This is a genomic window from Pacificimonas sp. ICDLI1SI03, assembly GCF_054740865.1.
In genome coordinates, this window is record NZ_JBSQAU010000001.1 from 2,266,241 (window position 1) to 2,379,712 (window position 113,472).

The following is a 113,472-nucleotide window of genomic DNA, read 5'->3' on the forward strand; positions in this document are numbered from 1 at the left end:
GAAGGACAGATTCTGCGGCCTTGCGCTGCGCGAGGTGACGGTGGCCGTGGCCAGATCGGTACGGCTCAGCTGCGGCTGCACGCCCAGAACGCCGCTATTTTTCAGATCGGAAAGCGCCGATGAAAAGGCGGACAGCGCGGATCGCACCTGGCCCAGCGCCGATACCTGCGCGTCGATACTCTCGCGCTGCGCCTCGATGCGCTCCACCTTCGGCTCGCGTTCCGCCGCCAGCAGGCCCGCAATGATATCGCTGGTCTGCAGACCCGAACCCGCGCCGAGCGCCGCCAAAATTCCGTCCATGACCGATTATCCAATCTGTGGGCGGCGGCGCGCGAACGCGGCCCCCGGGGCTTGTGAAATATGACGACCGGCAACGGACCAGATTAAGGGCGTCTGCGGGGCTGAATTCAGCGGCGGGGCGGCGTTCATGCCACGCGTCCTTCCTCGTCGAAGCGATAGTCCGTGGGCACCATGATGTCGGGACGTGGCCGCGTCACGTCGCGGTTCAGGTCGAATATGAAGGCCAGGATGGTTGCGACGGCAATATAAAGATCGCTGCGGACCTCCATGCCTACCTTGCTGGTGAAATAGAGCGCGCGGGTCAGCTGCGGATAGGACAGGATCGGCTTGTCGAACTGGTCGGCCAATTCACGGATGACTGCGGCGACCTCGCCCTTGCCCATGGCGACGACGACGGGCGCGGCATCGCGCTTTGTGTCATAGCGCAGCGCGACGGCGAAATGCGTCGGGTTGGTCAGCACGACATTGGCGACCTCGACCCCCTGGCGCACATCGCGCTTGATGGCTTCGCGCTGGCGGCGGCGGATGGCGGCGCGGACCTCGGGCGATCCCTCGCTCTGCTTCATCTCGTCCTTAACTTCCTGCTTGGTCATGCGCAGTTTCTTGACGCGCTGCAGCAGCTGCACGGGGACGTCGACGGCGGCCACGATGATCAGGGCGCCGACCAGCGCGAACAGCAGCATCGCCAGGATCGATCCCGCCTCAGCGATGGAGGAGGTCAGCGTGCCGCTGCCCAGCGCCAGCAAATGATCGATGCCCAGCCACAGCGTTGCCGTGCCGATGCTGCCGATCAGGACGACCTTCAACAGCGATTTCGCCAATTCGATCAGGGAATTCATGGACACCATGCGCTTCAGGCCCGCACCCGGATTCAGGCGGTTCCCCTTGAACCGGACAGAACGCATGTTGAATTGCAGGCCGCCCAGCAGCGCCTGCGCGCCGATGGCGGCGAACAGCGTGGCGGCCAGCAGCCCGATCAGCGGCAGGATAATGTCGCCCAGCAGCATGTATGTACGCTCGGCGACGTCGAAATCGTCGATATCGGCCTTTCCGAACCGCAGGCCGTGCGTCAGCATTTCCGACAGACCGTCGAACAGCATGGAGGATGCGAACACCAGATAGGCGGTGCCGCCCAGCATCACGCCCGCGATCAGCAGTTCGCGCGATTTGGGAACGTCGCCTTCGCGCGCAGCATCGCGCCGCTTCTTGTCCGTCGGCTGTTCGGTTTTCTGGTCCCGATCGGCCTGTTCCGCCATTACAGCCGCCCGTTCGACAGCGCCTGTACGGCGTCCAGTCCCTCACCCACGACATCCTCGAACATGGACGCCATGCCGGGAAACAGGATCGCCAGCAGCGCCGTACCGCTCAGCAGCGTGATGGGCAGGCCGATGGCAAAGATATTCAGCTGTGGCGCGCTGCGCGTCATGAAGCCGATGACGATGTTGATGGCGAACAGCGCAAAGCCGACGGGCAGCGCGATCATCAGCCCGGCGCGAAACATGATCGACCCGAACATGGCGACGTCATAGCCCAGCTGCGGGGTCAGCCAGTCGCCCATGATGGGCAGCACGACATAGCTGTCGACCAGCGCCTGGATCAGGATCAGATGGCCGTCGACGCCCAGGAACACCAGCACGGTAAAGATCATCAGGAATTGTGCGAGGACCGGGCTGTTGACGCCCATTTGCGGGTTCACCATCGATGCAAAGCCCAGCCCCATGCTGTTGGCGATGTAATCCCCGGCGACCAGCGGCGCGGCGAACGCCACCTGCAGGATCAGGCCCATGGCCAACCCCAGCGCGACCTCCTGAAAGGCAAAGACCAGCGCGGCGGGGGACAGCGGATCGGCGGGCGCCGTCGCCCCGGCACTGCCGATAACGATGAAACCGATCGCGGCGGACAGGCCGATGCGTACGATCAGGGGCAGGCCGACGGCGGAAAATACCGGTGCGACCATGAATGCCGCACCGATGCGCAGCATTGCAAAGATCAGCGCCGCGAACTGCGCCTCGAAATTGGTGCCGGTCAGCGCGCTCATCGCGACAGCAGCGGGATGGTCTCGAAAACCGACAGGGTGAAATCGCTCAGCAGCGTCAGCATGGCGCCGCCGAATATGGCAAAGCAGATGACGACGACGATGATCTTCGGCACGAAGCTCAGCGTCATCTCGTTGATCGACGTCGCCGCCTGCACCATGCCCAGCAGCAGGCCGACCAGCAGGGCGGGCAGGATGATGGGTGCCATCACGAACAGCAGCACCCACAGCATTTCGGTGGCCAGATCGGCAAGTTCCGGTGCCATGCGCGATTACCCCTGAAAGCTCATGGCGAGCGAGCTCATGGTCAGCGCCCAACCGTCGACCGCCACGAACAGCAGCAGCTTGAACGGCAGGGAGATGAGCGTCGGCGACAGCATCATCATGCCCAGCGACATCAGCACGCTGGCGACGACCAGATCGATCACCAGAAACGGCAGGAATATCAGGAATCCGATCTGGAACGCAGTCTTCAGCTCGCTGGTGACGAACGCCGGCAGCAGCACGGAAAAGGGAATGTCGTCGGCGCTGGCAAAGCTGCCCGCCTCCGCCATGTCCGCGAACATCTTCAGGTCGCGCTCCCGCGTCTGGTCGATCATGAAGCCGCGCATGATGTCGCCGCCGCGTTCGATGCCGACGTCGAGGCCCACTTCGCCCGCCGAATAGGGCTGCAGCGCAACCTCGTTCAGCTGCGTGAACACCGGCGCCATGACGAAGAAGGTCAGAAAGATGGACAGCCCGATCAGCACCTGGTTCGGCGGCGTCTGTTGCAGGCCCAGCGCCTGGCGCAGGATGGACAGCACGATGATGATGCGCGTGAACGCCGTCATCATCAGCAATACCGACGGCAGCACCGCCAGCAGCGACATCAGGATCAGCACCTGCAGGGAAAAGGACAGCGGCTCCCGCTCCGCTTCGCCATCGCCGCTCAGCAGGTCGGCGGCGAATTCGACGGGGCCGGACCCGTCCGTGGGTGCGGCGGGGGCCGCCGCCTGTGCCAGTGCGGGGTCGAGGGGAAGGGCCAGAAGGACGATCGTCAGGATCGCAGCCACCATGCCCATTATCCGGGACGCGCTCATATCACGTCGCCCTCGTCCATATCGATATTCGCCGCTTGCGGGGCGCTATCGTCTGCCCCCGCCCGCGCCAGCCGCGTGACACCGTTCTTGCCGATGGACACCAGAATGCGTTCACCGGCAAAGCTCAGCACCGCGACCTTCGTCGTCGGCGTCAGCGACATGACTTCTTCCAGGCGCACGGTACGGGTCTTGCCGCCCAGGCCGGCGGCGCGTTCCTGCACTCTTTTGGTCAGCCACAGGCCGCCGACGATCAGGCCGCAGATCAGCGGCAGCAGCAGCACCAGACGCAGGACATACTCGGTCATGAACGGGCCTAGATCTGGTCGACCGAGGCGATCCGCTCACGCGTTTCGCTGATTTCGGTGATGCGAATGCCGAACCGCTGGCCGCTACGCACGACCTCGCCATGCCCCAGCAGCGTGCCATTGGCATAGATAGACAGCGGCGCATCCAGTTCGCTGTCCAGTTCGACGACGCTGTTCTCTTCCAGTGCCAGCAGGTCGCGCAGGCGGATCTTGGTTCCGCCCAGTTCGACGCTCAGCCGCACCGATATCATCTCCAGCAGGCGGGAACTGAACGCGCTTTCCCGTCCGGCCCCGGCATTCGCCGCGTTTCCGGCCTTTCCGGCGTCGCCGTTCGCCGCCATTTCCTTGACGTCACTCATCATCCACTCTCCCGTTCAGCCGGAAATCGTCGGCGCTGTATGTAATTTGGTCAGGCGTACGGCCCGCTGGCCGTGCTGCTCGCCGGGCTCGCCGGCGGCGATCGGAATGCCGTCGATCGACAGGTTCGCGGCGCCGGTCGGCGCGATGGCGATTTCCTCGCCGTCGCTCAGCGTCAGGACGCGTGCCAGCGGCATGTGGAAATGCGCGATAGGCGCGCGCGCCTCCAGCTCGATATCCATGACCGCCGCGCGCAGGCGGGTGCGCCAGGACGCCCTCTCCGGCGCGGATCTGCGGCTGCTCGCGACGCCTCGTGCCAGGCGCGCAGCCGCCTGCCGGGGGATCAGAAAACTGACCTCTGCCGACGTCGTCGTCACGCCCTCGCTCTCCAAGTGGATGGCGACATATCCGCTGCCCGGATCCAGCGAATCCGCCGGCATCTGCACCAGCTTGCCGGTCCGGCCAGCCAGGGCCATTCCCGGGACGTCGCGCATCAGGCTGCCAATCGCACTTTCCAGTTCCGTGACCACGCGTTCCAGGACGGCGCGGTCCACATGGGTCTGCTCAGGCCGCAAAATGGGCGTGGCGGCCAGGATTTCGCTTTCATCCGCCCCGAACAGGGCCGCGATGACGCGTTCGACCGCGACGGGCGACACCAGCAGGCACAGCGGGTCGCGCGTGTCCTCGATCTGGAAATGCGCAATATAAATGTCGTCAGCCGACGCGGCTGCTTGTTCCGGGACGGTGATGGCGGACGATTGGTACAGCGAATGGCCGCAATAGCGTGCCATTGCCTGCGCGACCCGCACGCCGAGGCGCTGGCCCATGGACACGAAATTGGCTTCATCGCGGGACCTTGCCAGCGTGCCGTAATGCGCCAGCAGGTCGATGCGCTCCGGCCCGGAATCCTGCTGCGATTCCTCATCTCCGACTTCTTCCAGTTCCACCTGTGCGCTCACTGGATCACCATGTCGGTAAACAGCACCTCGGTAATGCCGTCCTCGCCGACGCGCTTCTTCAGCTCGGCGTTCACCGCGTCGCGCATCTGGGCGCGCAGCGCGGCCTTGCCGGCGCGGCTTGACAGGTCATCGGCCTTTGCGCTCATCAACTCGGTCAGCAGTTCGGCGCGGATCGCCGTCTCGTGCGCTTTGACACCGTCCAGCAACTCGGGCCCGGCATCGGTCGCCATGGCGATCTTCACCTGCACCAGCTGCGGCGAATCAGCGATATTGCTGATCAGCGCATCCTCCATGCTGTAATAGGACAACGGCACCGGCGGCGGCGCTTCCTCATGCTTTCCGCCCGTGTCCGATTGCAGGAAATAATAGGCGCCCGCCGCGCCGCCGCCGCCGACCACCAACAGCAGCGGGGTTAGCAGCAGGATCCATTTCATCTTCGATTTCGGCTTTGCTGCGGCGTCGTCCGCCGGCCCCGTCTGGACGTTCTTTGCCATTTTTATGCAAACAGGCGCAGGCGCCCGCCCTCCTCATTCTTGCTGTCGCTGGTTGAAATGCGGCGCTCGGCTTCGTCCGGCTGCGCCTCCCACCGCCGCGCGTGCGATGGCTGTTGGTCGGGCTGCTGTTCTTGGCGTGCAGATGATTGCCGCGATGACGTCTCCGCATTGGCGGCGCCATTTTCCGCCAAGTTCCGCTCCAGCATGTCGCCCAGGCGCGGCAGTGCGGAATCGATTGCCGCACGCGCTGCATCATTACCGACGGCGAAACTTACCTTCGGCGTGCCGGTATCGAACGAAACGCTGATATCGACGGTGCCCAGTGCCTCCGGCGTCAGGCGAAAGCGGGCCTGCGTTGCGCCGCCATCCAGCTTCGCCATCAGGCCCTTTGCGGCCTGTTCGGCCCAAGCGGTTTCGGCGGCATCGCGCGCCGCAATGCCGGTTTCGCCTGCCGGGGGCAGGGCTGGCAGGGGGGCGGGGCTTGTGCCTGCGGGGCGATCATTATTGGCTGCCGGCATTAGGGAGAGCCGGTCGTCGGCCGACAAAGCCGCGTTCGCCGTTCGTGCCAGCGATCCTTCCGACAACAGCGTGGCATCGTCCCCCGTCATATGTTGACCGTCAATGCCTGCCTGGGCTCCCTCCATCGCATTAATTGCGCGCGCGCCGCCATCAGCGGGTTGTAGCCGCGCGCCGGCCGTGGCTCCGGGCGCCTCCGTGGCCGCAGGTTGCTGCGTCGCGTCATCGGCCAGCCCGGCTGCGGAGGAGCGCAGTTTCTGTGTGGCGGGTGCGCGTGTGCCATTCGCCAGACCTGCCGCGCTACCCAGCGTGGCCGCGGCAATGCCGCTCTCCGGTCCAGTTTCGGGGGTAATGTCCGTAGACGGCGACGCGGCATTTGCGCCAAGCGCTGCCCCTACCGGCGCTTGTCCGGCAGGAAGGATATTGTCGCCGCTCGTCACATCCAGGGCGTCATCGTCTCCGCCTGCCTCTTCGGTCGTGGCAGGCGTCTTCGCCCCCTCCTTGCCGTTGGGCGGTGTCTGCAATGATTCGGCGATAATGGTGGTTGCGGGTGTCGAGGGGGGCAGGGCAGGCGCCTCTTCCGCACCCGGCGCTGCCGTCGCGCCATCTTCCGCGCCCGGCATGGTGACGGCTGCCTCAAGCGCCGCATCTTTTGCCGCTTGCGGATCGCCCACGGCAGGCGTGGGGGCTTCCGTGCCGTCGGCTGTCAGCCCCTCTGCGCCGCCCGCCAATAATTTGGCGCCGTCACTCAGACCGGCGACACCAGACTTTGCCGATGCCTCCCCCATCTGCACCATGATACCCGCAAACAGGCTGTCGACCGGTGATTGCGGGCTTCCTGCTGCCGGGTTTGCCGGTGCCTTGGGGGCAGAGGTAACGCTTAGCATGTGACGGCTTTCTGTCGGGATCGGATAGTCATCCCTTCATCAGCAAGAGCCGTACCAATTTCGGCAAAAGCCGCGCCGATTGCGCGCGCGGGCCTATCGCTTCCTGATAAAAACCTGTGATCGCTCGCGTTTCCGCTCGGCGTCGCGAACTTCCTCTCGCCTGATGCGGTCCGCCAGTTTTTCTACGCCCTGGGCGCGTTTTTCTGCGGCGCGGCAGGCTTCGCTCGCGGTTTCCAGATATTGTTCCAGATGCCCCAGGCGCCGTGCCGTCTCGGTCCTGCTGCGCCCCAGCCCCTCCCGCTGGGCGGCATAGTTCCGCAGGGTGCCTGCGGACGATGGACCGACGCTTGGCTGATAGGCGTCGATCAGTTCCTCGATGCGGGCCGTCAGCTCGCGGCAATCGTCGCGCGAACGGGCGGTTTGCTGCTGGTGCAGGCGGGCGATGCGGCTTTCCGTCTCGCGCAGGGCGACCAGTCGCTTGACGCGTTCGCCCCGGGTCATCGGGGCGCCATCAGCGTTTCCAGATCGGCGATGGCGCCGGCATAATCGACGCGTTCGTCGCGCGACTGCGCCATGAATGCCTCGAACAGCGGGCGCCTTTGCATCGCCTCGTCCAGTTCGACATTCTGGCCGGGCTTATAGGCGCCAAGCGTCACCAGATCGGCATTCTGTTCGTAAACGCCGTTCGCGCGGCGCAGTGCCATGGCCCGCTTCATATGGGCCGGACGGACGACGTCCTGCATGGTGCGGCTGACGGAGCGGCTCAGATCGATTGCGGGATAGAGGCCGCGTTCGGCAATTTGCCGTGACAGCACGATATGCCCGTCCAGGATGGCGCGCGCCGAATCGACGACGGGATCGCCCTCCACGTCGTCGCCGTCTGCCAGCACGGTATAGATGGCGGTGATCGATCCGCCCCCCGGCGCGGCACCGGCGCGCTCGACCAGCTTCGGCACCAGGCTGAATACTGACGGGGGATAGCCTTTTGACGTTGGCGGCTCGCCCAGTGCCAGGCCGATCTCGCGCTGTGCGTGCGCAACGCGGGTCAGGCTGTCCAGGATCAGCAGGACGGATTTGCCCTGGTCGCGATAATATTCCGCAATGGCGGTCGCCCGCTCGGCGCCGCGCAGTCTCAGCACGGGGGACTGGTCGGCGGGGACGGCGACGACGACCGTCCGCGTCGCGCTTTCGCCAACCAGATGCTCGCGGCAGAAATCCGATACTTCGCGGCCGCGTTCGCCGATCAGGGCGATGACGACGATATCGGCGGATGTATAGCGCGCCAGCATGCCCAGCAGCACGGATTTGCCGACGCCCGATCCGGCGACGATGCCGATCCTCTGGCCCTTGCCGATGGTCAGCGCCGCATTGATGCTGCGCACGCCGACATCCAGCGCCTCCGTCACCGATTCATTCTGCAGCGCGTTGCGGCGGGGTCCGCGCAGCGGCCAGCGCGCGGCCGGCACAGGCTGGCTGCCCCCGTCTATGCTGCGTCCGCGCCCGTCGATCACGCGGCCCAGCAATTCGTCGCCGACGCGGACGGACGGATCGGTACTGATTTTCTTCACGCGGGCGCCGGGGCGCACATAGCCGCCGGCGTCCAGACTCATCAGCAGGGCGCGATCGTTGCGAAAGCCGATGATCTCTCCGTCGATCGTGTCGGAGCCGGTCGCCTCGATCTGGCACAGCGTACCCGTCGGCGCATCCAGGCCCGTCGCCTCCATCAAAACCCCGTCAAAGGCGCGGACGCGTCCCGATGGCGACGGCGCGAAATCGGGCAGGCGCGCCTCTGCATCGGCCAGCCACTGCGCCGCACGCTCGTTGATCGCGACCGCCGTCACTTAGGTCACCGCCCTCTCGGCCAGCGCCAGCCGTTGGGAAATGCGATCCAGTATTTCCATGTCGCCGCATTTCAGGTGGAAATCACCGCGCGCCATGTCCGCGTCCGTGGCAATGGTCATGCGCATGGGCGACGCCTCGATAAAGGCCACATCCGCCGCATTGATGGTCAGGACCGGCTTCTTGCGCGCTTCGCTGAACGCCTCCAGCGCAGTTTCGACCCGCGCCGCAATGCTTTTCGGTGCGACCGCCTGCGCATCGCCGACGACGTCGCGTGCGATGGACAGCGCCAGCCGCCCCAGCGCCGGGCCGATCGCATCCGCCTCGACGCTCAGCTGTTTCATGGCCGCATTGTCCAGATTGGCGATCAGCGCGCGCAGCGCCGCATGGTCCTGGCGATATTCCTCTTCGGCGGCGCGTCTGCCCGCCGCAAAGCCTTCAGCCCGGATCGTGTCGGGGTCGACGGGCGGCATTGCCGCCTCTTCTTCCTCTTCATCCTGATTCGGTAATTGACGTGTCAGAGTCGCCCCGACGGGGGAGGATGTTTCCACCGCCTGCCGCAGATCGACGATGCGGGGCGCGCCGATCTGAAACGCCTCGCCGGGGACGAAGGCGGAGCCTTGTGGTGCGGCGGGCGCGGGTGAAAATGCGGTCTCGGCCACATCCTCATCGTCATCGTCGCGCAGGAACGTCGCGGCCTTAAAGGACATCGGCGGTTTCCTCCTTCAGGACGATGTCGCCCGCCTCGCCCATGGCCCGCGCTGTGCGGATGATCTCCGCCCGCGCCTGCAATATATCCTTCTTCGACACGGGGCCGCCGTCCTTCATATTGTCCTCGATGGTCTGCACCGCACGTGTCGACATGCCGGCAAATACCTTCGCCTTCAGATCTTCTGGTGCAGAGGTCAGCGCCTTCGCCAGCACATCGGGATTGATGGCCTGCATCAATTGCTGCAGGCTGCGCGATGGCAGGCCTTCCAGATCCTCGAAACGCAGCATGTCCTCCTCGATCCGCGCGCCCAGCGCCTGATCGCGTTCGGCGATACGGGCCAGCAGCGATTTGTTCGTTTCGTCGGGCAGCGCCTTCAGGATTTCCACAGCCAGCAGCGTACCGGAAATCTCCGATCCCGGAATGGCGAGGCCGGGTTCCAGCAATGTGCCGAAGCCGGTGATCAGCGTCGTGATCGCATCGTTGCTCAGTTCCGACAGCCGCGCCAGCCGATAGATGATGTCTACCTGCTCCTCTTCCGCCAGGCTGCGGATGACGAAGGCGGCGACATCGGCATTGATCAGGGTCAGCGTTGCCGCCACCACCTGCGGATGCTGCCCTTCCAGGATCTGCGCGATGGTGCGCGGCCCGAACCAGTCGAAACCGGGCAGGGAATGACGATCCTTGAAACTTGTCGCGCGCTGCAGGACATCGTCGCTGCGCGCCTCGCCCAGGGCGCGGGTTACCGTCGACCGAAAAAAATCCAGGCCATTGTCCAGGCCGGACCGCTCCCCCGCCAGCATCAGGAATTCATCGACGACCTGACCGGTCGTCGCCCGGTCCAGGCTGGCGACTTCCTGCATGGCGGGGCCCAGCATTTCTACCTGCGCCGGGGACAGATGCTCGATGATCGACGCGGCCTCGTCCTCGCCCAGCAGCATCAGCAGGACGGCGACTTTCTGCGCCGGGGAGATGCTGGCGGCCGCCGCCGCCGCGCCGGGGGCCGTGTCTGCGGCGACCAGTGCTGCACTAGGCATTCTGCTTCTCCGCATTTTCCGGTTTCAGCATCATGTCGCTAACCGCTGCCGACACGCGCCGCGCGTCACTGGCGACCAGATCGCGCAGCATGTTCAGCCGGTCGTCATAGCTGAGGGCGGGCAGGGGCGGCATCGCCGCCGCATTTTCGCCGGTGGCCGCACCCATATCGCCGCCTGTGGCCGCGGCTGCGCCGGACCCCTGCGCCGCCGCGGATGCCGCCGGCATGGCGGCCGCGTCCTCGTCACGCGTGCCTTTCCCTTCTTTCAGCAATTTGCGCACCGGCCGACCGACCAGGAACAATGCGACCAGTCCCAGGATCAGGACGACGCCCAGCCACGCCCATTTCTGCACCCAGGCCTGTTCCCACAGCGGGATGTCGGCGGCGGGGTCGCCACTGGCAAATTTCTGGCTGCGCACGACCAGCTGATCGCCACGTTGCTTGTTGATGCCCAGCGCGCCGCCGATCAGCGCCTCGACTTCTTTCAAATCGCCGTCCAGCATGGCCTGCTCGCCCTCGCGGATGACGATGGCGACCGACGCGCGCTGTATGTCGCCGACGCTCTTGCGGACGACGGACACTTCCTTGTTCAGTTCGTAGTTACGCACGGAATTTTCGTCGCGGTCCTCCGGGCCGGGGGCGGGCGCTTCTTCCTCGGCGTTCGCGTCTTCCAGCGTGGCATTGGCGGGGGGCTGGTTGCTGATCGCCCCCGGAATGCCTCCGGCGCGCTGCCCGGCGGCGCTTTCGGACAGCGACACCTGCTCGCTGCGCAGGGCGCCTTCCTTGTCATAGCGTTCCTGCGTCGCCTCGCGCGCCTCGAAATCCAGGTCCAGCGCCACTTCGGCGGAAAAGCTGTCAATACCGTACAGCGGCACCAGGATGGATGCGATCCGCTGCCGCCATTCATCCTCGACACGCTTGGTATAGGCCAGCCGCTGCCCGCTGATCGACGACATGCCGGACGCCTGGTTCGACAGCAGCGTTCCGCGCTGGTCGATCACGGTGACCTTGTCCGATGACAGGCCCGGCACGGATGACGATACCAGATGAACGATGGCCGTCACCTGCTCCTCGCCCAGCACGCGGCCGGGTTTCATGCGCAGGAACACGGATGCCGATGGCTCGCCATTGTCGCGCACGAAGGCGGATGGTTCCGGCGCGGCGATGTGGACGCGTGCGCTTTCGACGCCGCCGACTTCCTCTATGCTGGCGGCCAGTCCGGTTTCCTGCGTCTGCTGCAGGCGCGCGCGTTCGACTGCACGGCTGGTACCGAACGGCATTTCGTTCAGCAGGTCATATCCCATGGCGGCGCCCTCGGGCAGGCCTTCGGCGGCCAGCGCCATGCGGGCGCGGTGGCGGTCGGCGGTGGGCACCGTCACGGCGCCGGTCGCCGGGTCCAGTTCGACGGCGAAGCCCTGCGCGGTCAGCGTTTCGACCATCAGCGCCTTGTCGGCTTCGCCCATGCCGGGGAACAGCACCTCGCGGTTCGGCTCCACCATGTTCAGCGCCAGCGCGATGACCCCCGCCGTGCCGGCCAGCGCCAGCCCGATGGGCAGCATGCGCCGCACCTGCGGCTGCCGCATCCACTGGGCGGCATTTTCCCGCACGGCGTCCAGCTGCGGGGGCAGGACGCTCAGCTGCGCGCGACCGTCATTCGACCGCCGCTGCGGTATGATTGCACCGCCCGTGCTTGCTTCACTCATTCAACGTCTCCTGTGGCCGGATCAAACCGGCATGTTCATGACGTCCTTGTAGGCGGACAGAACCTTGTTGCGGACTTGCAGCGTTGCCTGAAACGCCAGCGATGATTTCTGCCGGGCCAGCATCATGCCGGCGATATCCTGGCTTTCGCCGCGTTCGAAGGCGTCGGTGGCCTTGCCCGCCTCCGATTGCATGGACGCGACCTGATCGACGGCCTGCGACATGATTCCGCCGAAACCTTCGCTGCCCGACGGTTTTTTGGCGGCACCGAATTCGGCACTGCGGGCAAGAATTTCTGCCCGCATTTCAATCAGCTTGGAATGATCGACCTTCATTTTGCGCTTTGCCCCTGATCCGCGTTTTCCGCGTCACGGCAGACGAAGCAAAAGCCGTGCCAAGCGCCCTGCGCCATTGGGCGACTTAATGTTGGCGCGGACCCGTCGTTTCTAGGGCTACGGCACGAACTGGGCGGCGATCGTCATCGGGGTGTCGAGATACATTCGTGAAGCAGGGAACAGTAACATGACGATGATCAACACCAATGTAAGCGCCCTTCGCGCCCAGGCCGCCTCCGGTACGGCGAACAAGGATCTGACGACCACGATGGAACGTCTGTCGACCGGTCGCCGCATCAACAGCGCCAAGGACGACGCCGCCGGCCTCGCCATTTCACAGCGCATGACCGCGAACATCCGCGGCGCCAACGTCGCCATCCGCAATGCCAATGACGGCATTTCAATGGCGCAGACGGCGGAAGGTGCCCTGGGCGAAGTCACCAACATTCTGCAGCGCGTCCGCGAACTGGCCGTTCAGTCCGCCAGTGGCACGCTGAGCGCGGACGACCGCGTCAGCCTGCAGTCGGAAACCGATCTGCTGCTGGAAGAAGTCAACAACATTGCCAAGACGACCAACTTCAACGGCCTGAAGCTGCTCGACGGCAGCGCGAGCGACGTGAAACTGCAGACAGGCATCAATGCGTCCGACACGATCAGCGTTTCGTCGGGCGACGTCCGCACCAACAGCCTCGGTCTTACCGCAGGCGGTCAGGCTGGCCAGCTGGTGACGGGCCGCGTCGATGCCGGCACGGTCACCGCCGGTGATGTCACCTTCAATGGTGTCGACGCTCTTGCGGAAGACGTCACGCTGACCGCCGACGACGCCGCCAAGGATCTGGCTGCCGCCATCAACGCCAACACCGCCAAGACCGGCATTACCGCGACGGCCTCCAATAACGTCACCAGCGCCAAGTTCGACGCCGACTCGACCTTTGCCGCGGGCGACCTGACGATCAACGATACGGCGATTGCCGCATCGGGCAGCGTCGAGGAGCTGGTCAGCAACATCAACCGCGCCGACACCGGCGTTACGGCGACCCTCAACTCCGACAACACCGTGACACTGTCCAACAGTGACGGCAGCGACATCGAAATCGCGTCGACCGCCAGCACGGACAGCGCCAAGTTCACCTCCGCAACCAATCAGGGCTACCTCAGCCTGCAGTCCGCCGACGGCAAGGACATCCAAGTTGACGTGAAGCAGGCCACCGCGGGCACGTACACGGCGGGCGAAATCCAGACTGCCCAGCAGTTCGGCCTGAACCTTTCGGCTGATGGCGTCAGCTTCACTGGCAGCAGCGATCAGTCTGCCGCGACCGGCACTTTGGCCGCCGGTCAGCTGACCCTGAACGGTGAAGACATTGTGGGTGCCTACACGACGGGCGCCGAACTGGTCACGCTGATCAACAATTCGTCGGACACCACCGGCGTGCAGGCTTCGCTCGATGGCGACAATCGTCTGAAGCTGGTATCGACCGATGGCAGCGCGGTTCGCATCGAAGGTTCGGCCGCTGGCACCTATGGGTTCTCCGATCAGGGTGGCACGGACAAGTTCTCGTCCAAGCTCGATATCTCCAGCCAGAGCGCCGCTTCGGATGCACTGGGTCGGATCGACAAGGCGCTGAACAACGTGTCCGAAACGCGCGGTAACCTCGGTGCGGTCCAGAACCGCCTGGAAAGCACGGTCAACAACCTGACCAATACTTCGACCAACCTGTCCAGCGCCCGTTCGCGGATCGAGGATGCCGATTTCGCGGCGGAAACGACGAAGCTGGCAAAGTCGCAGATTCTGCAGCAGGCTGCTCAGGCGATGCTGGCACAGGCCAACCAGTCGCAGCAGGGTGTTCTCAGCCTGCTCCGCTAAGTGTTGCAAACAGGCGCCGTTCCGGCGCCTTGGGATCGGGGTCCGGCCTTTGCCGGGCCCCGATTTGCGTCAGGGCGGATAAACCGCCTTTGGCCGCGCATGACTGGCCCGTTCCTCAGGCCGCTTCTGCGATCCAGCGCCCGATCTTGTCCTCCAGCACGGCCATGGGCAGCACGCCCGTTTCCAGCACCTGGGCATGATAATCGCGGATGTCGAACCCATCCCCCAGCGCCTGCGCCGCCTCGTCGCGCAGCTTCGCAATCGTCAGTTCGCCGATCTTGTAGGCGCACGCCTGTCCCGGATAGGCGATGTAGCGGTCGATCTCGACGACCACGTCCCCTTCCGCCATCGACGTGTTGGCCAGCATGTAGTCGATCGCCTGCTGGCGCGACCATTGTTTCGCGTGCAGGCCGGTATCGACGACCAGGCGCACCGCGCGCAGCATTTCCATGTCCAGATGGCCGAAATATTGCCACGGGTCAGTGAACATGCCCAGCTGCGGCCCCAGCGATTCCGCATATAGCCCCCAGCCCTCCGTGTAGGCGGTGGCGCGGCCGAACCGCAATATGTCGGGCAAATCCTTGTTCTCTATGGCCAGTGTCAGCTGGAAATGGTGGCCCGGAATGCCCTCGTGCAGGGTCAGCGTCTCCAGCGTGGGGATGGGCCGCGTGTCCAGCATGGACATGTTGAAATACAGTGTGCCGGGCGTGACCCCGTCCGGCTGGCCGGGGCGGTAATAGCCGGTGCCGCGCTGATCGCCCAGCGCGGGCAGTGGCGCGACGCGGAACGGCGCCTTTGGCCAGCGATGGAACAGGTTCGGTATGGATTCCCATATGCGCGCCTCAATGGACGCGAAGCGGTCCAGCAGCTGCTGCGGTTCCTTGTAATAGAATTCCGGGTTGGACCTCACATATTCGAACATGGCGGACAGGTCGCCGTCGAACGCCACCTTGTCGCGCACGGTCTCCATCTCCGCGCGGATACGCGCTACCTCCGACAGGCCCAGCGCATGGATGTCGTCGGCACTGCGCGGGGTGGTGGTGTGATAGGCCAGTTCCCAGGCGTACAGATCCTCGCCATCCTTCATTGCCGACCGTCCCGGCGCCTCCGTGGCGGCGGGCAGATATTCGTCGGTCAGATAATCCTGCCACAGCCGATAGCCGGGATAGACTTCATCCTTGATGACCCGGTCATAGGCCTCTTGAAACCGCGCCCGGTCCGCTGCCGAAATGCTGTCCGGCATATCGCGTATCGCCGCATGAAAGGGGCTCTCCTCCGGCGGCAGGGCCAGCATTGCCTCCACCTGCGACAGCACGTTGCGCACGATGATCTGCGGCTGGATATAGCCGTTCGCGCGTCCCTCCCGCAGCCGCGCGACCGTGCTGTTCAGCCAGCCGGCAAATCCGGTCAGCCGTGCCAGGCCGCGCTCATAATCCGCCGGCGTTTCAAAGGCGGCACCGCCACCTGAAACGAAATCCGGCAGCTCCACCTGTAATCCGAACGACGGGTTTAGCGGTGCCAGTTGCTGGACGCGGAACAGCCCCTTGTCGAATTGTTCTGCAACCTGCCCTGTCTTGTAGGCAAATACGTCATAGGCCAGCTGCTCCGTCGGCGTCAGCGCCGCGCGGTCGATGCGTTCCAGCGCCGCCAGATCGTGGCGTACATTGGCCTCCAGCGTGGTGGCGAACGCGTCCGACAGGGGGTCGACGAAGGCCGGCAATTCGGTTTCGGCGCCGCGCCGTTCGGCCTCCAGCGGGTGCAGCCGGTCGTCCGCCGCCGCCGACGCCGCCAGCAATTCCTTCAGCGCCTGGCTCGCACCGCTGCCGCCCTGTGCCAGTGCTGGACATACAGGCAATAGTGCAATCGCCGCCGCCGCGCCCAGCAGGCTGCGCCGTGACAGCCCGTCTGCTCGTCCAAACCCTGAATTGTGCATTTCTCGTCTCCCGCCATCTCGGCGAATAGAGACAATCGCTTGCCGCCTAATGCAAGTCGCTGCTTCACCTCCTATGGCAGGGGCGGATCGCCGATCCTTTCGGTCGTCTCAGTGAACTCGTTAATTTTAGGGAAATAATTGGTTCGCCGATGTTGCCCTAGGCCTTCGCCTGCCGGCCTAGTTTGCGTTCCCTGCAACGAATTCCGCCACTCTGTTGCATTGAGTGATTCGTAATAGCACCGCAGCATTCATTTGAGTGTAAAGGTGCGCGCGTGCCGGGGATATGATGACGGCCGCGCATGCGATCAGGGATCGGGGGAATGATGAAGCGACATTTTGCGATAATCGGCTTGGCGCTGGCATGTCTGTCAGCCTTTTTCCCGGCGCAGGCACAGGATGCGGCGGCGCCGTCGGCACCCGCCGAACCGCTGGTGGCCCTCGTCGGCGGCAATATCGTCGATGTGAATACAGGGCAGGTTACGCCGAACGGCACCGTGCTGGTTCGCGGCGAACGGATCGAGGCGATCGGCGCCGCCGACGCCGTCCCGATCCCCGCCGGTACCCGCAGCATTCCCATGCAGGGCAAGTGGCTGGTGCCGGGCCTGATGAACATGCACGTGCATTTCGGGCTGAAGCTGCCGGGCGCTGCGGGCAACGCCCTGATCGACGAAACGGATGCCGAGCAGGCGCTGCGTATGGCGGACAATGCCTATCGCTCGCTTTGGTCCGGCGTCACGACGGTGCGTCTGACGGCAGAGGATCACGGCAATGATTTCGCATTGCGTCAGGCCATTCGCGACGGGCAGGCCCTTGGGCCGCGTATCGAAACCGCAGGCGAACTGATCGTGCCGACCGGCGGACACGGCTTTCTTGAGGTCGATGGACCCTATGCCTTTGCAAAGGCGGCGCGCGAGCAGATCAAGCGCGGCGCCAGCTGGATCAAGATCGCCATTTCCGGCGGCATTTCGGACACGCACGGCAGCATTTCCGCCGCGCCGATGACCGATGACGAACTGTCCACCCTGATAGAGGTGGCGCATCGCAACGGCGTAAAGGTGACTGCCCATAATGGGTCGACAGAGGCGGCGAAGCAGGCGCTGAAATACGGCATCGACTGTTTCGAACATGGCTATCATCTGGACGAGGATATCCTGCGCCAGATGAAGGAGGATGATGTCTGGCTGGTGCCCACAATCGTCGTCAGCCAGCCGGGCGCCTATGAATTCTATCGCAAGATCGGATCACCGGATTGGTATCTCGACCGCGTCGCGTCGACCGGCAAGGATCATTGGGCCATGCTGCAGAACGCCATCCGCATGGGCGTCAACGTCGCGCTCGGCACCGATCAGTTTCCCTACGAGCCGAATGACGGAACGACGGCGACGGTCGCGGAGGCGGAATTGTACGTAAAGGCGGGGATGACGCCGCTGCAGGCGCTGCAGGCGGCGACGATGCAACCCGCGCGCATGCTGGAACTCGCCGATTCCATCGGCTCGCTGGAGGCGGGGAAATATGCCGACATCATCGCAGTCGACGCCAATCCGGTGGACGATATCGCCGCGCTCAGGACCATCGATTTCGTCATGAAGGGCGGCGCCGTCATCCGTAATGACGACGCACCGGCGGAGATTACGCGGCCCTTCGACTAAGGCTGCGATTGAGGGGAATAGGGGAATGGGAATGACTCATTTGGCTTCACTGCTGGCGGCGCTTCGCCTGCTATTCGTGGCCGTTCTGGTCGCCGTGCCGGCGCAGGCCGAGATGGTTGCGCTGGTTGGTGGCAATGTCGTCGATCTTGAGGGCGGCGCACCGATCCGCGATGCCGTCGTGCTGGTCGACGGTGAACGCATTACGGCGATCGGATCCCGCGCCGACGTACCGGTTCCCGCAGGTGCACGCGTCGTGCCCATGGACGGCAAATGGCTCGCCCCCGGCCTGATGAACATGCACATTCATTTGGACCTCAACCTTCCGGGCGAGGCGCATGTCTATGACGAGGCATCGGACGCGCGCGCGTTGCGTGCCCTCGAAAATGCGCAGAAGTCGCTGCAGGTCGGCGTTACCACCATCCGGCTGACCGGTTCGAACGGCGGCAGCGATTTTGCCGTGAAGCATGCCATCGACAGCGGCATGTTCGACGGGCCGCGCATTCACACGGCCGGCGAATCGCTGGTGCCGACGGGCGGCCATGGCAAGATGGAGGTTAACGGCCCCTATGCATTCGCGCGCGGCGTGCGCGAACAGATCAAGCGCGGCGCCACCTGGATAAAGCTTGGCATATCCGGCGGCATTTCCGACGTGCGCGGCGCCATCGGCGCGTCTCCTTTCACGGACGAGGAATTGCAGACCGCGATAGAGGTCGCGCACCGCAATGGCGTGAAGGTGACCGGCCATACCGGCTCGCCGGTCGCGTCGAAGGTCGCGATAGAGGCGGGCATCGACAGTTTCGAACATGGCTATTTCTTCACGCCCGAGGTGCTGGAGATGATGGTCGACAAGGGCGTCTGGTACGTTCCCACCATCGTCGTCAGCCAGGAGGGGGCGCTGGAATTCTATCGCAAGATCGGATCGCCGCCCTGGTATCTTGAACGGCAGGCATCGGTTGGAAAGGTGCACTGGCAGACGCTGAAGGATGCGATTGCCGCCGGCGTGAACATCGCGCTGGGCACCGACCAATATCCGTTCGAGCCGAACAGCGGCACCAATGCCACCGTGGCAGAGGCGGAACTCTACCGCGACGCCGGCATGACGAACCTTCAGGCTCTCCGCGCCGCGACCATCGAGCCGGCGCGCATGCTTGAAGTGGACGATGAAGTCGGTCGGCTTGCGCCCAATTATTATGCGGACATCGTCGCCATGGATGCCGATCCCACTGCCGATATCGGCGCACTGCGGACGATCGGCTTCGTCATGAAGGGAGGGGACATCGTACGCAACGACAGCGCGGACTAATTTGCATTGGGCGCAACGAAAACCGTATTACAATGCTGTTGCAACAACATGCTGCTTGTTCGACAGTCATGTTCAGAATGGTTGCTGGCATGGAGGGCCCGGAGGGGGCGGTTGCCAGCGACCGGCACAGTTAAGGGGGAAGTACCATGATGAAATTTGCAGTTACGTTCGGAACGGCGGCGATGCTTCTGGCAGGTTGTTCGCAACCCAGTGAAACGCCAGCGCAGACCGAGGAAAATTCGGCGGCCATGGATGCAGGCGCCACCGGCGCAGATACCGCGGTCGCGACAGAGGATGGCGATGAATTCCAGGAATTCTTCGTCTGGTGGAACGAGGCGTTCAAGACGCCGGGCGCATTCACCGCCGCGAATTTCGGCAACTACCTGACGCCGGATGCAAAACTCATTCTCGAGGGGCAGACCGTCATCGACGGCCTCGACCAGTGGGCGGAACATTTCCAGCGTATTCAGAGCGGCGGCGGCGACGTTGAGATCGTCGTGCCGTTCAAGACCGTCTTCCGGGAAGGCGACAAGATCTACACCTATCATGTCATCCGCTCGCGCCGCGACGGCGAAGTCGCCTGCGCTCTGGCGGCCGGACATGCCGACATGGTGGACGGGAAGATCTCTGCCATAACCCTGGTGCGAAGTGACCTGGACGCGGACGAGGATACGCTCGATCCGCAATGCTGGACCGAGTGAGTAAACGGGCAAAGACCCGCCGAGCGAGCGCTTAGTTTCAGATCCGTCCCGGCCCCTCCTTTCGATCAGGAGGGGCCGCAACAGGAGATATTTCATGTATAAGTCAATTTCGACAAAGGCTAATTTCGTCATCGGAACTGCTGCCGTTGCGCTCCTGGCCGGCATGGCGGCTGCTCCCGCGACCGCCCAGGACGGCGCTCCGCCTCCCCCGGCGCAGCCCCGCGTGTCCTCGTCTTTCGCGATGGAGGAAATCGTCGTTACGGCGCAGCGCCGCGAAGAATCGCTGCAGGATGTTGCCCTCGCAATTTCCGCCGTTTCCGAAGGGACGCTAGAGGCGCAGAACGTTCAGGACGTCGAGGATTATTTCGCGCTCGTTCCCAATGTCAGCTTCAAATCGAACGGGTCGCGCGATCGCAAGGACTTGTCGATCCGCGGTATCTCCAACCTTCTCAATCCCTATGCCGATGTGCGTCAGGGGACTTACGGCTTCTATATCGACGAATTCAACGTCGCCCCCGGCACCAGCAATCCGCAACTGGCCGACCTTCAGCGGATTGAGGTTCTGCGTGGTCCGCAGGGCACCTATTTCGGGCGTAATTCCGTCGGCGGCGCGATCAACATCATCACCAACAAGCCGTCGCAGGAATTCGAGGGCGAAGTCGGCCTCGGCTATAGCAGCTTCGACACATGGGAAGGGCACGCCGTTCTGAACGTGCCGGTCGTGCAGGACGTGCTTGCAGTCAGGGCGTCCGGCCAGTTCGCCACCTCGGACGGCAACATCACCAATATCAACGCCATCGGCGGCGGCAATGACAGCGAATATTATAATGGCCGCGTTCAGGCCCGCCTGACCCCGACGGACCGTCTGACCTGGGATTTCACCTATAGCTATTCGGACGAAACGAACGGCATGCGTGCCGGTGTGCCGACGGGCTTTCTGACGAACACCTGGCGCGCGGTCTATTACGGTGCCAGCGGCCAGGGGCCGAACGATCCGATCGACATCACCGATCCCGATGGCGTCGGCTTCTATCCGGAAAATGATGACGAGGTGAATTTCAATCGGCCGCAAGAGGTCGGCAGCCAGTACGACTTCGTTTCCACGCGTGCGCAGTATGATTTCGACACCTTCTCCGTCGTCGGCATCTTGGGCAACATAACGGCTGAAATCTTCAACTATGGCGACGTCGATGGCGGCAGCCCGGACTTCTTCTACGAGGATCTGCTGCTGCAGCGCGAATCGACCAGCGGCGAACTGCGCGTCCAGTCACTCGGTGCACAGACCTTCGAATGGAGCGTTGGCGTGACCGCCGGCAAGGATGAGGGGTCGAACGATCAGTCGACCTTCCACGGCGCCGACAGCCCGTTGTGCGATTCTTGCGAAGGCCTGGAAGTCACCGGTGCCGATTCCGAAAGCGAGAGCAAATATTGGGCCGTCTTTGGTGAAGCGACCTATCATTTCTCCGATCAGTTCGCCGCAATGGTCGGCGGCCGCTATTCCTACGAAAAACTCAGCAATGTGTCTGAGACGCGGTCGAACGAACAGCTTACGGGTACGAACGATCGTTCCGCCTCGTTCAAGGATTTCTCCCCCAAATTCACGCTGACCTACACGCCGCAGGACGATGTCTTGGTGTATGCAACCGTTTCACGGGGCTTTAAATCCGGCGGTACTCAGACGTCCGGCAGCGAACAATTGCGCGACGAATTCGATCCGGAAGTCCTCTGGAACTACGAACTCGGCACCAAGTTCGAACTGTTCGACAAGCGTCTGCGCTTCGACATCACCGCCTTCTACATGGACTGGCAGGACGTTCAGCAGACGATCCGCTTTCAGTTCATCGATCCGAATACCGGCCTGCTGCGCGGCGTCAGCGGCGTTGCAAATGCCGCGTCTGCCGAAAGCTATGGTGTCGAGCTCAGCTTCGATGCGCGCGTGACGCCGCAGTTCATGCTCAGTGGACAGGTGGGTTATAATAAGGCGACCTTCACCGACTATCCGAACGCGCTGATCGACGGCGGCGAAATCGATGTCAGCGGCGAAGACCTGCCCAACGCGCCCCGCTGGACGGCAAGTGCTCAGGCGCAATATTATCTGCCCATCACCGCCGTCTATGACGGTTACGTGCGTGCGGAATATAAATTCCGCGACGAGGTTCTCTCGGACGATTACGCCTATCGTTATAATTATTATCCGTTCATCTCGCCCAGCTACCACACCTTCAATCTGCGTCTCGGCGTGGAAAGCGAGGCGGTCCGCACGGAAGTCTATGTGGAAAACCTGTTCGACGAGGAATATTTCCCGAACGTCTATCAAAAGGCGTTCTACAGCGGCGTTCAGGTGGAACCGTCCGTGCGCCGTTGGGGCGTGCGCGCCAGCTATAAGTTCTAAGGGTTCTCCCTGGGGATGGACGGCGCAGGTTGCGCCGTCCATTTTCCTTCTCCAATTTCAGGAGTCTGAGATTTGCTGACGCGGCGCACCTTCATCGAAACGGCTGCCTTTGGGGCGCTTCTTGCAAAGACCGGAACGGCTCTTGCTGCCGAAGGCGGCGCTGATGAGGCGCTGACGGCGATGCTTCGCCGTCATGCAGAGGGGCTGCTGCTTCGCTCACCGGAGGAGGCGACGAACGCCGGGTTCGACACAGGATCTCATGCGGCGCTCAGGGGGATGCTGGACGATCGCTCGCTTGCCGGTCGGGCGCGCGATCGTGCTGCGGTCGCCGCCGCGCGGGTGGAACTGGAAACGCGGATCGACCGCGATGCGCTGTCGCCGCGTGCGGCACTCGATTACGATATTGCACATTTCACTTACGAAAATCTCGCCTTCGGGCTCGGCAGCTATGGGTATATGGACCTGAACCTGCGGCCCAGCCCTTATGTCGTCAGCCAGATGAACGGCGCCTATTACTGGCTTCCCGACTTCATCGGTTCACGGCACCCATTGGAAGACGCTGCGGATGTCGACGCCTGGCTGTCCCGCCTGTCTGGTCTGGCGACGGTACTCGATCAGGAAACGCAGCGTATTCGCCATGACGCCGCCCAGGGTGTCGTGCCGCCCGGCTTCGTCATCGACCGCACCTTGCCACAGATTGAGCAACTCCGCGATGCCTCCGTCCTGGACAGCAATCTGACGGCGCCTGCCATTCGCCGCGCAAGCGACGCGGGGCTCGGCGATCTGCAGGACAGGGCCGCGCGCATCATGTCGCGCGAAGTGGCGCCTGCGCTGCAGCGCCAGATCGACGCGCTGTCGGCGCTGCGGGCGGACGCCACCGATATTGGCGGCGTCTGGCGCCTGCCGGAGGGGGACCGCTATTATGCCGGCGCAGTCCGGTCGAACACCACCTCCGACATCGCGCCCGGCGACCTCCACAAGGAGGGGTTGGCACAGTGCGAAGAGCTGATCGCACGCATCGACACGCTGCTGCGCGCACAGGGCATGAGCGAGGGGCCGGTCGGTGCGCGGATAGACGCGCTTAACCGCGATCCCCGTTATCTTCTTTCCAACGACGATGCCGGGCGGAAGGAACTGCTCGCCAAGGCCAAGGCGTTTGTCGACGATATTGAGGGGCGGCTGCCGCAGGCGTTCGGCAATACCACTGTCGATCCGCTCGTCGTCCGCCGCATTCCGCAATCCATTGAAAATGGCGCCCCCGGTGCCTTTTATTCGGCGGGCGCGGACGGCGAGCCGGGCATCTATTCCCTGAACCTTGCCAATCCGGGCGAGCACCCGCTGTGGCGTCTGGCGACGCTTACCCATCACGAGGCCGTGCCCGGCCACCATTTCCAGCACAGCGTCCTCGAAAGTGCGGGCGAATTGCCGCTGTTCCGCCGCATCGTGCGCTTCTCTGCCTATACGGAGGGGTGGGCGCTTTACGCCCAGCAGGTGGCAGAGGAACTCGGTGTGTTCGAGGGGGACCCCCTGGGCGAAATCGGCCAGTTGCAATCGCAACTGTTCCGCGCCGCCCGCATCGTCGTCGACACCGGCATGCACCATGAACGCTGGAGTCGCGAGGAAGCCGTCGACTGGATGGTAACGAACGCCGGCGAACAGCGCGACTCGACCGACCGCGAAGTGGTGCGCTACAGCGTCTATCCGGGTCAGGCGTGCAGCTTCAAGGTTGGCGCGAACAGCATCGTCGCTGCGCGGGAGGCGGCGCGGGCGCGCCTCGGCGACCGTTTCGATATCCGCGGCTTCCACGATCTGGTGCTGGAATCGGGACCGATGCCGATGGCGGTTCTGGATCGCGCGGCCGCGCAGTGGGATCCCGCCGCCTCCGCACCGGATGGCGAATGACCTTCGCGGAATGGACGGCGACGTGACGGAACCGGAACGCGCGCAGCGCCCCCGTTTCTATCGCCTGCTGCTGATCATTCCGTTCATCTGGCAGATCGGCCTCGTGCCCATGGCCAATGACATTCATATCCGCGTCTTTTCCCTGCCGTTTCCAATGGTATGGCAGATGGCGGGCATTCTCATCACCTCTACGATCATCGCCATCGTGTTCCAGCTCGACCGTCGCCGCGACCGGCGCGACGGCGCAGTGCGAGGGGAAGAGACGTGATCCTGGCGCTGACGCTTGCGATCATTCTCGCGACCGTGCTGGGGGCGCTCGTCTATGGCAAGCGTCAGGCGCGCGCCGAACAGACAATGGCCGAATGGGCCGTCGGTGGCCGTCGTTTTGGCGTCCTGATCTTCTGGTTCCTGAACGCCGGAGAGATCTACACCACCTTCGCAGTCCTCGGCATATCGGGCTTCGCCTGGGCCTTCGGCGCCCCGGCCTATCTTGCCCTGACCTCCATATCCCTCGCCGCGACGGTCGGTTACTGGCTGATGCCGAAGATCTGGGCGGCCGGAAAGCGCGGCGATCTGGTAACGCAGGCGGACTTCTTTGCGCATCATTACCGCGCGCCCTGGCTGGGCGTCGTGGTTGGCATCGCCGGCATCGCAGCGCTGATCGTCTACGTGCAGATTCAGATCGTCGCGCTCAGCCTGATCGTCCGGCTGACCCTGGGGCCAGAGGTTGGCGTGATCACCTCCGCCACCATCGCGGCGGTCACCATGCTGGCCTTCGTCTATTTTGCCGGTTTGCGCTCCGCCGCCTTTGCCGCCGCGGTAAAGGACATATTGATGCTGGTGGTCGTCATCGGCCTCTGCTCGACCGTGGCGGCGCAGGTGGGCGCATCGTCGATCCTGGACGTCTATCGTCTGGCGCAGGATACCTATCCCAATATCGGCCATCTGCCGGGGCTGCAGCCGGATGCCGGCCTGTCGACGACATGGCTGATGACCTCGGCGCTGAACGTCGCGCTCGGCACCTGGATCCTGCCCCACATGTTCCAGCTGTGTTATTCCTCGGGCAGCCTCAATACCATTCGCCGCAACGCCATCTGGCAGCCGCTTTATTCGCTGTCCTACTTCTTCATCATCCTGCTGGGTTTCGCGGCATTGCTGGCGGGAACCGCGCCTGCGGGCGGCGACCTCAATGCCGTGCTGATAGAATTCGTCGCGGACAGCTATCCCGCCTGGGCCGTCGGCCTGTTCGCAGGCACCGCCTGCCTGCTGGCGCTGGTGCCGGGATCGGTATTGCTGCTGACCGCCGGATCGATCTTCAGCCGCAATGTCGCCGCGCCGCTGCTGCCCGCCATGGGGGAAAAAACCAGCCTGCTGCTGTCGCGCGGGGCGATGATCGTCTTTGCTGCCATCGCTGTGTATCTGACGGTCGGCGGTTCGGAATCGCTCGTTGAGATCGGTTTGTCTGCCTATGCCGCCATCGGCATGCTGGCACCGGGGGTGTTCCTGGCGTTTATCTGGCCGCGCGCGCATGCTGAGGGCGTTCTGGTCGGCATCGTCGCGGGGTATCTGGCGCTGCTGCTTCCGGCGGCGGAGGCGTTCTGGAACGATTATTTCCCGGAATGGGATCATGGCCTGCTGGCGCTGGGCGTGGCGGCCATCGTAACGATCCTCGCCTGTCTGATCTGGCAGCCGCGACGCGCGAACATTCTCGCCGCCGGCTAGGCGCTATTTACAGCTTCGACCAGATTTTCAGCCGCGATTCCAATATCTGCAACAGTCGCGCCGGCGCGCCGTCCAACTGCCGCCCCAGCCGATAGATCAGGCTAAGGGAACTGTGCTCCAGATCCTCGTCGCGCAGCGGCAGGGATACCAGCGATCCATTCTCGATCTCGGCCACTACGGAAATGGTCGGCAGGATCGTCACCATGCGTCCGTCCTTGGCCAGCTCGCGCATCATGTGGATGGAACTGGTCGTCATTTTGGGTTCCAGCCAGACTTGCATCCGCTTTTCGGCGGCGCGCAATGCCTGCCGGATGCGAAAGCCCGTCGGCGGCAGGCAGATATCATGCCCCGACAGGTCCATCAGGGTGACCGAATTCTTCTGCGCCAGCGGATGGCCCGGCGAACATATGGCGTTCAGCGGCTGTGCGACCGTCACGCGCGTCCTGATCTTCGGTTCCGACGTGGTGCTCAGGATCATGCCGATATGCGCTTCGTCCTCCAGAACCATGCGGATGATTTCGGATGTTGAGGGGGACACGATGGAGGTCGAAATCCCCGGATTATCCGCCTGGAACTGCTCCAGCGTCTCGGTGAAGGACCGGTTCAGGAACCCCTCGCCAATGGCCAGGTCGACGCGGCCCGACTTGATCTCGCGCAGTTCCTGCAATCGCCCGGTCAGCGTTTCGGCATCCGCAACCTGCTGGCGATAGAATTCATGCACCAGATTGCCCGCCTGGGTCAGCCGGATGGAGCGGCGTCCCCGTTCGATCAGGGGCACGCCGAAAACCTGCTCCAGCTGCGAAATCTGGCGGCTGATCGACGATACGGCGACACCGATCCTGTCGCTGGCCAGCCGCATGGACCCCAGATTGGCGGCTTCGTAGAAATAGCGCAGGCGGGCATCCAGCAGGGAGGAATATTCACTCATCCCTCAGGTGTAGCTGCACTTTGCGGGTGACGCAACGAAAGGCAGCATTCGTTGCTCTTGCCGAATGGGTTGCTTCTGCTCATCAGGACAAGGGAAGAAAAACAAGGCGGGGACATCAGCTTGGAAAGCAAGAGAGCGCGCGCGCCGTGGCGGGGCTATATTCCGGCCATCACCACTCCCTTTGCAGAGGATCTCTCGCTCGACCTGTCGGCGCTGGGAACCCTTCTGGAATGGCTGCATGGCGAGGGGATGCACGGCCTCGTCATCGCCGGCACCACCGGCGAATGGCCGGTTCTGTCGCCAGAGGAGCGCGCGGACCTGTTCCGCGCCGTCGGACAGCAAATGTCGGGAAAGCTGCCCCTGATCGCGGGCTGCACCGATTACACGGCCACGTCCGTCCTGCGCTATGCCGCTGCCGCGGCAGAGGCGGGCTTTGACGGCATATTGGTGACGCCGCCGCCTTATATCCGCCCGAACGAGGGCGAGATCCTGAAATTCTACCGGGATATTTCGGACCGCACGCCGCTGCCCATCTGCGTCTACAATTGGCCGCCGGGCACCGGCATCGACATGAGCCTCGATCTGCTCACGAATATCGCCGCGCTGGAAAATGTCGTCGCGATCAAGCAGTCCTCCGGCGATCTGCGCCGTTTCCTGCAGACCTTCTTCACCCTCGGCGATCAGGTGCGCGTCTTTGGTCACAGCATGGACGAACATGGCCTTGCCCTGCTGGAGGCGAGGGGCGGCGACGGCACCATGGGCGCGGGCGCCGTGCTTGGCCGCTCGCACCCCGATTTCTACAACCGCCTGTGGGCGGGCGATATAGAGGGTGCGCGCGCCTGCGGGCTGCGTGACCGCGTCCTGATGGACGAATGGTACACAAAGGATCTGGTCGGCCGTTTCGGTTCCGGCCCGGCGATTTTGAAGGCTGGCCTGAATGCGCAGGGCCTTCCCGGCGGGCGCGTGCGCCCCCCCCTGATCGACGTGGGCGGGGCGGATCTCGACGCTATACGCGCCACGCTGGCCGACCTAGGATTGCTCTGACATCCTCTCCCTCGGCGGGGGCGAGGGGTCGCAGCGAAGGGGGCAGACCATAGGTGCCGCGCAAAAGGTAGATGTGCTGATTGTCGGCGGCGGGCTGATCGGCTGCTGCACGGCATGGCACCTCGCGCGCGGCGGCGCATCCGTACTCTTGCTTGAGGCGGGGCAGCTGAACGCCGGCGCGTCCGGTCAGAATGCCGGATCGCTGCATTTCCAGATAGAGCGCCGTTTCCTGGAACAGGGCGAGGCAAAGGCTGCCGAGGCGGCGCGCGTCGTCGGCCTGAACCGACTCGCCATCGACGATTGGCGCGGGCTTGAAGGCGAATTGGGCGTCGATGTCCATGTCCACATGAATGGCGGCCTGATGGTCGCGGAAACGGCGGCCGAGGCGGCGATGCTGGAGGCAAAGGTCCGGCAAGAGGCCGAACATGGCCTGGCGACGCAGATTCTCGACGCCGCCGGGGTACAGCGCATTGCGCCCTATTTGTCGGACCGCGTCTGCGCGGCGGCTTTTTCCCCGGACGAGGGGCATGCCGACCCGCGCAGCCTGACCCCGGCATTTGCCGCAGCGGCACGGGCGGCGGGCGCGCAGATTCTTACAGATGCCCCGGTGCTGGCGCTGCAAAAGCGGCCATCCGGCGGATTTTCGGCATCCTTTGGCGGCGCAAATGGGCAACGGCACGGCGAAATTGTCGCCGACCGCGTACTGGTCGCGGCGGGCGTGTGGACGGCGCACATCGCCGCGCTCGCCAACCTGCACATGCCGCTTTACCCCGTCGCCCTGCTGATGAACGTCAGTGAGCGGGCGGCGCCGTTCATGCCGCATCTGGTCCAGCATGTGGGTCAGCGCCTCTCCATGAAGCAGGCCGATGCGGGCAATGTCCTGATCGGCGGTGGCTGGCCCTCCGTGCTCAGGCGGCAGGGGGGCGCCTTCGACCTCGGCGCGCGTCCCGACATGAAGATGACGTCACTGACCGCCAATCTGGACATTGCTTGCCGCATCGTGCCGCGCGCGGCGGACCTCAACCTGATCCGCAGCTGGACGGGCAAGACCGCCGTCAGCGCCGACCAGCTGCCCATTGCCGGACAGGTGCCGCGCATGCCGGGATTCTTCGTCGCTGCCGGCGGGTCCGCCTTTACCCTGGGGCCGACGCTTGCGCGTCTGGTCGCTGGCGAAATGCTCAGCGATCAGCCTGATCCGCGGTTGGATGTCGTGTCACCGGCGCGATTCGAACATCTGAACAGTTTCATGGGGTGACGGCGATGCGGATCGGTGAACAGGCGGAGCGCGGCGCTGCGATCAGTGTGGAGGTGAATGGCACGGATCTGCCGGGCTTCGCGGGCGAAAGCCTTGCCGCGCTGATGCTGGCGGCGGGCATCACGCATTTCCGCACCAGCCGGGGCGGCACGCCGCGCGCGCCCTTTTGCAATATGGGCACCTGCGGCGAATGCTATGTCCGCGTCGATGGGCGGCAGCGGCGGGCATGTCTGGTGCCCGCGGCCGAGGGCATGAAAGTCTGCACGGATGACTGATCATCCCACTCCCATTCGCGACAATCACATGCTCGACGACGATATTCTCGGTGGCGATAGTCTCGACGTCGCGATCGTCGGAGGCGGCCCGGCAGGGCAAGCCGCCGCCATGCTGCTTTCCGGTCATGGCGCCCAAATTGCCGTTTTCGACGAACAGGCGCGCCCGGGCGGACAGATACTCCGCCAGCCGCCCACCGGGTTCCGCGTACCCGACTGGCTGCCGGGACGCACCTATCAGGGGCTGAAGCGTGATCTGGCGCGTTTTCAGCAATCCGGCGTGGCCTGGCATGGGGAACATTCGGTCCTCGGCATTCAGGGCGGCAACCCCTTTACCCTCACCATGTCAGGGCCGGATGGCGTACGGACTGTATCCGCCCGCCGCGTACTGATCGCGGGCGGGTGCCAGGATCTGGCGGTGCCAATGCCGGGATGGACCCTGCCCGGCGTCATGACCGTCGGCGGCTTGCAGGCATTTGTCAAAAGCCAGCGGATCGTGCCCGATGGTCCCATAGTCCTTGCCGGAACGCATCCCCTGATGCTCGTTCTGGCAGAGCAGTTGCTCCGGGCCGGTATGCCGCCGACCGCCGTCATCTTTGCGCAGTCGCAGCGGCGCATGCTGTCCCTTCTCGCACGCGCGCCCATGGCGGCGCTGACCGGCTTCGGCAATCTCGCCGCCGGTGCCGCCGCCTATCGCGCCCTGCGTGCTGCGGGCGTGCCCGTGTCCTTTGGCGATCCTCTGGCGTCGCTGGATGGGGACACGCAGGTGCGGCGCGCGCATCTGGCATCGGGTCGCCAGTTCGAATGTCGAACGGTCGGCCTCGGCTATGGCTTCGTGCCGCAGGCCGAACTGTTCAGGCAGGCGGGGGCAGAGACACAGGCTGCAGGGCGTGCCGGTGGCCGCGCCGCCCGCGCCGATGAATGGGGCGAAACCAGCGTGCCCGGCCTTTTTGCCGCCGGAGAGGCGCTGGGCGTTGCGGGGGCAGAGGCGGCCCGGGGGCGGGGTCATCTCGCAGGTCTCGGGATTGCCCGCTCGCTTGGCCTGATCGGCGTGGGCGACGCTCAGACAAGGGGCCGTTCCGTCCGCGCGCGGCTGGATCGCACTCTGCGTTTTGCCGACCTTCTCGACCGGCTCGCCGACCCGCGCCCCTATTTCCCGTCACTCACCTCATCGACGTTCATCTGCCGCTGCGAAGATGTCGACCTCGCCGCTATCGACACGGCCATCGCGGGCGGTGCGGCCACGGCGAATTCGGTAAAGCTGCAAACCCGCTGCGGCATGGGCGTCTGCCAGGGGCGCAATTGCGAACCCACATTGCTGCGCCATCTGGCCAGCGGGGGGCATCCCCAGGATGCCGGATTCGCGTCGCGCTTTCCCGCCCGTCCGGTGCGGCTGGCGGACCTGGCCGGACGGGATTTGTGCTAGGCGCAACGAACTATCGCCGCCGGTGCGCTTGCCGCATCGCCGTCGGCGGCTAGTCTTTCCGCTCAATCTCAGGGAGGAGAGCGATCATGTCCGAACGCCCCGTTTTTCATGCCGATCACGTATCCTGGACCGTCGCCGACGCCGATGCCGTCGCGAAATTCTACATGGATGTTTTCGGCGCTACGGAGCTGTTTCGCATGGGTCCGATGGATGCCGCCGATATGCCGAACGGCGCGGATGGCCGCGACTGGATGGCGTCGCATGTGAATGTCGCGGGCGCAAAGCTCAGCCTCATCATGCTGCGTCTGACCGAAACCCTGAACCTGCAACTGGCACAATATGACAAGCCGCAGGATCGCCGCACGGATTTGCCGCGCAATTGCGATGCGGGCGGCCATCATCTGGGCCTGCGCGTCAATGATGTGACCGCCGCCGTCACCTACCTGACCGCCAATGGCTGCACCGCGATGGACCCCATCGAAATCAGCGAGGGGCCGCTTGCGGGCAAGACCAATGTCTATCTGCAGGACCCCTGGGGCCACCAACTCGAAATCGTCGATTAAGCCGGAAAAAGGATCATCCTGATGAGCGTTCGCCATATCAATCCGCCTGCCCTTTACGACAGCGTCAAATATGGATTTTCCCATGCGGTCGTCGATACGCGCAGCGGCACCGTGCACCTGTCCGGTCAGGTTGCCTGGGACAAGGATTATCAGGTCGTCGGCGGCGCCGACCTGGCGGAGCAGGCGCGCCAGGCGCTCGCCAATCTGAAGATCGTGTTGCAGGAGGCCGGCTCCGGCGTGGACCAGATCCTTCGCCTGCGCACCTATATCGTCAATCATAATCCGGAAAAGCTGGGCATCGTGTCGGGCGAGCTGGCCAATTTCTATGGTGACGTCGAACCCGCCTCCAACACCGTCGTCGGTGTTCAGGCGCTCGCCCTGCCGGATTTCCTGGTAGAGATAGAGGCGACCGCCGCGCTGAAGGATTAGGCGCCGGGTCCCGCACCCTCACGCCAGATTGTCGTACAGCCGGTTCATCAATTGCAGCAGGCGTGCGAAATCACGTTCTGAAAAGCCGCGTATCAGCTTCTTGTAAAAGGGGGCGGTGACGGCCCGCGCGGCCATCAGCTTTTCCTCTCCCTCGGTCGTCAGGGCCAATTGGGTGACGCGCCTGTCCATCTCGTCGCGTTCCGTGGTGATCAGGCCTGCCCGTGCCATGCGTTCGGCGATTCGCATCAGGGTGGATAATTTGATGACGGCCGCTCGGCCGACCTTCGCCACTGGCCGGGGCGATTCTTCGCCCAGCACCATCAGCACGCGCCATGTCGGAATGTCGATGCCGATGCTGCGCAATTCGGTTTCGATCGCTGCATTGTACCGGCTGGCGGTGCGGTTCAGGAGGTAGAAGGGATAGGCCTCCACATGGAAATCCGCCGATCCCGGGTCCCCCAGTTTCCGCAAGTCCTCCGCCATATCGCCATTCCCTCCGGTTTACTTGCATATGCAAGTAATCTTTGTTACGCTTTTGCTCCCTTTCCGGGGATATGGAGGAGGACGCAATGGGGAATGAAACTGCCACCATGCTGGCAAATTGCGCGGCGGGCATCGCCTCGGGCGCAATCCGGGTCGTGGACCTGACGCAAATATTGTCGGAGGATACGCCGACTCTGGTGCTGCCGGACGAATTCGAGCAGTGCGCCGGTTTCTCGCGAGAGGAAATTTCGCGCTACGACGAACGCGGCGCCGCCTGGTACTGGAACAATTTCACCGTCAGCGAGCATACCGGCACGCATTTCGATGCGCCGATCCACTGGGTCAGCGGCAAGGATCTCGATGGCAATGCAGTGGACGAATTGCCGGTAAAGGATTTCGTCGCGCCTGCGGTCGTCATCGACTGTTCTAAGGAAAGCGCGGCCGATGCCGATTTCCTGCTCGATGTCCCCCATCTTGAGGCGTGGGAGGCTGAACATGGCCGCATTCCAGAGGGGTGCTGGGTCCTGATGCGCACCGACTGGTCGAAACGCGATGTCGATGCCTATACCAATCGTGACGAGCAGGGCGCGCACACGCCGGGTCCCTCCGTTGCGGCGGTGAAGATGCTGGTCGACGACCGGCGCGTTCTGGGCTTCGGTGTCGAAACCATCGGCACGGACGCGGGGCAGGCGCATCTTCTCGATCCGCCCTATCCCGCCCACACGCTGTTCCACGGTGCGGGTCGCTATGGCCTGCAGTGCCTGGAAAATCTCGATCAGCTGCCGCCCACCGGCGCGGTGATCGTCGCCCCGCCCCTAAAGATTCAGGGCGGTTCCGGCAGCCCCTTGCGCGTTCTCGCGCTCGTCGCGGATTGATGGCGGGCTGATTCATGGCAGAGCGGTCGTTCAAGCGTGAGGTAAAGAAGCTCGAAGTCGGACACGGCGCCGAATTTGAGGGCGAGGGCATCCTCGCCGTCACAAAGGCGCTGCTGCAATCGGGCGTGGCCTATGTCGGCGGCTATCAGGGCTCGCCGATCAGCCATTTGATGGACGTTTTCGCGGACGCGAACGACCTCCTTGAAAGCCTCGATGTGCACTTCGAGGCGAGCGCTTCGGAGGCGGCGGCCGGTGCCATGCTCGCCGCCTCGGTCAATTACCCCTTGCGCGGCGCGGTCGCGTGGAAGTCGGTGGTCGGCACGAACGTCGCCTCCGATGCGCTGTCCAACGTCGCTTCGGGCGGCGTTCGCGGCGGCGCGCTGATCATCGTGGGCGAGGATTATGGCGAAGGCTCCTCCATCATGCAGGAGCGTACCCACGCCTTTGCAATGAAATCGCAAATGTGGCTGCTCGATCCGCGTCCCAATCTGACCAGCATCGTCGACATGGTAGAGCGCGGCTTCGAACTGTCGGAGGCGTCGAACACGCCCGTCATGCTGGAAATGCGCGTCCGCTCTTGCCACATGACCGGCACCTTCACCGCAAAGGATAATGTGCGGCCTGCCTTTACGGTTGCTGATGCCGCCGCCAATCCTCAGCGGGATACGGACCGTATCGTGCTGCCGCCCGCCAATTTCCTGCACGAGGTGGAAAAGGTCGAAAAACGCTGGCCCGCAGCCATCGCCTATGTGCGCGATAACCGCCTCAACGAATGGTTTGGTCCTCAGGGCGACGAGGATAATGGCGATATCGGCATCATCGTGCAGGGCGGACTTTACAATAATCTCAACCGCGCGCTCGAACTGATCGGCCTGGCCGACGCGTCGGGCGGCTGTTCGCTGCCGATTTACTGCATGAACGTCACCTATCCTCTGATTCCGGAGGAGGTGCGCGAATTCTGCACCGGCAAGACCGCCGTCCTCGTGCTGGAGGAGGGGCAGCCCGAATTTATCGAACATGAGCTGAACACGCTCGTGCGCCGTGCTGATCTTCAGACGCGCATTGTCGGCAAGGATATTCTGCCGCGCGCCGGTGAATATAGCACGCAGGTCATTCGCGAAGGCGTCGGCGCCTTCCTGCGGCAACAGGGATCGTCCCTCGCGCCGCCGCCGGCAATCCCCGATCCCCTGCCGGGTGAAACGGCCAGCGAGATCCCGGGCCGTCCCGCCGGTTTCTGCACCGGCTGCCCGGAACGACCCATCTTCACCGCCATGAAGCTGGTGGAGCGAGAGCTGGGCCCGTCGCACGTTTCGGCGGACATTGGCTGTCACCTGTTTTCGATCCTGCCCCCCTTCAACATCGGCAATACGACCATGGGCTATGGCCTTGGCAGTGCCGGCGCATCGGCGTTCAGCTCGTCGGGCAAGGGAAAGGGCAGCAGTGGCGGAAAGCGCGCCATCGCGATCATGGGCGACGGCGGCTTCTGGCATAATGGCCTTACGTCGGGCATCGGCAATGCCGTCTTCAACAAGGACGACACGGTCACGATGATCGTCGACAATGGCTATTCGGCGGCCACCGGCGGACAGGACATTCTGTCGTCCCGCGCGCTCAACAAGGTGCGTTCGACGAAAAATCCCATTGAAAAGGCGGTTCGCGGCGTCGGCGCCGACTGGGTGCGATCGATCGACCGCACCTATGACGTGGCCGGTATGCGCGACACGTTGAAGGAGGCGCTGACCACCCCCGAAAAGGGACCAAAGGTCATCATCGCCAGCTCGGAATGCATGCTGAATCGGGAGCGGCGCGAAAAACCCATTCGCCGCCAGGCATTGAAGGATGGCAAGCGCGTGGTGCGGGAACGCTTCGGCGTCGACCCGGATACCTGCACCGGCGATCATAGCTGCATCCGGCTATCGGGCTGTCCGTCGCTTTCCATCAAGAAGAACCCGGATCCCCTGCGCCAGGATCCTGTGGCACATGTCGACAATAGCTGCGTCGGCTGCGGCCTGTGCGGAGAGGTCAGCCACGCCGCCGTTCTCTGCCCCAGCTTCTATCGCGCATCGTTGGTCAGCAATCCCGGACGCATGGAGCGCTTCTTTCACAATGTTCGCACCTCCGTCATCGGCTTCCTGCAATCCTGGGACGCGCGCGCACGCGCCGCGCGGGCATTCTGATGCAGGATCAGGGTACCCCGACTGACGAAACGACGCCGCCACAGCGGCTCAGCGTCGCGATCCTCGCGCTCGGCGGACAGGGCGGCGGCGTGCTGGCCGACTGGGTGCAGACGGTCGCGCGCGAACATGGCTGGCTGGCGCAGGGGACATCGGTACCGGGCGTGGCGCAGCGGACCGGATCGACGGTCTATTACGTCGAACTGGCACGCGCGGCAGAGGGGCAGCGTCCCGTCATGGCCCTTATGCCCGTGCCGGGCGATGTCGATGTCGTCGTCGCATCGGAATTGATGGAGGCGGGCCGTGCCGTCCTGCGCGGATTTTCAACCGCTGGACGCACGACGCTGATCGGTTCCACCAACCGCATCTACGCCATTTCCGAAAAATCGCGTTTGGGCGATGGCCGCGGCAGCAGCGAACGCATCATGGCGGCGGCGGCGGAGCGGTCAAAGCGCTTCATCGGCTTCGACATGGATGCCGCCGCGACGCGCGCCGGCAGTGTCATCAGCGCTGTCATGTTCGGTGCCCTTGCGGGCAGCGGCGCGCTGCCCTTTCCGCGTGAATCCTTCGAGGCTGCGATCCGCGCCAGCGGCATCGCCGTCGACAGCAATCTCAAGGGGTTTGAGGAGGGGTTTCAGGCGGCGAAGGCAGAGGCCGCCCTGCCGGTCGAATCCGTCTCCGACGTGCCCGTCCCGGAAAGCGAGACCGGCCGGAAATTGGCGGCGCGCATTACCGCCGACCTGCCGCCCCGTGCGCACGACCATGCCATGCACGGCGTCCAGCGGCTGATGGATTATCAGGATGCGCGCTATGCGACCCTCTATCTCGACCGCCTGGACAGCATTGCTGCCCTCGACGCCGCGCCCTTCACGCTGACGGCGGAGGCTGCGCGCCATCTCGCGCTCTGGATGAGCTATGAGGATACGATCCGCGTCGCCGATCTGAAGGTCCGCGAAAGCCGCCTCGCGCGCGTCAAGGGCGAGGTGCAGGTAGAGGACGCGCAACTGCTTCGCGTCACCGAATTCATGCACCCCCGTTTGCAGGAAATCTGCGACACGCTGCCCGCCGGGATCGGTGGCCGCATCGCCAACAGTCCCACGCTGACGCGGCTTTTGTCGCCGTTCTTTAAAAAGGGTCGCCACGTCGAAACGACCAGTATTCGCTGGTACGGGGCGCTGTTCTTCCTCTCCCGCCTGCGTCCCATGCGTCCGCGCTCGCTGCGCTATCGGGAGGAGCAGGAACGGATGGAGGCGTGGCTGGACGCGGTTCGCCGGGCCGCTGCAAATGATCGCGCCCTCGCAGAGGAAATCGTCAAGTGCCAGCGCCTGATAAAGGGCTATGGCGACACGTTCGACCGTGGCTTGAGGAACTATGCCGCCGTCATGGCGGGCCTTGATGTGCGGCCTTCCGACCGCGCCGCCGCCGACTGGCTAGCCGAATTGAGGGAGGCCGCGCTGGCCGACGAGGACGGTGATAAATTACGCGAACTGATCAACCAGGCGCGACAGTCACCGGTCACCGAACCCGCCCTCCTCGCCTCCTGAACAGGGGCGGCGCGCAATTTTGGGACACCGGCACTGCGGTCTGTGTCGGCCGCTGGCCTCCCCGCGCACCTAATTGGAACCGCACAGCGCCTGTCGCACGAACCGGACACCGAACCGGACAGATCCGTATCCCCGTGGCCACAGTGCAGGATAAATCGTCATGCGATGCGGCGGCATTGCTTGCGAAATAGGATTTCGAATCGGATTCTCCGCGCTTCGCTCTCTCTCATCGTCAGCCGCCACCCGCCGCCGGGCGATCGCCCATTGGGCGCGCCTCTGCACACGCGTCCTCGCGTACGCGCGCGCGCACATGCGCGCTGAGTGTGCGTTTTGTCCGGTTTGCCCCCTGTCCGGTTCGCGCTGCCGGCCGCTCAGTCGTTCAAATCGGTAAGGCGCGTACGCAGTTTCTTGAACGCATCCGCCTTGATCTGGCACACGCGCGCCGCCGTCACGTCCAGCGTCGCGGCGATCTCCGCCAGGTTCAGTTCCTCGACGAAATATAGCTGCAGGACCAGTGCCTCCCGCGCGGGCAGCGCGCCGATCTCCGTCGCCAGGCGCTGGCGGATTTCATCCTTTGCGGCGCGGTCGAAGGCGCTGGTCTCGTCGTCTGCGAACAGCATGGAATGGTCGGAATAGACCTCGTCGATTGACTGGTACTGGATGCCCATGACCTCGTCGCACAGCGTCGCATATTCGCCGATGTCCAGATCCATGCGCCCGGCGACCTCCTCGTCCGTCGGGTTACGGCCCAGTTCCGACGCCAGTCCGTCGCGAACATTGATCAGCTCGCGCCGCCGCCGCAGGGCGCCGCGCGTCATCGTGGCGCGGCGGCGCATTTCGTCCAGCAGGGCGCCGCGTATGCGCATGACGGCATAGCCGCCGAACGTTGTCGGATCGCCCTGATGCCTGTTGGCCGCCTCGATCAGGGCGACCATCGCCATTTGCACCAGCTCTTCCGGCTCGATCGTGCCGGGCGCCTTGCCGTGAATGTGCCAGGCGACCCGCCGTGCGGTGGGGATGTGCGCGGCGATCAGGTCCTGCGGCGTCATTCCCTCGCCGGGCATGTCGGCATAGCCATAGGCGTGCGCTGCGGTCCGTCGTGCCGTTCTCATTTAACGTCTCCCGATTCCAGCGCCGGCTCGATCACGCTCACCACATTGATCGCCTTGTCCTCCGGCACTTCGTCGAACGACAGGACGACAATGTCGGGCAGATGATGCTGCAACAGCATGAAAATGGGGCTGCGCAGCCGGGGGCTGGTGACAACAGCAAAGCTGCTGTCCCGCGCCGCCAGTTCCTGTGCCGTGGTGCTGATCGACGCGATGATCTGCTGCGCCAGGCCCGGCTCAATGGCCCGGTGCCCCGCTTCGGGGTCGGCGCCGATACAATCGCTCAGCAGGCGTTCGACCGGCGCGCCGAACGTGACGACGTTCAGCGTTTCCGATGGCCCCGCGACGCTCTGCACGATCAGCGGGCCGAGAGCGCGCCGGACATGCTCGGTCAGCTGCGCGGGGTTCTGCGTCTGCACGCCCGCGGCGCAGATCGCCTCCGCCATGCGCCGGAAATCGCGGATGCTGACATCCTCCATCAACAGGCGCTGCAATATCGCCGTCAGCTGTTGCAGCGAAACGGTGCCGGGCATCAGATTTTCGGCCAGCTTCGGCGCGCTTTCGGCCAGCGCGTCGACCATGCGGCTGGCCTCTTCCTGTCCGAACAGGCGGTGTGCATTGGAACCGATCACCCGCGACAAATGCGTCGCGATCACCGTGCTGACGTCGACCACGGTATAGCCGCAGGCCAGCGCCTGCTCCCGCGCGCCGGCGTCGATCCACTTGGCGGGCAGACCGAATGCCGGGTCCAGCGTATCCTCGCCCTCACAGGTGCCGAGCACATTGCCGGAATCGAGCGCCAGCAGCTTGCCATTGCGCACCGTGCCGCTCGCCAGCAATTCGCTGCCCAGAACGATGTTATAGCCGTCCGCGCCCAGATCCAGGCTGTCGCGGATGCGGCATTGCGGGATCAGGAAACCCAGCCGCTGCGACACCTGCCTGCGGATTCCGGTGATGCGGGACGTCAGCGGCGATCCCTTGCTCTCGCCCACCAGGTCGATCAGGCCAAAGCCGATCTCCAGCGTCAATTGCGTGTGATCGATAATATCGTCCCAGTCGAGCGTGGTGGCGCTCGGCTGCGCGCCCTCCGCCGGGGCGGCTTCCACCTCCGTGGGGGCATTTTTCGCCTGCATCAGGCGCCAGGCGATATAGCCGGATATGCCGGCAAAGGCGAACAACAGGATGTGGGGCATGCCGGGGACAAAGCCCAATATGCCCAGGATCACCGCGACGGGCATCCAGGCCCGGGCATGGGAAAATTGCGAGGACACCTGATCCGACAGCGTATCGGCCGAACTGACCCGCGTGACGATCGCCGCCGCCGCGATGGACAGCAGCAGGGACGGGATCTGCGCCACCAGCCCGTCGCCGATGGACAGGGTAATATAGGTCGATGCGGCATCGCCAAAGCTCAGCCCGTGCTGCGTCATGCCCAGGATCAGGCCGCCGAAGATATTGATCGCCAATACCAGCAGACCGGCGACGGCATCTCCCTTCACGAATTTGGAGGCGCCATCCATGGCACCATAGAAATCCGCCTCGGTTGCGACCTCTTGCCGGCGCGCCTTTGCCTCGTCCGAATTCAAAAGGCCGGCCGCCAGATCGGCGTCGATGGCCATCTGCTTGCCGGGCAGGGCGTCCAGCGTGAACCGCGCGCTCACCTCCGAAACGCGGCCCGCGCCCTTGGTGATTACCACCAGGTTGATGATGACCAGAATGGCAAAGACAAACAGGCCGACGACGTAATTGCCGGCGATGATGAAGCTGCCAAATGCCTGGATGACCTGTCCCGCCGCATGCGGCCCCTCATGCCCCGACACCAGAACGACGCGGGTCGAAGCGACGTTGAGCGCAAGGCGCAGGAGCGTCGCGAACAACAGGACCGTGGGGAAGGAAGAGAATTCCAGCGGTCGCCCCGCACCAAGCGACAGCATCAGCACCAAAAGCGATACGAGAATGTTGAGGATGAAGAATATGTCCAGCAGCGCCGCCGGCACCGGCACCACCAGCAGCGCGATCAGCACCAGGATCAGCGCCGGCATCACCGCCGTTCCGGATGCGCCGGAAAGTGTCTTCAGCGAAAATCGCCCGCTCATATCGCTTCACTACCGGTGCTGGTCAGCGACAGATAAAGCAGGCGTGCCGTCGTTGGCGTGATCTGCTGGGCGGATATATCGGCGGTGCCATTCGCCCTGGCGGCGATCCAGCGGCGGGTGGAGCTGAGCGCGTCCGCCTCGGCTGTCTTTGGCGCGCTGGCCGACGCCATCCTCGTCGGCATGGCGGCGGTGCCGCGCTCGTCGAACTTGCGGGCAAAGCGCTGGTGAATTTCGCTCAAGCTCCTTGGCGTGCCGGATGCCGCGAAGAAAACCGAGCGGTTGGCCCTTGCGGCGGCGGGCAGAATATTGGCGGCGGGCTGGTTCGGCTGCTCGTCCTTCGCCTTCAGAAAGGCGGCGGCGCCTGCGGCGCCCAGAAAGTGCGCCATGTAGAGGTCGGTGCTGTCGACCTCGCGCCCCAATTGGGATTCCAGGTGGTCGCGATTGTCGGCGGCAAAGGCCGCCGCCATGGCGGCTGCGGCGGCGGGCTGGGTACGCAGCGCCAATATATCGGCCTCGGCATTGCCGGCGCTATAGCGCCCCCCGGGCGTGCGCTCGATCCGGTCCGCAGCCCAGCCCAGCCCATGTTCATTGCCATGCTTGCGAACCGTTTCCAGCCAGGTCTGGTCGATGAACTGGTACAGTCCCGTCGCACTGGACGTTGCCGCCTTTGCATGCGGGTTGAAATTGCTTTCGACCTGCGCCTGCCGCGTCAGAAATTCGGCGTCGATGCCGGTCTGCGCACTGGCGTCGCGGATCGCCGAGGCGATGTCCGGACGCAGGCCGGCAAGCGACAAATTATTGACGGTCATTGGCCAAATGATCTCCTTGCTTCGGGATGAAGCAAGGAGTGTGCCAGTCAGTGCGCGAGGGACGCCCTCGGCCGCACGGCGTTCTCGATCATCCCCGGCAGGGCCTCCTCCGACAGGCCACCGCCGGGGAACTCACTCAGAAGTCCAGGCGAAGGTCGACACCGTAGGTGCGCGGTTCCGCATAGATGATGCCTGCAAAACCCAGCGAGCCGAAGTCGATCGCAGACGCCAGATAATCCTCGTCGGTGATGTTCTTGCCCCACAGCGCCACGGTCAGAAGGGAGCGCCCCAAGTCGATTTCAGACACGCCGAGGCGGGCATCGAAGCGTCCGACCGGGCCGTCGCTGATCTGGGGGTTAAACGGATTCAGGCGGTCGAGCGGGTGAAAGTAGATGCGGCTGCGATAAGTATAGTCCAGCCGGGCAAGCAACTCACCGAAGTCGAGAAGGTGGGTGTACTGGACGCCCGCATTGGCCGTCGTGCTGGCGGAATAATGAAAGCGGGCCTCGTCGGCGACATCGATCAACTGGTTCGTCGCTGCGTCGCGGATGATGAACTCCTTGAATTCACGGTCGACATAGCCGCCATTGGCGTTGATCTCCAGGCCAGGAAGCGGCTGGGCGACGATTTCTGCTTCGATGCCCGTATAGGTGGACTTGCCCGCATTAACGGTCAGGCTGGATGCGCCGCCGCTGCCCGCCAGGAACTGGCTGACCTGCAGATCGTCATATTCGGAATGGAAGCCGGTCAGGTTCAGACGAAGCCGCCGGTCGAAAAGCTCTGTTTTCAGTCCCGCCTCGTAGGAGATCAGTTTCTCGGGTTCGAAACTGCCACCGACGGAACGCGGATTGAAACCGCCCGCCTTGTAGCCGGTCGCGACCCGTGCATAGGCGAGGATATCGTCGGTGATGTCGTAATCGATGCTCGCCGCCCAGTTCACCTGATCGAAGCTGGCCTCCAGTTGCCGGGCCTGCGATGTGCGCTGGTCCAGCTCCTTCTTGTCCTCCGTATAACGGACGCCGCCGGTGATCCCCAGCCGGTCGGTGGCGTGCCAGGTTACCTGACCGAACACAGCGCGAGATTCAGATCGGTGATCATAATCCAGGCCCGGCGCCAGCGGGACGCCGAACTGGTTCGTGGTGATGCCCGGCCCCAGCGGTATTGGTGCCGGCGAACCGAGCACGATTGTCAATTCTTGCGGATTGTTCTCGGTCGCGTTCTCTTCAAAGTAGAAAGCGCCGAGTACGAACTCCAGGCTGTCGCCGATGTCGCCGATCAGGTTGAGTTCCTGCGAAAACTGGTCCTGATGGCGGTCGTTGCGCGCCGCAAACAGCTCAATTTCCTGAACGCCCGTCGGGATGAATGTGTTGGGCGGCGCCAGAACGACGGGGCTTACCGTAAAGCCGAGCAGGCCGTCATTGCCGTCGAGATCGGTGCGCGCAACCGAGTTGTTCCAGCGGCGATAGCCTGTCAGCGAGCGCAGCATGATCGATGGGCTGAAGTCGAATTCGACGCCAAGTGTGTGCCCCTGTACCTCATCCTCGATCGTGCCCTGATCCAGACGCAGTGTATCGAGGCGATCCCGTGACACGACCAGCGGATTGCCGCCTAGCGCCTCCGAATTTGACAGATAATCGGCGATGTCCGGTCGCACCGCCGCAAGCTGGAAGGGAATGGAGGAGCTTCGGCTGTCGTTGAAATCGAACGCATAGTCGACCCGCAACGGACCATCCTTGTCATAACGGGCGGCAACCCGAACGGCATCGACATTTCTGGCCCCGGGATCGCGGGAATCGGGTTGGTTCAGGTCATCTGCATAGCCGTCGCGCTGCTTGTGCAGATAGGAAATCTTGAAGCGCAGGCCGCTGGTGCCGAGTTCGCCGGTATCGACGCTGGTACGCGACTGGAAATAACCGAAATTGCCCGCACTGAGAATCTGTGACGCCTTAAAATCGTCGGCCGGTTTGGCGGTAATGAAATTTACTGCGCCGCCCGTCGTGTTACGGCCGTAGAGCGTGCCCTGTGGCCCGCGAAGCACCTCCACCCGCTCCAGATCGACCAGGTCGAACACAGCGCCCGCAGTACGGCCGATCACGACACCGTCGACATAAAGGCTGACCGGGGAATCGATCGTCAGAACGGGATCGGCCTCGCCGATACCACGAATATGGACGGCGATATTATTGGTGGACGAAGGGGTGGTCGTGGTGGTCAGGTTCGGTGCCGACGACGTAATATCGCTAACGTCCACAATGCGCCGCGCCTCTAGTGCATCGGCGGTTATGGCGCTGACCGCCAGTGGCGTATCCTGTAGATTTTCCGCGCGCTTTTGAGCCGTTACGACGATTTCCTGCAGGCCGACGCTGTCGTTTGTGGGTGACGGCACCGTTTCGGCCTGGGTCTGCGCGAGCGCGGCCGTGCCGCCCATCAACATCGCGATCGTGATGCCAGAGGCTGCTTTCATGCTTTTCATTGGTTCATCCCCCATTTTCGGTCTTCAAGACCGTGGTCGTGTTACTGGATTCGTTTTTCGTGGTTGATCCTGGCGCAGCCTGGCGCGATACGAACTCGATCCGCGCGATCTGGCCATCGAACATGTTGTCGCCAGCATCCGGCATCACTTTGGCGCCGGTATCGCGGCCAATGTCGAAGGTTTCGCCCAGACCCGCCGCGATGAAGGCGGTGCGGTCTATCCGCCCGCTCGCCACCTGTCGGCCATCAACAGCTATGGTGAGGACGCCGCCCTGACCGGGGCGCCCGTCGAGCGTGTAGTCATAGGTCATGCGATGTGGCCCGGGTGACACGGCTTCATTTGCGGAGACGACGAAGCGGTCCTCCGGCTTTTGCGAGGCGAGGTGCATCACGACCGGACGACCCTCTCCATCGAAGTGAAAGCTCCAGCCGGCGAACTGGCTGCCGGATGCGATCAATGCTCCCGTGGCGCCTTCATCCGGTACGGTGATCTCGGCGGTCGCGGTGAACGAGCTGAAATTGATCGGCGGCGCGTTTGTCTGCGCCACGCTGATCCTGTCGCCCCAATAGACATAGCTGTTTCGCCGGGGTGCTGCCGACCGGGCACCCGAATTCGCCCGCTCTGTCCCCTGCCGATCATCCAGCGGATAGACATTGTTCGCCCGTGCCTCTCTATCCCACAGAGCCTTCATCTCTGCCAGCCGTTCGGGATATTCCTCAGCCAGGTCATTTGCCTGAGAGAAGTCTTCGTTCAGATTATAGAGCTCCCACGGGTAATCCGTCGGCAGGCCCTTCGACCCGCCGGATTTCCATGGCAGACGACCGGGCGTCGTGCTGGCCATCCAACCCTGATCATAAATTGCGCGATTGCCCAGCATCTCGAAATATTGCCGCACATGCTGTTCCGGCGCTTCGGCTGAATCGAAGCTGTAAACCAGGCTCTTGCCGTCGATCTTCTGCTGTCGGACGCCATGCACAATGTCGGGTGCGGATATGCCCGCTGCCTCAAGAATGGTCGGCATCACGTCGTTCACATGCGCGAATTGGGTGCGAATGCCGCCTGCGTCCTTGATCCGCTCCGGCCATGAGATGACAACGCCATTTCGTGTGCCACCTAAATGAGAGCCGACCTGCTTCGTCCACTGGAACGGCGCATTGGTGCCCCAGGCCCAACCGACGGGAAACACCTGATAGCTGTTGGGACCGCCCATCTCGTCCATTTGCGAGAGAAGCCAGCCAGTATCTTCCTGCATGCCGTTGGCGAGCGTTCCAAGCTCGTTCATCGAGCCGGTGACGTCGCCCTCCGGGCTTGCGCCATTGTCCCCCTCAACGAAGATGACGAGCGTATTGTCCAGCTCGCCCATTCGCTCCAGCTCGGTAAGCACATTGCCGATCTGATCGTCCTGATAGGCGAGCATGCCGGCGAACACTTCCATCATCCGCGCATAGGCACGTCTCTCGTCATCGCTGAGGTCGTCCCAGGCAGGAATCCCGTCTGGTCGCGGGGTGTTCTCCGTATCTGCCGGGACGATGCCGGCAGCCTTTTGACGGGCAAGGCTTTCCTCCCGCAATTGGTCCCAACCATCATCGAATCGACCCTTGAACCTGTCGATCCATTCGGCGGGCGCCTGGTGCGGCGCATGGGCGCTGCCCGGCGCGAAATAGGCGAAAAAGGGCTTGTCGGGTGCCGCGGCATCCTGATTGTGAATCCAGTGGATCAGATCCTGCGCCAGATAGTGGTCCAGCGTCGTGTGCATCTCATGCGGTGCGGCGGGATTGGTGCCGCGATAGAGTTTCGGTGTCCATTGATCGGTGTCGCCACCGATAAAGCCATAGAAATATTCAAACCCCAGCCCTGTCGGCCACAGGTCGAACGGCCCTTCGGTGGGGTCCTCGCTGCCCTGCGGCACATTATGATGCTTGCCGAAAAACGCAGTGTTGTACCCGTTGAGGCGCAGGACCTCTGCAGCCGTGGCCGCAGAGCGTGGAATCACCGCCCAATAGCCGGGATAGCCACTGGCCGTGTCGGTGACGATTCCCGTGCCCACGGCATGGTGATTGCGGCCTGTCAGCAGCGCTGCCCGGGTGGGCGAGCACATCGCCGTCGTGTGGAAGCGGGTGTAGCGCAGGCCTTGGTTCGCCAGACGGTCCAGCGCGGGAGTGGGGACGGGTCCGCCAAATGTGCTGGCCGCTGAAAATCCGACATCGTCGGTCAGTACCAAAAGGACGTTGGGAGCATCCTGCGGCGCCTGGACCGGGCTTTGGAAGGCGGGCGTGGAATCGGCGAATGTCGTGCCGATGGTCCCCTCAAACGGCGGCGACGCCTGGGGCAACACGACCTCACCCGAATCGTGCCCCACATGCGCGTCCTGTCCCACCACTGAGGTGCCGATAAATGCGCAGGACACAATTATGGCTGCAATAATCTTTGCCAAAACATAGCCTCCCCGATAGTTATTTTTGTGTACGATACGGTATCGTTCAAAACGTTGCAAATGGAATTCGGATCGGCCACAGCACCCGCATGTCAGACCCTGCCAGCGCCCCGGATGACGAAGAGCGCGTGATCGAACGAATATTGGCGGCGGCGCGGGACCAGATTCTGCGCCACGGTCTGGCAGGCGCGCGGGTGGATCAGATCGCGCGGAAGGCTGCGGTCAGCAAGCAGACCATCTATGCCTCCTTCGCGTCGAAGGATGATCTGTTTCGTGCGGTGATGAAGGCGACCGTCGCCCGCGCAAGCGCGCCTGACATGCCCGCAGTCGACGCGGACCGGCTGGAACAGACGTTGCTGCAATTTGCCCGCTGGGTCGACAAAAGCATGCGAGAGCCTGCAAATCTGGGCTTCTATCGCGCCAATATCGAGGCTGCGTCGACATTCCCGGAAATGTCGGCGAGCCTGCACAGCCTGCGTGTCGATACCCCGCCCATGCTCGCCCTGATCGAAACGCTTCAGAAACGGGCAGGATTTCCGCCGCTCGATGCGCGGAGGGCAGCGAACTGGTTCGGTGTGCTGGCGGCGGGGGGCATCGAATCCCTGCTGGGAAGGGATTGCAGCGAGGCGGAGCGCCAGGTGCGGTTCGATTCACTGGTGCACCTGTTCGCTTCTGGCTGGAGCGCGCCTGCTCCCCTCAGCCGGGATCCCGCGCCCGGATGGGACGCCCCGGCGGAGGCGCCCGAACAGGACAGCAGCGGACGCACAAATGCCAGCCGCTGGGACGCGATGCTGCGGCTGGCCTTCGATCGCTTCGCCGATAATGGCTTCTCGGGAACCAGCGTGGAACAGATCGCGTCGGCGACGGGCATCGCGAAAATGACCATTTACCGGCGCTATCGCAGCAAGGACGCCCTGTTCGGCGCCGCGCTGCATCGTATCGTAACCGATTTGGAGAGCGGCAGGCCCGCCTTGGCATTTGAGGAGGATGTCGCGTCCACCCTGCTCGCCATCGCCTATCAGCAGGACCGTATCTATTCAGGGAAGGAATATGTGCGCTTGGCGCGACTGCTCGTTACGGCTGCGCCGAATCACGAGGAATCCGTGCAGACGGCCTGGCGGCGGCTGACGGCTCAGGAAGAAATCGATCTGGGCAATTACTTTCTGGCGCAGCGCGATGCCGGCCAGCTGTACCTTGTCGATCCAGTTGTCGCTGCAAGCCAGTTCCTGCTGCTTGCGCGGCGGGGCAATCGGCGTCTGACCGACGAGGCACTATGGGATCCGGACGACGCCATGACGCATGCGCGGGATGTGGTACGCCTTTGCCTGCGCCGCGATGTCTCTGGCACATCGCTTGGGCGCTTCTGATCCTGGTCAGGCGTTCAGCTGCAGCCGGGGCTGGGATGCGCCGCCGGGGCCGCCGCTGGCGGTGTAGGAGCCAGGCTGCCGCTCTCCCGCCATCGCGCTGAGACGGCGGGCGGTCAGCCGTTCCGCGATTCGTGCCAAACGTGCGGCTTCCTCCAGTCTGGTCTGCAACGCGCGTATCCGCTCACGCGTCGCCGGGGCCTGACGGCCGGAACAGCCCTCCAGCGCCTGCAATGCCGCGTCGTGCCCGTCCAGCGCCTTTTCCACGCGAACGATATCGCCGCCCCGGATTGCCGCGATCAGATCATCCAGCGCCGAGGAAAAAGTATCGAGGCGTGCATCGAGGTCGGAGGCCGGAACCTTACTCACCGAACTCGAACGCAACCATGCTGCGCGCAATTGCCTGCGGGTCCACCGGATAGCGGCCCTCTGCGATTGCGGTTCGAATCGCGTCGATACGGCTGCGGTCTACCGGCGCATCTGCGCTGAAGGCCTGCGCGGCCGTGGCCGACAGGTCGACGTCGCTGGCTGGTTGGGGCCGGGCCGCCGTCGACACTGGCGTATCGGCCGCAGGCTTGGCGCGCGATTCGGCCGCAGACCCTGTCAGGCGGGTCGGGGCAATCACGGGCGCGGTCAATTTATTCATCACGGATGATCCTCCGAGGAGTTGGTTCTACTCCTAGAACGACCTTCGCAGCGGAAGATTAAAAGGAAATTAAAAGCGCGCCGTCGGAATCGATGCGACCGGCCAGCTTTTCCCCTGAGCTCAGGTTGACTGCCGTTACCCTGTCCCCCTCGGCGCCGTCCTCTTTGGCGATGCCTTCGACCTGGACACTGAAGCCCTTGCCACTTGCGCGAAGTACCACGCGATCGCCCCTTCGCACGGCTGGCGCGCGTTCCAGCATCGTCAGTTTCAGCGGTGTACCAGCGTTGACGGAGCGCAGAAGCTTATGGCCGATGGCTGCTTCGGCTTCGCGCAGCATGCCGCTGTTAATGGCGGACGGCGCGGGGATCAGGTCGACGTCCTTGGCGGTCACCAACGCCCCCCTGGGCAAGGAGGTTTTCAATGCGACCACCAGGGGGCGCGGCGCGTCCGGCGCGGCAAGTGCGGGAGCGGCCTCCATTAATGGCACGAAGATACGCCAGCCATCGGCATCGTTACAGCGCACGGAAAGGCTGCGGTTGGTATCTTGGGGCGCGATGTCGAGCGGCGTTTTACAGGCGCCCAGCTTCAGGCGTGGGTCGACCGGCCGCGCGCGAACGGACAGGCCCTGCTGCGTCAGAAACTCTGCGACGGTGTGATCTATGTCCGCGGTTGGCACGAACGCCGCGCGAACCGGCAGGGCATGCAGGCCGCCCCCCAGTACGAGAGCGATGATCGTCAATTTCAACCGCGGCAACATATTCCGGGACTCCGCATTCTAACTATCCCCGGTATTCCTGCAGGATCGATGCCAGATCTTGCCCGCCCGAGGGCAACAGGACGGCTTCAACTGACATGCGGCGAAAAACCGTCGGGCGCGTGTCCGTGTCGCCGTCAGAAAAATGGCGGACACCCGCCGCCTGGCTAACTTTCTTAAGAATCCCGTGGCTTGCATCTTCTGGCACAGGGGTTGCTTAGCCCCCTTCGGACGATTTGCGGAAAGGAGGGCAGACGATGGGCGTACTCGACAATTATCTGGGCGTCAGCGCCACGGCGCTAAAGGCGCGTGCACAGCGCATGGACCTGATCGCCTCCAACATCGCGAACGTCGCGACGCCGAATTACAAGGCGCGCGATATCGATTTCGCGTCTGCGCTAAAGGATGCGCAGGGCGCCTCACTGCAGCGTTCGAACGCTTCGCATCTGGGGCCGATCGGCGGCGCATCGGCGCAGGCCGGCTATCGCGTGCCGCAGCAATCGTCGCTGGACGGCAATACTGTCGAACTTGCCAGCGAGCAGGTCGCCTTTTCCGAAAACGCTGTTCGCTACGAAGCGACGCTGAGCGTGCTGAACGGCCGCATCGGTACGCTGATGTCCGCCATAAAGGGAGAATGAAGATGGGAATGAGCATCTTCGATATTTCCGGCCGCGCCATGGGCGCGCAGCTGGTACGGCTGAATACCACGGCCAGTAACATGGCCAATGCCGGTACGGTGTCCGGTAGTGCGGAAGAGGCATATCGCGCCCGCAAGGCGGTGTTTTCCGCAACGCTGGACCGGGCAAGCGACGCCCGCTCTACCGTCGATGTCGAGCGCATCGTTTCCGTCGAGGCGACGCCTGAACAGCGCTACGAACCCGGCCATCCGCAGGCGGACGAGAACGGCTTCGTATATGCCGCTGCGGTCGATACCCAGGCAGAACTCGTCGATATGCTGGAGGCGTCGCGCCACTATCAGAACAATGTGGAGGTGCTGCGAACCGCGAAGTCGCTGATGCTGAATACCTTCCGGATGGGCAGCTGATCATGGCCCTGAGCCCCATTACGACGTCCGACAACAGAGCCGCCACGACGACGGCAAGCGCGAGCGGGCAAAGTCTGGGCCAGAACGACTTTCTGCGCCTGCTGACCACGCAGTTGACCAATCAAAGCCCGCTCGATCCCATGAGCAACGAACAATTCGTCGCCCAGATGGCGCAGATATCCACCTCGACGGGCGTTGCCGAGCTGAAAGCCGAAATCAATTCCCTGCGAGAGGAGGTCGGCCAGAACCGGCTGTCCGAGGCGGCAGGCTATATTGGCCGTACCGCGATGGTCGGCGGCTATCCCGTGACCCCGGGCGAGGATGGGGTGGCCGGCACGGTCGAGGTTTCGAGCGCCGCCGAGGCGATGTTCGTTCACGTCGTCGACGCGAACGGCGACACCGTTCGATCGCTGCCCCTTGGCGCGCAGCAGCCGGGCACCACGGCATTTCAATGGGATGGCAAGACGTCTGCCGGCGATCCCGCCGGCGACGGACCCTTCCTGTTTTCCGCCGAAGCCATTCGCGCGGGCCAGTCCAGTTCCGCCTCCGCCTTTATCAAGGGCGAAGTGACCTCCGTCTCGATCAGCGGCAGCGGCGAAGCCCGCCTGGTGATCGAGGGGATGGGTCGCGTCCCGCCAGGCGCGCTCGCGCAGCTTTCCTGAATTCCGATCAAAGCCTGAATTTCACTCAAAGGACGCCACAATGTCTCTCTACGTTGCTCTCACCGGCCTTAAGGGCGCACAGACCGCCCTGGGCGTCACCTCGAACAACATCGCCAATGCCAATAGCGTCGGTTTCAAGCGCTCGCAGACCGAATTCGCCGACATCGTTGCCAGCTCCGGCATTTCCGGCAGTACGCGGGGTGCGGGTACGGTTCTGAAGGCAACGGAACAGCAGTTCCAGCAGGGCATCATCGAGACGACGGGAAATACGTTCGACATGGCGGTCAGCGGGGAAGGCTTCTTTGCCGTTCGCCCCAGCCTGGAGGGAACCGATGTCGCCTACACCCGCGCGGGGGCGTTCAATCTGAACAAGGATGGCTATGTCGTTGGCTCCAGCGGGCAGCATTTGCTCGGCTATCCGGTTGGCCCTGATGGAGCGGCAACGTCGAAAGCCCCCTCCCTGTTGCAGCCGATACAATTGCCGCAAACGTCGGGCGAGCCGGTCGCATCCTCGGTTCTTGGCCTGTCGGTCAATCTGCCAAAGGATGGCGAGGTGATCCCGGACGGGCCGCGCTATATCGGCACCCCCTACGCGTTCGATCCGGCGGACCCGCTCAGCTATAATCATTCGACGCCGGCGACCCTCTACGATGATAGCGGAACGGCGCAGGCGGCGCGCGTTTTCTATACTCGCACGTCCGCGCCCACGGCTGGCGACCCGAACAGCAGCTGGACGGTCAACATCACCATCGATGGCGAGGAAGTCGCTGCCGCTGATGGCAACCCCATCACCATGACCTTCGACGAGGACGGCGCACTCGCCGCGCCGGCGGGACCGTTCTCCCTTGCAGCATTCGATCCGGGCAATGGCGCGTCCCCCATCAACCTGACCTTCGATCCGGGGACTGCCACGTCGCAAAAGGATTCGCCGTTCACCGTCTATAATGTCGAGCAGGACGGCGTACCGCCGGGCCGGTTGAATGGTGTATCGATCGACGAATCCGGCCTGATCACCGCCGGCTTTTCCAACGGTCAGTCGAGGAATGTCGGCCGCGTCGCCATCGCCAATTTCTCCAATCCACAGGAACTGCTGCAGTCCGGCCAGTCCACCTATCAGGCGACGGGCGGCTCCGGCGATCCGCAGTTTCTGGAGGCGGGGCAGGACGGTGCCGGCAACATCCTCAGCGGCTCCATCGAGCGCGCGAACGTCGATCTGACCGAGGAACTGGTGCAGCTGATTACCGCCCAGCGCAATTTTCAGGCGAATGCCAAGACCATCGAAACCGACAATTCGATGACGCAGTCCATTCTGCAAATCCGCACCTGATCGGCTGACGGAGGAAGCGGCCCATGGACAAGATTTCCTATACGGCGCTTAGCGGCATGCGCGCGACGATGGCGGCGCAGACCGTCACCGCGAACAATCTCGCGAATGCCAGCACGACGGGCTTCCGCCGTGACTTTTCGACGACCATCGCCGCCGCGATCCATGGGTCGGACAATAAGGACAGTCGCATCCTCACCAATGAAACGGCCATGCGCGCCGATTTCAGCGAAGGGATGCTGATGACGACAGGCCGTTCGCTCGACGTGGCACTGGGATCCGGAAATTTCCTGTCGGTCCAAGCCGCCAATGGCGAGGAAGTCTATACGAGGCGCGGCGATCTAAAGATCGCCCCGTCGGGTGCGCTTGTGAACGGCGATGGACGGCCGGTTCTGGGCACGGAGGGGCCGATAACTTTGCCGCCCGCCGCCCGCATTGAGATCCAGGCCGACGGCGGCATCGCCATTCTGCCGGAAGGGGCACCGCCGGAAGCGGATATGGAAGTCGTCGCCCAGTTGAAACTGGTGACGCCCGACCCCGAAAAGCTGGAGCGCGGCGCCGATACGATGTTCAGGTTGACCGAGGGGCAGGTCGAAGCCGATCCGGCCGCGCGCCTCGCCTCCGGCCAGCTGGAAGGTTCCAATGTCGACAGCTCGGAGGAACTCGTGAACCTGCTGGAGCAGGCACGGCAGTTCGAGCTTCAGGTCGGCATTCTCACAACAGCGCGCGATCTCGATCAGTCGAGCGCGTCGCTGCTTCGCCAAGATTAATCAAGGGAGGACAGAATGACCTCGGCTTTGCACATCGCCCGTTCGGGGCTCGACGCGCAGGATATGCGCATGCGGGTGATCTCGAACAACCTCGCCAACGTCAACACGACAGGCTTCAAGCGTGACCGGGCGGATTTCGAAACGCTGATGTACCAGAATTTCGCCCAGGTCGGTGCGCCGACAAGCGCGGAGACGGAGCGCGCCGCTGGCCTGGCCGTCGGCACCGGCGTGAAGATCGCCGGCAGCGAGCGGCTCTTGGGGCAGGGCGAGCTGATGCAGACCGGCAATCCGCTCGACCTGGCGCTCGACGGACCAGGATATTTCATGGTTCGGCTGCAGGACGGAACCACCGGCTATACGCGCGATGGCGCCTTTCGCCTGTCCGAACAGGGTGAGCTGGTGACGACGCAGGGTCTGCCGCTGGAACCGGCAATCGCCATTCCGGAGGGTGCGCAGGCGGTTAGTATCGGTACCGACGGTATCGTCTCCGTGACCATTGCCGGGCAAACCGAACCCGTGGAGGTCGGTAATATCGACACCGCCAATTTCGCCAATGAAGGCGGTCTGCAGCCGATCGGTGACAATCTCTACACCGAAAGCGGCGCCAGCGGGGCGGCCATTATCGGCGCACCCGGCATCGACGGGCGCGGCCGCATTCAGCAATCATCGCTCGAATCCTCCAACGTCAACGTCGTCGAGGAGCTTGTCTCCATGATCGAGACGCAGCGCGCCTATGAGGTAAATTCGAAGGTCATCAGCACGGTCGACGGGATGCTTCGCTATGTCGCTCAGAATATCTAGCACGGCGCTTCTGACGCTGGCGGCGCTTTCGGGCTGCACGGCGGCGCTGGAAGATCGCGGGCCTTCGCCCGAATTCGCGGCAAGCTATCCGGCGCAGAACTCTGCCCCTGCGGCAGCCACCGGCGCCATTTTCCAGGCAAGCAGCTATCAAGCACTCGCCACAGGCCAGCGTGCGAGCCAGATCGGCGATATCCTCACCATCCGCCTGGTCGAGCGCACCCGCGCCTCGAAATCGCAATCCGCCAGCGGCGGGCGCAGCAGCACGACCGGCGTTACGCTGCCCGGCGTGCTGCCGTCTGGTGTCCCCAATGATTTTTTCGAGGGGGGCAGCGACATCGACTTTACCGGTGACGGTGCCGCCGACCAGCAGAATCAACTGTCGGGCGACATAACCGTCACCGTGGCCGACGTGCTGCCAAACGGTGTTCTGGCGGTGCGCGGCGAAAAGCGTGTGCGGCTGAACCGCGGCGATGAATTCATCCGCTTTTCCGGTCTTGTACGGCCCGTCGACATCACGCTCGACAATAATGTGTTGTCCACCCGCGTTGCCGACGCCCGCATTTCCTATGCCGGCACCGGCCAGGTCGCGGCGCCGTCGCGCCAGGGCTGGCTGCAACGGTTCTTTGTCGCCGTGTCTCCCTTCTAGGAAAGCTGACATGATCAAGCCGCTCATCGCCCTTTTGGCGCTCATTGCCCTCGTTGCGCCGGTACAGGCGGAGCGGTTGAAGGATCTGGGCGCCTTTGCCGGTGTCCGCAGCAACCAGTTGACGGGCTATGGCTTCGTGGTCGGCCTTGCGGGAACGGGCGACGATAATCTGCCCTACACAATAGAAAGCGTACGGGCGGCGGTCTCCCGCTTTGGCCTGACCCTGCCGCCGGGGGTAAACCCGTCGCTGAAAAACACCGCCGCCGTCATGATCACGGCGGACCTGCCTGCCTTTGCGAAGCCGGGCCAGACGATCGACATCACCGTGTCCGCGCTTGGCAAGGCGAAGTCCCTTCGCGGCGGCAGCCTGATCCTCGCGCCGTTATACGGTGCCGATGGCCAGATTTATGGCATGGCGCAGGGCAGCCTTGTGGTCGGCGGCTTTGGCGCAGAGGGCAGGGATGGCTCCCGCATTCAGGTAAATGTCCCCTCCTCCGGGCGTATTCCCGGCGGCGCGACGGTGGAGCGCATGGTGGACAGCCCCATTCATGACAGCCCCGCCCTGGTGTTCAACCTGAGAGAGGCCGATTTCAGCACGACCATGAACGTCGTGAACGCGATCAATGCGGCGGTCGGAGAGGGGACGGCCAGCGCGCTTGATGCCGTCTCCATTAAGGTTTCCGCGCCGCCGGTCGTTGAAACACGCGTGGCCCTGATCAGCATCATCGAAAATCTCGACGTGGCGAAGGCGGAAGCGCCGGCGCGGGTCGTCGTGAATTCGCGGACGGGCACCGTCGTCATTGGTAAGGACGTCAAGCTGAGTGCGGCGGCAGTATCGCACGGCAGCCTGACGGTCCGCGTCGACGAACGTCCCTATGCCAGCCAGCCTGGGCCCTTTTCCGACGGCGAGACGGTCGTCGTGGAGGATTCGGCGGTCAGCTATGAACAGGGCGACGGTCGCGTATTCCTGTTCGAACCCGGCGTGTCGCTGGCCGACCTGGTCAATGCCATCAATGCCGTGGGCGCCGCGCCCGGCGACCTGGTGGCGATCCTGGAGGCGTTGAAACAGGCGGGCGCGATGACCGCGCAGCTGGTGGTGATCTGATGTCCGATGCGATTCTTTCCGCTCGCCAGACGGCGGTAAGCAGTGCCCCGGCCCCGGATGCGGCGCAATTGTCGCGCACCGCGAAGCTGAAGGACGCGGCGGCGGATTTCGAGGCGATCTTCGCGCGTCAGATGATTTCGGCCATGCGCTCCGCCAGCCTGGGTGACGGCGTACTCGATTCCAATGCCAGCGGAACGTTTCGCGATCAGTTCGACGGCGCCGTTGCGGATATCATGGGCGGGCGCGGGGCCCTCGGCCTGGGCGACGCCCTCGTCCGTTCGGTCGACCGGACGCGCGGGGACGGCGCCCCAGCGACGGCTCCCGTTGGCCGTTCCCTCCAATCCTATAGGGACGCGGCGAGATGAACGACCTCTTTCACATCGGCGCCTCTGGTCTGCGTGCGTTTCGCGCTTCGCTGGATGTGACGGGCGGTAATGTCGCCAATGCGGATACCCCCGGCTATACGCGGCGCAGCGCCCAGATCAGCGCGCTTCCCACATCCGGCGCCAGCGGCCTGCACTATGCCGACCGCACGTCCGGATCCGGCGCGACGGTGGATGGAATCCTGCGCCAGTACGATACGTTCCTGGCGGCGGAGGTGCGTACCGGCGCGGCATTGCAGGCGCGCGATACGGCGGCAAGCCGCTGGCTGGGCGAGCTGGAATCCGCGCTCGGGACGCAGGAAACCGGGCTCGCGGCGGCCTATGACCGGTTTTACAGCGCGGCGACAGATCTTGCCGCCAGCCCGAATTCATTGTCCGCGCGCACCGTCCTGCTGGAGGTTTCGGGATCACTTGCCGAATCGTTCGGCCAGACGGGAACGGCTCTCGGCGCGCTTGAGTCCGACATTACCGGCGCAATGACGTCGAGCGCGGATGAAGCCAATACCGTGCTGCGCGCACTGGCGGACATTAATGACGGCCTGTTGCGGGCAAAGGCGGGATCGGCGACCGAGGCGGGTCTGCTCGACCAGCGCGACCAGTTCCTGTCCGAACTCGCCGAATTCGTGCCGATCCATGTGGAGGAGAACAGTTTCGGCCAATTCTCCGTACGGCTGGATAATGGCCTTGGCCAACATCTCCTGACACCCTCCCACACGTCGGAACTGGGCATCGGCAAGGACCCCCACGGCGCGCCGACCCTTATCCTCGACGCCAATTTCGCCCCGCGCGAGATCGACTTTCCTGCCTCCGGTGAACTGGCCGGGCAGCGGCAGGCGTGGGAGAAGCTGAGCCAGGCGGGCCAGGACCTCGATAAACAGGCGAACCGGTTTGCGCAGGTGATGAACGACATCCATGCCGAGGGTGTCGACCTTGCCGGTGAACGCGGCAAGCCGCTGTTCGCAACCGACGGCGTTGGCGTCGTCGCCCAAGAGGTCAATCGCGGGGATGTGTCGGTAAATGTGAAAACCGACGGCAGCGCCCTTGCTGCGGACGGCTATCAACTGGTCTATGATTCCACGACGCCACAATGGACGCTCAGCCGCACCGACGGCACTGCGCAGACCAGCGGCCTCGGAATGTTGACGCTGGATGGGATGCAGGTCGAACTGTACGGCAATGCGCGCAACGGCGACCGCTTCGTCCTGACGCCGGAAACGGGTGCCGCGCATATGCGGCTGGAAATGGACGATCCGGCCGATCTCGCGATGGCCGCCGCCTTTCAGGTGACGTCGTCCAGCGGATTTGCCGGTGGCGCGACACTGTCCGTTGACGATGCCGCCGCGCTTTCCGGAACGGCGCCGCACCGCTTTACGTGGACGGCTGCTGATGAGGTTCAGATCATCGATGCGAATGACGTCGTGATTGGGACGGAAGCGTTCGTTCCCGGTATGGCGCTGGAGGGCGCAGGATATCGTCTGACCGTTTCGGGACAGCCCGCAGTCGGCGACACGCTTACCGTGTCCGCAACGCCGGCTGGTTATGAGGATAATTCCAATTTGCAGGCGATGCTGGCACGCGGCGATACGCAGCAGGAAGCGTTCGAGGAACGCTTCGCGCAATTGCGGACACGCATATCCTCCTCTTATTCCGAGGCGCAAAGCCGGGCGGAAGTTTCCGCCATCGTCGCAGAGCAATCCGCGATGGGGCTTGCCAATGCCCAGGGCGTGAACCTCGACGAGGAGGCCGCCAACCTGGTCCGCTATCAACAGGGATATCAGGCCTCGACCCGCATTATCGCCGCCGCCAGCGAGATGTTCGATTCGCTGCTGGCAATTCGCTGACGGAGATTCTTGATGCGCATCGCAACCTCCTCCTGGTATCGGCACCAGACTGAAACCATGCTCGACAAGCAGGCGAAGATTGCCGGCCTGCAGGAGCAGATTGCGACCGGGCGCCGTTTCACGTCGGCGTCAGCCGATCCGGCTGCGGCGCAACGCGCCGATACGATCAAGCGGGCTATCAGCGACAATGATCAGGCGCTGCGCAATTCGGCAAGCGTGACGGAACGGCTGCAGGCCAGCGGCCTTGCGCTGGAGGGCATGAGCGACATCATGCAGCGCATGAACGAGCTCGCCATTTCCGCGTCCAGCGATACGCTGAGCGGAGACGACAGGCGTACGATCGCCGTGGAAGTCGACCAGCTGAAGGCGCAGTTTCTGCAATTGTCGAATGCGCGTTCCGCGGACGGCACCTATGTCTTTTCCGGCGGGGCGAGCGGTACGCCTGCCTTTGCGGCCCAGCCGGACGGAAGCGTCCGTTACGAAGGCAGCGGGAAGGCGATCCGCGTACCCGTCGGCGCCGGCAATCTTGTCGCCGCCGGCGATGCCGCCGATAGCTTTCTGGTCCGACCGGATGGCGAGGGTGGGGATACTTCGGTCTTCGACCTCTTCGATCAATTTTCCGGGCTGATGCGAGCGGGTGATCCGGACGGGGAAACACCGGAACAGCGCGCGGCGCGCCACGCAGGAATGGAGGATATGCTCGTTCAGCTGAAAAGCAGCGCCGACGGCATTTTCGACGTACAGGCGGCCCAGGGCAGCCGCCTGTCGGTGCTGGAGAGCGAAGAACGGCGCCTGGAAGACATGTCCGTCGACCTGGAGGCCACCCGGTCCACCCTGGAAGATACGGATGTCACCGCTGCCATTGTCGACCTGGAAAGATATGCGACGATCCTGAAGGCGATCCAGGCCAGTTTCGGCAAGGTGGCGAGCCTCAGCCTTTTCGACCGCCTGTAACCGGTCCGACCCCCATACCTTAAGTTCCGCACCGCTCCGTCGTTACGTGTTTGGTCAAGCAAGTTTTCCAGGAGCGGTCTAAATGGTCTTCGGCGTCGGGCTGCTCATCCTGTTTGCCATGGTATTCGGGGGATATATTCTTGCGGGCGGCCATATGGGTCCGCTGCTTCATTCGCTTCCCTATGAAATGATGATCATCGGCGGCGCCGCCGTCGGCGCGCTCGTCATCGGCAATTCCGTCCGGGCGGTGAAACATCTGGGCGGCAGCTTCAAGAAGATCCTCAGCGGCCCAAGGTGGAAGGACGAGGATTATCTGAACGCGATCTTCGTCGTCAGCCGCCTGACGAAACTCCTCAAGAACGAGGGGCCAGTCGCGCTCGAAAGCCATGTGGAAAACCCGCAGGAGAGCGAAATCTTCCGCGACTATCCGCGCCTGATGGCGGATACCTTCTTCATCCACTTCGTGACCGACGCGCTGCGCCTGCAGGTCATTGCGCCAGGCGGCCTCGACGCCTTTCAGGTCGAGGAGGTCATGGACAATGCGCTGAAGACGCATTTGCACCATGAGGACGAAACCGTTCACATGCTGGAGAGCCTCGCAGATGGCCTGCCCGCCCTCGGCATCGTCGCCGCCGTGCTGGGCGTTATCAAGACCATGGGGTCCATCGATCAGCCGCCTGCCGTGCTCGGCGCAATGATCGGCGGCGCTCTGGTCGGCACCTTTCTGGGCGTGTTTCTGGCCTATGGCATCGCCTCTCCCTGCGCGTCACGCCTGAAACAGGTGCTGAGAGAGGACGCCGAAATCTATCACGTCGCGAAACAGATCATCATCGCGTCGTTGCGGAACAGCCCGCAGGCGCTGGTCGTGGAGGCCGCGCGCACGAGCATCAGCCCGCATAATCAGCCCAGCTTTGCCGCCGTGTTCGACGGCCTGCGCGAGGCGGCATGACCATGTTGGAACTCGTCGAAGACCGTCCGCGCCCCGCCCCCATCATCGTGAAGCGCGTCATAGAGGGTGGCGGCGGACACCATGGCGGCGCGTGGAAAGTGGCCTATGCCGACTTCGTGACGGCAATGATGGCATTCTTCCTGATCATGTGGATTCTGGGCGCCACGTCGGAGGACCAGCGCAAAGGCATTGCGGATTATTTCCGGCCCACTCTCGCGACGCAATCGGCGGGCGGCGGTGCCAACGGCCTGCTCGCCGGGCGATCGATGAACGAGAAGGACGGTATCGCCAAATCCGCAACCACTGCCCTGGCCTCGCTCCGGCAGCCAATCGATCAGATAGAAACGTTCACCGACGATACCGCCGCGACCCGCACCCTGGCGCGCGACCTGCAATCCTTTGAAAGTTTCCGGCTGAAACTGCTGTCGATTATCGAATCCGATCCCCAGCTCGCCAGCATGTCGGAGCAGATGCACCTGACCCTGACGCCGGAGGGATTGCGGCTGGAGGTTACCGATGCGCCCGGTTCCGCCATGTTCGCGGTGGGCGAGACGGGGGCAGTCAACATGGCGAGGCCAATCCTGGCCGGTATCGCCACGGCCCTTGCCGAAATCGACAATGACATTGCGGTCCGTGGCCACACCGATGGGCGCGGCTATGCCAGCCCCAAGCGAATGAACAACTGGCTGCTGTCAGCGGCCCGCGCCGACGCGACGCGACAGGAATTGCTGGGCGGCGGCGTCGACCCGGCCCGCATCGCGCGCATAGAGGGCACCGCCGACCGCGAACTGCGCGCCAGCGATGACCCGCTGGACGAGCGTAACCGACGAATTTCCATCACCATGCTGTTCTCAGACCCCAACGCTCCCGTGCCGGAGGGGCCGTTCTTTCGCGAAGGCGGCGACGCACAATAGGACGGGCACCGAGCGACATGCGCGGTGCCCTCGTCCCTGCCAATGTCCTTATTGAGCGCCGCGCTTAATGCCTTCGCCCGGGAACAGATTGGGCGTGATTTCGCCGTTTTGTACCATCACCTTGCCGTCGACGAGGACATAGCGATAGCCGCTTGAGGGCTGCTGCGGATCCTCGAAGGTGGCATTGTCGGTGACGGTCGCGGGGTCGAAGATGACGATGTCGGCGTCCGCGCCTACATCGATGCGCCCCTTGCGCGCCATGGCGGGGGCGACCTTTTCCAGGCGACGAGCCGGCATGATCGTCATTTTGCTGAGGGCGGTGTTCAGGTCCAGCACGCCGCGTTCGCGCACGAAATGGCCGAGCACGCGGCTGAAGCTGCCGGCGCCGCGCGGATGCACCTTTGGATCGTTCATGACCATGCCGTCGGAGGCAATGGAAACGAAGGGATCGGCCATGGCCGCGTCGATCGCCTCCTGCGGGATCATGAAAATGACCACCGTCCCCTCCGGGTTTTCCTTGCGGTATTTGTTGAAGGTTTCTTCGGTCAGACGCTCGCCCGTGGCGGTCCACTGCACGTCGCCATAGGTGACGTTGGAACGCTCCTGCCAGCCTTCGGAAAAGAATTCGGAACCGAGTGCCGTCGATCCCGCCTCATAGGGGTAGGCCTCCGTCGTGACGTCGACGCCGTTCGCGGCCGCACCCTTCATGATTTCGATAACCGTTGGTGCATCGCCGAGCGCGGTCGACGTGACGTGGACCAGCTGCAGCGCGGCGCCTGTTGCCGCAGCGTCCGCGATCAGCTCATTGGCGACGGCGATGGGCATGCCGGGCGCACGGCTTTCCTCGCGCATACGTACATGGACAAAGACGGGCACGTCTGCTTCCGCCGCGGTCTTGAACGCGCGATAGATTTCGCGGCGACCGATGCCCGGCGCATATTCCAGACCGATGCCGATCCCCAATGCGCCGGCGTCGATTTCACGCTTCACCGCAGCGAGGATCGCATCCTCCTGCTCTTCATTCGCCGGGGTGGTAAGCGCGGCGGGGGCGAGGGTCGTTGCGCTGCTGCTGAGCGCGCCGTTCATGACGCAATTCTCTTCGGTCAGAACCTCTATGCGCGCGCACAGGAACGAAGCGGTCGCGCCGAAATTGATCAGTGCCTTGCCTGTTTTGTTGGCATAATAGTCGGCCACCGGCATGACGCCGGATTCCATTTCCATGGCCGTCGTGACACCGTCCAGCAGCTGGAAACTCTGGCTCTTCGGATCCTGTCCATGCGCGTGATAGTCGATGAAGCCCGGCGCCACGACTTGGCCGGTGGCATCCAGAACCTGCCTGCCGTTCAACGGTGTCGTGGCAATTGCCGCGACCGTGCCGTCATTAATGCCGACATTCGCAACCTCGTCGCGCCCGCTGGCCGGATCGATGACACGGCCGCCCTGGATCACGATGTCATAGGTGGCGTTCGCGTCATTTGCACTTGTCTGAGCACCCGCCATGCCCGGCAGCAAAAGCGCTGTGGAACAGACCAGAGCCGCCACTGCGGTCGTGATGCGGATACGGAGACGGTGGCTGCGGATTGCGCGAAATTCGGTCATGTGAAGCTCCCTCTGAATGCGCAATGATCTATGCCGGTGCCGCAAGAAAAGAAAGGGCACGGAAGATGGGTCTGGCGCTGGGTCGCTGAAACGCGCGCGGCCAAGCGGCGCCCGCTGCCCCCTGTTGACCGTCGCGCATGGAGGCGGCAAGGACCGTCGGGACGGTGCCTGTCCGCCAATAGGGGGGCAGGCTAAGAGGGAAGCCGGTGTGACGCCGGCGCTGTGCCCGCAACTGTATGCCGGGAATTCCGGGCCAAGACGTCACTGGACGCAGCATTGCGCCGGGAAGACGGCCCAGGGGTATCGATCGGCAAGTCAGGAAACCTGCCGTCGCGTCGTTCATCCGGGGCCGGGTCAGCCCGTCGGGGTCGGAAACAGCCGTTTCCAGCGTAGCGACAGATATTGGCCGCCACTTGGCGCCGTCGGGGTGTGGGTCCGGCAGAATTGCCGATCCATTCTCGCGCGGCGGGCCCTGCTGTCACTTGCCAGCGCGCGACCCAGGCCCGCGCGCCGGTTCATGCGGAACCGTTCATGCAACCTCTCCAGTATCTGTTTCCGTCAGGCACCGCGGCAAGGATTTTGCTGTAGCGTCGATGAAAGCCTTGCTGACCCTTCTGATTCTATCTGCGCTGGCGGCGTGCGGGGCGGAGACGCCTGTGCCAGAGGCCCAGGCGGACCACCGGCCGCGGCGCATCGTCAGCCTGGATTATTGCGCCGACCAATATGTCCTGAAATTCGCCGATCGCCAGGATATCCTCGCGCTGTCGCCCTATGCGCGTGAAAGCTTTTCCTACATGCGGGAGCAGGCGGTCGGCCTCAGGAGCGTGCAGCCGCATGCCGAAAACATTCTGGCCCTGCGACCTGATCTTGTCGTCCGCTCCTTTGGCGGCGGGCCGAACATGGCGGCGTTTCTGGAACAGGCCGGGGTATCCGTCGTGCAACTGGGCTATCCGGCGTCCCTCGCCGATGTCCGCGAAGAGGTGACGCGCCTGTCGGCAGCGTTGGGAAATGCGCAGGCGGGGCGCGAAGTCGTCCAGCATATGGACGAACGGCTCGCCCGCATTGGCCCTGACGCGCGCGCCCGCACCGCGCTTTATCTGACGCCCTCGGGTGTCACGACCGGGCCGGATACCCTGGTCAACGAGATGATCGAGGCGGCGGGTTTCCGCAATTTCCAGCGCCGCAAGGGCTGGAATCCCCTTCCGTTGGAGCGGCTTGCCTATCGGCGGCCCGATATCATCGCGGCCGCCTCCTTTGGCGAGGGGGCGAACAAGGTCGATAATTGGAGTGCGGCGCGCCATCCGATCGCCCGGGCGCAGCTGCGTGACAGGCCGGTGGTTTCCATGTCCGGCGCGTGGACGTCGTGCGGCGGCTGGTTTTTGCTGGACGCGGTAGAGGCGCTCGCCAAGACGCCTGCGGCTGCCATGGCCGATGCCGGTCCTGCAGCCGGGCGCGGGCGCGGGGGCGGGTCGTGAACATGCGCGCGCTGGTGATCCTGACGCTGTGCTGGCTGGCAGCGACGATGGCGGCGCTCATGCTTGGGTCTGTCCCCATCGATGCCGGGCGCATCCTTGCGGCCGCCCTCGGTTTCGGTAGTGCGGGCGACCAGATCGTCATCTGGCAAATCCGCCTGCCGCGTACCCTCGCCGCGTCGCTCGTGGGCGCGGCGCTGGGGATGAGCGGGGCCGCGCTGCAGGGACTGTTGCGAAATCCGCTGGCGGAACCGGGCGTGCTTGGTGTTTCCGCCAGTGCCGCGCTCGCCGCGACGACGGCGCTCTATTTTGGTCTGACCGCCGCCGGTCCGCTCGTCCTGCCGCTGGCGGCGATCGCGGGCGCACTGGCGGCGACCTTCATCGTGGCTGCCGCTGCGCTACGGACGCGGTCGGTGGTAACGCTGATCCTGATTGGCGTTGGCTTGTCCAGCTTTTCCGCCGCGCTGATGGCGCTGCTGATGAATTTCGCGCCCAACCCCTTTTCGCTCGCGGATATGGTGAATTGGATGTTGGGTACCGTCGCCAATCGCAGTCTGAACGACCTGTTGATGTCGGCGCCCTTTCTGATCGTGGGGGTAATGATGTTGATGGCCAGCCGCTCCGGGCTTGCCGCGCTCAGCCTGGGTGAAGAGGCGGCGCAGGGGCTTGGCCTGAACCTGGGACGGCAGCGGCTGATCGTCATTCTGGGCGCTGGACTCGCCACGGGCGGCGCGGTCGCGCTGGCCGGCACGATCGGATTTGTCGGCATTGTCGCGCCGCATCTGGTGCGCCCCTTCGTGCGCTACGACCCGGCCAAGCTATTGATGCCGTCGGCCATTCTGGCGGCCACCATGCTGGTTCTGGCGGATATCGCCGTGCGTCTGCTGCCGACCGATGCAGAACTGAAGCTTGGTGTTCTCGCTTCGCTGGTCGGGGCACCCATTTTCATCTGGATCGCTGCGCGTCGCCGGGGCGGGTCATGACGATGCTGCAGGCTGACCGGCTGTGCTATCGCGCTGGCGATCTGCCGCTGGTGGAGGACGCAAGCTTTTCCCTGCCGTCGGGCGGGCTAACCATGCTGATCGGGCCGAATGGGTCCGGGAAAAGCACGCTGCTGCGACTTACGATGGGATTGTTGCGCGCTGACAGCGGGCATGCGCGCCTTCAGGGGAACGATGTTTCACGGCTGACTCCGGCCGAGCGCGCCCGCCGCGTCGCCTATCTTCCCCAGGATCGCAGCTTGGCATGGCCGCAACCCGTGCAGGACATTGTCGCGCTGGGCCGCTTTGCCCATGGTGGCGCGCCGGGCCGGTTGACGGGGGCGGATCGCGGCGCCGTCGCCTCGGCAATCAGCGATTGCGGTCTGACTGGTTTCGAACGCCGCGCCGTCGACACGCTGTCGGGGGGCGAGCTGGCACGCGTGCACATGGCGCGTGCGATTGCCGCGCAGACGCCGTTGTTGATTGCGGACGAACCCATTGCGGCGCTCGACCCGCGTTATCAGCACGAGGTGATGCAGTTGTTCGCCCGATTGTCCGGTGCGGGACGGACGGTGCTGGCCGTTGTCCATGATCTCAATCTGGCGGCCTTATATGCCGACCGCCTGATCTGGATGCGTGATGGCAGGATCGTGGCCGATGGTCCCCCGATGCAGACATTGACAGAGGAGCGGCTGCGCGAGGTATTCCGGGTGGAAGGAACCGTTCGCACAGCGGGAAAGACCGTGCAGGTCGACATTTCAGGGATTTCGTCCTGAAAAAAAATACGGCGAACCGGCTTTCTTGTTCTAGCCGGTCCGCCGCAGTTACGCGCAGCACGGGGGTGCTGCGGCGGGGGGTTAGGTTAGGCGACGGCGAGCCGGCTTATGCGTTCGCCGGTGTCATTATTGGCCGCCTCGATATGAATTGGCTGACCATTGATGTTCCGCCGCTTGATGACATCGGCGATCAGTTCGGCACAGCTATGATCGCAGAAGCTGAGCTTCGACATATCCAGCCTTACCGGACGGTCCGCAGGCAGGGAATCCAGCGCCTGAGTCAGGCGGTCTACCCTGAGAGCGGTCGCCTTGCCGGACAGGCTGATTTCCTCCTGGCCGTTGCGCGCCTCCCGGTTGGTGACCAGGCCGCCCCGCATGTGCGGAATGATCTCCAGAAGGGAGAGCGCCAGTCCAACCAAGACGCCCGTCAGCAGATCGACGGTCACAACCGTGATCATCGTCGCTGCCCAGATGGCGGCGGGCAAGGCGCCATGGCGACGGAAGAGGTTCTTCACATCCTCGATCTTCACCAGCTTTGCACCGACGACGACCAGAATACCGGCCAGTGATGCGGTCGGAACATAGGCAAGCACGGATGGGAAGATGGCAACGAACGCCAGGATCCAGATGCCGTGCAGAACCGCCGACCAGCGGGAAACAGCGCCGGCCAGCACATTGGTGGAGCTGCGTACGATAACGCCTGTCATCGGAAGTGCACCGACAAGGCCGCACAGCAAATTACCGAGACCCTGGGAACCCAGTTCCTTGTTGAAACGGGTCTGCACGCGCGACTGCATGCGGTCGACCGCAGCAGCTGACAATAATGTTTCCGCACTTGCGATGAATGCGATTGCGATCGCCGAAATCACGATCGACACATCCGCCAGCATCGCAAAATCGGACGGCACGGGAAGGGTCAGGCCCGCAAGGATATTGTCCGGAACGACGATGCGGTTGACGTTCAGTCCCAGAAACGCCGTAAGTGCCACGCCTGCCAGAACGCCCATCAGGGGGCCTGGCAGCAGGTTGACGGACTTCGGCTTCCACCGGTCCCATGCCAGCATCGCCACAATGGTTGTGATGCCGACGGCCAGCGCAGCCTCTGTTCCGCCCGGCGTCGCGAGCGTCAGGTCAAAGAACGCGCCCGGTATGGCGGCAAGATTGGCAAGACCAGATGCCTCAGGCGACTGGTCCATCAGCACGTGCAACTGGCCCGCGAGGATAAGGACGCCAATGCCCGCAAGCATGCCATGTACGACGGCGGGGGAGACGCCGCGGAACCAGGTTCCCAGCTTCAGAAAGCCCGCGAGCAGCTGCAATATGCCGGCCAGCACCATAATCGGCACCAGCGATTCGAGGCCGTGGCGCTGCACGATGTCGAACACGATGACGGCAAGGCCAGCGGCGGGGCCGCTGACCTGCAGCGGCGAACCCGCAGCAAGACCGACGACGATGCCGCCGATGATACCCGTGATCAGGCCCAGTTCTGCCGGGACCCCCGAGGCGATCGCGATGCCCATGCAAAGCGGCATCGCGACAAGGAACACGACGAAGGATGCGGCTATGTCCCGCATTGGCTTCGGCATGGCAAAGGAATGCGGATCGGCTGTCATGGGGCCTTCGGTTGTCATGCGGCCTCTCCGGCGAGCTCGACCTGACGGCCATGATCGGCAACCGGAGTGCGATCCGTCCAGTCTGTCGTGAAGTGCCCGGTGCCACCGTCAAGGGCGCTAATGCTGCCGGTCTCGATGTCAAAAACCCAGCCATGCAGGCGCAGCTTGCCCTGCGCGAGTGCCGATGCGACGGACGGGTGGCTCTTCAGGTGAGTCAGCTGAATACTGACATTTTCCTCGATCAGCGTGCGTAGACGCTCTTCGTCGCTCATCCCGCCGCAGCAGGCCTCTACGGTGACGTTGGCCGCCTCCGCATGAGACAGCCACGCGGCGACGCTCGGCATTTGTGCCAGGGCATCGGGATTGCTGAACGCCTTCATGGCGCCACAGTCGGAATGGCCGCAGACGACGACGTCGGTCACGCCCAGGGCGACGACGGCATATTCGATTGCTGAAGAGACGCCGCCATTTCGCTGCTGCCATGGCGGTACGATGTTACCGGCATTGCGGCACACGAACAATTCGCCGGGTTCAGACTGCGTGATCAGTTCCGGTACCACACGCGAATCGGCGCAGCTGATCATCAGCGTCTTCGGGCTTTGGCCGTGGCGCGCAAGGTTCTGAAAGCGTTCGCTCTTCTCGGGGAAGATGTTACCTTTGAACCGGCTGACGCCGCCGATGAGCATCTCCATGTGCGTATCTCCATCTGCAGGTCGGGCAGGGGGCGCCCGTTGCCGTACAGATGACAGCCCCATGTTGCCGCGACCGCAGCCGGAGTGTTACAAACTGTTTCAATGCCGCTGCAGCGACACGTTCATTTGCAGATCGGCAGCTTCAGACTGGCAAGCAGCCCCCCATTTGGGCGATTGCGCAGCAACAGCTCTCCGCCGTGTTTCTTGACTGCGCCCTCCGCGATGCTGAGGCCCAGGCCAAAACCATGATGCTCGCCGCTGCGGGCGGAATCTTCACGCACGAAGGGCTGGCGCACGCGCTCCAGCGCATCCTCCGCCAGGCCGGGTCCCTTGTCTTCGACATCGACGAACAGCCGGTCATGCGCGATACGCGCTGAAACGGCCGCGCTGCCGCCATATTTCACTGCGTTGTCGACCAGGTTCGTGACGGCGCGCTTCAAGGCGCTGTAATAGATCGGCGCGACCAGCTTTTGCGGACCCGCATAATGTGCCGTCCCGCCAAGATCGCGGACTTCCTCCACAATCGTTTCCAGCAGGCTGACCACGTCAGTGACGACAGGGGCCTCCTCCGACTCATTGCCGTTCAGATAATCCAGCAACCCCTCCAGCATATGATTCATTTCGGCGATGTCGCGACGGGCAGCGTCCCGTTCGGCGGGGTCGGTAATATCGCGCAGCCGCAGGTTTAGCCGCGCAAGCGGCGTGCGAAGATCGTGACCGACCGCCGCCAGGGCCGTGGTGCGCTCTGCGATCAGGGCTTCGATCCGCGCCTGCATATCGTTGAGCGCGCGGGCGACGCGCCGCAGCTCCCTGGGGCCGCGTTCTTCGAAATGGACGCGGCCACTGGTGCCGATCAGGCGCGCATTGCGGGCAAGGCGACGCAGCGGCGCCCCCATCGTTCCGACCAACAGCGCCGCGACCAGCAACACGACCGCAGCGACCAGACCCACCGAAAGCAAGGTACTGAGGATCGCCGCCCAGCCCCACAGCGGCTCCATGGTTCGAAAATAGATCCACGGCCCACTGGGCACTTTCAGCGCGCCCTCCAGCACGCGGGTGATCCGCAGTTGCGGACCCGTTCGCACGCCCAGGGCAATTTCGTACCCCGACAGTGCCGGTTCCCACCTTGTGATTTCGGCGCGCACCTCGCCCACCAGTGGGTGGTCGGTGTCGACCAGTTGGGGGCGATCCGTCCGCAGGGAGAACACCAGGTGCCGCGTCGACAGATCGCTGACCAGGCGGGCTCTTTGCGTGGGCGGGGCAGCCTCTATGATGCGTTCTGCGACCAGCAATTGCTCCGCGATCCTGCGCGCCAGATCCTCCTGCTGAATGTGCCGCTCGCCCAGTCCGACAAGATAGCCGCCAATGGCGAACTGAACGAAGATCGCCGCCAGCAGCAGCAAGGTGACCCGGCTGGTAAATCCCGTCGGCCACAAGCGGATGGTCGCCATCAGCGGCTGACTTCGGCCGTGAACAGATAGCCGATGCCATGCACTGTCTTGATCAGGTCGCGGCCGCCGTCATGGCTGCCCAGCTTTCGCCGCAGGCGGCTGATCAGAACGTCGACGCTGCGATCGCTGCCGTCGCCCGCGGCCAGCCGCCCGCGTGAATGTTCCAGCAGCAGCTCGCGGCCGACGACGCGGTGCGGCATGTCCACCAGCACGGCAAGAAGGTCGAATTCGGCGCTGGAGACCGATACGCGGCTGCCATCAGGGGCGTGTAATTCGCGGCGCCGGCAGTCCATCGTCCAGCCTTCGAAATGCAGCAGCCCCGACATTTCGGGCTCGTCCGACGGCCGTGCCTCGGCGCGGCGCAGGACTGCCCGGACCCGGGCGGTCAGCTCCTGCGGGTCCACAGGCTTTGGCAGATAATCGTCCGCGCCCAGCTCCAGTCCGACGATGCGGTCAGTATTCTGTCCGCGTGCGCTCATGAAGATGATCGGCACGTCGCTGCGCGCGCGCAGCCAGCGGCAAATATCAAAGCCATTGCTGCCCGGTAGCATGACATCCAGGATGACGAGGTCGAATGACAGATCGTCAAGTGCGGTGCGAAACTCCGCCCCTGAACGATAGGCATCGACGGCGAATCCGTTCTCCCGCAACGTTCTGGACAAAAGCACGCGCAGGGCCCCGTCATCTTCTACAACCGCAATGCGGCGGGACCTCGAACTGAATTCCATCGATATAAGCCTCTATGATGACCACCGCATAAATTTTCGGCGGTACGGCGTCGAGCCTTTCTTGATAGTGGCGCTGACGCTTCCTCCCCCGTTCAAGACACGGATGCATGCGTCCACTCCGGACCTTGCGGGCGCTGTCGCTAGTAGGCGGAGCGCGTACCTTCCGACTACCCCGCCCCTGCAGATATACGACGGCGATTGCGCAATTCGGGGAGCGTTGTTAGAGGCGCCCTTGTCGGTCCGCATTGCGGGTCGGCGCATCGCACCGGTAACGGGAACGCAGTGCGCCTGGGCTTTTTCCGGGCAATTCTGCGGCTGACCCTGCAACTGTAAGCGGCGAGCACGGCATGCAGACGGACCGGCAACGATCCGTAGTCACTGGGTGATTTGGCCAAGGCCGAACATCTGGGAAGGCGCATGCCGGGTGACGACCCGTGAGCCAGGAGACCGACCGGCGCGTGTCGCTCTTGCCGGGTCCATGGGATTGGCCAGGCGCGAAATCGATTTCGTCTGAGCGACGAACGTGCGGCTGGAGCCGCATCGTCTGCTCAGGCGGTCGCCCACGCGTCCGGCCGCCAAAGGCAGTCGACCGTTCGCGCGGACGCTCCGGCCTGGTCGCTCGACGCCAGGAAGTTATTTTTTGTGAAGTCCACTTATCTTTATACGACCGCTGTTTTTGCGGCCTGTTTCCTTGCGCCTGCTGCGGCGCAAACCAACCTTTCCGCCCAGAGCCCAGTCGCCGGCACGGAGATCGTCGTCACCGGCACCCGCGCCAGCCAGCCGATCCAGGTCGATCAATATGGCAGCGCCATCACCGTTCTCGACACAGAGGCGCTGGAGCAGCGCCAGACCCGCGCCATCTCCGATGTTCTGCGGGACGTGCCCGGCGTCGCGGTCAGCCGCATTGCCGGACAGACTCAGGTGCGCCTGCGTGGCAGCGAGGCAAACCAGGTTCTGGTACTGGTCGACGGCATTGAAGTGTCCGACCCCTATTCGGGCGAGTTCGATTTCGGCACGCTGGTCGCCGATGAGGCGGCGCGCGTCGAAATCATCCGCGGCCAGCAAAGCGCCATCTATGGCTCCGATGCGATTGGCGGCGTCATTCAATATGTCACGCTGACCGGGCGCGAGGCGCCGGGCTACAGCGCGCGCGTAGAGGGTGGCTCCTTCGGCACGCTGAACGCTGCGGCACGCGCGGCGGGCGTTTCGGGCGACGTCGATTATGCCTTTTCCGGGACGATCAACACCACCGACGGCACCAGCAATGCCCGCGCCGGTGGCCGCGACCTGTCGAACGATACGGGCGCTGCCTCCTTCAAGGGGACGTGGACGCCCTCGGCGAACGCGCGGATCGTCGCGGTCGGCAGATATTCGCGCACGGCCGCGGAATTCAACGATACTGATAATGACCCGACCAGCCCCAGCTTTGGCCTGATCGTCGATTCCCCCGGCACCCGCCTGCGGAACGAGGCGCTTTATGGCCTGGTGCGCGGCGAAGTCGACCTGCTGGATCGCCGCTGGAGTCATGCGTTGACGGCCCAGGTCGCGGATACGACGCGCGATGGCTTCAACGCCGCCGGTCGCAGCTATGGCAATGTCGGCACCCGGCTGAAGGGGTCCTATGAAACATCGCTGCGCCTTGGCGATGCGGCGGTCAGTCATGTGCTGACGGGGGCGGCCGATGTGGAGCGGGAACGTTTTCGCAATACCGATCCCGCCGGCTTCGCCTTCACCGGCGCGCGCCGGAACGACAATCTGGGCCTCGTCGGTCAGTATGAACTCGGCCTTGGCGATTACGCGTCCTTTGGCGCGTCGGTGCGCTATGACGATAATGAACGGTTCGACGACACCACCACATATCGTGTGCAGGGCAGCTATCGCTTTGACAGCGGCACACGCCTGCGCGCGGCGGCGGGTTCTGGCGTAAAGAACCCCGGCTTCTACGAATTGTTCGGCTATAATGACGGCCGGTTCATCGGCAATGAAGACCTGCAGCCCGAGAAATCGGAGGGGTGGGAAGTCGGCCTGGAGCAGGCGTTCGGCGACAGGGCGGTGGTCCTGGGCGCGACCTATTTCGAGAGCGAGCTGAAGGACGAGATCTTCACCGATTACCCGGCGCCCGACTTCATTGCGACGCCCGCCAATAGCGACGCCACGTCGAAGCGGCGCGGCGTCGAGGCCTATGCCAACGCGCAATTGGGACAGGCCTGGCGGATCGACGCGGCCTATACCTATCTGCGCGCGCGCGAAGCCGGTCTGGAGGAGGTGCGCCGCCCCTCCCACATCGCCAGCCTGGCGGTAAACTGGCAGGCACCGGGCGACCGCCTGAGCCTGACAGGTGTGGCGCGCTACAATGGTGAGACAGATGATCTTGCCTATACCGATCCGTCTTACGTGCCGGTGCGTGCGCGGCTGGACGATTATGTGCTCGTCAACCTCAACGCCGACTTCAGACTGACCGACCGGGTGTCGCTGTTCGGCCGCGTCGAAAATCTGTTCGATGAAAATTACGAGGATGTTTTCAGCTTCACCAATCCCGGCATCGCGGCCTTCGCCGGCCTGCGCGCGAAACTATAATGTGGAAGGACAGCAAGATGAGGGATGATCACATGACGCGGGCGCAGGGAGAGGCGGTCGCCTGGCCCCTGACCCTTGCGGCGGCGGCCCTGCTCGGTACCGTCATAATCGCCTGCATGATGCCGTTTGTCGCGATTGCCACCGTTGCGGCGGCGACAATGTCGCGGGCGCAGGCCGTGACGGCGGTAATCGGCGTGTGGGCGGTCAATCAGGTTTTGGGTTTCGGAGCGCTCGGCTATCCCCTGACCGCACATGCCCTGATGTGGGGTATCGCCCTGTGTGCGGCGAGCATTGCGGCGCTCTTCGTAACACGGCGGGTGATCGGCGGTGCCGCGCCGAGCGTGCTGCGGCTGGCCAGCGCCTTTGCCGCTGCTTTCATCGTCTATGAGGGGCTGCTTTTTGCCCTTTCCCTTGTGGAGGGCGGAGGGTCTGAAATGTTCACCCCGCAGGTCGTTCTCAGCATCCTTCTGAATGATGCGGTGTGGCTGGCCGTTCTGACGGCGATGCATGCCGGTCTGCTGCGTTTGGCCCCGCAGGTCTTCGGACCAGCCCCTGCGCTCAGGCTGCGCTGATGGCTACGTCGCCGCGCGTCGTGTCGCTTCTGCCCAGTGCCACGGAGATTGCCGTGGCACTGGGTTTGGGCGATCAGCTTTTGGGGCGGTCGCACGAATGCGACTTCCCGCCGTTCGTGCAGGCCTTGCCGGTGCTTACGTCGACGAAGCTGGAAAAGGGGCTGACCTCGCTGGAAATCGATCGGCGGGTCCAGGAAATCGTGCGGCAGGGGCTATCGGTCTATGCCGTCGATGCGGAACGGCTGCGCGCGCTGCGGCCCGACGTGATCCTGACCCAGTCGCAATGCGCGGTCTGCGCGGTCACGCCAGCCGATCTGGAGGAGTCACTGGCAGCATGGGTCGGTACCGCGCCCACCATGATATCTCTGGCGCCGGATGATTTGAACGACGTCTGGGGCGATTTCCACCGCGTTGGCGAAGCCGTCGGTGCGCGCGACAAGGCGGAGCGGGCGGTTGACGCCCTGCGACTGCGCCTTGCCGATTTGCGGGTGCGCACGGCGGCCCGTGGGACGCGCCCGACGGTCGCCGCTATCGAATGGATCGAGCCCTTGATGGCCGCAGGGAACTGGGTTCCCGAACTTATCGAGATTGCAGGCGGCGATCCGCTGTTCGCGCAGGCCGGGCAGCATTCGCCCTGGCTGGAGTGGGATGCGCTGGTCGCTGCCGATCCGGATGTCATCGTGATGATGCCCTGCGGCTATCAGCTTCCGCAGACATTGGCCGACCTTGCGTCACTCGTTGAGCGTCCGGGCTGGCGTGATCTTTCCGCCGTACGGTCGGGGCGCGTGTTTGTCGCCGACGGTCACCACTTCTTCAATCGACCGGGGCCGCGGCTGGTGGAATCGGCACAAATCATCGCCGATTGTATCGACGCGGATGGGAAAACCGAGGGGAAAGGCTGGCTGGCGCCGCCGCGCGTTTGAAATGGTCCGTGCAGGCCGGTCAGGCCTGCACGGCCTGCCTTCAGACGATTGACTGGCCCGTCTTGGCCCAGTCCGCGGTGAAGGCCGCCAGCCCCTTGTCTGTCAGATGGTGGCTGGCCAGTGATTTCAGGACCTTTGCGGGGGCGGTGACGACATCCGCGCCGATCTTTGCCGATTCCAGAATGTGTATCGGGTGCCGCACGCTGGCGACCAGAATTTCCGTCGCGAAATCGTAATTGTCGTAAATCATGCGGATATCGGAAATCAGGTTCATGCCGTCATAACCGACATCGTCATGGCGACCGACGAAGGGGGAAACGAACGCAGCGCCCGCCTTCGCCGCCAGCAGGGCCTGGTTCGCGGAAAAGCAAAGCGTAACGTTGACCGGTGTGCCGTTCCCCGCCAGCGCCTTGCAGCTTTTCAGCCCGTCCAGTGTCAGCGGCACCTTGATGGTGATATTATCGCCCAGGGTCAGCAGCTTTTCTGCTTCGCGCATCTGGGTGGCGTGGTCTCCTGCGACGACTTCGGCAGAGACCGGCCCCTCGATCATCCCGGCGATTTCCTTGATCACCTCAAGAAAATTCCGGCCCGATTTATGAATCAGGCTGGGGTTCGTGGTGACGCCATCGCAGAGTCCTAGATCGGATAATTCGCGGATTTCGGGGATGTCTGCGGTGTCGACAAAAAATTTCATGGCGGGTTTCCGAATCGGGGGGTGGGTCTTGGCGTGCCGCTTATCCGTTTGTGGGGTTTAACCCAATAGCGGGGGCGCGACAGGCCAGCATATACGCAGGCAATTGTCCGGTATGATCGTGGCTGCCGTGACAGGAAAGCCTGCCTGCCTATATGGAGGGAATGCCCCCCACCGCCCCTCGCCTTCGCGTGCTGACGCTGAATGCCGCGCTGCCGGTGCTGGATTATCTGCCGCGCGACGGGTGCCCTACTGCGCCCGGCACGATCGTCCGCGTGCCGCTGGGCCCGCGCGAGGTGACGGCTGTCGTCTGGGAAGCGGATCGCCTGCCCAATCAGGAAATCGATGCGGCCAAGCTGCGCAGGATCAACGGCGCGTGGGATGCGCCGCCTGTTCCGGAGCGCCTGCGTCGCCTGATCGAATGGGTGTCGCATTATTATTATTCGTCGCCATCATCGGTCCTGCGGATGGTGATGCCGATGCCGTCCGCGCTGGACGGCGCGCGCACCATGACGGAATACCGCCTGACTGGCGACGTGCCGCCCCGCATGACGCCGCAGCGGGAACAGGCAATGGCCGCACTTGAGGACAGGCAAGGCGCCGTGCGGGAGCTGGCGGCCTGGGCCGAAGTGTCGGAGGGTGTCATTCGCGGCATGGTGAATGGCGGCATGATCGAACCGGTGATCCTGGCCGCGGATCGGCCGCCGCCGCGCCCCGATGCCGATCATGCGCCAGCGACGCTGGCGCCGGAACAGCGCGCCGCCGCCGACCGGATGATGGGGGCTGTGGAGGCGCACGAATTTGCGCCCTTTCTGCTGCACGGCGTAACCGGATCAGGAAAGACCGAAACCTATTTGGAGGCTGTCGCGGCGGCGATCCGCGGCGGCGGCCAGGCGCTGATCCTGCTGCCCGAAATCGCCCTGACCGAACCGCTGATGCGCCGGATAGAGGCACGGTTTGGCGTGCGCCCGGTCGGCTGGCACAGCGATATGAAGATGTCGGAGCGCCGCGCTGCCTGGCGCGCCATCGCGCGCGGAGATGCGCGGCTGACGGTCGGTGCCCGCTCCGCCCTGTTCCTGCCCTATCCGAACCTCCGCTGCCTGGTCGTCGATGAAGCCCATGAACAAAGCTTCAAGCAAGAGGAGGGCGTTCCCTATCACGCCCGCGATGTGGCCGTCATGCGGGCAAAACTGGAAAGCATCCCCGTCATTCTGGCGACCGCCACACCGCCCATCGAGACACAGGTTCAGGCCGAACGCGGCACCTATGAGGAACTCGTTCTCCCCTCTCGCTATGGCGGCGCGTCGATGCCGGATATTTCTGCCATCGATCTGCGCGTTCACCAGCCACCCAGCCAGCATTGGCTGGCCCAGCCACTGCTGGACGCAATGACGGAAACGCTGGAGCGGGGCGAACAAACCCTGCTGTTTCTCAACCGGCGCGGCTATGCGCCGCTGACGCTGTGCCGGCATTGCGGAACGCGTATCGAATGTCCGAACTGTTCCGCCTGGCTGGTGGAGCATCGATTGACGCGGCGATTAATGTGTCACCATTGCGGCCTCAGCGAACCCACCCCCGATACCTGCCCCGAATGCGGGGAGGCGGATACGCTGGTGCCCTGCGGCCCAGGCGTGGAGCGCATTGCGGAGGAGGTCGCCGAACTCTTCCCTGAGGCGCGGGTACTGCTTGCAACATCGGACACGATTGGCAGTCCCGCAAAGGCGCGCGCGCTGGTCGATGCGGTGGAGCGGCGCGAAATCGACATATTGATCGGCACGCAGCTGGTGACGAAGGGCTATCATTTCCCCGACCTAACCCTCGTCGGCGTCGTCGACGCGGATCTTGCGCTGAAGGGCGGCGACCTGCGGGCGGGCGAACGCAGCTTTCAGCAGATCGTGCAGGTCGCCGGGCGCGCCGGGCGCGGTGAAAAGCCGGGGCGCGTTTTCGTCCAGACCCATCAGCCAGAGGCGCATGTCATCGACGCACTGGTGCGCGCCGATGCCGAAGGCTTTTACGCGGCAGAGATAGAGGCGCGCCGGGATGCCGCCATGCCGCCCTTCGGCCGCCTCGCCGCCCTCATCATCTCCGGTCCCGACGAGCAGGAAGTGGCGGCGACCGCGCGCGCGCTGGGGCGTGCGGCACCGCAGGATGTAGAGGATTTCATGGTGCTGGGCCCGGCACCGGCGCCGCTGTCGCTGTTACGCGGGCGTTATCGCCATCGCCTGCTTGCCCATGCCGCCCGCCGTGTCGATCTGGACGCGGTGCTTGGTGGCTGGCTGCCGAAGGTCGACATACCGCGCAATGTCCGCCTGACGGTAGACATCGATCCGTACAGCTTCGTTTAGGTGGACGCTTAGGTGGAGGGGGCGCGCCATCCGGTCTGCCGCTCGATTTCCCGCCATAAAAGGTCGCATGCGCGCAGCGATACAGGACCGGGCTTACCGGTGCCGACCGGTGCGTCGTTCAGCGTCACGATGGGCATCAGCGTGGTACTGGTCGCGCTCAGGAACAGTTCCCGCGCCGACGCCGCCTCCTCCACCGTATAGGCGCGTTCTTCAACCTGGATGCCGTCATCTTCCAGCAACTGCAGCAACCGCCTCCGTCGCACGCCGGGCAGAATGTCGTTGGACAATGGCCGGGTTACGACGGTGCCGTCTGCGGTCACCATCCACGTTGTCGTGGAGGACCCCTCCGTCACCGCGCCGTCGCGGCCGACCATCACCGCTTCGAACGCGCCGCGCTCCTTCGCCTCCTGCTTTGCCAGAACATTGGCAAGCAGTGCCACGGATTTGACCTGACAGCGGGCCCAGCGTTCATCGGCGACGGTGATCGCGCTGACGCCTACCCGCTGTTTCGCCGGCTGGGCGGCGAAATCATAGGGGCGCACGGTCATCGTCAGCCCCGGCACCGCGTCCTTTGGAAAGGCATGCTCGCGCGGGGCGGCTCCGCGCGTGACCTGCAGATAGACAAGGCCGGTGCGAACGCGCGACTTGGCGATCAGTCGTCTTACCGCAATGGTCAGGGCGGCGTCTGACATCGGCGCGGCGATGCGAAGTTCGTCCCGGCTGTGTTTCAGACGTTCCAGCGTCATGGGCCAGTCGAACGCGGTCCCGTCGAAAAAGGCGGAGACTTCATAGACGCCATCGCCGAACAAATAGGCGCGATCGTCGATGGAGACAGTGGCGCGCCGGGCGGGGGTGATGCGACCATTGGTATAGGCGAGACGGGGCAACGTTATTGTCCTTTCGGGCGTTCGGAAACGGCCTACAGCAAGAGCGGGACGGAAGGAAAGCAGCGAACTCATGCCTTCGATCATCTGGTTCCGCGAGGATCTTCGCCTCTCTGATCAAACCGCCGTGCGCGCCGCCGCCGAGGAGGGACCGGTGATCCCTGTCTATGTGCTTGATGATGAAAGTCCGGGAAAATGGCGGACCGGCGCGGCGCAGCGTTGGTGGCTGCATCACAGCCTGAAAAGCTTATCGTCGACCCTGCAGGAAAAGGGGCTGAAGCTGATCCTTTTGCGGGGCGAAGCCAGTGCGAAGATCGCCGCACTGGCAGAGACACTGGGCATCGACCGCGTTCACGCCATCGAACATTATGAGCCCTGGTGGGTCGCGCAGCAGGATAAGCTGGCCGGACGCGTCGACCTGCAGCTGCACCTCGGTCGCCTGCTGGCGGAGCCGGGGACGGTCACGACGAATTCGGGCGAGCCCTACAAGATCTTTACGCCCTTCTGGCGGTCGTTGCAGCAGGTGATGCCGCCGCCGGAGCCGACACGCCGTCCGGCGAACATGCAGGCGCCGGACGCATGGCCGGACAGCGACGCGCTGGACGACTGGAATTTGCTGCCCACCGATCCCGACTGGGCGACCGGCTTCGACGAGTGGACGCCGGGCGAGGAGGGCGCGCTAAGCCGCCTGCACGATTTTGCCGACCGTTTGGCGGACTATCAGGAGGGGCGCAATTTGCCGTCGGAGGATCTGACGAGCCGCCTCAGCCCCCATCTGCACATGGGGGAGGTGTCGCCTGCAAAAGTCTGGCACGTCGTCGCCGCCAATCGACAATGGCAGACGGTGGAAACCTTTTTGTCGGAACTGGCGTGGCGGGACTTTTCCACGCAGGCGATCGTCACCTTTCCAAATTATGGCGACACGCCGGGCCGCGAGCAATTCGACCGGCTGAACTGGACCGACCTGCGCACGGCGGAAGGGAAACAGCATTTGACGGCGTGGCAGCGGGGCCAGACCGGTTATCCCATCGTCGACGCCGGCATGCGACAGCTATGGGCAACGGGCTGGATGCATAATCGCGTCCGCATGATCGTCGCGCAATTTTTGATCAAGCATCTCCTCATCCGCTGGCAGGAGGGGGAGCGCTGGTTCTGGGACTGCCTGGTGGACGCCGATTATGGCAATAACAGCCAGAACTGGCAGTGGAGCGCCGGGTCCGGCATCGACTCCCATCCCTTTCCGCGCATGATGAACCCCAAGACGCAAAGCCCGAAATGGGAGGCCGCCGATTATATCCGGCAATGGGTACCCGAACTTGCCAGTCTGACGGACGACGACATCCACCTTCCCTGGGAAGCCAAGGAGGCGGTGCTGCAAGATGCGGGCATCGAGCTGGGGAAGGATTATCCAGAGCCGATCGTCAGCCACCAGGCCGCGCGTGAACGGGCGCTTGCGGCCTATCGCGAAACGAAAGCCTGATCCGGCCCGCGTTTTCCCCCTAGCCCAGTTTCACGCTGTATCTTTCCGCCCATTGGCGCAGTTTCGGCCGTATCGGCATGCCGGTACGCAGCCAGCCATCCATCGCCTTTGACAAGGCCTCAAGGTCCAGCGACCGCACCATCGCCTTAACCGGGCCGATGCCGGCCGGCGTGATCGACAGCCGCCGGTAGCCGAGGGCGAGCAGCGCCATGGCAGCCACGGGCCGCCCGCCCATTTCACCGCAGACGGTCACCGGCTTCGCCGCATCGTCCGCCGCATCGACGACGCGCTTCATGAATCGCAGCACTGCCGGGCTCAGCCAGTCGAATCGCTCCGCCAATGCGGGATTGGAACGGTCCGCCGCGAACAGGAATTGCACAAGGTCATTCGTCCCGATCGACAGGAAATCGATCTGCGGCAGGAACACGTCCAGCATCTCCGCCAGCGCCGGCACTTCCAGCATCGCGCCGAACTTCAGCTCCGTCGGCAGCTCCTTGCCCCGCGCCATCTGTGCGGCCAGCTGTTCCAGCACGATTGATTTCGCCTCGGCAAATTCCCACGGCTCGGACACCATGGGGAACATGATCCTGAGGGTGCGTCCAGCCGATGCCTCCAGCAGGGCGCGCGCCTGTACCTTCATCAGGCCCTTGCGGCCCAGCGCCAGCCGCAGGGCGCGATACCCCATTGCGGGATTTTCCTCTCGCGCATGGCTGTCGACATAGGGAACGGTCTTGTCGCCGCCAATGTCGACAGTCCGGAACGTGACGGGCTTGTCGCCGGCCGCCTCCAGCACGTCCTGGTAAAGCGAGGTCTGCCGCTCCCGCCGGGGCAGGGTGGCGGATACCAGAAACTGGAATTCGGTGCGGAACAGGCCGATACCGTCGGCACCAGACGCTTCCAGGCTGGGAATATCCGCGCGCAGGCCCGCATTCATGAACAGCTGGATCGGGGTGCCATCCAGCGTCACGGCGGGCTTGTCGCGCAGTTTCGCATATTCCGCCTGCCGCTTGTCACGCAGCGCCACCTGCTCTTCGAACTGTTCGACGACGGTCTCGGGCGGGCGCACGAAGACGACGCCGCGCGTCACGTCCAGCAGCAGCGGATCGCCCTCTGCGATCTGGGCGCGGATATCCTTTACCTGGCCCAGAACGGGAATGCCCATGGCGCGTGCGATGATAATGACATGCGCGGTCAGGCTGCCTTCCTCCAGCACGACGCCCTTCAGAAAGCGGCGGTCATATTCCAGCAGCTCCGCCGGTCCCAGATTTCGTGCGAGCAGGATGGTGTCGCGCCCGATTCCCATCTGCGCCGCCGTGCCCACCTGGCCCGACACGATACGCAGCAACCGATTGCTGAGGTCATCCAGATCGTGCAGCCGCTCGGCAAAGAAGGGGTCGTCGGCCTTGCGAAGCCGTGCGCGCGTTTTTTGCGCCACGCGTTCGATGCCCGCTTCCGCCGTCAGGCCGCTTTCGATCGCTTCCGTGATCCGGCGGCTCCAGCCCTCGTCATAGGCGAACATCTTGTAGGTTTCCAAAATGTCGTCATGATCGCCGGGGGCGGCAAATTCTGCCTTGCCCATCATCCGGTCTATCTGCTCGCGCATTGTCTTGAACGCCTTGACGATGCGCTGTTTTTCACCCTCAATATCATCGGAAACGGTATGTTCGATGACGACGCGCGGCTGGTGGAACACGGCACGGCCCTGGCCGACGCCCTTCACCAGTTTCAGACCCTCCAGGCGCAGCGGACCCTGGTGTGACCGGACGGCGGTCATCGTCGAGGCGTCAATCAGGCCGGCCGCGGAAATCAGTTCCGCCAGCACCATGGCAACCGTTTGCAGCGCCTCGATCTCAATGTCCTGATATTGCCGTGGTTCGACGTGTTGCACGGCCAGAACACCGACGGCGCTCTCCTGACGGATGATCGGCACGCCCGCAAAGGAATGAAACAGATCCTCGCCCGTCTCCGGCTTATAGGCGAAGTCGGGATGTTCCGCCGCTTCGTCGAGGTTCAGCGGCTCCCTGTTCGCCGCGATCTGTCCCACCAGGCCCTCGCCCACGGCCAGGCGCGTGACGTGCACCGCCTCCTGCGCCAGCCCCTTGGTGGCGTATAATTCCAGCACGCCATCGCGCAGCAGATAGATCGAACAGACTTCGCTCGACAGCGACTTGGCGATGATGCGGACGACCTTGTTCAGCTTTGCCTGTGCGCGGGCGCGGCTCGCCATCACTTCATGCAGGCGGCGCAGAATATCCCGTGCCGCCGCACCGGCGGATCGGGGGGTGGCGGGGGGTGTCTGGGTGTCCATGACAGCCGGTGTAGCAGAGCGCCCCGCGCGCCGCTATTGCGCTATCGTTCGTGGTTTACGCCCTGCTGGGCGGCTGTCAGGCGGCCAGCGCGGTTTCCGCCTCGTCGCACAATTCGGCGACGATATCCGCTGTCGACGCCTCGCCCTTTACCATGCCAACGCTCTGGCCTGCCATGACGCTGCCGGTTTCAACGTCACCGTCGATGACGGCGCGGCGCAGGGCGCCCGCCCAATAATGTTCGATCTGCAGCTGCGCTTCCATCATCTCGACTTCCTGGCGGTCGAGCTGTCCCGCGACGTCACGCTGCTTGGCGGTGAATTCCTCCGACGCGCGGTTTTTCAGCGCGCGTACCGGGATGACGGGCAGGCGGCTGTCCAGCTGTACGCTGGTGATCGCGTCGCGGGCAGAGGCGCGAATAAACGCCTTCTTGAAATTCGCATGGGCAATGCTTTCATGCGCGCAGACGAATCTCGTGCCCAGTTGGACGCCTGCCGCGCCCATTTCCAGAAAGGCGGCGATGGCGCGGCCGCGGCCGATGCCGCCAGCGACGAAGATGGGGACTTCGGTGATTTCCGGCAGGATCTCCTGTGCCAGCACGGTCGTCGTCACGGGGCCGATATGACCACCTGCTTCCATGCCTTCAACGACCAGCGCATCGACACCGGATCGAACCAGCTTCTTGGCGAGGCTCAGCGCGGGCGCGAAGCATATCAGCTTTGCGCCCTTGCCCTTGATCGCGTCGATCGACCCCTTGGGCGGCAGACCGCCGGCCAGCGCGATATGACTGACCCCGGCGGCGCCGCACACGTCGATCAGTTCCATCAGCTGCGGGTGCATGGTGATCAGATTGACGCCAAAGGGCCGGTCGGTGCGCTTCGCCGTCTCGGCGATTTCCTTTTCCAGCATCGACGGGTCCATCGCCCCGCAGGCGATCATGCCGAAACCGCCTGCATTGGAAATTGCCGACACCAGATTGCGTTCAGACACCCAGGACATCGCCCCGCCCATGATGGCATAGCGGGAACCCAGAAACTCCGTACCGCGCTTCATCGCGGCATCGAGGTGCGGGTGGCTCACGCCGTTTCGTCCACGTCCGGCGAATCAAGACTATAGGCCGAATGCAGTACGCGCACGGCCAGCTCGATATATTCCTCTGCGATCAGGACGCTGATCTTGATTTCCGAGGTGCTGATGGATGCGATGTTGATGCCGCGTTCGCCAAGGGCGGAGAACATGGTCGATGCGACGCCCGTATGGCTCTTCATGCCGACGCCGACGACGGACAGCTTCGACACCTTGTCGTCATAGCTCAGATTTTCATAGCCGATCTCTTCGCGCGCGGCCGCCAGCATCTCCATGACGCGCGGAATTTCCGAACGCGCGATGGTGAAGGTTACGTCGGTGCGCCCCTCTGCGTCGGCAATGTTCTGGATGATCATGTCGACATTGACTTCGTGCTTGGCGAGCGGCTTGAAGATCGCCGCGACCGCTCCGGGCTTGTCGGCAACGCGGGTCAGCGTCACCTCCGCCTCGTCGCGGCTATAGGCGATGCCGGTGATCAGCTGGTCTTCCATTAGATGTCCGATTTCTTCTTCTGATACGATGTCGGTGCCTGGCGCGTCCCGGAAACTGGACAGCACGCGCAGCTTCACCTTTTCCTTCATGGCAAGCTCGACGGAGCGCGTCTGCAGGACCTTGGCCCCGACGGAGGCAAGTTCCAGCATTTCCTCAAAGGTGATCTTTTCAAGTTTCCGCGCACGCGGAACGATGCGCGGGTCGGTGGTATAGACGCCGTCGACATCGGTATAAATGTCGCAGCGATCCGCCTTCAGCGCGGCGGCGACCGCAACGGCGCTGGTGTCGGAGCCGCCCCGGCCAAGCGTCGTGACCCGGCCGGTTTCCGCCAGACCCTGAAAGCCCGGGATTGTCGCGATGACGCCGGCCTGCATGGATTCCACCACACGCTCCGTCGCCATGCCGCGAATGCGCGCGGCCGCGTGGGTCGGCGATGTGTGTAGCGGCATCTGCCAGCCCAGCCAGGACCGTGCCTGCAGCCCCATGGACTGCAGGACGATTGCCAGCAATCCCGCCGTGACTTGTTCGCCGGAGGAGACGACGACGTCATATTCCGACGAATCGTGCAGCGGTGCCGCCTCTCGGCAGAAATTCACCAGACGGTCGGTTTCCCCCGCCATCGCCGAAACGACGACGGCAACTTCATTGCCGGCCTCGGCCTCTCGCTTCACACGTTCGGCTGCGGCGCGGATGCGCTCCAGCCCGGCCATGGATGTGCCGCCGAATTTCATAACGATGCGTGCCATGGGGGACGCCTGTAGGGGCGCAAAGGCCGATTGTGAAGAGAGCACTGCCAGAGGGCGCAAAATGCCCGATTCTTGTGCACAAATTTTTGTCTGCCAATTCCCTAATCAATTGTGAACGCGCTCGGGACCGGTTTTGCTGCGGTGCAGCGCAGTTGGTGGAACTGGCATGGTTCGTGCTGGCCTTCTCCCCATTCGTCAACAACCAGTACGAAAAGGGGGTGCATCCGTGAAACTCATCATCGCGATCATCAAGCCGTTCAAGCTCGATGAGGTCCGAGAGGCGCTGGAAGGCGTCGGGATCGCAGGGCTGACCGTATCGGAGGTGAAGGGGTACGGCCGTCAAAAAGGTCATACCGAGGTGTATCGAGGCGCCGAATATCAGGTGACCATGGTGCCAAAGCTGAAGCTGGAGATCGTGGCACCCACCGATCTGGCACCGCGCGTGGTCGAAACCATCGCACAGGTCGCGAACACCGGCTCCATCGGCGACGGCAAGATCTTCACGTTGGATGTGGAGGGCGCGCTGCGCATTCGCACCGGCGAGACCGCCGAAACCGCGCTCTAGCCTAAAAGGGGGAAATTTCATGACACGAACAATTCGCTCAGCAACCGCGCTGGCCCTGGGGGCGTTCGCCGCTCTTCCGGCCTGGGCGCAGGAGGGGGTCGCCGCCATTGCGCCCGCGGCCGAAAACGTCGCCGTGCCGAATCCTGGCAATAATGCATGGATGATGACGGCAACGATCCTCGTCCTTCTGATGATCATTCCCGGCCTCGCCCTGTTCTATGGCGGCCTCGTCCGCACAAAGAACATGCTGTCGACGATGACGCAGGTTGGGGCCGTCGCGGCACTCGCCATGCTGGTCTGGGTCATGTGGGGCTATGGCATGGCCTTCGGTCCAGAGGGGAATTCCTTCGTTTCGTGGGGCAAGTTCTTCCTTGTTGGCGTCACGCCGGATTCGACGGCGGCGACCTTCTCTGACGAAGTGATTTCGGAATATGTCTTCATTTCCTTCCAGATGACCTTTGCCGCGATCACCGCCGCGCTGGTTCTGGGCGGCATCGTGGAGCGTACGAAGTTCTCCGCCGTCATGGTTTTCACGATCATTTGGCTGACGATCACCTATTTCCCCATCGCGCACATGGTGTGGGCGGGCGGCGGCCTGTTGTTCGAAATGGGCGCGCTCGATTTTGCGGGCGGCACGGTCGTACACATCAATGCCGGTGTGTCGGCGCTGGTCGCGGCTCTGATCTTTGGCAAGCGCGCTGGTTATCCGTCTGAGCGGATGCCACCGCACTCCCTGACCATGACGATGATCGGTACCGGTCTTCTGTGGGTGGGCTGGTTCGGCTTCAACGCCGGGTCGGAGCTTGAGGCGGACGGCTTTGCCGGCCTGGCGATGATCAACACCTTCGTCGCGACGGCTGCGGGTGGCCTGTTCTGGATGCTCACGGAGAAGCTTACCGGTCGCAAGGGCTCTGCGCTCGGTTTCTGCTCCGGCGTCATTGCCGGTCTGGTCGCCGTCACCCCGGCGGCGGGCAATAGCGGACCGTTCGGTGCCATCATTCTGGGCGCCGCTGCCTCGATTGTCTGCTTCTTCGTGGTCAGTGTACTGAAGCCGAAGATGGGCTTCGACGACTCGCTGGACGCCTTTGGCATTCACGGGGTCGGCGGCATCGTCGGCGCCATTGGTACGGGCATTGTCTACCAGCCCTTCATCGGCGGGCCGGGCGATGGCTCCACCGCCATGGGTTCGCAGGTGGGCATCCAGATCGTTGCCGTCCTGGTAGCCATCGTCTGGGCTGCGGTCGGTACCGCAATTGCCGCCTTCATCGCCAAGGCCGTCACCGGTGGCCGGGTCACGGCAGAAGCGGAACGCGAGGGTCTCGACCTCGCGGAACATGGCGAACGGGCCTACAACTACTAGGGTCCGATACTGCTGAAAAACGGGGGCCGGGCGGCATAAGCTGCCCGGCCCCTTTTTATGTCATGAAGTGGCTGGCACCGCCGCCGGTTTTCATTCGTCCCCGGGGGGGCGCTGTCGCAGAGCCTTTTTCCGGCCCCGCACCACCTTTCGGTCAACCCGTTTCGCCCGTGCGGACCGGCTGGGTTTCGTCTTCACCCGGAACCGCGGAGGTATTGCGGCCTCGGTCAGCAGCGCCAGCAGGCGGGCACGCGCGGCCTCCCGATTGGCCGCCAGTGTGCGGTGCGTATCGGCGCGCATGACGATCTCGCCCGCCTTGGTCAGGCGCTGGCCGGCGGCACTGGCGGCGCGGCGTTTCACGGGTTCAGGCAGCGCTGATGCGGTCAGGTCGAAGCGCAGCGAGACGGCCGTCGACACCTTGTTGACGTTCTGCCCACCCGGGCCAGAGGCGCGAACGAAGCTTTCCTTCAGCTCATCCTCGCCGATCGACAGGCCTCGGCCTATCGACAGGCGTCCCTCCATGTTCGCGGCCTCGCTCATGTCTACGCCAGCGTCCGCCCCGCTCACCGCTTCGCGAGCGTCTCCAGCGTGTTCCGCATCGGCGCCAAATCATAGCCTGCATCTGCCGCCAGCTTGATGATTTCGTCGACGTCGCGCCCTTCACCGGCTTCCGCCAGCGCCCACAGCGTCGTGGACCGCGTACCCGAACGGCAGAACATCAGGGCGGGCTCCCCCACCCGGTTCAGCGCCTCGCGCATATCCTTCACCAGCGCTTCGGTCATCGGCTCGCGCCCCAGCGGCACATGGGCATAGCTCAGGCCGGCGTCCGCCGCCGCCGCGGCGATTTCCCCATTGGTGGGCTGCCCCTTATCCTCGTGATCGGGCCTGTTATTGATCAGGCCGTGAAATCCTGCCGCCTTGATTTCGGCAATGTCGGCGGGCGTGATTTGCGGCGCGGCCGAGGCGGCGCCGTCCAGCTTTCGAATATCCATGCCACGCTTCTGCCAGATCGGCGCGCCGCATGAAAGTGGCGGCGGCGTAACGTCGGATACGCCCCACAGTTCGTCGCGCGGCTATGTACGGCGTGACATATTTCGCCGATTGACCCTCTCAATAGCGGTCTGGCCGGGTGTCGGCGCTGCTGCTGCCGGGGGGCGAACTGTTTTTTGTTTGGAGAGTTCGGATGGGCCGCAAAACCCTGATTTCATGTACCGTTACAATATTGCTGCCTTTCGCCGCGCAGGCGGCCACCCTGCAGGTCGGCGCGACCCGTGCGCTGAAAACCCTGCCTGCGGCCGCCAGTGCCGCCCGCGCGGGAGACGTTATTGAGATTGATGCGGGCACCTATACCCAAGGGGCGCAATGGAATGCCGATAACCTCGTCATCCGCACAGCGCCCGGCGCGGCGGCGGGCAGCGTCATTGTGTCGGGCGGTACTGTTGCCGGAAAAGCCCTGTTCGTCACGGATGGCCAGAACATCACGATCGACGGTCTGCGTTTCCAGAATGCCTTCGTGCGGGATCAGAACGGCGCCGGCATCCGTATGCAGGGCCGCAATCTGACGGTGCTGAACAGCAGCTTTGGCAAGGCGGAGCACGGCATCCTCGTCGGTTCCAGCGATCCCGAGAGCACCTTGACCGTGCGGAATTCACAATTCCACGATTTCTACAGCCCCGGCGGGTCGGGCGTTCTGACCCATGGTCTTTATGTCGGCAACAGCATCGGGGAACTGGTGGTCGAGGATTCCACCTTTTCAAAGAACGTAACAGGGCATCTGGTCAAATCGCGCGCGCTTCGCACGACCATCCGCGACGTGACGCTGGACGGTCGCCAGGGAACCTCCAGCTATTTGATCGACGTGCCGGAGGGCGGACAGCTCGTCGTTGAGGATTCGGAACTCATCAAGGGGGCGAACAGCCCCTCCAACACTGCCATTGCCTATGGCTTTGAACGCTACAAGGGCGGGCAATTCGTTAATCCCGACGGATTCGTCTTTATCGGCAATAACAGCTTCACCAATTATCGCGCCTCCGGCACCAACACGTTCATCGAAAATCGTACCGATGTAGAGATAGAGCTGCACGAGAACGCCCTGACGGCGGCGGCGGGCAGGGTCGAACTGGTGCGTGGGCCGCATGTCGTAACGACCGCGGCAGATTTGCTGACGCCGATCGAAGGCGGACCGTCTGCGGCCCTTCCCATTGGCGATCTGCCGCCGTTCGAAGATGTCGCGCAGCCTTCGCGTCACCTTGCCGGTTTCGGCAATGCTTCCAGCACCGCCGTCGCGGTCCCGGCACCGGCTGCGGTCGGTCTGTTTGTCGCCGGGCTGGCTTTGGTGGGCACCCTGCGTCGCCGTCGCAAGGTTTAGCGTCTAGCGGCTGCGCGAATATTGCCGGGGCAGTCCGGTTGGGGCCTTGGTCGGATTATAACGGTCCGCCAGACGGCTTTGCCGGCTGTCCATCGGCTGCTCCACGCCCTCGATCCAGATGGCGGTAGGGGCGCTGGCTGTTTCCAGCGGATCGCCCGACCAGATCACGATGTCGGCCAGCGAACCCGGCGTGATGCGGCCCGCACCCCTCATTCCGAACATGTCGGCGGGGACGCTGGTAATGGCGGCGATGGCCTGCTCGTGCGTCAGGCCGGTTGCGCCGGGGATGCGTGCCTGCGCCACCAATTGCCCCGCCTGCTGTGGCAGTTGCGGGCTGATGGAGGGGCTGCCGACATCGGCGACTGCGACCTTCACCCCGGCTGCGACCATGCGTCCGATATTCGACTGGGTCGCGCCCAGCGTTTCGAACCGGCTGGGCAAATTCTGCATCGGAACGGCGATGACGGGCACCCCTGCCTGCGCCAGTTCGTCCGCGACCAGCCATCCCTCCGCAACGCCGACCAGGATCATCTTCATCTGCGGATAGTCGCTCCGCAGCGCCAGGACACGACGTATGTCGCTGGCACGGTCGACCTGGAACAGGGCAGCGGTGCGACCCTCCAGAACATCGACCAGCGCCTCCGCATCTGCCCGCGTCAGCAGCGAATCCTCGCTGCGGCCAAAGCTGTAACCATCGGGATTGCGGGAAAATGCGCGAGCCTCGGCCAGAGCGTCATCCAGACGCGCAAAGGCCGCGGCGCGACTGCCGCCCGCTCTTGCTGCGCCGGTTTCGCCCAATTGGATCACCTGAAAGGCGGTGCCGGGGACGGTCATGTCCGCCCTCTCGGCAGCCAGCGTGATCGGCCTGCCAATTCCGCCGAACAAATCCCCGCCCGCACCCGGCTGTACGACGGCGCGGGTTACGCCCTCGATCCGCGCCACACCAATGGCGGCCGATGCAGGATTCAGCGCATCGGCGACATCCAGCGATGCGGAATAGGGGCTGCGGCTGGCAGAGACGTCGTTGGTGGGCGCAACGCCATTTACCTCTACGATGCCCAGCTGGCTTGCTGCCGCGACGATGCCGGGTGTGACATAGGCGCCGGCGGCGTCGATTGTTTCCACCCCTGCCGGTGCAGCGCCGGTGCCAACATCTGCCACGCGTCCATCGCGCACGGTGATGGTGACATTCGCCTGCTCCGCGCCGCCCGTTCCATCGATCAGGCGGGCATTGGTGATCGTAAAGGACTGCGCGAAGGCCGTGGCGGAAAACCCCAGTGCCGCGCCTGCCAGCAGGATCAGCCCAGCGCCTCTAGCTGCCAGATTCCGGCTCATTTCGGGTCTCCTTCACCGGGCTGGCCCAGTTCAAAATCGCTGACCGGGCGCAGGCCCGTATTGACGTCGTACAGCAGGGCGCCGTCGATCCAGACCTGCTCCGGGCGGGCATAGACGCTCAACGGTTCGCCGTTCCACAGGACGACGTCGGCGCGCTTGCCCGCTTCCAGGCTGCCGATTTCCTTGTCGATGCCCAGCGCCCTTGCGGGGTTGATGCCGACCCACGTCCATGCGGTTTCGTGGGAAATGTCCAGCCCGGCGCGATTGCCGTCGGCCAGTGCTTTGGCGGTTTCCTGATTCAGCCGCTGAATGCCGATATCGTCGTCCGAATGGGTGATGGCACATGCGCCCGCCGCATGAACGAAGGGGATGTTTTCGCGGATGCCGTCATAGCTTTCCATCTTGAAGCCCCACCAGTCCGCCCACATCGCCGCGCAGGTGCCGGTTTCCTTCAGCAGGTCGGCGATCTTGTAGGCTTCGACCGCGTGGTGAAACGCGCTGACCTTATAGCCGAATTCCTTGGCCAGATCGAGGATCAGCGCCATTTCATCGGCGCGATAGCAATGATTCTGCACCAGGATTTCGCCGTCCAGAACACCGCGCAGCGTATCGAGCTGAAGGTCGCGTTTCGGCATGTCCTTCGCCTTGGCGGTGCCGTCCTCCACCTTCTCGTCCCAGGCGTCCCATTGACGGTCATATTCCACCGCCTTTTGCCAGGTCATGCGGTACAGCGCGAAATTGCCCATCCGGCTGCCAGGCATCCGGCCCTTGCTGCCGTACACCCGCTTAGGGTTCTCGCCGCAGGCCATTTTCAGGCTGTAGGGGGCGTTTGGAAACTTCATTTCCTGCACCGACCGCGCGGGCACGTTTCTCAGCGTGACGCCGCGCCCGCCGAACAGATTGGCGGATCCCGGCAGAACGTGCAGCGTGGTGACGCCCGCAGCCAGTGCGCGGGTAAACCCCGGATCCTGCGGCCAGACGCCATGTTCGGCATGAACCTCCGCCGTCACGGGGCCGGTTACTTCATTGCCGTCGCTGTGCGCATCTACACCGGGGGACGCGTAATTGCCCAGATGGGAATGAATGTCGATGATACCTGGCGTGACCCATTTACCGGCGGCGTCAATCCGTTCCGCATCGGCAGGCGCGGTCAGATCCTGTCCGATCGCGGCAATCCGGCCGTCCTGCATCAGGACCATTCCCCCCATGATCCTGCCGCCTGCGCCGTCGTAGATATTCGCGTTTTCGATCAGCGTGGTGCGGGCGGCATAGGGCGCATAGGCCGATGGGTAGGGATTGTCCGCGCGGGCCGCCGGCAGGTCGGACGCGGCGGCAGAGCTTCCCGCAGGCGAATCGCCGGACGTCGTGGCACAGGCCGCCAGCGCGATGGCGGCGGTCAGGGGAAGAAGCTTATGCACGTGGTTTCTGCTCCGGTCTCGGGTCCATACCTGCTGCCTGTGGTTCCGCGAGCTCCTGCTGGCCTGCAAGGCTGTGGTCGACATCATCGTCGGTCAGCGTGTCGAGATGCATCAGCTTCTTGATGAGCGGTGAGACGATCATGACGGCAACGCCGACGCCCATCGCGAACACGCCCACCGTCTGATAGACGTCCAGCACGACGGTCTTGCCCGCTTCCGCGCCCTCCAGTCCTTCGCCACCCGTTGCGGATGCGATCAGCCCGGCGGCGAAATTGCCGGTGGCCGAAGCAAAGAACCAGGTGCCCATGATCAGGCTGGCCATGTGCACCGGTGCCAGACGGTTCATGGCGCTTAGGCCGACCGGTGACAGGCACAGCTCGCCGGTCGTGTGGAACAGATAGACCAGAAAGATAAAGATGACCGGTGTCGGCACGTCGACGCCGACCCATTCGGCGCCCCATACCAGCACGAGAAAGCCCAACCCCACCTGCACCACGCCCATGCCGAATTTCAGCGGCGTAGACGGTTCGCGCCGGTGGCGACCCAGCCAGGTCCACAGGATCGCAAAGACTGGGCCCAGCAGGATGATGTAAATGGCATTGATCGACTGAAAGACGGAGGCGGGTACCCCGCCGCGGTCGACATGCCGGTCGGTGAACAGGTTCAGCGAGGATCCAGCCTGCTCGAACAGCGCCCAGAAGATGATCGACGTCAGGATCAGGAACAGCGCCGCGAAAATCCGGTCGCGGTCATGCGCCGGCAGCTTCGCGACGGCGATGAAGATGACATAGAGGACCAGCGCGCCGCCGAATCCGCCCAGCATATAGCCGACCAGCGACTGGTTCTGGATGGCCAGCCAGCAAAGTGCGACCATTCCCAGCCCGGCCAGGTACATCCACCATTCGAGGTTCAGCCCGGCCACCTTCTCCTTCAGGCGGGCAGGATCCTTGGCCTCTCCGCGGCCGAGCAGCAATGGTTTGCCACGGATGAAGACGAGCAGGCCGGCCAGCATACCGAATCCCGCCAGACCAAAGCCATAGGCCCAGCTATAGGTCTCGCCGATATAGCCACACAGCAAAGATCCCAAAGCGGCGCCGAGATTAATGCCGATGTAGAAAATCGTGTATGCCGGATCACGGCGAATGTCGGTGCGCGTATAAAGCTGGCCGACGATCACGGAAATATTCGCCTTTAGAAAACCTGTGCCGACGATGATCAGCGCCAGCGCCAGCCAGAATATCGGCATCATCGGATTGGCCTGTCCCAGTGCGCCGTCGCCCTCGAACGCCATTAGGAAGTGGCCCAGGGTCAACAGGATCGCGCCATAGGTGACCGCTTTTCGCTGCCCCAGATATCTGTCGGCCAGATAGCCGCCGACGACGGGGGTGATGTAAACAAGTGCGGTATAGGCACCGTAGATCACGGACCCTTCGCTGTCGGAAAATGCCCAATGCTTCACCAGGTAGAAAATCAGCAGCGCGCGCATACCGTAATATGAGAAACGCTCCCACATTTCGGCAAAGAACAGGACAAACAGACCCTTGGGGTGTCCGAAGAAAGTGCCTGCACTATCTGTGGGCGGCAGCCCCGCTGACGAGCCGGCGGACATGTTCGGCATTTGGGCTAACTCCCCCTGTTTACCTGTGTAACGCGCGGGCGGCCGTCTCCGCGCCGACCGTACCCTCTAATCGAAAACCCTACTGCGCCCTGCCAATTAAGAAAAGCGGGAAGGGCGACATGCCTTCGGGCGGCCCTCCCGTAACCACTGGGTTTCGCTAGGGGCATGTGTTTCCAGCACCTGCTATCGCCTGTGCCACCCCGGCGCTTGGCGCGTGAACGGGTTTGATGGAGGCTTCAGATGACCGACCGCCTGAAGGGCAAGACAGCACTCGTATCCGGCGCTTCCTCGGGGCTGGGCCGCAGTGCCGCGCTTGCCATGGCGCAAGAGGGGGCGACCCTGATCGTCGGCGCCCGTCGCGAGGATCGGCTGAACGACCTGGTCGGCGAAATCGAGGCTTCTGGCGGAACCGCGCATGCCATTGGCATGGACGTAACGGACCGGGAAAATTTGGCTGAGGCCTTTGCCCGCATCGAGGATCTGACCGACAGGCTGGACATTCTCGTCAATTCGGCGGGCATCGGGAAAGTCGTGCCCTTCCTTGAAAGCGGGCGCGACGATTTCGACGAACATTTCAATGTCAATGTAAAGGGCGTGTGGCGCGTCAGCCGCGATTTTGCACGTCTTGCCGTTGCGCGCGACCATGGTGGGTCCATCATCAATGTCGCGTCGATGCTCGCCCTTGGCGTCCTGCCGGGCCAGACGCTCTACTGCGCGACCAAGGCAGCGGTCCTTCACATGACCCGCGCCATCGCCATAGAGCTGCAGCCGCGCGGCATTCGCGCCAATTGCGTATGTCCCGGCTATTTCACGTCAGAGATGACGACGGAGTTCGAGGAAAGCGAGCGTGGCCAGCGTTACATCCGCCGGACCCCGGCGGGCCGATTTGGAAACCCACACGAACTGGACGGCGCGATCGTCTATCTGGCCAGCGACGAAGCGGCCTTTACCACAGGCACGCATATTTCCGTCGATGGGGGCCACAGCGCGCGTCTGATCTGAGCCGCGACGAAGTCCCAGCGAAGTTTCTCCTTTCGTGGGAAACAGGGTTCCCGCTAACGTAACGGCATGATGAAAACCGGACGCCTTCTCACCCTGATTTGCGGCCTGATGGCGGGAATCGCCTTTGCCTTTGCATGGAACCAGTCGCGTCCTCAGGCGGTCGCCCAGCAGATTGCCGACGTTGTCGAGGACGGCGCCGATACCTTGGGCAAGGCACGGCGTTTGCCCGGTAGCCAGGAAGAAGTGCTGCTGTCCTACGCGCCCTTGGTGCAGGAGGTCGCGCCGGCCGTCGTCAATGTCTATTCGGCGCGCACGGTCCCCGGCTCGCGCACGGGAAATCCCTTTTTCGACCAGTTCTTTGGCCGTGGCCGCATGTCGGCGCCGCCGCGCACCCAGCAATCGCTGGGGTCCGGCGTTATCGTCGGGGAGGATGGGCTGATCGTTACCAATAACCATGTCGTGGAGGGCGCCGACCAGATCCTCGTCGCCCTGACCGACCGGCGCGAATTCCCGGCAAAATTGCTGTTCGCCGATGCGCAGCTGGATCTGGCGCTGTTGCAAGTGGATACGGGCGGTGTCGCCCTGCCGACCGTCACGCTAGGCGATTCGGAGCGGACGGAGGTCGGCGATATCGTCGTCGCGATCGGCAATCCCTTTGGCGTGGGCCAGACAGTGACCAGTGGCATCGTTTCCGCCGTCGCGCGCACCGGCGTCGGCATTTCCGACTATCAATTCTTCCTGCAGACCGACGCCGCCATCAATCCGGGCAATTCCGGCGGCGCGCTCATCTCGATGGATGGCAGCCTGGTGGGCGTAAATACCGCGATTTATTCACGATCCGGCGGCTCCAACGGCATTGGTTTTGCCATTCCCGTCAACATGGTCCGCCAATTCCTGGCAGGCGCGAAGACCGGCCGTGTCGTCCGCCCTTGGCTCGGCGCGCAAACGCAGGCAGTGACGCGGGAACTCGCCGGCAGTCTGGGCCTAGATCGGCCGTCCGGCGTTCTGGTTCGGGAGATCAGCGAGGGTGGTCCCGCCCAGCGCGCCGGCCTGCGCGTTGGCGACGTCATCATCGCTGTCGATGGACAGGCGGCAACGGACCCCGGCACGCTGCGGTATCTGGCAGGCAGTCGGCCCCTGGGTGAAAGTGTACCCATCACCGTCCTGCGTGACGATGGCGAACAGCGGCTGTCCGTGCGCCTGGTCGAGCCGCCCGAAACGCCGCCGCGCGACGAGACGCTGCTGAACGGCGAACATATCTTGACCGGCATCCGCGTCGCGAATCTCAGCCCGCGGCTAGCCAGCGAAATTGGCAATGGCGTCCCGGAATCGGGCATCATCGTGACGGGTCTGACCCGCGCTGCACCCGCTGCCCGGCTGAATTTCGTCCGGACCGGCGATCTGATTCTGGCGATCAATGGCGACGCGGTAACGACGGTCGCCGGGCTGCAGCGCGCGCTGTCAAACCCGGGTGCAGCCACCAATGTGCGGTTCTCGCGCGGGGGGCAGGTCGCGGAATGTCTGTACCAACCGCCCAATTTCTTCCGCTGTCGCAGCTAAAGACCGCCCGACGAAAAGGACATTGGGCCTATGTCGGCCCCCGCCCTTTGCGCGCGCCTAGAACGGCAGCTTGAATCCCGGCGGCAGCGGCAGGGAGCTGGACATTTTTTCCATCTCCGCCTGACCGGCGGCATCCGCCTTCGTCTTGGCGTCGTTGAACGCCGCCGCGACAAGGTCCTCCAGCATTTCCTTGTCGTCGGGCACCAGCAGGGAGGGGTCGATGTCGACCTTGACGATGCGGCCCTTCGCCGTGGCGCGGACGGTGATCAGACCGCCGCCCGACTGCCCCTCGACCTCGATATCGTCGAGCTTTGCCTGCGCCTGCGCCAGCTGTTCCTGTACGTTCTGCGCGGCGCGCATGATTTCTTCCATGGATTTCATCGGGCTGTCCTTTGTTCCCTGGCCGTCACCGCGGCCGTGTCATCTATATCATAGTCGATCAGTTCGGCGTCCGGAAACGCTGCCAGCGCCCGGATGAAATTGGGGTCGGTCCGCACGCGGGTCTCCCGCTCGCGCGCCTGGTCCTCCTCCATTTGCTGGCCGGTTCTCGCCCGGTCGGCGGCGCTGGCATCGAACTGCAGGTCGACTGCATTGCCATATTTGTCCGCCATCAGGCGCTTCAAGGTCGCGAACTCCGGATCGCGATCCGATGCACGCCGCCCGCTCAGGACGATGCGGTCCGGCGCGAAACTGACCAGGCCCGCCCGCTGGTCCAGCCAGATAAGCAGCTCCGGCTCCACCTGCTCCTCGACATGGGCGATCACCTCGCCGAACGAGGACGGGCCCGCCTGTGCAGACGCTGCGCCTGGCACCGCCTTCGTCAAGGGCGCGCGCGGGATAATGGAAACATTGTCGGCGGGCGACGGAACGTCGCGGCTGAGCATGTTCCCGTCTGCGACCCGCCCGGAACGGTCCTCTCCGGCGACCGGCTCATGACGTGTTTCCGGCTGCGATTGGGGCAAGGGCGGCTCCGACCGTACCAGTGGCACGTCCACAGTTTTCGATTCCAGCGCCTGCAGCAGCGCGCCCGGATCGGGCATGCCGGCCGCGTGGATCAGCCGCAGCAACACCATTTCCGCCGTCTGCAGCGCCATGGTGCCGCGCTTTACCTCCTCCAGCCCCTTCAGCAGCAATTGCCAGAAGCGGTGGAGGGTTGCCGCGCTCATCGCCTCGGCCCATTCGCCGATCTGCTTGTGCCCTTCGGCGGACATGACCAGGTCCACTTCGGCACCAACCTGAACGCGGGTGATGGCGTGCACCGTTTCCAGCAGCGCCTCGATCGCCATGTCCGGGGCGACGCCCAGCACATATTGCTCGTTCAGTTCCTTTAATGCGGCCTGTGCATCGCCGGTCAGTACAGCCGCCAGCAGCGCACGCGTGCGGCCCCGGTCGCTGAGGCCCAGCATGGTGCGGACCGCCTCTGCGCTGATTTCGCCCGCACCGTGCGCAATCGCCTGATCCAGAAGCGACAGGCCATCGCGGACGGAGCCTTCCGCAGCGGCGGCGATCAGGCGGATGGCATCCGCCTCTATTGCGACGTTCTCCTTTTCCGCGATGCTGGCGAAATGTTCGACCAGCAGGTCCGACGGGATACGCTTCAGGTCGAAACGCTGCGTCCGGGACAGGACCGTTACCGGAACCTTGTTCAGCTCTGTGGTGGCAAAGATGAATTTCACATGGTCCGGCGGTTCCTCCAGCGTCTTCAACAGCGCGTTGAACGCGCTTTTCGACAGCATGTGGACTTCGTCGATGATGTGGATCTTGTAGCGGCCGGAAACGGCGGCGTAGCGCACCGAATCGATCACGTCGCGCATGTCGTCGACGCCGGTATGCGATGCGGCGTCCATTTCCACCACGTCGATGAAGCGCCCGTCGGTAATCGCCTTGCAGGGTTCGCAGACGCCGCACGGGTCGATCGTCGGCCCGCCGGTGCCGTCCGGGCCTACACAGTTCAGCGCCTTTGCGATCAGGCGGGCGGTGGAGGTCTTTCCGACGCCGCGTACCCCTGTCATCAGAAAGGCGTGGGCGATCCTGTCCTTTGCGATGGCATTGCCCAGCGTCCGCACCATCGCGTCCTGACCGATCAGGTCGGCAAATTTGGTCGGGCGGTATTTACGGGCCAGAACGCGGTATTCCGCCTTCGGGCCAGCGGGGGGTGTGGGTTCAAGGGCGAATTCCGACATGCCCTGAATGTAGGGTCCCGGCGACCGAATGTCGAAGGCTGAGTGCTGGTTTCCGACGCGCCCCTAACGCGCATTGCCTGTCGGTCCGGCACAGTCGCGCACGATGGGCAGGGACAGGGTGCTGGCCAGAGGGCCTTGCAGCCTAGCTGGGGGCATCCTTGGCAGGGTCGGTCCCGTTCCCTGCAGCGATTTTCCTTATCCTCTCCAGCGTTTCCGGCGTATCGCAGTCCAGAAAGATCGCATCGGACGGAGCCTCTACGTCGGCGATATGTTCCTGCCGCTGCGCCAATAAGGTCTTGCCGCCGAAATCGCCCTCGATTCCGGCCAGGGCGGCGAAATGGTCGCGGCCCCACAGCACCGGATTGCCGCGCCGCCCGTCACGCACCGGCGTGACGATCGTGGAGCTGTCCCTTGCCGCGGCAATCATGCTGCGCAGCAATTCCGGTTCGACCAGCGGCATGTCGCCCAGCATGATGATGATGGCATCCCATTCCGGTGGCAGCGCCCTGATTCCGGCCGCCAGGGATGCGCCCATGCCGTCGGCATAGGCGTCGGCATGGACATAGGCGATGTCGGCGGGCAGCGCCGCGCATGTGCTTTCCGCCTCGTGACCGGTTACGACGAGCAGCGGCAGATCGGCCGATTGCGCCGCAGCGACCGTTTTTCCCACCACCGTACCATCTGCCAACGGCGCGATCAGCTTGTTGGTGCCCATGCGCGTCGAACGCCCTGCGGCGAGGATCAGGGCGCCGACGGTACGCACGGCGCGATCCGGCGCCGCCTCCCTTGGGTCCGGCCGTTCGACCTCCGCCAGGACGCCGCCAATGCCCATGCGCGCAATGTCCTCCGCCGTTACGACGAGCCCCGCGAAAATACGTTCCAGCACCATGTCGAAACCATTGCGCTTCGGGCTTCGTGCGCAGCCGGGCAGGCCGATTACCGGGCGCCCGTCCATGCTGCCCAACAGCAGCAGATTGCCCGGATCGACCGGCATGCCCAGCCGCTCCACCTTGCCGCCCGCAGCCTCCAGCGCGGCGGGAATGACGTCGCGCCGGTCGGATGTCGCAGAGGCGCCGGCGATCAGGATCAGGTCGGCATGCGCCGTCTTTAGCATGTCGGCCAGTGCCGCGACGTCGTGGGCAGGGCGGGGCGCCTCTCGCATATGCCCGCCCAGGGATTCGACGCGCGCCTGAGTAACCTTCGCGGTCTTCAGCAGCATTTTTTCCGCCGTCTCCGCCAGCCGCGTTTGAATCAGCAGCACGTCTGTCGATGCAAAAGGCGCAACATGCAGCGGCGCGGCGGCGCGGGCTGCCTCTGCAATCAGGTCACCGGCAACGAAAAACGGAATAATCTTGACCGTGGCGACGATGTCGCCGCGCCGCACGCGTTGCCAATCGGCCAGCGCACCGAGCGTGATGGGCTCGGCAACCGCATTGACCGCATCGATGCTGTCGCGGCTGATCCGTACCACGCCGTCCCCGGCGGCGCGCAGGTTCACACGCCCGTGCCGGGCGGGATCGGCTGTTACCGTGTCGCTGGCAAGGATCGCCGCCAGCCTGCTGGCGGCTTCGTCTTCCGCAATGTCGCCGGGTTCCGGAATGGCGACCGGCAGATGCGCCAGGCCGGAGCGCCGAACCTGTTTTATATCGTCGGCCGAAAGGACGGTCCCCTTGGCCAGCCCGGCATGGCGATGCGCGAGCACGGCACCTTCGCACCGCTCGAGAGGGAAGTTTCCAAAGTCCACTTCAGTGGCGGGATCGCCATGTGGCGACCATTTCCGCCGCCACGCTCAGTGCGATTTCCGGCGGATTGGCGGCGCCGATGTCGAGGCCCGCCGGCCCCTTGATCCGGGCAATGTCGGACTCGGAAAATCCCTCTGCCAGCAATCTTTCCACGCGCGCGGCATGCGTGCGCCGGGACCCCAGCGCAGCGATATAAAAGGCGTCGGAGCGGAGCGCGGCGATCAGCGCCGGATCGTCGAGTTTCGGATCGTGGGTCAGCGTGACGACGGCACTGGCCGCGCCCGGTCGCCATTCCGCCAGCGCTTCGTCGGGCCAGCGATCGTCGATGTCGATGCCGGCAAACCGCTCACCCTTCGCAAAATTACCGCGTGGATCGACCGCCCGCACATCATAGCCGAGCGTCCGCGCAATGGGGATCAGCGCCTGGGAAATGTGCACCGCACCGACGATCATCAGGGCCAAAGGCGGTGAATAGCTGCGCGCGAATGCGCCTTCCGCCGCCTGTTCCGAGGTGACGCCGTCAGTGCCTGTATAGAGCGTCAGCATCTTGCCGGCGTCCCGACTGGAGATGATGCGGTCCAGATATTCGCGGGCAAAGCCGTGGGCGCCCACCGGCTGCACCAATATTTCTATCTGTCCGCCGCAGGCCAGCCCCACCTCCCACGCCTTTGCATCGGCAACGCCGTAGGACAGGCGCTTTGGCACCTCTGTGTCGAGCGCGGACAGCGCCTCCGTCACCACGTCACCTTCGACGCAGCCGCCGCTCACCGATCCCTCGAACAGGCCGTCGTCGCGGATGAACAGATGCGCGCCCTGGCCGCGCGGCGCGGACCCCCAGGTCCGTGTCACTGTTGCCACGGCGACGCGGTGGCCATCGTTCAGCCAGCTTCGCGCGGTGCGGTAAATGTCATTCACAGGAATTGAAGGGCAACGATCCCGGCGGCGATCGCAACGACGATCAAGGCCCAGCCTGCGGGGCCGAGGCCGCGCCCGGATGCGCGAAACGGCTCGTTGGCGTCGACGGCGCCCACGGGTGCGGCCTCCTCGGAATTGGCAGTCTGAGGCGCGCCGTTTTCTGTCGGACCGGCTTCGGTGATTGTCGCCGCCTCCGGAGCCGGAGCCGGAGCAGAAACAGAAACAGGGGCCGGTGGTGATTCGGCTGGTAAAGCGCCTTCCACCTCCGCGCGGAAATTCTCGAAGAAGCGTTCGGCATAGCCCTTGGCCGCGCCCTCGACCAGACGCGCGCCGAGCTGCGCCAGCTTGCCGCCGACCTGCGACGATGCCGTATAGGTCAGCAGCGTGGTTCCCGGTGCTGGCTCGGCAAGGTCGATTTCCGCACTGCCCTTGGCGAAACCCGCGACGCCGCCCTTGCCCTCGCCTACCAACACATAACGGCTGGGGGGATCGGATTCGGTAATCGTCACGGCGCCTTTGAACTTTGCGCGGACCGGGCCGACTTTCGCGTTCATTTCGCCTGCAAAACCGTCGTCGGTGCGCGTCAGCGACTCGACTCCGTCAATGCAACGGGCCAGCGTGTCCGGGTCCATCAAGGCCGCCCAAACGTCTTGCCGCGATGCGGAAATTTCCTGTTGTCCCGTGATCTGCATCACGCGTCTCCTTAATCAGGCTGCCAATGAGATCGTCTTCGCCCGCTACTAAGATCATAGTTAAGGTTCAAGAGACGAGGATTTGTTGCTATACTGTCCTTTGGGTGTAACGAAATTGCACAGGGGACCATATTTGTGAACGCGAGTGGGGACGGATTGGAGGCAGTCGACGACGAAGATCGTGCCGCATCGGCACAGGATGCCGCCGAGGAGACTATCAAGCTCGCAGGAACCGTCAAATGGTTCGACAGCGTTCGGGGCTATGGATTTATTGTGCCGGATGATGGCGGTAGCGATGTTCTGGTGCATTTTTCCTGCCTGAAGGAACATGGCCGACGTGCGCTGCCGGAGGGCGCGACCGTGGCTTGCCTGGCCGTTGACCGACCGCGTGGTCGACAGGCGTTGAGGCTGACCGAAATCGACCTTTCGACCGCGATCGGCCCCGATCCCGATGCCGGCCCGAGTCGCGACCATGACGATCCGCTGAAACTGCTGGAAAAGGCGGGGCCGTTCGAACCATGCCGGGTCAAATGGTTTAATCGGCTGAAGGGGTACGGCTTTCTGGTCCGGGACAACGACGGATCGAAGGATGTTTTCATCCACATGGAAACCGTGCGCCGGGGCGGGCTGCTGGATCTGGAACCGGATCAACTGGTCGTCGCCCGCATTGTCGAACGGGCCAAGGGTCCTCTCGCAGCTGCCATTGCCGATGCTGATCACGGCAATGATGACTATTATCAGGGACAGCGGGACGGGCAGATGGTGCCGAATATAGGGAAAGAAGCCGCAGAGTGACCGGGTTTTCGTGCGGTCGGCACCTTGTTGCCGTCATGATGCTGTTACTGGTGTGGGGCTGCCAGTCGTCGCCCGGCGGGTCGGACGTCGCCGCCGACGCGACCGCAGGCACTGTCCCCCTCCAGATCGTCACCGATTCGGGCACCCGGGAATATCGCATCGAACTGGCGATCACGCCGGAAGAGCAGGCGCGGGGACTGATGTACCGGCAGGAAATGGAGGCGGACGCGGGCATGCTGTTCCCCTATGATCCGCCGCGCAGCGCCTCCTTCTGGATGAGGAACACCTACATCCCGCTCGACATGATCTTCATTGCGCCCGACGGCACCATCGAAAGCGTCGCGTCCAACACCATTCCGCTGTCAACGACGCCCTATCCGTCGCGCGGGCCGGTGAAGGCGGTCCTGGAACTGAAAGGTGGAGAGGCGGGACGCATCGGCGCCCGGGCGGGCGATCGGGTGATTTATACTCTGCCGGAATGATCGAGAGGACGGCGCCGGGTTTCCGATGGTGCGAAACCGCCGCAGCCGCTTGCCAAGTCCCCCCGATACGGGCTTAAAGCATCGCTCCGCAGTTTCGCCTAGCAAGAAGGGGCCGTGAATGGGCCTTTTTAAATCAATCTTCACCTGGTGGGACGGTCCGACCCTCGGCACCCGCTTGTGGTCCTCTCGCAATGGAGAGATGGTCGGCACCGATTTGGCCGGGAACCGCTATTATCGCAAGGCGGCGAAGAACGGCATGCGAGAGCGCCGCTGGGTAATCTATTCCGGAGAGAATGAAGCCAGCCGCGTTCCGCCCGAATGGCATGGCTGGCTGCATCGCACTCTGGAGGCGGTGCCGGACCCGCAGGCGGAGCGGCGGCCCTGGTTGCGCCAGCACCAGCCCAACCTGACCGGCAGCGCGCAAGCCTATGTGCGCCCCGGCGGCCTGCCCACGCTCGGCACTGCACGGCCGCGCACCACCGGCGATTACGAGGCCTGGTCACCCGACGAGGATGCAGCGTGAACCAGTTGTTTCGGCAGAATCTCGTCGAGGCGCTGATTGGTGCCGGCGTTCTGTTCATCGCTATCGTTGCAGCGCTGGTTTTCTATCAGCGAACCAGCGCACAGGTGGGCGAGGACATGTATGAAATCGCGGCATTATTTGAAAATGCCGCAGGCGTGGCGGAGGGCACGGACGTGCGGGTTTCCGGCATTACCGTCGGCAGCGTCGTGGACCAAAGTCTTGAAGGGGAGTTCCCGTTCCGGGCGCGCCTGCAGCTTGCCATTGACGACCGCTATCATTTGCCGGCCGATTCCTCGGCCTCGATTACGTCGGAGGGCATTCTGGGCGGCAATTATATCGCACTGACGCCCGGCGGCGATCCCGAAGAGTTACGGGACGGCGACGAGATCCTCGATACGCAGGGGTCTGTGGACATGCTGGGCCTGATCGGCAGCTATATCAACAATAGCGGCGAATCTGCACCGGCGGCTTCATCGGGATCGGGCGGCGGCGCAGATGACGGCGGGTTCGGCGTGTTGGAGGAAGATTTCGGCGCGCCGGAGAGTGACGGGCTGGAAGATGATTCGCTCTAGTCTGATTCTCGCCGCCCTGTCCCTGGCGGCTCCTGCAACAGCGCAGACCACACCGCCGGCCGGGGCGGAAGCAGCGGAAGGGCCCACGCCCATGGCTGAGCGCGTGGTGACGATCGGTATTCTGGACAAGGTCAGCCAGTCCACCGAAACGATCGAGAGCAATCCCGGCAAGGCGGTTACCTATCGCGGTCTAACGATCAATGTGCGTGCCTGCGAGGCAACGCCGCCATGGGCCGACCAGGAATTTATCGGAGGTTTCCTGCAGATCGACCATCAGCCCAGGCCCGGCGCGCAAAAGGCGCGGGTATTTTCGGGATGGCTCTATGCCAATACGCCGTCGCTAAACAGCTTCGACCATCCCTATTATGATGTCTGGGTCAGCGCCTGTAATATGGACTGGCCGGACACCGGACCCGACACCATCGTCGTCAACTGATCGAAATCCGCCTCTGTCGACAGGGCCGAGGCCAGATAGGTGCGGTACGCGTCGCGCGGTACCTCCGTCGCGCCAAAGCGCGCCAGATGGTCGGTCAGGAACTGGGTGTCCAGCAGCGTGAAACCGCCGGTACGCAGCCGCGCAACCAGATGGGCGAGCGCCGCCTTTGACGCGCCGGATACGCGAGTGAACATGCTTTCGCCGAAAAAGGCGCTGCGGAGGCGCACACCGTAAAGGCCGCCCACCAGTTCACCATCCTGCCAGCATTCGACGGAATGGGCATGGCCGGCGCGATGCAGCTCCCCATAGGCGGCGCGAATGTCGCCATTTATCCAGGTGCCCTCATCCCGCGCGGCACAGGCACCGACCACCTCGCCAAAGGCGGTGTCGACGCGATGTTCGAACCGATCCTGCCTCAGCAGCTTTGCGACGCTGCGCGGCAGGTGAAAATGGTCCAGCGGCAGGATACCGCGCAGTTTCGGCTCCACCCAGAAAACATCGTCATCCTCTGCACTGTCGGCCATCGGAAAAACCCCGGCGGCATAGGCCCGCAACAGCAGTTCGGGATCCAGGCGCTCTCTCGCCTCCGGCCTGTCGGGCGCGTCACTCACTGGACAGGGAAACCCGGGCGCCGGCATGGCGGTGGACGCGTCCCGCCAGCTCCAGTTCCAAAAGCACTGTCGCAACCGTGGCGGGCGGCATCCCCGCCAGGCGTACCAGTTCGTCGACCGGAACGGGGGTCAGCGACAGCAGCGATTCGATCTGCACGCGCGCGCCGTCATCCGGCTCCTCGACGGGTGCCGCCATATAATCGAAAAGGCCCGCGCGGACGTGCGGGATATCCGCAAGTGGCGTCAGCGTTTCGATGATGTCCTCCACCGACTGCACCAGGGTTGCCCCGTCCCGGATCAGACCATTGCATCCCCGGGCGCGCGGGTCGAGCGGAAAGCCGGGCACCGCCATGACCTCGCGACCCTGCTCATTCGCCATGCGGGCGGTGATCAGGCTGCCGGAACGCGGCGCGGCCTCCATCACGACGGTGCCGCGGCTGAGGCCGCTGATGATGCGGTTGCGGCGCGGGAAATGGGCGGCGCGCGGTTCCATGCCGAAGGGCTGCTCTGCAATGACCAGGCCGCGCGCGTACAGGTCCTCGTGCAGGGCGTCATTTTCACGCGGCCATTTGACGTCGATCCCGCCCGCGATCACGCCGATCGTCCCACCGTTCAGCGCGCCGACATGCGCCTCTGCATCGACGCCGCGCGCCAGCCCCGACACGACCACCATGCCCGCTTGCGACAGGGCTTGCGCCAATTCGCGGGTGAACCGCCGTGCGGCAGCGGAGGAGTTGCGCGCGCCCACCATCGCGACGCACGATTTGGCCATCAGGGCGGGATTGCCACGCACGCTGATTACCGGCGGGGCGCTTTCGATTTCGGAAAGCGGCACGGAATAGTCCTGATCGCCGACGAAGATCATCTGCGCGCCCGCCTGCGCGGTCAGCTCCATTTCCCGCTCCGCATCGGCGGCGCTGGCGGGTGTCAGGCTGCGCCCGCCGCGCCTTGCCAGATGCGGCAGAGCCTCCAGCGCGGCATGCGCACTGCCGTAGCGCGCGATCAATTGCCTATAGGTGACGGGCCCTATGCGGGGGGTACGCGCCAGCCGCAGCTTGGCCAGCCGCTCCCGCTCCACCCCGGAGGCCATCAGGCTTCTTTCGCGCCGATCTTCGATTCGGTCCCCGCGCGCAGGCGCAGGATGTTTGCCTCATGCTTTGCGATGACGAGCATGGCCATGCCGCCCAGCAGCAGTGCCGCATCCCAGCGTCCGCCCAGCAGCGGTACCAGCGGCGCGGCCAGGCTGGCAAAGATGCCCGCCAGCGAAGAATATCGCGTGGCCAGCGCCGTCCCCAGCCATACCAGCGCGAATACCAGACCGATCTTCCACCCCAGCGCGAGCGCGATGCCCAGCATGGTGGCGACGCCCTTACCGCCGCGAAATGCCAGCCAGAAGGGGAAAAGGTGCCCCAGAAAGGCGCCCATGCCGCCCAATATTTCCCCGCCCATGGCATATTCACCGCCCAGCCACACGGCCAGCGCGCCCTTGCCGATATCCAGAAGCAAGGTCGCGATCGCCAGCCCCTTGCCGCCGGCGCGCAGCACGTTGGTGGCGCCGATATTGCCGGAACCGACGGTCCGCACATCGCCCTTCCCGGCCAGCTTCGTCAGTATCAGGCCAAAGGGAATGGCGCCCAGCAAATAGCCAATGACCAGCCAGAACCAGGGTGAGGAGATGAGGCCAATGGGCATGCCTAGCCTCATATGTTGTGGAGGGGGCGTTGAAAAGAGCAGGGTGCTTAACCTTGCCGTCGCCACTGTCGGCTCTATATGCCGCCGCCAGGGCCTATGAGGGAGCGCCGTTATCGCCACTAGTCTCGTGATCGTCGAATCGCCTGCCAAGGCCAAGACGATCAATCAATATCTGGGATCTGATTACGACGTGGTCGCCAGCTATGGCCATGTGCGCGACCTGCCGCCGAAGGACGGCTCGGTCGACCCCGACAATGATTTCGCGATGAAATGGCAGGTCCAGGCGGACCGGTCGAAACAGCTGAACGATATCGCCCGCCGTGCAAAGGCGTCCGATCGCCTGATCCTGGCAACCGACCCCGACCGCGAGGGGGAGGCGATCAGCTGGCACCTGTACGAACATCTGAAGGCCAAGAAGGCTTTGCCGGCAGAGGTTCAGCGCGTCACCTTCAACCAGATCACAAAGGCCGCCGTGACCGCCGCCATGGCCGCGCCGCGGGACCTCGATGGACCGCTGGTCGACGCCTATCTGGCGCGCCGCGCGCTTGATTATCTGGTCGGCTTTACCCTGTCGCCCGTCCTGTGGCGCAAATTGCCCGGCGCGAAATCGGCGGGCCGCGTACAATCCGTCGCGCTGCGCCTGATCACCGAGCGCGAACGCGAGATCGAGGCGTTCAAGCCACAGGAATACTGGACCGTCATGGGCAGCTTCGCACTGCCCAATGGACAAAGCTTTCCCGCGCGCCTGGTAAACTGGCAGGGCAAGCAGCTGGACAAATTCTCCCTGGGCAATGCCGCGCTCGCCAATGAGGCGAAGGCGGATGTGAAGGCGGGCGAATATCAGGTCAGCGCGGTCGAAACCAAACCCGTCACGCGCAATCCCTATCCGCCATTTACGACGTCGACGCTGCAGCAGGAGGCATCGCGCAAGCTGGGCATGTCGGCGTCCGACACCATGCGGACGGCGCAGGCGCTGTATGAGGGCGGGCACATAACCTACATGCGGACCGATGGCGTCGAAATGGCGGGCGAGGCCATCGCGCAGGCGCGCTCCGTCATCGCCGACCGCTATACGCAGGCGCACCTGCCGAAATCGCCGCGCGTCTATAAATCGAAGGCCAAGAACGCGCAGGAGGCGCACGAAGCCGTGCGGCCCACCGACCTTTCCAAGGGGCCGGAGGCGCTGAAAAGCCTGCCGGATGCACAGCGGCGGCTGTACGACCTCGTTTGGAAGCGGACGCTGGCCAGCCAGATGGAATCGGCGAAATTCGACCGCACCACGGTGACGCTGCACGACAGGCACGGCCGTGCCGAACTACGCGCAACGGGACAGGTGCTGGTCTTTCCCGGCTATCTGGCCCTCTACCGCGAGGATGTCGACGACGCGCCCGACGATGATGAGGCATCGGACGACGATCGCCGCCTGCCGAAGATCGAGAAGGATGCGACGCCGACCTGCACCGACGCCAGTGCCGATCAGCATTTCACCCAGCCGCCGCCGCGCTTTTCGGAGGCCAGTCTGGTCAAGCGGCTGGAGGAGTTGGGGATAGGCCGTCCGTCTACCTATGCCTCGATCCTGCAGGTGTTGAAGGACCGCGACTATGTCCGGCTGGAACAGAAGCGTTTCTATCCTGAGGAGAAGGGTCGCCTGCTGACGGCGTTTCTGGAACGCTATTTCACGCGCTATGTCGAATATGATTTCACCGCCGGGCTGGAGGAACAGCTGGACGAGATTTCCGCCGGCGATGAAAACTACAAGGACGTGCTGCGCGCCTTCTGGCGGGATTTCTTCCCTAAAACTCAGGAAATCATGGAGCGTCAGCCGTCAGAGGTGATGGCGTCGATTGATGAGTTTCTTGAGCCGATGCTGTTCCCGCCGAAGGAGGACGGCAGCGATCCGCGCGCCTGTCCGGCCTGCGACAATGGTCGCCTGGCGCTGCGCGGCGGCAAATTCGGTCCGTTCATTGCCTGCTCCAACTATCCTGAGTGCAAATTTACGCGCGAATTCGGCAACCGCTCCGGCGACGCAGATGCCGCGGCGGGAGAATATCCAAAGGAACTGGGCGCGCACCCGGGCAGCGGCGAGGCGGTGTCCATCAGGTCTGGCCGCTTTGGCCTGTTCGTGCAGGAGGGCGAGGAAAAGAAGCCGCCGCGCGCCTCCATACCGAAAGACATCGATCCGGAGTCCGTCGATCTTGACATGGCGGTAAGGCTGCTTTCCCTGCCCCGGATCGTCGGGCAACACCCTGAAACCGGCAAGGATATAGAGGCGGCGATCGGCCGTTACGGCCCCTATCTGCGCCATGATGGCAAATATGCGAAGCTGGCGAACACCGCGGAGGTATTCGAAACCGGTATGAATGCCGCCGTGGTAAAGCTGGCGGAGGCGGCCGCGTCTGGCGGGCGGCGCAAGGCGGCGGAGCCCCTGAAGATCATGGGCGCGCATCCGATTTCAGGCGATGAAATCCGCCTGATGGAGGGGCGCTATGGTCCCTATGTCACCGACGGCAGCACCAATGCCAGCCTGAAACGTGACGCGGATCCTGAGGCGTTGACCCTGGAAGAGGCGGCAAAGCTGATCGACGAACGCGCGGCAAAGGGGCCGGCAAAGAAAAAACGCAAGGCGCCCGCAAAGAAGAAAACGACCGCGAAAAAGAAGGCTCCTGCGAAGACCGCAGCCGCTGCCAAAAAGCCTGCCGCCAAGAAGTCGACCGCGAAGAAAAAGGCACCAGCGAAGAAGAAGCCCGCCGCCAAATCTTCATAAGGGATACCCAAATCTTCATAAGGGATGCGGGTGTAACCCGATGCGAACGGTCAGCTAAGCGGCTCGCGGTAACGGGGAAAGGGCAGACTCCATTCATATCGCATCGCCAGCAGGCGGAGGGTCAAGGCCGCCAGAACGCCGGCGATGGCCGCAGGTTGAAACGCAAAGAAGTCCGATAGGACAACGAATACGCCGCCGCCGAGCAGCGCTGCGCTGATGTAGATTTCCTTCGCGAACAGAATCGGTCGTTCGCCGCAGATGATGTCGCGAATGATGCCGCCGAACGATGCACTCATCGCACCGAAAAGGATAGAGACCAGCGGATGCGCTCCTGCCGCTTCCGCCTTTGCGGCGCCCAGCACTGCAAACAGCGCCAGGCCCGCCGCATCGGCATAAAGCAGCCATGTCATGCGATTGCCGAGCAGCGGCCTGTTCAGCGCTCCGACGATGAAGGCACAGGCAAGGCAGATGGCGATATCGGTCGGCTGCCGTACCCAGGCGACGGGCAGCGCGCCCAGCAGGACATCGCGAATCGTACCCCCGCCGATGCCCGTGACGGTCGCGACAAAGGATATGCCGACAATGTCCATTCCCTTTCGCAGGCCCAGAAGGGCGCCCGAAATGGCGAAGACGGCCGTGCCGATCGCGCTGAGGACGATAAGGGCGATGTCCATGTCGGTGCTGAGATCGATGCTGGTGGCGTCAAAAGCGGTGTCGAGAGGCGGGCCACGCCCCCATGGGGACGCGGCCCTTCCCTGCTCTCAGCCTTGGCGGGGTCCGCCGGAATGGCGCTGCCCGCCGGCGGGCTTGCTGCCCGCGGGCCTGCCGCCTGCCGGCTTGCCGCCGCCCTTGCCACGCCAGCCGCCGCCGGGCTTTCCGGCGCTCGCATGGGCGCCCGCAGGTTTGCGGTTGGAGACTGGATTTGCGCGGGGGCCGCGATCTTCGCGAATGGCCTCGCCCTGGGGCTTGCCGCGCCGATTGCCGCCATTGCGATTGCCGCCGGGTGCGCCGCCGGAACCGCGACGTCGGCCCTCGCCACGATTGCCGCCGCGACCACCTTCATATTCGCCGCCCGACTTTTTCGGGGGCAGCTTCATGCTGTTGACGCGCTCGACATCCGCCACGAAATTTTCCGGCAGCGGGACCATTTGCAGGCTCTGGCGGGTCAGCTTCTCGATGTCGCGCAGATAGGAGCGTTCGTCCTTCGCAACGAAGCTGATCGCCAAGCCATCCGCGCCGGCGCGTGCGGTGCGGCCGATGCGGTGGACATATTGTTCCGGCACATTGGGGACTTCGAAATTGATGACGTGGGACACGCCGTCAATGTCGATGCCGCGCGCGGCGATATCCGTCGCGACCAGCACAGGGCATTTGCCCTCGCGGAATGCCTCCAGCGCGCGTTCGCGCTGTGCCTGGCTCTTATTGCCGTGGATCGCCGCCGCCTTGATGTTCGCCGCCAGCAGGTGACGGACGACGCGGTCGGCGCCATGCTTCGTGCGCGTGAAGACCAGTGCGCGCTCGATCGGCTCACGCTCCAGCATGACGGTCAGCAGCGCCTGCTTCTCGTTCTGATTGACGAGCGTTGCCGTCTGCTGAACCCGTTCGGCGGTGGTGGCGACGGGCGTCACCGCAACCTTTTCCGGGTTGGTCAGATATTTGCTGGCGAGCTCGGAAATGTCCTTGGGCATGGTCGCCGAGAAGAACAGCGTCTGGCGCTTCTTCGGGACCAGCGGCACGATACGGCGCAGGGCGTGAATGAAGCCCATGTCGAGCATCTGATCCGCTTCGTCGAGCACGAGTACCTCGATACCGTCCAGGGTCAGCGCACGCTGCTCCAGAAGGTCGATCAGGCGGCCCGGTGTCGCGACCAGAATGTCGACGCCGCGATCCAGCGCGCGCTTTTGCTTGCCAACCGGGGTGCCGCCGAATGCGGTCTCGACCGACAGGCGCAGGAAGCGGCCATAGGTGCGGAAGCTGACGGCGATCTGCGTCGCCAGTTCGCGCGTGGGCGCCAGCACCAGACAGCGCGGACGGCGCGGCTCTATGCGGGCCGTATTGCGGCTGAAGCGATCGAGGATGGGCAGCGCGAATGCCGCGGTCTTGCCCGTTCCGGTCTGCGCGATGCCCAGAATGTCCTTACCCTGCATACCAAGGGGCACGGTCTGCGCCTGGATCGGGGTCGGCGTCGTATAACCTTCGCTTTCAAGTGCGCGCATCAGCGGCTCGGCGAGGTTCATATCTTTGAAGTTAGTCATGTATTTTATCTTTCGTGCGCACAAAAACGTGCGAGCGCCCGACGCAGCGCCACGAAAGCGGCAGCACGTCACGCGCGGGTGACGTCCCCGCGTGAAACAGGACGTTTGAAGAGGGTGCATCCCAAGGAGGAGCTCAACAGCGGCTATCTCGCCACCGGCGTTTCACGCCGCTCACCCATCATGTTGCACTGCAACACTGATGCTGGCGGCGCATATGGGGGAAGAGCGGCTGTCTGTCAATGAAGCAGTCCGCCCTTTGCAGGCGTACGAACATCTGTTATAACGAACTGATGAACATGCCATTGAAACTTACCAGCTTCGGTAATTCCGTCGGAGCCATCTTTCCGAAGGACGTGCTCGCCCGCCTGAAGGCGGACAAGGGTGACGTCCTTTATCTGACCGAAGCACCCGATGGTAGTTATCGCCTCTCGCCTTACGACCCAGAGTTCGAAGAGCAGATGAAGCATGCCGAGCGGATCATGAACGACGATCGCGACATTCTTCGCGTACTGGCGAAGTGAGCGAGTGGCGCTGGCTGGTCATCCAAACGATCATCGCCTCACACGACCGCCAGCTGTCCGAGCATAAGGGCGGCGAGGGGACGCGGGATCTTGCCTTGCTGGAATCGGCGCTGGCAAAGCCCTTGAACCTGGCCGCCTATGGCTCACCGGATGCCGCATCGCTCGCAGCCTCCTACGCATTTGGTATTGCACGAAACCATCCGTTTGTGGACGGAAACAAGCGCACGGCGTGGATTGCTGCCCGTCTGTTCCTGTCACTGAATGGGGTGTCGATCGAATTTGATAAGATCGAAGCCACGAACATGGTGCTAGAGCTTGCAGCGGGTAAATTAGCCAAGGACGAGGTGGCCGCCTGGTTCCGGGCGCGGATCGTCTCTTGACCGACCTTCCAACCCGAGACGCGATCCTGGAGTTCGTCAAATCGTCCGATACGCCGGTCGGCAAACGAGAGATCGCGAAAGCGTTCGGTGTGCGTGGCGATCAGCGGCGGGACCTGCGCGCGCTGTTGAGCGACATGGCGGACGATGGCGTGCTGGACCTTGGGCCGGGCCGGAAAGTGCACGAAGGCGGCGGCCTGCCGCGTGTTGCTGTCCTCCGCGTGACGCATGTTGAGGATGGCGCCATTTTCGCCGTGCCGGACAATTGGGATCATGCCGATCCACCGCCGCGCGTGCGGGTTCGCGAACAGCGCGGCGGCGGCAAGCGGGCGCGACAGGCCGCGCTGGGCGAGGGCGACCGCCTGCTGGCCCGTATCGAGGAGACCGGGCGGGGTTATAGCGGCCATGTCATGAAGCGGATCGGCCGCGCAGCAGAGGATATGCTGGGCATTTTGCGGCGTGATGCATCCGGCTGGTATCTGCAGCCGACAGACAAGAAAATCCGCAAGACGGTCCCCGTGTCGGATGCCGGCGGCGCGAATGACGAGGAGTTGGTGCTGGCGCGCACGGAGGGTCGCAAGGCAAGCGTGACCGAGCGCCTCGGCGATCCGTTCGCGCCAAAATCCATCTCTCTGATCGCCATTCATGCCAAGGGCATTCCGAACGTCTTTTCCGAGGAGGTGCTGGAACAGGCGGAGCGGGCGGCCGAGATGCCGCTGGGGGAGGGCCGCGAGGATCTGCGGCACCTGGATATCATCACAATCGATCCCGCCGACGCGCGCGACCATGACGATGCGCTGTGGGTAGAGGCGAAGGAGGGGGGCGGCTGGCACGCAATCGTCGCCATCGCCGATGTGTCCTATTATGTGCGCCCCGGCACTGCGCTGGACCGTGAAGCGCGCAAGCGTGGCAATTCGGTCTATTTTCCCGACCGTGTCGTCCCCATGCTGCCGGAGGCATTATCTGCGGGTGCCTGCTCTATCGTCGAGCATCAGGATCGCGCCGTCATGGCCTGCCATCTGGACGTGGCGCCGGATGGCAGCCTGTCCGGCTGGCGCTTTACCCGCGCGGTAATCCGCTGTGCGGCAAACATCGCCTATGAGGCGGCGGCAGACTATCCCGGCATAGAGGAGATGTGGGCCTGCTGGCGTGCCCTGTTCGAGGCGCGCCAGCGGCGCGAGCCGCTGGAGCTGGAGCTGCCGGAGCGGCGGATCGAACTGGACGAGCAGGGCCGCGTAGCCGCCATCGGCCTGCGTGAGCGGCTGGACGCGCACCGCATGGTCGAGGATTACATGATCGCGGCGAACGTCGCGGCGGCAAAGGCGCTGGAGGCGAAGCGATCCCCCGTCGTCTATCGCGCGCATGAAACGCCCAGCGCGGAAAAGATCGACGCCCTGCGGGAATATCTGAAAACGCTGGATATTCCCTTTGCGAAGGGGCAGGTCGTGCGGCCCGCCATGTTCGCCAAGGTTCTGGACAATATCGACGATCCGCTATTGCGCGAGCAGGTCAGTCTGGAGGTGCTGCGCAGCCAGACCCAGGCCTATTACGGCACGGACAATTTTGGCCATTTCGGGCTTTCGCTGGCCAGCTACGCGCATTTTACGTCGCCCATCCGGCGTTATTCCGACACGCTGGTGCACCGCGCGCTGGTGCGCGCCTATCGGCTGGGCGAGGGCGGATTGACCGCGGGCGAGATCGATGAGCTGAGCATCATCAGTGAGCATATCTCGCAGACCGAACGGCGTGCGATGGAGGCCGAGCGCGACACGATCGACCGCTATGTCGCCGCCTATCTGTCGGAGCGCGAGGGCGAGGTGGTTACCGCCCGCGTTACCGGCGTCACGCGCCACGGCCTGTTCGCGACGGTCGATGGCGTCGGTGGCGATGGCCTGCTGCCGATGCGGGCGCTGGGGCAGGATTATTACGAGTTCGACGAGACAAGCCGCACGATCACCGGCGAGCGCAGTGGTGAGAGCTTCACGTTGGGACAAAGACTGGAGCTGCGCCTGGCCGAGGCCAATCCCGTCACAGGCGGCCTTCGCTTCGAACGGCTGGAGGGAGACGCTCCTGCACCGGCGCCGCGCCACGGACGCAAAAAGCCCGCACAGGGGCGCACCGGCAAGGGTGCCGCGCGTAAAGGCAAGGTTGCCAAGAGTGGGCGCAAAAAAGCCGGCCGCAAGCGG

Annotated in this window: 104 protein-coding genes, 2 pseudogenes and 2 riboswitches (2 of these 108 only partly in view); of the genes and pseudogenes, 54 read left to right on the forward strand and 52 right to left on the reverse strand. The window is 63.9% G+C overall.

Annotated features, from left to right (window positions below; translation table 11 throughout):
- The 16 genes from fliD to fliE all read right to left on the reverse strand — a co-directional run.
- Positions 1-300: the 5' end (the start) of a flagellar filament capping protein FliD gene (gene fliD / locus ACSMXM_RS11080; RefSeq protein WP_460316092.1), read on the reverse strand. The gene continues 1,710 nt to the left of window position 1, outside the view; the window shows 300 of its 2,010 coding nt (coding positions 1-300); it begins with the start codon at positions 298-300; its stop codon lies beyond the left edge, outside the window.
- Positions 301-425: 125 nt separating this feature from the next.
- Entirely contained in the window at positions 426-1,556 is a 1,131-nt protein-coding gene (locus ACSMXM_RS11085) for an EscU/YscU/HrcU family type III secretion system export apparatus switch protein (protein ID WP_460316093.1), read from the reverse strand.
- Complete coding sequence (gene fliR, locus ACSMXM_RS11090) at positions 1,556-2,338, reverse strand: flagellar biosynthetic protein FliR (protein WP_460316095.1); 783 nt, start codon at positions 2,336-2,338, stop codon at positions 1,556-1,558. Before fliR ends, ACSMXM_RS11085 begins: the two co-directional genes overlap by 1 nt.
- On the reverse strand, positions 2,335-2,601 hold the full coding sequence (locus ACSMXM_RS11095; protein WP_460316097.1) for a flagellar biosynthetic protein FliQ: 267 nt from the start codon (positions 2,599-2,601) through the stop codon (positions 2,335-2,337). Before ACSMXM_RS11095 ends, fliR begins: the two co-directional genes overlap by 4 nt.
- 6 nt (positions 2,602-2,607) lie before the next feature.
- Entirely contained in the window at positions 2,608-3,414 is an 807-nt protein-coding gene (gene fliP / locus ACSMXM_RS11100) for a flagellar type III secretion system pore protein FliP (protein WP_460316098.1), read from the reverse strand.
- Complete coding sequence (locus ACSMXM_RS11105; protein ID WP_460316099.1) at positions 3,411-3,719, reverse strand: flagellar biosynthetic protein FliO; 309 nt, start codon at positions 3,717-3,719, stop codon at positions 3,411-3,413. Before ACSMXM_RS11105 ends, fliP begins: the two co-directional genes overlap by 4 nt.
- A gap of 8 nt (positions 3,720-3,727) precedes the next feature.
- The gene (locus ACSMXM_RS11110; protein ID WP_460316100.1) at positions 3,728-4,078 is read right to left on the reverse strand and encodes a FliM/FliN family flagellar motor switch protein; all 351 of its coding nucleotides are present in this window, start codon (positions 4,076-4,078) and stop codon (positions 3,728-3,730) included.
- Between the two features lie 15 nt (positions 4,079-4,093).
- Positions 4,094-5,035, reverse strand: coding sequence for a FliM/FliN family flagellar motor switch protein (locus ACSMXM_RS11115; RefSeq protein ID WP_460316101.1), 942 nt, complete (start codon positions 5,033-5,035; stop codon positions 4,094-4,096).
- Positions 5,032-5,529: a flagellar basal body-associated FliL family protein gene (locus ACSMXM_RS11120; RefSeq protein ID WP_460316102.1), complete on the reverse strand. Its 498-nt coding sequence runs from the start codon at positions 5,527-5,529 to the stop codon at positions 5,032-5,034. The genes ACSMXM_RS11115 and ACSMXM_RS11120 overlap by 4 nt, the downstream gene beginning before the upstream one ends.
- Before the next feature lie 2 nt (positions 5,530-5,531).
- Positions 5,532-6,932: a flagellar hook-length control protein FliK gene (locus tag ACSMXM_RS11125; protein WP_460316103.1), complete on the reverse strand. Its 1,401-nt coding sequence runs from the start codon at positions 6,930-6,932 to the stop codon at positions 5,532-5,534.
- 93 nt (positions 6,933-7,025) lie between these two features.
- Positions 7,026-7,433: a hypothetical protein gene (locus ACSMXM_RS11130; protein WP_460316105.1), complete on the reverse strand. Its 408-nt coding sequence runs from the start codon at positions 7,431-7,433 to the stop codon at positions 7,026-7,028.
- Complete coding sequence (locus ACSMXM_RS11135) at positions 7,430-8,773, reverse strand: FliI/YscN family ATPase (RefSeq protein ID WP_460316106.1); 1,344 nt, start codon at positions 8,771-8,773, stop codon at positions 7,430-7,432. Before ACSMXM_RS11135 ends, ACSMXM_RS11130 begins: the two co-directional genes overlap by 4 nt.
- Entirely contained in the window at positions 8,774-9,481 is a 708-nt protein-coding gene (locus ACSMXM_RS11140; protein ID WP_460316108.1) for a FliH/SctL family protein, read from the reverse strand. It abuts the gene before it with no gap.
- Positions 9,471-10,517, reverse strand: coding sequence for a flagellar motor switch protein FliG (locus ACSMXM_RS11145; RefSeq protein ID WP_460316110.1), 1,047 nt, complete (start codon positions 10,515-10,517; stop codon positions 9,471-9,473). The genes ACSMXM_RS11140 and ACSMXM_RS11145 overlap by 11 nt, the downstream gene beginning before the upstream one ends.
- Positions 10,510-12,219, reverse strand: coding sequence for a flagellar basal-body MS-ring/collar protein FliF (gene fliF / locus ACSMXM_RS11150; RefSeq protein ID WP_460316112.1), 1,710 nt, complete (start codon positions 12,217-12,219; stop codon positions 10,510-10,512). The genes ACSMXM_RS11145 and fliF overlap by 8 nt, the downstream gene beginning before the upstream one ends.
- Before the next feature lie 21 nt (positions 12,220-12,240).
- The gene (fliE, locus tag ACSMXM_RS11155; protein ID WP_460316114.1) at positions 12,241-12,552 is read right to left on the reverse strand and encodes a flagellar hook-basal body complex protein FliE; all 312 of its coding nucleotides are present in this window, start codon (positions 12,550-12,552) and stop codon (positions 12,241-12,243) included.
- 193 nt (positions 12,553-12,745) lie between these two features.
- Between fliE and ACSMXM_RS11160 the strand changes: the two are divergent.
- Both ACSMXM_RS11160 and ACSMXM_RS11165 read left to right on the forward strand, forming a co-directional pair.
- Positions 12,746-14,020 (forward strand): annotated as a pseudogene (locus ACSMXM_RS11160) (flagellin N-terminal helical domain-containing protein); the annotation flags it as partial.
- Between the two features lie 141 nt (positions 14,021-14,161).
- Positions 14,162-14,416 (forward strand): annotated as a pseudogene (locus ACSMXM_RS11165) (flagellin); the annotation flags it as partial.
- A gap of 115 nt (positions 14,417-14,531) precedes the next feature.
- Here ACSMXM_RS11165 and ACSMXM_RS11170 read toward each other — a convergent pair.
- Complete coding sequence (locus tag ACSMXM_RS11170; protein ID WP_460316116.1) at positions 14,532-16,349, reverse strand: DUF885 domain-containing protein; 1,818 nt, start codon at positions 16,347-16,349, stop codon at positions 14,532-14,534.
- Between the two features lie 320 nt (positions 16,350-16,669).
- On the opposite strand from ACSMXM_RS11170, the gene ACSMXM_RS11175 reads away from it, so the two are divergent.
- From ACSMXM_RS11175 to ACSMXM_RS11205, 7 genes are all read left to right on the forward strand, one after another.
- Entirely contained in the window at positions 16,670-17,998 is a 1,329-nt protein-coding gene (locus tag ACSMXM_RS11175) for an amidohydrolase family protein (protein WP_460316118.1), read from the forward strand.
- A 31-nt stretch (positions 17,999-18,029) separates the two neighbouring features.
- Positions 18,030-19,301, forward strand: coding sequence for an amidohydrolase family protein (locus ACSMXM_RS11180; protein WP_460316120.1), 1,272 nt, complete (start codon positions 18,030-18,032; stop codon positions 19,299-19,301).
- 146 nt (positions 19,302-19,447) lie between these two features.
- Entirely contained in the window at positions 19,448-20,002 is a 555-nt protein-coding gene (locus ACSMXM_RS11185; RefSeq protein ID WP_460316122.1) for a fimbrillin family protein, read from the forward strand.
- Positions 20,003-20,096: 94 nt separating this feature from the next.
- Entirely contained in the window at positions 20,097-22,394 is a 2,298-nt protein-coding gene (locus ACSMXM_RS11190; RefSeq protein WP_460316123.1) for a TonB-dependent receptor, read from the forward strand.
- 72 nt (positions 22,395-22,466) lie between these two features.
- Positions 22,467-24,296 (forward strand): DUF885 domain-containing protein, encoded by a 1,830-nt coding sequence (locus ACSMXM_RS11195; RefSeq protein WP_460316125.1) that lies wholly within the window; start codon positions 22,467-22,469, stop codon positions 24,294-24,296.
- A complete protein-coding gene (locus ACSMXM_RS11200) occupies positions 24,286-24,564 on the forward strand; it encodes a DUF3311 domain-containing protein (protein ID WP_460316126.1) in 279 nt (92 codons plus the stop codon). Before ACSMXM_RS11195 ends, ACSMXM_RS11200 begins: the two co-directional genes overlap by 11 nt.
- On the forward strand, positions 24,561-26,018 hold the full coding sequence (locus tag ACSMXM_RS11205; protein WP_460316128.1) for a sodium:solute symporter family protein: 1,458 nt from the start codon (positions 24,561-24,563) through the stop codon (positions 26,016-26,018). Before ACSMXM_RS11200 ends, ACSMXM_RS11205 begins: the two co-directional genes overlap by 4 nt.
- A 7-nt stretch (positions 26,019-26,025) precedes the next feature.
- On the opposite strand, the gene ACSMXM_RS11210 is transcribed toward ACSMXM_RS11205, so the two are convergent.
- Positions 26,026-26,946, reverse strand: a complete 921-nt coding sequence (locus ACSMXM_RS11210) for a LysR family transcriptional regulator (protein WP_460316129.1) — start codon at positions 26,944-26,946, stop codon at positions 26,026-26,028.
- 120 nt (positions 26,947-27,066) lie between these two features.
- Here ACSMXM_RS11210 and ACSMXM_RS11215 point away from each other — a divergent pair, with 120 nt between their 5' ends.
- The 6 genes from ACSMXM_RS11215 to ACSMXM_RS11240 all read left to right on the forward strand — a co-directional run bounded on the left by ACSMXM_RS11215 (position 27,067) and on the right by ACSMXM_RS11240 (position 31,935).
- Positions 27,067-27,990 (forward strand): dihydrodipicolinate synthase family protein, encoded by a 924-nt coding sequence (locus tag ACSMXM_RS11215; protein WP_460316131.1) that lies wholly within the window; start codon positions 27,067-27,069, stop codon positions 27,988-27,990.
- A gap of 73 nt (positions 27,991-28,063) precedes the next feature.
- A complete protein-coding gene (locus ACSMXM_RS11220) occupies positions 28,064-29,245 on the forward strand; it encodes an NAD(P)/FAD-dependent oxidoreductase (RefSeq protein ID WP_460316132.1) in 1,182 nt (393 codons plus the stop codon).
- Between the two features lie 5 nt (positions 29,246-29,250).
- A complete protein-coding gene (locus ACSMXM_RS11225; protein WP_460316134.1) occupies positions 29,251-29,520 on the forward strand; it encodes a (2Fe-2S)-binding protein in 270 nt (89 codons plus the stop codon).
- Entirely contained in the window at positions 29,513-30,943 is a 1,431-nt protein-coding gene (locus ACSMXM_RS11230) for an FAD-dependent oxidoreductase (RefSeq protein WP_460316136.1), read from the forward strand. Before ACSMXM_RS11225 ends, ACSMXM_RS11230 begins: the two co-directional genes overlap by 8 nt.
- A gap of 86 nt (positions 30,944-31,029) precedes the next feature.
- Complete coding sequence (locus ACSMXM_RS11235; RefSeq protein WP_460316138.1) at positions 31,030-31,506, forward strand: VOC family protein; 477 nt, start codon at positions 31,030-31,032, stop codon at positions 31,504-31,506.
- Positions 31,507-31,527: 21 nt separating this feature from the next.
- A complete protein-coding gene (locus tag ACSMXM_RS11240) occupies positions 31,528-31,935 on the forward strand; it encodes a RidA family protein (protein WP_460316140.1) in 408 nt (135 codons plus the stop codon).
- 18 nt (positions 31,936-31,953) lie between these two features.
- Here ACSMXM_RS11240 and ACSMXM_RS11245 read toward each other — a convergent pair whose 3' ends face one another.
- A complete protein-coding gene (locus tag ACSMXM_RS11245; protein ID WP_460316141.1) occupies positions 31,954-32,418 on the reverse strand; it encodes a MarR family winged helix-turn-helix transcriptional regulator in 465 nt (154 codons plus the stop codon).
- An 86-nt stretch (positions 32,419-32,504) separates the two neighbouring features.
- Here ACSMXM_RS11245 and ACSMXM_RS11250 point away from each other — a divergent pair, with 86 nt between their 5' ends.
- The 3 genes from ACSMXM_RS11250 to ACSMXM_RS11260 are packed head-to-tail and all read left to right on the forward strand — an operon-like array spanning position 32,505 to position 37,011.
- A complete protein-coding gene (locus ACSMXM_RS11250; RefSeq protein WP_460316143.1) occupies positions 32,505-33,293 on the forward strand; it encodes a cyclase family protein in 789 nt (262 codons plus the stop codon).
- 14 nt (positions 33,294-33,307) lie between these two features.
- A complete protein-coding gene (locus ACSMXM_RS11255; protein ID WP_460316145.1) occupies positions 33,308-35,470 on the forward strand; it encodes a thiamine pyrophosphate-dependent enzyme in 2,163 nt (720 codons plus the stop codon).
- Positions 35,470-37,011: an indolepyruvate oxidoreductase subunit beta family protein gene (locus ACSMXM_RS11260; protein WP_460316146.1), complete on the forward strand. Its 1,542-nt coding sequence runs from the start codon at positions 35,470-35,472 to the stop codon at positions 37,009-37,011. Before ACSMXM_RS11255 ends, ACSMXM_RS11260 begins: the two co-directional genes overlap by 1 nt.
- 371 nt (positions 37,012-37,382) lie before the next feature.
- Here ACSMXM_RS11260 and ACSMXM_RS11265 read toward each other — a convergent pair whose 3' ends face one another.
- The 5 genes from ACSMXM_RS11265 to ACSMXM_RS11285 all read right to left on the reverse strand — a co-directional run bounded on the left by ACSMXM_RS11265 (position 37,383) and on the right by ACSMXM_RS11285 (position 45,932).
- Positions 37,383-38,123, reverse strand: a complete 741-nt coding sequence (locus ACSMXM_RS11265; RefSeq protein ID WP_460316147.1) for a FliA/WhiG family RNA polymerase sigma factor — start codon at positions 38,121-38,123, stop codon at positions 37,383-37,385.
- On the reverse strand, positions 38,120-40,216 hold the full coding sequence (gene flhA, locus ACSMXM_RS11270; protein ID WP_460316149.1) for a flagellar biosynthesis protein FlhA: 2,097 nt from the start codon (positions 40,214-40,216) through the stop codon (positions 38,120-38,122). Before flhA ends, ACSMXM_RS11265 begins: the two co-directional genes overlap by 4 nt.
- Entirely contained in the window at positions 40,213-41,025 is an 813-nt protein-coding gene (locus tag ACSMXM_RS11275; protein ID WP_460316150.1) for a transglycosylase SLT domain-containing protein, read from the reverse strand. Before ACSMXM_RS11275 ends, flhA begins: the two co-directional genes overlap by 4 nt.
- A gap of 136 nt (positions 41,026-41,161) precedes the next feature.
- Positions 41,162-43,498, reverse strand: a complete 2,337-nt coding sequence (locus ACSMXM_RS11280; RefSeq protein ID WP_460316152.1) for a TonB-dependent receptor — start codon at positions 43,496-43,498, stop codon at positions 41,162-41,164.
- Between the two features lie 4 nt (positions 43,499-43,502).
- Positions 43,503-45,932: a sulfatase-like hydrolase/transferase gene (locus tag ACSMXM_RS11285; protein WP_460316154.1), complete on the reverse strand. Its 2,430-nt coding sequence runs from the start codon at positions 45,930-45,932 to the stop codon at positions 43,503-43,505.
- 89 nt (positions 45,933-46,021) lie between these two features.
- Here ACSMXM_RS11285 and ACSMXM_RS11290 point away from each other — a divergent pair, with 89 nt between their 5' ends.
- Entirely contained in the window at positions 46,022-47,299 is a 1,278-nt protein-coding gene (locus tag ACSMXM_RS11290; RefSeq protein ID WP_460316156.1) for a TetR/AcrR family transcriptional regulator, read from the forward strand.
- A gap of 6 nt (positions 47,300-47,305) precedes the next feature.
- Here ACSMXM_RS11290 and ACSMXM_RS11295 read toward each other — a convergent pair whose 3' ends face one another.
- From ACSMXM_RS11295 to flgA, 3 genes are read right to left on the reverse strand one after another with little or no spacing between them, the layout of a single operon-like run.
- Positions 47,306-47,665 carry a hypothetical protein gene (locus ACSMXM_RS11295; RefSeq protein ID WP_460316158.1) on the reverse strand — a complete coding sequence of 120 codons (360 nt, stop codon included), beginning with the start codon at positions 47,663-47,665 and terminating at the stop codon, positions 47,306-47,308.
- Positions 47,658-47,942 (reverse strand): flagellar biosynthesis anti-sigma factor FlgM, encoded by a 285-nt coding sequence (gene flgM, locus ACSMXM_RS11300; RefSeq protein ID WP_460316160.1) that lies wholly within the window; start codon positions 47,940-47,942, stop codon positions 47,658-47,660. The genes ACSMXM_RS11295 and flgM overlap by 8 nt, the downstream gene beginning before the upstream one ends.
- A 58-nt stretch (positions 47,943-48,000) precedes the next feature.
- Positions 48,001-48,699, reverse strand: a complete 699-nt coding sequence (flgA, locus tag ACSMXM_RS11305) for a flagellar basal body P-ring formation chaperone FlgA (RefSeq protein ID WP_460316162.1) — start codon at positions 48,697-48,699, stop codon at positions 48,001-48,003.
- 254 nt (positions 48,700-48,953) lie between these two features.
- Here flgA and flgB point away from each other — a divergent pair, with 254 nt between their 5' ends.
- From flgB to ACSMXM_RS11370, 13 genes are all read left to right on the forward strand, one after another.
- A complete protein-coding gene (gene flgB, locus ACSMXM_RS11310) occupies positions 48,954-49,334 on the forward strand; it encodes a flagellar basal body rod protein FlgB (RefSeq protein WP_460316163.1) in 381 nt (126 codons plus the stop codon).
- A gap of 8 nt (positions 49,335-49,342) precedes the next feature.
- Positions 49,343-49,741 (forward strand): flagellar basal body rod protein FlgC, encoded by a 399-nt coding sequence (flgC, locus tag ACSMXM_RS11315; protein ID WP_460316421.1) that lies wholly within the window; start codon positions 49,343-49,345, stop codon positions 49,739-49,741.
- 2 nt (positions 49,742-49,743) lie between these two features.
- Positions 49,744-50,403, forward strand: a complete 660-nt coding sequence (locus ACSMXM_RS11320) for a flagellar hook assembly protein FlgD (RefSeq protein ID WP_460316164.1) — start codon at positions 49,744-49,746, stop codon at positions 50,401-50,403.
- Between the two features lie 40 nt (positions 50,404-50,443).
- Positions 50,444-51,730 (forward strand): flagellar hook protein FlgE, encoded by a 1,287-nt coding sequence (locus ACSMXM_RS11325; protein WP_460316166.1) that lies wholly within the window; start codon positions 50,444-50,446, stop codon positions 51,728-51,730.
- A 23-nt stretch (positions 51,731-51,753) separates the two neighbouring features.
- A complete protein-coding gene (locus ACSMXM_RS11330) occupies positions 51,754-52,497 on the forward strand; it encodes a flagellar basal body rod protein FlgF (protein WP_460316168.1) in 744 nt (247 codons plus the stop codon).
- A 15-nt stretch (positions 52,498-52,512) separates the two neighbouring features.
- The gene (gene flgG, locus ACSMXM_RS11335) at positions 52,513-53,298 is read left to right on the forward strand and encodes a flagellar basal-body rod protein FlgG (protein WP_460316169.1); all 786 of its coding nucleotides are present in this window, start codon (positions 52,513-52,515) and stop codon (positions 53,296-53,298) included.
- Positions 53,279-53,944, forward strand: a complete 666-nt coding sequence (locus ACSMXM_RS11340; RefSeq protein WP_460316170.1) for a flagellar basal body L-ring protein FlgH — start codon at positions 53,279-53,281, stop codon at positions 53,942-53,944. Before flgG ends, ACSMXM_RS11340 begins: the two co-directional genes overlap by 20 nt.
- Before the next feature lie 10 nt (positions 53,945-53,954).
- Complete coding sequence (locus ACSMXM_RS11345) at positions 53,955-55,049, forward strand: flagellar basal body P-ring protein FlgI (RefSeq protein WP_460316172.1); 1,095 nt, start codon at positions 53,955-53,957, stop codon at positions 55,047-55,049.
- Positions 55,049-55,414 carry a rod-binding protein gene (locus ACSMXM_RS11350; protein ID WP_460316173.1) on the forward strand — a complete coding sequence of 122 codons (366 nt, stop codon included), beginning with the start codon at positions 55,049-55,051 and terminating at the stop codon, positions 55,412-55,414. The genes ACSMXM_RS11345 and ACSMXM_RS11350 overlap by 1 nt, the downstream gene beginning before the upstream one ends.
- A complete protein-coding gene (locus ACSMXM_RS11355; RefSeq protein WP_460316174.1) occupies positions 55,411-57,273 on the forward strand; it encodes a flagellar hook-associated protein FlgK in 1,863 nt (620 codons plus the stop codon). The genes ACSMXM_RS11350 and ACSMXM_RS11355 overlap by 4 nt, the downstream gene beginning before the upstream one ends.
- Positions 57,274-57,285: 12 nt before the next feature.
- Complete coding sequence (gene flgL, locus ACSMXM_RS11360) at positions 57,286-58,227, forward strand: flagellar hook-associated protein FlgL (RefSeq protein WP_460316175.1); 942 nt, start codon at positions 57,286-57,288, stop codon at positions 58,225-58,227.
- 82 nt (positions 58,228-58,309) lie between these two features.
- Entirely contained in the window at positions 58,310-59,176 is an 867-nt protein-coding gene (gene motA / locus ACSMXM_RS11365; RefSeq protein WP_460316177.1) for a flagellar motor stator protein MotA, read from the forward strand.
- Positions 59,177-59,178: 2 nt separating this feature from the next.
- Positions 59,179-60,090, forward strand: coding sequence for a flagellar motor protein MotB (locus tag ACSMXM_RS11370; protein WP_460316178.1), 912 nt, complete (start codon positions 59,179-59,181; stop codon positions 60,088-60,090).
- Between the two features lie 48 nt (positions 60,091-60,138).
- Here ACSMXM_RS11370 and ACSMXM_RS11375 read toward each other — a convergent pair whose 3' ends face one another.
- A complete protein-coding gene (locus ACSMXM_RS11375; protein WP_460316179.1) occupies positions 60,139-61,689 on the reverse strand; it encodes an amidohydrolase family protein in 1,551 nt (516 codons plus the stop codon).
- Between the two features lie 145 nt (positions 61,690-61,834).
- Positions 61,835-62,035: riboswitch (cobalamin riboswitch) on the forward strand.
- 247 nt (positions 62,036-62,282) lie between these two features.
- Here ACSMXM_RS11375 and ACSMXM_RS11380 point away from each other — a divergent pair.
- From ACSMXM_RS11380 to ACSMXM_RS11390, 3 genes are read left to right on the forward strand one after another with little or no spacing between them, the layout of a single operon-like run.
- Entirely contained in the window at positions 62,283-63,164 is an 882-nt protein-coding gene (locus tag ACSMXM_RS11380) for an ABC transporter substrate-binding protein (RefSeq protein ID WP_460316180.1), read from the forward strand.
- 2 nt (positions 63,165-63,166) lie between these two features.
- Entirely contained in the window at positions 63,167-64,144 is a 978-nt protein-coding gene (locus tag ACSMXM_RS11385; protein WP_460316423.1) for a FecCD family ABC transporter permease, read from the forward strand.
- Positions 64,141-64,917 (forward strand): ABC transporter ATP-binding protein, encoded by a 777-nt coding sequence (locus ACSMXM_RS11390; protein WP_460316181.1) that lies wholly within the window; start codon positions 64,141-64,143, stop codon positions 64,915-64,917. Before ACSMXM_RS11385 ends, ACSMXM_RS11390 begins: the two co-directional genes overlap by 4 nt.
- An 86-nt stretch (positions 64,918-65,003) precedes the next feature.
- Here the strand turns inward: ACSMXM_RS11390 and ACSMXM_RS11395 are convergent, their stop codons facing one another.
- The 4 genes from ACSMXM_RS11395 to ACSMXM_RS11410 form a co-directional block, all read right to left on the reverse strand.
- Positions 65,004-66,548: a SulP family inorganic anion transporter gene (locus tag ACSMXM_RS11395; RefSeq protein WP_460316182.1), complete on the reverse strand. Its 1,545-nt coding sequence runs from the start codon at positions 66,546-66,548 to the stop codon at positions 65,004-65,006.
- Positions 66,545-67,222 carry a carbonic anhydrase gene (locus tag ACSMXM_RS11400; protein ID WP_460316183.1) on the reverse strand — a complete coding sequence of 226 codons (678 nt, stop codon included), beginning with the start codon at positions 67,220-67,222 and terminating at the stop codon, positions 66,545-66,547. Before ACSMXM_RS11400 ends, ACSMXM_RS11395 begins: the two co-directional genes overlap by 4 nt.
- A gap of 122 nt (positions 67,223-67,344) precedes the next feature.
- Entirely contained in the window at positions 67,345-68,673 is a 1,329-nt protein-coding gene (locus ACSMXM_RS11405; protein ID WP_460316185.1) for an ATP-binding protein, read from the reverse strand.
- On the reverse strand, positions 68,673-69,401 hold the full coding sequence (locus ACSMXM_RS11410; protein ID WP_460316186.1) for a response regulator transcription factor: 729 nt from the start codon (positions 69,399-69,401) through the stop codon (positions 68,673-68,675). The genes ACSMXM_RS11405 and ACSMXM_RS11410 overlap by 1 nt, the downstream gene beginning before the upstream one ends.
- 219 nt (positions 69,402-69,620) lie before the next feature.
- A riboswitch (cobalamin riboswitch) is annotated at positions 69,621-69,871 on the forward strand.
- 172 nt (positions 69,872-70,043) lie between these two features.
- Here ACSMXM_RS11410 and ACSMXM_RS11415 point away from each other — a divergent pair.
- The 3 genes from ACSMXM_RS11415 to ACSMXM_RS11425 are packed head-to-tail and all read left to right on the forward strand — an operon-like array spanning position 70,044 to position 73,473.
- On the forward strand, positions 70,044-71,978 hold the full coding sequence (locus tag ACSMXM_RS11415; RefSeq protein WP_460316187.1) for a TonB-dependent receptor plug domain-containing protein: 1,935 nt from the start codon (positions 70,044-70,046) through the stop codon (positions 71,976-71,978).
- Between the two features lie 17 nt (positions 71,979-71,995).
- Positions 71,996-72,550 carry a hypothetical protein gene (locus ACSMXM_RS11420; protein ID WP_460316188.1) on the forward strand — a complete coding sequence of 185 codons (555 nt, stop codon included), beginning with the start codon at positions 71,996-71,998 and terminating at the stop codon, positions 72,548-72,550.
- Entirely contained in the window at positions 72,550-73,473 is a 924-nt protein-coding gene (locus ACSMXM_RS11425; protein WP_460316190.1) for a cobalamin-binding protein, read from the forward strand. Before ACSMXM_RS11420 ends, ACSMXM_RS11425 begins: the two co-directional genes overlap by 1 nt.
- 40 nt (positions 73,474-73,513) lie before the next feature.
- Here the strand turns inward: ACSMXM_RS11425 and fsa are convergent, their stop codons facing one another.
- Entirely contained in the window at positions 73,514-74,167 is a 654-nt protein-coding gene (gene fsa, locus ACSMXM_RS11430) for a fructose-6-phosphate aldolase (protein WP_460316191.1), read from the reverse strand.
- Between the two features lie 161 nt (positions 74,168-74,328).
- Between fsa and ACSMXM_RS11435 the strand changes: the two genes are divergently transcribed.
- Entirely contained in the window at positions 74,329-76,509 is a 2,181-nt protein-coding gene (locus ACSMXM_RS11435) for a primosomal protein N' (RefSeq protein WP_460316425.1), read from the forward strand.
- An 8-nt stretch (positions 76,510-76,517) separates the two neighbouring features.
- On the opposite strand, the gene ACSMXM_RS11440 is transcribed toward ACSMXM_RS11435, so the two are convergent.
- Positions 76,518-77,396 carry a D-amino-acid transaminase gene (locus ACSMXM_RS11440; protein WP_460316192.1) on the reverse strand — a complete coding sequence of 293 codons (879 nt, stop codon included), beginning with the start codon at positions 77,394-77,396 and terminating at the stop codon, positions 76,518-76,520.
- Between the two features lie 70 nt (positions 77,397-77,466).
- On the opposite strand from ACSMXM_RS11440, the gene ACSMXM_RS11445 reads away from it, so the two are divergent.
- Positions 77,467-78,873: a cryptochrome/photolyase family protein gene (locus ACSMXM_RS11445; protein WP_460316194.1), complete on the forward strand. Its 1,407-nt coding sequence runs from the start codon at positions 77,467-77,469 to the stop codon at positions 78,871-78,873.
- Positions 78,874-78,892: 19 nt separating this feature from the next.
- On the opposite strand, the gene ptsP is transcribed toward ACSMXM_RS11445, so the two are convergent.
- From ptsP to ACSMXM_RS11460, 3 genes are all read right to left on the reverse strand, one after another.
- Complete coding sequence (ptsP, locus tag ACSMXM_RS11450; protein WP_460316196.1) at positions 78,893-81,181, reverse strand: phosphoenolpyruvate--protein phosphotransferase; 2,289 nt, start codon at positions 81,179-81,181, stop codon at positions 78,893-78,895.
- A 76-nt stretch (positions 81,182-81,257) separates the two neighbouring features.
- Entirely contained in the window at positions 81,258-82,232 is a 975-nt protein-coding gene (locus ACSMXM_RS11455; protein ID WP_460316427.1) for an NAD(P)H-dependent flavin oxidoreductase, read from the reverse strand.
- 23 nt (positions 82,233-82,255) lie between these two features.
- Complete coding sequence (locus ACSMXM_RS11460; protein ID WP_460316198.1) at positions 82,256-83,503, reverse strand: aspartate kinase; 1,248 nt, start codon at positions 83,501-83,503, stop codon at positions 82,256-82,258.
- 226 nt (positions 83,504-83,729) lie between these two features.
- Here ACSMXM_RS11460 and ACSMXM_RS11465 point away from each other — a divergent pair, with 226 nt between their 5' ends.
- Both ACSMXM_RS11465 and ACSMXM_RS11470 read left to right on the forward strand, forming a co-directional pair.
- Positions 83,730-84,068 (forward strand): P-II family nitrogen regulator, encoded by a 339-nt coding sequence (locus ACSMXM_RS11465; RefSeq protein ID WP_460316200.1) that lies wholly within the window; start codon positions 83,730-83,732, stop codon positions 84,066-84,068.
- A gap of 19 nt (positions 84,069-84,087) precedes the next feature.
- Positions 84,088-85,428: an ammonium transporter gene (locus ACSMXM_RS11470; protein ID WP_460316201.1), complete on the forward strand. Its 1,341-nt coding sequence runs from the start codon at positions 84,088-84,090 to the stop codon at positions 85,426-85,428.
- A gap of 90 nt (positions 85,429-85,518) precedes the next feature.
- On the opposite strand, the gene arfB is transcribed toward ACSMXM_RS11470, so the two are convergent.
- Both arfB and ACSMXM_RS11480 read right to left on the reverse strand, forming a co-directional pair.
- On the reverse strand, positions 85,519-85,965 hold the full coding sequence (arfB, locus tag ACSMXM_RS11475; protein WP_460316202.1) for an alternative ribosome rescue aminoacyl-tRNA hydrolase ArfB: 447 nt from the start codon (positions 85,963-85,965) through the stop codon (positions 85,519-85,521).
- Between the two features lie 23 nt (positions 85,966-85,988).
- Positions 85,989-86,417 (reverse strand): protein tyrosine phosphatase family protein, encoded by a 429-nt coding sequence (locus ACSMXM_RS11480; RefSeq protein WP_460316204.1) that lies wholly within the window; start codon positions 86,415-86,417, stop codon positions 85,989-85,991.
- 191 nt (positions 86,418-86,608) lie between these two features.
- On the opposite strand from ACSMXM_RS11480, the gene ACSMXM_RS11485 reads away from it, so the two are divergent.
- The gene (locus ACSMXM_RS11485; protein WP_460316205.1) at positions 86,609-87,793 is read left to right on the forward strand and encodes a PEP-CTERM sorting domain-containing protein; all 1,185 of its coding nucleotides are present in this window, start codon (positions 86,609-86,611) and stop codon (positions 87,791-87,793) included.
- 3 nt (positions 87,794-87,796) lie between these two features.
- On the opposite strand, the gene ACSMXM_RS11490 is transcribed toward ACSMXM_RS11485, so the two are convergent.
- The 3 genes from ACSMXM_RS11490 to ACSMXM_RS11500 are packed head-to-tail and all read right to left on the reverse strand — an operon-like array spanning position 87,797 to position 92,155.
- The gene (locus ACSMXM_RS11490; RefSeq protein WP_460316207.1) at positions 87,797-89,128 is read right to left on the reverse strand and encodes an amidohydrolase family protein; all 1,332 of its coding nucleotides are present in this window, start codon (positions 89,126-89,128) and stop codon (positions 87,797-87,799) included.
- Positions 89,125-90,546 (reverse strand): amidohydrolase, encoded by a 1,422-nt coding sequence (locus ACSMXM_RS11495; RefSeq protein ID WP_460316209.1) that lies wholly within the window; start codon positions 90,544-90,546, stop codon positions 89,125-89,127. Before ACSMXM_RS11495 ends, ACSMXM_RS11490 begins: the two co-directional genes overlap by 4 nt.
- Positions 90,539-92,155, reverse strand: a complete 1,617-nt coding sequence (locus ACSMXM_RS11500; RefSeq protein WP_460316429.1) for a peptide MFS transporter — start codon at positions 92,153-92,155, stop codon at positions 90,539-90,541. Before ACSMXM_RS11500 ends, ACSMXM_RS11495 begins: the two co-directional genes overlap by 8 nt.
- Before the next feature lie 249 nt (positions 92,156-92,404).
- Between ACSMXM_RS11500 and ACSMXM_RS11505 the strand changes: the two genes are divergently transcribed.
- Together ACSMXM_RS11505 and ACSMXM_RS11510 are read left to right on the forward strand one after the other, a co-directional pair.
- Positions 92,405-93,166: an SDR family NAD(P)-dependent oxidoreductase gene (locus ACSMXM_RS11505; RefSeq protein WP_460316210.1), complete on the forward strand. Its 762-nt coding sequence runs from the start codon at positions 92,405-92,407 to the stop codon at positions 93,164-93,166.
- Positions 93,167-93,232: 66 nt separating this feature from the next.
- Positions 93,233-94,726: a Do family serine endopeptidase gene (locus ACSMXM_RS11510; RefSeq protein WP_460316211.1), complete on the forward strand. Its 1,494-nt coding sequence runs from the start codon at positions 93,233-93,235 to the stop codon at positions 94,724-94,726.
- A 57-nt stretch (positions 94,727-94,783) separates the two neighbouring features.
- On the opposite strand, the gene ACSMXM_RS11515 is transcribed toward ACSMXM_RS11510, so the two are convergent.
- The 5 genes from ACSMXM_RS11515 to ACSMXM_RS11535 all read right to left on the reverse strand — a co-directional run bounded on the left by ACSMXM_RS11515 (position 94,784) and on the right by ACSMXM_RS11535 (position 100,258).
- Positions 94,784-95,107 (reverse strand): YbaB/EbfC family nucleoid-associated protein, encoded by a 324-nt coding sequence (locus tag ACSMXM_RS11515; RefSeq protein ID WP_460316212.1) that lies wholly within the window; start codon positions 95,105-95,107, stop codon positions 94,784-94,786.
- Positions 95,104-96,909, reverse strand: coding sequence for a DNA polymerase III subunit gamma/tau (locus ACSMXM_RS11520; protein ID WP_460316213.1), 1,806 nt, complete (start codon positions 96,907-96,909; stop codon positions 95,104-95,106). Before ACSMXM_RS11520 ends, ACSMXM_RS11515 begins: the two co-directional genes overlap by 4 nt.
- Before the next feature lie 142 nt (positions 96,910-97,051).
- Positions 97,052-98,611, reverse strand: a complete 1,560-nt coding sequence (locus ACSMXM_RS11525; protein WP_460316214.1) for an NTP transferase domain-containing protein — start codon at positions 98,609-98,611, stop codon at positions 97,052-97,054.
- A gap of 43 nt (positions 98,612-98,654) precedes the next feature.
- The gene (locus ACSMXM_RS11530) at positions 98,655-99,566 is read right to left on the reverse strand and encodes an XdhC family protein (protein ID WP_460316216.1); all 912 of its coding nucleotides are present in this window, start codon (positions 99,564-99,566) and stop codon (positions 98,655-98,657) included.
- A complete protein-coding gene (locus tag ACSMXM_RS11535; RefSeq protein WP_460316217.1) occupies positions 99,563-100,258 on the reverse strand; it encodes a CoxG family protein in 696 nt (231 codons plus the stop codon). The genes ACSMXM_RS11530 and ACSMXM_RS11535 overlap by 4 nt, the downstream gene beginning before the upstream one ends.
- Positions 100,259-100,393: 135 nt before the next feature.
- On the opposite strand from ACSMXM_RS11535, the gene ACSMXM_RS11540 reads away from it, so the two are divergent.
- The 5 genes from ACSMXM_RS11540 (at position 100,394) to ACSMXM_RS11560 (ending at position 103,066) form a co-directional block, all read left to right on the forward strand.
- The gene (locus ACSMXM_RS11540; RefSeq protein ID WP_460316218.1) at positions 100,394-101,053 is read left to right on the forward strand and encodes a cold-shock protein; all 660 of its coding nucleotides are present in this window, start codon (positions 100,394-100,396) and stop codon (positions 101,051-101,053) included.
- Positions 101,050-101,535: a DUF192 domain-containing protein gene (locus ACSMXM_RS11545; protein ID WP_460316219.1), complete on the forward strand. Its 486-nt coding sequence runs from the start codon at positions 101,050-101,052 to the stop codon at positions 101,533-101,535. Before ACSMXM_RS11540 ends, ACSMXM_RS11545 begins: the two co-directional genes overlap by 4 nt.
- 118 nt (positions 101,536-101,653) lie before the next feature.
- On the forward strand, positions 101,654-102,058 hold the full coding sequence (locus ACSMXM_RS11550) for an NADH:ubiquinone oxidoreductase subunit NDUFA12 (RefSeq protein ID WP_460316220.1): 405 nt from the start codon (positions 101,654-101,656) through the stop codon (positions 102,056-102,058).
- On the forward strand, positions 102,055-102,630 hold the full coding sequence (gene mlaD / locus ACSMXM_RS11555) for an outer membrane lipid asymmetry maintenance protein MlaD (RefSeq protein WP_460316222.1): 576 nt from the start codon (positions 102,055-102,057) through the stop codon (positions 102,628-102,630). The genes ACSMXM_RS11550 and mlaD overlap by 4 nt, the downstream gene beginning before the upstream one ends.
- Positions 102,617-103,066: a DUF2155 domain-containing protein gene (locus ACSMXM_RS11560; protein ID WP_460316224.1), complete on the forward strand. Its 450-nt coding sequence runs from the start codon at positions 102,617-102,619 to the stop codon at positions 103,064-103,066. The genes mlaD and ACSMXM_RS11560 overlap by 14 nt, the downstream gene beginning before the upstream one ends.
- On the opposite strand, the gene aat is transcribed toward ACSMXM_RS11560, so the two are convergent.
- Genes aat through plsY form a run of 3 tightly spaced genes read right to left on the reverse strand, consistent with a single transcriptional unit; the run spans position 102,994 to position 105,369 of the window.
- Positions 102,994-103,704, reverse strand: a complete 711-nt coding sequence (gene aat, locus ACSMXM_RS11565) for a leucyl/phenylalanyl-tRNA--protein transferase (protein ID WP_460316225.1) — start codon at positions 103,702-103,704, stop codon at positions 102,994-102,996. The two genes, ACSMXM_RS11560 and aat, sit on opposite strands and share 73 nt — an antisense overlap.
- Positions 103,670-104,767: a DNA-processing protein DprA gene (dprA, locus tag ACSMXM_RS11570; RefSeq protein WP_460316227.1), complete on the reverse strand. Its 1,098-nt coding sequence runs from the start codon at positions 104,765-104,767 to the stop codon at positions 103,670-103,672. Before dprA ends, aat begins: the two co-directional genes overlap by 35 nt.
- Entirely contained in the window at positions 104,767-105,369 is a 603-nt protein-coding gene (plsY, locus tag ACSMXM_RS11575) for a glycerol-3-phosphate 1-O-acyltransferase PlsY (RefSeq protein ID WP_460316229.1), read from the reverse strand. The genes dprA and plsY overlap by 1 nt, the downstream gene beginning before the upstream one ends.
- Positions 105,370-105,496: 127 nt before the next feature.
- Between plsY and topA the strand changes: the two genes are divergently transcribed.
- Positions 105,497-108,133 (forward strand): type I DNA topoisomerase, encoded by a 2,637-nt coding sequence (gene topA / locus ACSMXM_RS11580; protein ID WP_460316231.1) that lies wholly within the window; start codon positions 105,497-105,499, stop codon positions 108,131-108,133.
- Between the two features lie 50 nt (positions 108,134-108,183).
- On the opposite strand, the gene ACSMXM_RS11585 is transcribed toward topA, so the two are convergent.
- Together ACSMXM_RS11585 and ACSMXM_RS11590 are read right to left on the reverse strand one after the other, a co-directional pair.
- Positions 108,184-108,807, reverse strand: a complete 624-nt coding sequence (locus tag ACSMXM_RS11585; RefSeq protein ID WP_460316233.1) for a trimeric intracellular cation channel family protein — start codon at positions 108,805-108,807, stop codon at positions 108,184-108,186.
- Between the two features lie 87 nt (positions 108,808-108,894).
- Positions 108,895-110,388, reverse strand: coding sequence for a DEAD/DEAH box helicase (locus tag ACSMXM_RS11590; protein ID WP_460316234.1), 1,494 nt, complete (start codon positions 110,386-110,388; stop codon positions 108,895-108,897).
- Between the two features lie 296 nt (positions 110,389-110,684).
- Between ACSMXM_RS11590 and ACSMXM_RS11595 the strand changes: the two genes are divergently transcribed.
- The 3 genes in view from ACSMXM_RS11595 to ACSMXM_RS11605 are tightly spaced (each overlapping or abutting the next) and all read left to right on the forward strand, a layout consistent with a single transcriptional unit that may run on beyond the window.
- Positions 110,685-110,909: an AbrB/MazE/SpoVT family DNA-binding domain-containing protein gene (locus ACSMXM_RS11595; protein WP_460316235.1), complete on the forward strand. Its 225-nt coding sequence runs from the start codon at positions 110,685-110,687 to the stop codon at positions 110,907-110,909.
- Complete coding sequence (locus ACSMXM_RS11600; protein ID WP_460316236.1) at positions 110,906-111,289, forward strand: type II toxin-antitoxin system death-on-curing family toxin; 384 nt, start codon at positions 110,906-110,908, stop codon at positions 111,287-111,289. The genes ACSMXM_RS11595 and ACSMXM_RS11600 overlap by 4 nt, the downstream gene beginning before the upstream one ends.
- Positions 111,286-113,472, forward strand: partial view of a ribonuclease R family protein gene (locus ACSMXM_RS11605; protein ID WP_460316238.1) — the 5' portion only. 12 nt of this gene lie beyond the right edge of the window; only the first 2,187 of its 2,199 coding nucleotides appear in the window; its start codon is at positions 111,286-111,288; the stop codon falls past the right edge of the window. Before ACSMXM_RS11600 ends, ACSMXM_RS11605 begins: the two co-directional genes overlap by 4 nt.

Coding starts and splice junctions, on each gene's coding strand:
- ACSMXM_RS11085 (WP_460316093.1), bottom strand. CDS start 1,556: ATGGCGGAACAGGCCGATCGGGACCAGAAAACCGAACAGCCGACGGAC.
- fliR (WP_460316095.1), bottom strand. CDS start 2,338: ATGAGCGCGCTGACCGGCACCAATTTCGAGGCGCAGTTCGCGGCGCTG.
- ACSMXM_RS11095 (WP_460316097.1), bottom strand. CDS start 2,601: ATGGCACCGGAACTTGCCGATCTGGCCACCGAAATGCTGTGGGTGCTG.
- fliP (WP_460316098.1), bottom strand. CDS start 3,414: ATGAGCGCGTCCCGGATAATGGGCATGGTGGCTGCGATCCTGACGATC.
- ACSMXM_RS11105 (WP_460316099.1), bottom strand. CDS start 3,719: ATGACCGAGTATGTCCTGCGTCTGGTGCTGCTGCTGCCGCTGATCTGC.
- ACSMXM_RS11110 (WP_460316100.1), bottom strand. CDS start 4,078: ATGAGTGACGTCAAGGAAATGGCGGCGAACGGCGACGCCGGAAAGGCC.
- ACSMXM_RS11120 (WP_460316102.1), bottom strand. CDS start 5,529: ATGGCAAAGAACGTCCAGACGGGGCCGGCGGACGACGCCGCAGCAAAG.
- ACSMXM_RS11125 (WP_460316103.1), bottom strand. CDS start 6,932: ATGCTAAGCGTTACCTCTGCCCCCAAGGCACCGGCAAACCCGGCAGCA.
- ACSMXM_RS11130 (WP_460316105.1), bottom strand. CDS start 7,433: ATGACCCGGGGCGAACGCGTCAAGCGACTGGTCGCCCTGCGCGAGACG.
- ACSMXM_RS11140 (WP_460316108.1), bottom strand. CDS start 9,481: ATGTCCTTTAAGGCCGCGACGTTCCTGCGCGACGATGACGATGAGGAT.
- ACSMXM_RS11145 (WP_460316110.1), bottom strand. CDS start 10,517: ATGCCTAGTGCAGCACTGGTCGCCGCAGACACGGCCCCCGGCGCGGCG.
- fliF (WP_460316112.1), bottom strand. CDS start 12,219: ATGAGTGAAGCAAGCACGGGCGGTGCAATCATACCGCAGCGGCGGTCG.
- fliE (WP_460316114.1), bottom strand. CDS start 12,552: ATGAAGGTCGATCATTCCAAGCTGATTGAAATGCGGGCAGAAATTCTT.
- ACSMXM_RS11170 (WP_460316116.1), bottom strand. CDS start 16,349: ATGCACAATTCAGGGTTTGGACGAGCAGACGGGCTGTCACGGCGCAGC.
- ACSMXM_RS11175 (WP_460316118.1), top strand. CDS start 16,670: ATGATGAAGCGACATTTTGCGATAATCGGCTTGGCGCTGGCATGTCTG.
- ACSMXM_RS11180 (WP_460316120.1), top strand. CDS start 18,030: ATGACTCATTTGGCTTCACTGCTGGCGGCGCTTCGCCTGCTATTCGTG.
- ACSMXM_RS11185 (WP_460316122.1), top strand. CDS start 19,448: ATGATGAAATTTGCAGTTACGTTCGGAACGGCGGCGATGCTTCTGGCA.
- ACSMXM_RS11190 (WP_460316123.1), top strand. CDS start 20,097: ATGTATAAGTCAATTTCGACAAAGGCTAATTTCGTCATCGGAACTGCT.
- ACSMXM_RS11200 (WP_460316126.1), top strand. CDS start 24,286: ATGGCGAATGACCTTCGCGGAATGGACGGCGACGTGACGGAACCGGAA.
- ACSMXM_RS11210 (WP_460316129.1), bottom strand. CDS start 26,946: ATGAGTGAATATTCCTCCCTGCTGGATGCCCGCCTGCGCTATTTCTAC.
- ACSMXM_RS11225 (WP_460316134.1), top strand. CDS start 29,251: ATGCGGATCGGTGAACAGGCGGAGCGCGGCGCTGCGATCAGTGTGGAG.
- ACSMXM_RS11230 (WP_460316136.1), top strand. CDS start 29,513: ATGACTGATCATCCCACTCCCATTCGCGACAATCACATGCTCGACGAC.
- ACSMXM_RS11235 (WP_460316138.1), top strand. CDS start 31,030: ATGTCCGAACGCCCCGTTTTTCATGCCGATCACGTATCCTGGACCGTC.
- ACSMXM_RS11240 (WP_460316140.1), top strand. CDS start 31,528: ATGAGCGTTCGCCATATCAATCCGCCTGCCCTTTACGACAGCGTCAAA.
- ACSMXM_RS11245 (WP_460316141.1), bottom strand. CDS start 32,418: ATGGCGGAGGACTTGCGGAAACTGGGGGACCCGGGATCGGCGGATTTC.
- ACSMXM_RS11250 (WP_460316143.1), top strand. CDS start 32,505: ATGGGGAATGAAACTGCCACCATGCTGGCAAATTGCGCGGCGGGCATC.
- ACSMXM_RS11255 (WP_460316145.1), top strand. CDS start 33,308: ATGGCAGAGCGGTCGTTCAAGCGTGAGGTAAAGAAGCTCGAAGTCGGA.
- ACSMXM_RS11260 (WP_460316146.1), top strand. CDS start 35,470: ATGCAGGATCAGGGTACCCCGACTGACGAAACGACGCCGCCACAGCGG.
- ACSMXM_RS11265 (WP_460316147.1), bottom strand. CDS start 38,123: ATGAGAACGGCACGACGGACCGCAGCGCACGCCTATGGCTATGCCGAC.
- flhA (WP_460316149.1), bottom strand. CDS start 40,216: ATGAGCGGGCGATTTTCGCTGAAGACACTTTCCGGCGCATCCGGAACG.
- ACSMXM_RS11275 (WP_460316150.1), bottom strand. CDS start 41,025: ATGACCGTCAATAATTTGTCGCTTGCCGGCCTGCGTCCGGACATCGCC.
- ACSMXM_RS11280 (WP_460316152.1), bottom strand. CDS start 43,498: ATGAAAAGCATGAAAGCAGCCTCTGGCATCACGATCGCGATGTTGATG.
- ACSMXM_RS11290 (WP_460316156.1), top strand. CDS start 46,022: ATGTCAGACCCTGCCAGCGCCCCGGATGACGAAGAGCGCGTGATCGAA.
- flgM (WP_460316160.1), bottom strand. CDS start 47,942: ATGAATAAATTGACCGCGCCCGTGATTGCCCCGACCCGCCTGACAGGG.
- flgA (WP_460316162.1), bottom strand. CDS start 48,699: ATGTTGCCGCGGTTGAAATTGACGATCATCGCTCTCGTACTGGGGGGC.
- flgB (WP_460316163.1), top strand. CDS start 48,954: ATGGGCGTACTCGACAATTATCTGGGCGTCAGCGCCACGGCGCTAAAG.
- flgC (WP_460316421.1), top strand. CDS start 49,343: ATGAGCATCTTCGATATTTCCGGCCGCGCCATGGGCGCGCAGCTGGTA.
- ACSMXM_RS11320 (WP_460316164.1), top strand. CDS start 49,744: ATGGCCCTGAGCCCCATTACGACGTCCGACAACAGAGCCGCCACGACG.
- ACSMXM_RS11325 (WP_460316166.1), top strand. CDS start 50,444: ATGTCTCTCTACGTTGCTCTCACCGGCCTTAAGGGCGCACAGACCGCC.
- ACSMXM_RS11330 (WP_460316168.1), top strand. CDS start 51,754: ATGGACAAGATTTCCTATACGGCGCTTAGCGGCATGCGCGCGACGATG.
- flgG (WP_460316169.1), top strand. CDS start 52,513: ATGACCTCGGCTTTGCACATCGCCCGTTCGGGGCTCGACGCGCAGGAT.
- ACSMXM_RS11340 (WP_460316170.1), top strand. CDS start 53,279: ATGTCGCTCAGAATATCTAGCACGGCGCTTCTGACGCTGGCGGCGCTT.
- ACSMXM_RS11345 (WP_460316172.1), top strand. CDS start 53,955: ATGATCAAGCCGCTCATCGCCCTTTTGGCGCTCATTGCCCTCGTTGCG.
- ACSMXM_RS11350 (WP_460316173.1), top strand. CDS start 55,049: ATGTCCGATGCGATTCTTTCCGCTCGCCAGACGGCGGTAAGCAGTGCC.
- ACSMXM_RS11355 (WP_460316174.1), top strand. CDS start 55,411: ATGAACGACCTCTTTCACATCGGCGCCTCTGGTCTGCGTGCGTTTCGC.
- flgL (WP_460316175.1), top strand. CDS start 57,286: ATGCGCATCGCAACCTCCTCCTGGTATCGGCACCAGACTGAAACCATG.
- motA (WP_460316177.1), top strand. CDS start 58,310: ATGGTCTTCGGCGTCGGGCTGCTCATCCTGTTTGCCATGGTATTCGGG.
- ACSMXM_RS11370 (WP_460316178.1), top strand. CDS start 59,179: ATGTTGGAACTCGTCGAAGACCGTCCGCGCCCCGCCCCCATCATCGTG.
- ACSMXM_RS11375 (WP_460316179.1), bottom strand. CDS start 61,689: ATGACCGAATTTCGCGCAATCCGCAGCCACCGTCTCCGTATCCGCATC.
- ACSMXM_RS11380 (WP_460316180.1), top strand. CDS start 62,283: ATGAAAGCCTTGCTGACCCTTCTGATTCTATCTGCGCTGGCGGCGTGC.
- ACSMXM_RS11385 (WP_460316423.1), top strand. CDS start 63,167: ATGCGCGCGCTGGTGATCCTGACGCTGTGCTGGCTGGCAGCGACGATG.
- ACSMXM_RS11390 (WP_460316181.1), top strand. CDS start 64,141: ATGACGATGCTGCAGGCTGACCGGCTGTGCTATCGCGCTGGCGATCTG.
- ACSMXM_RS11395 (WP_460316182.1), bottom strand. CDS start 66,548: ATGACAACCGAAGGCCCCATGACAGCCGATCCGCATTCCTTTGCCATG.
- ACSMXM_RS11400 (WP_460316183.1), bottom strand. CDS start 67,222: ATGGAGATGCTCATCGGCGGCGTCAGCCGGTTCAAAGGTAACATCTTC.
- ACSMXM_RS11405 (WP_460316185.1), bottom strand. CDS start 68,673: ATGGCGACCATCCGCTTGTGGCCGACGGGATTTACCAGCCGGGTCACC.
- ACSMXM_RS11410 (WP_460316186.1), bottom strand. CDS start 69,401: ATGGAATTCAGTTCGAGGTCCCGCCGCATTGCGGTTGTAGAAGATGAC.
- ACSMXM_RS11420 (WP_460316188.1), top strand. CDS start 71,996: ATGAGGGATGATCACATGACGCGGGCGCAGGGAGAGGCGGTCGCCTGG.
- ACSMXM_RS11425 (WP_460316190.1), top strand. CDS start 72,550: ATGGCTACGTCGCCGCGCGTCGTGTCGCTTCTGCCCAGTGCCACGGAG.
- fsa (WP_460316191.1), bottom strand. CDS start 74,167: ATGAAATTTTTTGTCGACACCGCAGACATCCCCGAAATCCGCGAATTA.
- ACSMXM_RS11435 (WP_460316425.1), top strand. CDS start 74,329: ATGCCCCCCACCGCCCCTCGCCTTCGCGTGCTGACGCTGAATGCCGCG.
- ACSMXM_RS11445 (WP_460316194.1), top strand. CDS start 77,467: ATGCCTTCGATCATCTGGTTCCGCGAGGATCTTCGCCTCTCTGATCAA.
- ptsP (WP_460316196.1), bottom strand. CDS start 81,181: ATGGACACCCAGACACCCCCCGCCACCCCCCGATCCGCCGGTGCGGCG.
- ACSMXM_RS11455 (WP_460316427.1), bottom strand. CDS start 82,232: ATGAAGCGCGGTACGGAGTTTCTGGGTTCCCGCTATGCCATCATGGGC.
- ACSMXM_RS11460 (WP_460316198.1), bottom strand. CDS start 83,503: ATGGCACGCATCGTTATGAAATTCGGCGGCACATCCATGGCCGGGCTG.
- ACSMXM_RS11470 (WP_460316201.1), top strand. CDS start 84,088: ATGACACGAACAATTCGCTCAGCAACCGCGCTGGCCCTGGGGGCGTTC.
- arfB (WP_460316202.1), bottom strand. CDS start 85,965: ATGAGCGAGGCCGCGAACATGGAGGGACGCCTGTCGATAGGCCGAGGC.
- ACSMXM_RS11480 (WP_460316204.1), bottom strand. CDS start 86,417: ATGGATATTCGAAAGCTGGACGGCGCCGCCTCGGCCGCGCCGCAAATC.
- ACSMXM_RS11485 (WP_460316205.1), top strand. CDS start 86,609: ATGGGCCGCAAAACCCTGATTTCATGTACCGTTACAATATTGCTGCCT.
- ACSMXM_RS11490 (WP_460316207.1), bottom strand. CDS start 89,128: ATGAGCCGGAATCTGGCAGCTAGAGGCGCTGGGCTGATCCTGCTGGCA.
- ACSMXM_RS11500 (WP_460316429.1), bottom strand. CDS start 92,155: ATGTCCGCCGGCTCGTCAGCGGGGCTGCCGCCCACAGATAGTGCAGGC.
- ACSMXM_RS11505 (WP_460316210.1), top strand. CDS start 92,405: ATGACCGACCGCCTGAAGGGCAAGACAGCACTCGTATCCGGCGCTTCC.
- ACSMXM_RS11510 (WP_460316211.1), top strand. CDS start 93,233: ATGATGAAAACCGGACGCCTTCTCACCCTGATTTGCGGCCTGATGGCG.
- ACSMXM_RS11515 (WP_460316212.1), bottom strand. CDS start 95,107: ATGAAATCCATGGAAGAAATCATGCGCGCCGCGCAGAACGTACAGGAA.
- ACSMXM_RS11520 (WP_460316213.1), bottom strand. CDS start 96,909: ATGTCGGAATTCGCCCTTGAACCCACACCCCCCGCTGGCCCGAAGGCG.
- ACSMXM_RS11535 (WP_460316217.1), bottom strand. CDS start 100,258: ATGCAGATCACGGGACAACAGGAAATTTCCGCATCGCGGCAAGACGTT.
- ACSMXM_RS11550 (WP_460316220.1), top strand. CDS start 101,654: ATGGGCCTTTTTAAATCAATCTTCACCTGGTGGGACGGTCCGACCCTC.
- ACSMXM_RS11560 (WP_460316224.1), top strand. CDS start 102,617: ATGATTCGCTCTAGTCTGATTCTCGCCGCCCTGTCCCTGGCGGCTCCT.
- aat (WP_460316225.1), bottom strand. CDS start 103,704: ATGCCGGCGCCCGGGTTTCCCTGTCCAGTGAGTGACGCGCCCGACAGG.
- dprA (WP_460316227.1), bottom strand. CDS start 104,767: ATGGCCTCCGGGGTGGAGCGGGAGCGGCTGGCCAAGCTGCGGCTGGCG.
- plsY (WP_460316229.1), bottom strand. CDS start 105,369: ATGCCCATTGGCCTCATCTCCTCACCCTGGTTCTGGCTGGTCATTGGC.
- ACSMXM_RS11585 (WP_460316233.1), bottom strand. CDS start 108,807: ATGGACATCGCCCTTATCGTCCTCAGCGCGATCGGCACGGCCGTCTTC.
- ACSMXM_RS11590 (WP_460316234.1), bottom strand. CDS start 110,388: ATGACTAACTTCAAAGATATGAACCTCGCCGAGCCGCTGATGCGCGCA.
- ACSMXM_RS11595 (WP_460316235.1), top strand. CDS start 110,685: ATGCCATTGAAACTTACCAGCTTCGGTAATTCCGTCGGAGCCATCTTT.